The organism is Burkholderia aenigmatica (assembly GCF_902499175.1).
Classification (GTDB): Bacteria; Pseudomonadota; Gammaproteobacteria; order Burkholderiales; family Burkholderiaceae; genus Burkholderia; species Burkholderia aenigmatica.
Genome location: NZ_CABVQC010000022.1, coordinates 1 through 111,863 on the forward strand (window position 1 = coordinate 1; position 111,863 = coordinate 111,863).

The 111,863-nt window shown below is 66.5% G+C and carries 94 protein-coding genes, 2 pseudogenes and 1 riboswitch; of the genes and pseudogenes, 45 read left to right on the forward strand and 51 right to left on the reverse strand.

Annotated elements, in window-relative coordinates:
* The 5 genes from BDO18943_RS17370 to BDO18943_RS17390 all read left to right on the forward strand — a co-directional run.
* On the forward strand, nucleotides 1-2,265 hold a 2,265-nt coding region (locus BDO18943_RS17370; RefSeq protein ID WP_175023360.1), incomplete at its 5' end, for a YadA family autotransporter adhesin.
* Between the two features lie 124 nt (nucleotides 2,266-2,389).
* A complete protein-coding gene (locus BDO18943_RS17375; protein ID WP_043180690.1) occupies nucleotides 2,390-3,052 on the forward strand; it encodes an OmpA family protein in 663 nt (220 codons plus the stop codon).
* 389 nt (nucleotides 3,053-3,441) lie between these two features.
* Nucleotides 3,442-4,587 (forward strand): DUF2827 domain-containing protein, encoded by a 1,146-nt coding sequence (locus BDO18943_RS17380; protein ID WP_175023361.1) that lies wholly within the window; start codon nucleotides 3,442-3,444, stop codon nucleotides 4,585-4,587.
* Between the two features lie 14 nt (nucleotides 4,588-4,601).
* Complete coding sequence (locus BDO18943_RS17385; RefSeq protein ID WP_175023362.1) at nucleotides 4,602-5,756, forward strand: DUF2827 domain-containing protein; 1,155 nt, start codon at nucleotides 4,602-4,604, stop codon at nucleotides 5,754-5,756.
* A gap of 159 nt (nucleotides 5,757-5,915) precedes the next feature.
* Entirely contained in the window at nucleotides 5,916-7,052 is a 1,137-nt protein-coding gene (locus BDO18943_RS17390) for a DUF2827 family protein (RefSeq protein ID WP_089451913.1), read from the forward strand.
* Between the two features lie 325 nt (nucleotides 7,053-7,377).
* Here BDO18943_RS17390 and BDO18943_RS17395 read toward each other — a convergent pair whose 3' ends face one another.
* From BDO18943_RS17395 to BDO18943_RS17405, 3 genes are all read right to left on the reverse strand, one after another.
* Nucleotides 7,378-7,794 carry a hypothetical protein gene (locus BDO18943_RS17395; protein ID WP_175023363.1) on the reverse strand — a complete coding sequence of 139 codons (417 nt, stop codon included), beginning with the start codon at nucleotides 7,792-7,794 and terminating at the stop codon, nucleotides 7,378-7,380.
* Between the two features lie 92 nt (nucleotides 7,795-7,886).
* Entirely contained in the window at nucleotides 7,887-8,690 is an 804-nt protein-coding gene (locus BDO18943_RS17400) for an EAL domain-containing protein (protein ID WP_175023428.1), read from the reverse strand.
* A gap of 786 nt (nucleotides 8,691-9,476) precedes the next feature.
* Nucleotides 9,477-10,622: a DUF2827 domain-containing protein gene (locus BDO18943_RS17405; RefSeq protein WP_175023364.1), complete on the reverse strand. Its 1,146-nt coding sequence runs from the start codon at nucleotides 10,620-10,622 to the stop codon at nucleotides 9,477-9,479.
* A 434-nt stretch (nucleotides 10,623-11,056) separates the two neighbouring features.
* On the opposite strand from BDO18943_RS17405, the gene BDO18943_RS17410 reads away from it, so the two are divergent.
* Nucleotides 11,057-12,379 carry a glycosyltransferase family protein gene (locus tag BDO18943_RS17410; protein WP_175023365.1) on the forward strand — a complete coding sequence of 441 codons (1,323 nt, stop codon included), beginning with the start codon at nucleotides 11,057-11,059 and terminating at the stop codon, nucleotides 12,377-12,379.
* A gap of 110 nt (nucleotides 12,380-12,489) precedes the next feature.
* Nucleotides 12,490-13,188, forward strand: a complete 699-nt coding sequence (locus tag BDO18943_RS17415; protein ID WP_175023366.1) for a methyltransferase domain-containing protein — start codon at nucleotides 12,490-12,492, stop codon at nucleotides 13,186-13,188.
* Nucleotides 13,189-13,360: 172 nt separating this feature from the next.
* Here BDO18943_RS17415 and BDO18943_RS17420 read toward each other — a convergent pair whose 3' ends face one another.
* The 6 genes from BDO18943_RS17420 to BDO18943_RS17445 form a co-directional block, all read right to left on the reverse strand.
* Nucleotides 13,361-15,475 (reverse strand): phosphocholine-specific phospholipase C, encoded by a 2,115-nt coding sequence (locus tag BDO18943_RS17420; protein ID WP_175023367.1) that lies wholly within the window; start codon nucleotides 15,473-15,475, stop codon nucleotides 13,361-13,363.
* Between the two features lie 42 nt (nucleotides 15,476-15,517).
* Nucleotides 15,518-15,721 (reverse strand): hypothetical protein, encoded by a 204-nt coding sequence (locus tag BDO18943_RS17425; RefSeq protein ID WP_043180709.1) that lies wholly within the window; start codon nucleotides 15,719-15,721, stop codon nucleotides 15,518-15,520.
* 313 nt (nucleotides 15,722-16,034) lie between these two features.
* Nucleotides 16,035-18,032: an acetyl-CoA carboxylase biotin carboxylase subunit gene (locus BDO18943_RS17430; protein ID WP_175023368.1), complete on the reverse strand. Its 1,998-nt coding sequence runs from the start codon at nucleotides 18,030-18,032 to the stop codon at nucleotides 16,035-16,037.
* A 45-nt stretch (nucleotides 18,033-18,077) separates the two neighbouring features.
* The gene (locus tag BDO18943_RS17435) at nucleotides 18,078-18,863 is read right to left on the reverse strand and encodes an enoyl-CoA hydratase/isomerase family protein (RefSeq protein WP_175023369.1); all 786 of its coding nucleotides are present in this window, start codon (nucleotides 18,861-18,863) and stop codon (nucleotides 18,078-18,080) included.
* A 19-nt stretch (nucleotides 18,864-18,882) separates the two neighbouring features.
* Nucleotides 18,883-20,490 (reverse strand): carboxyl transferase domain-containing protein, encoded by a 1,608-nt coding sequence (locus BDO18943_RS17440; protein WP_043180715.1) that lies wholly within the window; start codon nucleotides 20,488-20,490, stop codon nucleotides 18,883-18,885.
* Nucleotides 20,491-20,521: 31 nt separating this feature from the next.
* Entirely contained in the window at nucleotides 20,522-21,703 is a 1,182-nt protein-coding gene (locus tag BDO18943_RS17445; RefSeq protein WP_175023370.1) for an isovaleryl-CoA dehydrogenase, read from the reverse strand.
* A 170-nt stretch (nucleotides 21,704-21,873) separates the two neighbouring features.
* Here BDO18943_RS17445 and BDO18943_RS17450 point away from each other — a divergent pair, with 170 nt between their 5' ends.
* A complete protein-coding gene (locus BDO18943_RS17450) occupies nucleotides 21,874-22,620 on the forward strand; it encodes a TetR/AcrR family transcriptional regulator (RefSeq protein ID WP_175023371.1) in 747 nt (248 codons plus the stop codon).
* 65 nt (nucleotides 22,621-22,685) lie between these two features.
* On the opposite strand, the gene BDO18943_RS17455 is transcribed toward BDO18943_RS17450, so the two are convergent.
* Nucleotides 22,686-23,174: a MarR family winged helix-turn-helix transcriptional regulator gene (locus tag BDO18943_RS17455; RefSeq protein ID WP_175023372.1), complete on the reverse strand. Its 489-nt coding sequence runs from the start codon at nucleotides 23,172-23,174 to the stop codon at nucleotides 22,686-22,688.
* A 198-nt stretch (nucleotides 23,175-23,372) separates the two neighbouring features.
* On the opposite strand from BDO18943_RS17455, the gene BDO18943_RS17460 reads away from it, so the two are divergent.
* From BDO18943_RS17460 to BDO18943_RS17480, 5 genes are all read left to right on the forward strand, one after another.
* A complete protein-coding gene (locus BDO18943_RS17460) occupies nucleotides 23,373-24,452 on the forward strand; it encodes an aromatic ring-hydroxylating dioxygenase subunit alpha (protein ID WP_175023429.1) in 1,080 nt (359 codons plus the stop codon).
* Complete coding sequence (locus BDO18943_RS17465) at nucleotides 24,449-25,414, forward strand: PDR/VanB family oxidoreductase (protein ID WP_175023373.1); 966 nt, start codon at nucleotides 24,449-24,451, stop codon at nucleotides 25,412-25,414. Before BDO18943_RS17460 ends, BDO18943_RS17465 begins: the two co-directional genes overlap by 4 nt.
* A 48-nt stretch (nucleotides 25,415-25,462) precedes the next feature.
* Nucleotides 25,463-26,524: a Rieske 2Fe-2S domain-containing protein gene (locus BDO18943_RS17470; RefSeq protein WP_175023374.1), complete on the forward strand. Its 1,062-nt coding sequence runs from the start codon at nucleotides 25,463-25,465 to the stop codon at nucleotides 26,522-26,524.
* A 155-nt stretch (nucleotides 26,525-26,679) separates the two neighbouring features.
* Nucleotides 26,680-28,023, forward strand: coding sequence for an MFS transporter (locus BDO18943_RS17475; protein ID WP_175023375.1), 1,344 nt, complete (start codon nucleotides 26,680-26,682; stop codon nucleotides 28,021-28,023).
* Between the two features lie 94 nt (nucleotides 28,024-28,117).
* Nucleotides 28,118-29,218: a porin gene (locus BDO18943_RS17480; protein ID WP_175023376.1), complete on the forward strand. Its 1,101-nt coding sequence runs from the start codon at nucleotides 28,118-28,120 to the stop codon at nucleotides 29,216-29,218.
* Between the two features lie 26 nt (nucleotides 29,219-29,244).
* Here BDO18943_RS17480 and BDO18943_RS17485 read toward each other — a convergent pair whose 3' ends face one another.
* A complete protein-coding gene (locus BDO18943_RS17485) occupies nucleotides 29,245-29,691 on the reverse strand; it encodes a hypothetical protein (protein WP_175023377.1) in 447 nt (148 codons plus the stop codon).
* A gap of 416 nt (nucleotides 29,692-30,107) precedes the next feature.
* Here BDO18943_RS17485 and BDO18943_RS17490 point away from each other — a divergent pair, with 416 nt between their 5' ends.
* The gene (locus tag BDO18943_RS17490) at nucleotides 30,108-32,297 is read left to right on the forward strand and encodes a TonB-dependent siderophore receptor (protein ID WP_175023378.1); all 2,190 of its coding nucleotides are present in this window, start codon (nucleotides 30,108-30,110) and stop codon (nucleotides 32,295-32,297) included.
* A gap of 507 nt (nucleotides 32,298-32,804) precedes the next feature.
* A complete protein-coding gene (locus BDO18943_RS17495; protein ID WP_175023379.1) occupies nucleotides 32,805-34,007 on the forward strand; it encodes a multidrug effflux MFS transporter in 1,203 nt (400 codons plus the stop codon).
* Between the two features lie 33 nt (nucleotides 34,008-34,040).
* Here BDO18943_RS17495 and BDO18943_RS17500 read toward each other — a convergent pair whose 3' ends face one another.
* Nucleotides 34,041-34,916 (reverse strand): LysR family transcriptional regulator, encoded by an 876-nt coding sequence (locus BDO18943_RS17500; RefSeq protein WP_043180728.1) that lies wholly within the window; start codon nucleotides 34,914-34,916, stop codon nucleotides 34,041-34,043.
* Between the two features lie 387 nt (nucleotides 34,917-35,303).
* On the opposite strand from BDO18943_RS17500, the gene tetH reads away from it, so the two are divergent.
* The 4 genes from tetH to BDO18943_RS17520 are packed head-to-tail and all read left to right on the forward strand — an operon-like array spanning nucleotide 35,304 to nucleotide 38,838.
* The gene (tetH, locus tag BDO18943_RS17505; protein WP_175023380.1) at nucleotides 35,304-36,095 is read left to right on the forward strand and encodes a thiosulfate dehydrogenase; all 792 of its coding nucleotides are present in this window, start codon (nucleotides 35,304-35,306) and stop codon (nucleotides 36,093-36,095) included.
* Nucleotides 36,096-36,103: 8 nt separating this feature from the next.
* Nucleotides 36,104-37,159, forward strand: coding sequence for a molybdate ABC transporter substrate-binding protein (locus BDO18943_RS17510; protein WP_175023381.1), 1,056 nt, complete (start codon nucleotides 36,104-36,106; stop codon nucleotides 37,157-37,159).
* Nucleotides 37,160-37,219: 60 nt separating this feature from the next.
* The gene (locus tag BDO18943_RS17515; protein WP_175023382.1) at nucleotides 37,220-37,906 is read left to right on the forward strand and encodes a c-type cytochrome; all 687 of its coding nucleotides are present in this window, start codon (nucleotides 37,220-37,222) and stop codon (nucleotides 37,904-37,906) included.
* Entirely contained in the window at nucleotides 37,903-38,838 is a 936-nt protein-coding gene (locus tag BDO18943_RS17520) for a c-type cytochrome (protein ID WP_175023383.1), read from the forward strand. The genes BDO18943_RS17515 and BDO18943_RS17520 overlap by 4 nt, the downstream gene beginning before the upstream one ends.
* A 43-nt stretch (nucleotides 38,839-38,881) precedes the next feature.
* Here BDO18943_RS17520 and BDO18943_RS17525 read toward each other — a convergent pair whose 3' ends face one another.
* The 3 genes from BDO18943_RS17525 to BDO18943_RS17535 all read right to left on the reverse strand — a co-directional run bounded on the left by BDO18943_RS17525 (nucleotide 38,882) and on the right by BDO18943_RS17535 (nucleotide 42,975).
* The gene (locus BDO18943_RS17525; protein WP_175023384.1) at nucleotides 38,882-40,804 is read right to left on the reverse strand and encodes an SMP-30/gluconolactonase/LRE family protein; all 1,923 of its coding nucleotides are present in this window, start codon (nucleotides 40,802-40,804) and stop codon (nucleotides 38,882-38,884) included.
* A gap of 470 nt (nucleotides 40,805-41,274) precedes the next feature.
* Nucleotides 41,275-41,706: a GFA family protein gene (locus BDO18943_RS17530; protein WP_175023385.1), complete on the reverse strand. Its 432-nt coding sequence runs from the start codon at nucleotides 41,704-41,706 to the stop codon at nucleotides 41,275-41,277.
* A 75-nt stretch (nucleotides 41,707-41,781) separates the two neighbouring features.
* On the reverse strand, nucleotides 41,782-42,975 hold the full coding sequence (locus tag BDO18943_RS17535) for a porin (RefSeq protein WP_043180738.1): 1,194 nt from the start codon (nucleotides 42,973-42,975) through the stop codon (nucleotides 41,782-41,784).
* Nucleotides 42,976-43,277: 302 nt separating this feature from the next.
* Between BDO18943_RS17535 and BDO18943_RS17540 the strand changes: the two genes are divergently transcribed.
* The 4 genes from BDO18943_RS17540 (at nucleotide 43,278) to BDO18943_RS17555 (ending at nucleotide 45,981) form a co-directional block, all read left to right on the forward strand.
* Complete coding sequence (locus BDO18943_RS17540) at nucleotides 43,278-43,910, forward strand: LysE family translocator (protein ID WP_175023386.1); 633 nt, start codon at nucleotides 43,278-43,280, stop codon at nucleotides 43,908-43,910.
* A gap of 12 nt (nucleotides 43,911-43,922) precedes the next feature.
* Nucleotides 43,923-44,459: a GNAT family N-acetyltransferase gene (locus tag BDO18943_RS17545; RefSeq protein WP_175023387.1), complete on the forward strand. Its 537-nt coding sequence runs from the start codon at nucleotides 43,923-43,925 to the stop codon at nucleotides 44,457-44,459.
* A gap of 110 nt (nucleotides 44,460-44,569) precedes the next feature.
* Nucleotides 44,570-45,316: a metallophosphoesterase family protein gene (locus tag BDO18943_RS17550; RefSeq protein ID WP_175023388.1), complete on the forward strand. Its 747-nt coding sequence runs from the start codon at nucleotides 44,570-44,572 to the stop codon at nucleotides 45,314-45,316.
* A gap of 53 nt (nucleotides 45,317-45,369) precedes the next feature.
* A complete protein-coding gene (locus BDO18943_RS17555) occupies nucleotides 45,370-45,981 on the forward strand; it encodes an alpha/beta fold hydrolase (protein WP_175023389.1) in 612 nt (203 codons plus the stop codon).
* A gap of 72 nt (nucleotides 45,982-46,053) precedes the next feature.
* On the opposite strand, the gene BDO18943_RS17560 is transcribed toward BDO18943_RS17555, so the two are convergent.
* Nucleotides 46,054-47,376, reverse strand: coding sequence for an ATP-binding protein (locus BDO18943_RS17560; protein WP_175023390.1), 1,323 nt, complete (start codon nucleotides 47,374-47,376; stop codon nucleotides 46,054-46,056).
* Nucleotides 47,373-48,113, reverse strand: a complete 741-nt coding sequence (locus BDO18943_RS17565; protein ID WP_043180749.1) for a response regulator — start codon at nucleotides 48,111-48,113, stop codon at nucleotides 47,373-47,375. Before BDO18943_RS17565 ends, BDO18943_RS17560 begins: the two co-directional genes overlap by 4 nt.
* A gap of 227 nt (nucleotides 48,114-48,340) precedes the next feature.
* On the opposite strand from BDO18943_RS17565, the gene BDO18943_RS17570 reads away from it, so the two are divergent.
* Nucleotides 48,341-48,922 carry a thioredoxin family protein gene (locus tag BDO18943_RS17570; RefSeq protein ID WP_175023391.1) on the forward strand — a complete coding sequence of 194 codons (582 nt, stop codon included), beginning with the start codon at nucleotides 48,341-48,343 and terminating at the stop codon, nucleotides 48,920-48,922.
* Nucleotides 48,923-48,977: 55 nt separating this feature from the next.
* On the opposite strand, the gene BDO18943_RS17575 is transcribed toward BDO18943_RS17570, so the two are convergent.
* Nucleotides 48,978-49,616 (reverse strand): FMN-binding negative transcriptional regulator, encoded by a 639-nt coding sequence (locus BDO18943_RS17575; protein WP_175023392.1) that lies wholly within the window; start codon nucleotides 49,614-49,616, stop codon nucleotides 48,978-48,980.
* A gap of 123 nt (nucleotides 49,617-49,739) precedes the next feature.
* Here BDO18943_RS17575 and pdxR point away from each other — a divergent pair, with 123 nt between their 5' ends.
* A complete protein-coding gene (gene pdxR / locus BDO18943_RS17580; RefSeq protein WP_175023393.1) occupies nucleotides 49,740-51,251 on the forward strand; it encodes a MocR-like pyridoxine biosynthesis transcription factor PdxR in 1,512 nt (503 codons plus the stop codon).
* 303 nt (nucleotides 51,252-51,554) lie between these two features.
* Here pdxR and BDO18943_RS17585 read toward each other — a convergent pair whose 3' ends face one another.
* The gene (locus BDO18943_RS17585) at nucleotides 51,555-52,478 is read right to left on the reverse strand and encodes a LysR family transcriptional regulator (RefSeq protein WP_175023430.1); all 924 of its coding nucleotides are present in this window, start codon (nucleotides 52,476-52,478) and stop codon (nucleotides 51,555-51,557) included.
* Nucleotides 52,479-52,486: 8 nt separating this feature from the next.
* On the opposite strand from BDO18943_RS17585, the gene BDO18943_RS17590 reads away from it, so the two are divergent.
* Nucleotides 52,487-52,825, forward strand: coding sequence for a hypothetical protein (locus BDO18943_RS17590; protein WP_175023394.1), 339 nt, complete (start codon nucleotides 52,487-52,489; stop codon nucleotides 52,823-52,825).
* A 362-nt stretch (nucleotides 52,826-53,187) separates the two neighbouring features.
* On the opposite strand, the gene BDO18943_RS17595 is transcribed toward BDO18943_RS17590, so the two are convergent.
* The 4 genes from BDO18943_RS17595 to BDO18943_RS17610 form a co-directional block, all read right to left on the reverse strand.
* Nucleotides 53,188-54,621, reverse strand: a complete 1,434-nt coding sequence (locus tag BDO18943_RS17595; protein WP_175023395.1) for an outer membrane protein assembly factor BamB family protein — start codon at nucleotides 54,619-54,621, stop codon at nucleotides 53,188-53,190.
* A 220-nt stretch (nucleotides 54,622-54,841) separates the two neighbouring features.
* On the reverse strand, nucleotides 54,842-55,918 hold the full coding sequence (locus tag BDO18943_RS17600; RefSeq protein WP_175023431.1) for a porin: 1,077 nt from the start codon (nucleotides 55,916-55,918) through the stop codon (nucleotides 54,842-54,844).
* Nucleotides 55,919-55,941: 23 nt separating this feature from the next.
* Complete coding sequence (locus BDO18943_RS17605; RefSeq protein ID WP_175023396.1) at nucleotides 55,942-57,048, reverse strand: porin; 1,107 nt, start codon at nucleotides 57,046-57,048, stop codon at nucleotides 55,942-55,944.
* 135 nt (nucleotides 57,049-57,183) lie between these two features.
* Entirely contained in the window at nucleotides 57,184-57,840 is a 657-nt protein-coding gene (locus BDO18943_RS17610; RefSeq protein WP_175023397.1) for a response regulator, read from the reverse strand.
* A 362-nt stretch (nucleotides 57,841-58,202) separates the two neighbouring features.
* Between BDO18943_RS17610 and BDO18943_RS17615 the strand changes: the two genes are divergently transcribed.
* Nucleotides 58,203-60,488 (forward strand): TonB-dependent receptor, encoded by a 2,286-nt coding sequence (locus BDO18943_RS17615; RefSeq protein ID WP_175023398.1) that lies wholly within the window; start codon nucleotides 58,203-58,205, stop codon nucleotides 60,486-60,488.
* A 245-nt stretch (nucleotides 60,489-60,733) separates the two neighbouring features.
* Nucleotides 60,734-62,965 (forward strand): penicillin-binding protein 1A, encoded by a 2,232-nt coding sequence (locus BDO18943_RS17620; protein ID WP_175023399.1) that lies wholly within the window; start codon nucleotides 60,734-60,736, stop codon nucleotides 62,963-62,965.
* A gap of 298 nt (nucleotides 62,966-63,263) precedes the next feature.
* On the opposite strand, the gene BDO18943_RS42675 is transcribed toward BDO18943_RS17620, so the two are convergent.
* Complete coding sequence (locus BDO18943_RS42675; RefSeq protein WP_235996085.1) at nucleotides 63,264-64,526, reverse strand: hypothetical protein; 1,263 nt, start codon at nucleotides 64,524-64,526, stop codon at nucleotides 63,264-63,266.
* Between the two features lie 279 nt (nucleotides 64,527-64,805).
* Between BDO18943_RS42675 and BDO18943_RS17630 the strand changes: the two genes are divergently transcribed.
* Nucleotides 64,806-65,252 (forward strand): nuclear transport factor 2 family protein, encoded by a 447-nt coding sequence (locus tag BDO18943_RS17630; RefSeq protein WP_175023400.1) that lies wholly within the window; start codon nucleotides 64,806-64,808, stop codon nucleotides 65,250-65,252.
* Nucleotides 65,253-65,287: 35 nt separating this feature from the next.
* Here BDO18943_RS17630 and add read toward each other — a convergent pair whose 3' ends face one another.
* Nucleotides 65,288-66,388 (reverse strand): adenosine deaminase, encoded by a 1,101-nt coding sequence (gene add / locus BDO18943_RS17635; RefSeq protein ID WP_175023401.1) that lies wholly within the window; start codon nucleotides 66,386-66,388, stop codon nucleotides 65,288-65,290.
* A gap of 46 nt (nucleotides 66,389-66,434) precedes the next feature.
* Nucleotides 66,435-67,784: an NCS2 family permease gene (locus BDO18943_RS17640; RefSeq protein ID WP_175023402.1), complete on the reverse strand. Its 1,350-nt coding sequence runs from the start codon at nucleotides 67,782-67,784 to the stop codon at nucleotides 66,435-66,437.
* Between the two features lie 94 nt (nucleotides 67,785-67,878).
* On the opposite strand from BDO18943_RS17640, the gene BDO18943_RS17645 reads away from it, so the two are divergent.
* Nucleotides 67,879-68,790 carry a LysR family transcriptional regulator gene (locus BDO18943_RS17645; protein WP_089448332.1) on the forward strand — a complete coding sequence of 304 codons (912 nt, stop codon included), beginning with the start codon at nucleotides 67,879-67,881 and terminating at the stop codon, nucleotides 68,788-68,790.
* Between the two features lie 34 nt (nucleotides 68,791-68,824).
* On the opposite strand, the gene BDO18943_RS17650 is transcribed toward BDO18943_RS17645, so the two are convergent.
* The 9 genes from BDO18943_RS17650 to BDO18943_RS17690 all read right to left on the reverse strand — a co-directional run bounded on the left by BDO18943_RS17650 (nucleotide 68,825) and on the right by BDO18943_RS17690 (nucleotide 77,285).
* Nucleotides 68,825-69,877, reverse strand: a complete 1,053-nt coding sequence (locus BDO18943_RS17650) for a nucleoside hydrolase (RefSeq protein ID WP_175023403.1) — start codon at nucleotides 69,875-69,877, stop codon at nucleotides 68,825-68,827.
* Nucleotides 69,878-69,887: 10 nt separating this feature from the next.
* Nucleotides 69,888-71,000, reverse strand: a complete 1,113-nt coding sequence (locus BDO18943_RS17655) for a porin (protein ID WP_175023404.1) — start codon at nucleotides 70,998-71,000, stop codon at nucleotides 69,888-69,890.
* A 160-nt stretch (nucleotides 71,001-71,160) separates the two neighbouring features.
* Nucleotides 71,161-72,489 (reverse strand): hypothetical protein, encoded by a 1,329-nt coding sequence (locus BDO18943_RS17660; RefSeq protein WP_175023405.1) that lies wholly within the window; start codon nucleotides 72,487-72,489, stop codon nucleotides 71,161-71,163.
* 399 nt (nucleotides 72,490-72,888) lie between these two features.
* Nucleotides 72,889-74,316 (reverse strand): MFS transporter, encoded by a 1,428-nt coding sequence (locus BDO18943_RS17665; RefSeq protein WP_175023406.1) that lies wholly within the window; start codon nucleotides 74,314-74,316, stop codon nucleotides 72,889-72,891.
* Between the two features lie 167 nt (nucleotides 74,317-74,483).
* Nucleotides 74,484-75,110 carry a hypothetical protein gene (locus BDO18943_RS17670; protein ID WP_175023407.1) on the reverse strand — a complete coding sequence of 209 codons (627 nt, stop codon included), beginning with the start codon at nucleotides 75,108-75,110 and terminating at the stop codon, nucleotides 74,484-74,486.
* A 79-nt stretch (nucleotides 75,111-75,189) separates the two neighbouring features.
* On the reverse strand, nucleotides 75,190-75,765 hold the full coding sequence (locus BDO18943_RS17675; RefSeq protein ID WP_175023408.1) for an imm11 family protein: 576 nt from the start codon (nucleotides 75,763-75,765) through the stop codon (nucleotides 75,190-75,192).
* 107 nt (nucleotides 75,766-75,872) lie between these two features.
* A complete protein-coding gene (locus BDO18943_RS17680) occupies nucleotides 75,873-76,262 on the reverse strand; it encodes a hypothetical protein (protein ID WP_175023409.1) in 390 nt (129 codons plus the stop codon).
* A gap of 49 nt (nucleotides 76,263-76,311) precedes the next feature.
* Nucleotides 76,312-76,695, reverse strand: coding sequence for a DUF2750 domain-containing protein (locus BDO18943_RS17685; RefSeq protein WP_175023432.1), 384 nt, complete (start codon nucleotides 76,693-76,695; stop codon nucleotides 76,312-76,314).
* Nucleotides 76,695-77,285 carry a hypothetical protein gene (locus tag BDO18943_RS17690; RefSeq protein ID WP_175023410.1) on the reverse strand — a complete coding sequence of 197 codons (591 nt, stop codon included), beginning with the start codon at nucleotides 77,283-77,285 and terminating at the stop codon, nucleotides 76,695-76,697. Before BDO18943_RS17690 ends, BDO18943_RS17685 begins: the two co-directional genes overlap by 1 nt.
* Before the next feature lie 90 nt (nucleotides 77,286-77,375).
* Between BDO18943_RS17690 and BDO18943_RS17695 the strand changes: the two genes are divergently transcribed.
* Complete coding sequence (locus BDO18943_RS17695) at nucleotides 77,376-79,820, forward strand: DUF3772 domain-containing protein (RefSeq protein WP_175023411.1); 2,445 nt, start codon at nucleotides 77,376-77,378, stop codon at nucleotides 79,818-79,820.
* A gap of 28 nt (nucleotides 79,821-79,848) precedes the next feature.
* Here BDO18943_RS17695 and BDO18943_RS17700 read toward each other — a convergent pair whose 3' ends face one another.
* From BDO18943_RS17700 to amaB, 4 genes are all read right to left on the reverse strand, one after another.
* Complete coding sequence (locus BDO18943_RS17700) at nucleotides 79,849-80,265, reverse strand: hypothetical protein (RefSeq protein ID WP_175023412.1); 417 nt, start codon at nucleotides 80,263-80,265, stop codon at nucleotides 79,849-79,851.
* Between the two features lie 23 nt (nucleotides 80,266-80,288).
* Nucleotides 80,289-80,696, reverse strand: coding sequence for a VOC family protein (locus tag BDO18943_RS17705; RefSeq protein ID WP_175023413.1), 408 nt, complete (start codon nucleotides 80,694-80,696; stop codon nucleotides 80,289-80,291).
* Between the two features lie 35 nt (nucleotides 80,697-80,731).
* Nucleotides 80,732-81,169, reverse strand: coding sequence for a hypothetical protein (locus BDO18943_RS17710; RefSeq protein ID WP_175023414.1), 438 nt, complete (start codon nucleotides 81,167-81,169; stop codon nucleotides 80,732-80,734).
* Nucleotides 81,170-81,402: 233 nt separating this feature from the next.
* Nucleotides 81,403-82,914, reverse strand: a complete 1,512-nt coding sequence (gene amaB, locus BDO18943_RS17715; protein WP_043180790.1) for an L-piperidine-6-carboxylate dehydrogenase — start codon at nucleotides 82,912-82,914, stop codon at nucleotides 81,403-81,405.
* 645 nt (nucleotides 82,915-83,559) lie between these two features.
* On the opposite strand from amaB, the gene BDO18943_RS17720 reads away from it, so the two are divergent.
* The 3 genes from BDO18943_RS17720 to BDO18943_RS17730 all read left to right on the forward strand — a co-directional run bounded on the left by BDO18943_RS17720 (nucleotide 83,560) and on the right by BDO18943_RS17730 (nucleotide 87,350).
* The gene (locus BDO18943_RS17720; RefSeq protein ID WP_175023415.1) at nucleotides 83,560-85,152 is read left to right on the forward strand and encodes an amino acid permease; all 1,593 of its coding nucleotides are present in this window, start codon (nucleotides 83,560-83,562) and stop codon (nucleotides 85,150-85,152) included.
* Nucleotides 85,153-85,290: 138 nt separating this feature from the next.
* A complete protein-coding gene (locus tag BDO18943_RS17725) occupies nucleotides 85,291-86,559 on the forward strand; it encodes an NAD(P)/FAD-dependent oxidoreductase (protein ID WP_089451865.1) in 1,269 nt (422 codons plus the stop codon).
* 116 nt (nucleotides 86,560-86,675) lie between these two features.
* Entirely contained in the window at nucleotides 86,676-87,350 is a 675-nt protein-coding gene (locus tag BDO18943_RS17730) for a TetR family transcriptional regulator (protein WP_175023416.1), read from the forward strand.
* 76 nt (nucleotides 87,351-87,426) lie between these two features.
* On the opposite strand, the gene BDO18943_RS17735 is transcribed toward BDO18943_RS17730, so the two are convergent.
* Nucleotides 87,427-89,220, reverse strand: coding sequence for a phospholipase D-like domain-containing protein (locus BDO18943_RS17735; protein WP_175023417.1), 1,794 nt, complete (start codon nucleotides 89,218-89,220; stop codon nucleotides 87,427-87,429).
* A gap of 105 nt (nucleotides 89,221-89,325) precedes the next feature.
* Complete coding sequence (locus tag BDO18943_RS17740) at nucleotides 89,326-90,084, reverse strand: DeoR/GlpR family DNA-binding transcription regulator (protein ID WP_089451863.1); 759 nt, start codon at nucleotides 90,082-90,084, stop codon at nucleotides 89,326-89,328.
* A 208-nt stretch (nucleotides 90,085-90,292) separates the two neighbouring features.
* On the opposite strand from BDO18943_RS17740, the gene BDO18943_RS17745 reads away from it, so the two are divergent.
* From BDO18943_RS17745 to nadE, 3 genes are all read left to right on the forward strand, one after another.
* Nucleotides 90,293-90,478, forward strand: coding sequence for a hypothetical protein (locus tag BDO18943_RS17745; RefSeq protein ID WP_006480515.1), 186 nt, complete (start codon nucleotides 90,293-90,295; stop codon nucleotides 90,476-90,478).
* Nucleotides 90,479-90,662: 184 nt separating this feature from the next.
* Nucleotides 90,663-91,532 carry a DMT family transporter gene (locus BDO18943_RS17750; protein ID WP_043180803.1) on the forward strand — a complete coding sequence of 290 codons (870 nt, stop codon included), beginning with the start codon at nucleotides 90,663-90,665 and terminating at the stop codon, nucleotides 91,530-91,532.
* 210 nt (nucleotides 91,533-91,742) lie between these two features.
* On the forward strand, nucleotides 91,743-92,597 hold the full coding sequence (nadE, locus tag BDO18943_RS17755; RefSeq protein WP_175023418.1) for an ammonia-dependent NAD(+) synthetase: 855 nt from the start codon (nucleotides 91,743-91,745) through the stop codon (nucleotides 92,595-92,597).
* Nucleotides 92,598-92,672: 75 nt separating this feature from the next.
* On the opposite strand, the gene BDO18943_RS17760 is transcribed toward nadE, so the two are convergent.
* The 3 genes from BDO18943_RS17760 to BDO18943_RS17770 form a co-directional block, all read right to left on the reverse strand.
* On the reverse strand, nucleotides 92,673-94,349 hold the full coding sequence (locus BDO18943_RS17760) for a S10 family peptidase (protein ID WP_175023419.1): 1,677 nt from the start codon (nucleotides 94,347-94,349) through the stop codon (nucleotides 92,673-92,675).
* 75 nt (nucleotides 94,350-94,424) lie between these two features.
* A complete protein-coding gene (locus BDO18943_RS17765) occupies nucleotides 94,425-96,032 on the reverse strand; it encodes a S53 family peptidase (RefSeq protein WP_175023420.1) in 1,608 nt (535 codons plus the stop codon).
* A 248-nt stretch (nucleotides 96,033-96,280) separates the two neighbouring features.
* Nucleotides 96,281-96,907, reverse strand: a complete 627-nt coding sequence (locus BDO18943_RS17770; RefSeq protein WP_043180813.1) for a LysE family translocator — start codon at nucleotides 96,905-96,907, stop codon at nucleotides 96,281-96,283.
* A gap of 134 nt (nucleotides 96,908-97,041) precedes the next feature.
* Here BDO18943_RS17770 and BDO18943_RS17775 point away from each other — a divergent pair, with 134 nt between their 5' ends.
* Nucleotides 97,042-97,506, forward strand: coding sequence for an Lrp/AsnC family transcriptional regulator (locus tag BDO18943_RS17775; RefSeq protein WP_175023421.1), 465 nt, complete (start codon nucleotides 97,042-97,044; stop codon nucleotides 97,504-97,506).
* Nucleotides 97,507-97,632: 126 nt separating this feature from the next.
* Here BDO18943_RS17775 and BDO18943_RS17780 read toward each other — a convergent pair whose 3' ends face one another.
* Complete coding sequence (locus tag BDO18943_RS17780) at nucleotides 97,633-98,544, reverse strand: LysR family transcriptional regulator (protein WP_043181461.1); 912 nt, start codon at nucleotides 98,542-98,544, stop codon at nucleotides 97,633-97,635.
* A 139-nt stretch (nucleotides 98,545-98,683) separates the two neighbouring features.
* On the opposite strand from BDO18943_RS17780, the gene speB reads away from it, so the two are divergent.
* From speB to BDO18943_RS17795, 3 genes are all read left to right on the forward strand, one after another.
* Nucleotides 98,684-99,640, forward strand: a complete 957-nt coding sequence (gene speB, locus BDO18943_RS17785) for an agmatinase (protein ID WP_006752372.1) — start codon at nucleotides 98,684-98,686, stop codon at nucleotides 99,638-99,640.
* Nucleotides 99,641-99,694: 54 nt separating this feature from the next.
* Nucleotides 99,695-101,023: an MFS transporter gene (locus BDO18943_RS17790; RefSeq protein WP_175023422.1), complete on the forward strand. Its 1,329-nt coding sequence runs from the start codon at nucleotides 99,695-99,697 to the stop codon at nucleotides 101,021-101,023.
* A 172-nt stretch (nucleotides 101,024-101,195) separates the two neighbouring features.
* A complete protein-coding gene (locus BDO18943_RS17795) occupies nucleotides 101,196-102,701 on the forward strand; it encodes a purine-cytosine permease family protein (RefSeq protein ID WP_175023423.1) in 1,506 nt (501 codons plus the stop codon).
* Between the two features lie 18 nt (nucleotides 102,702-102,719).
* Here the strand turns inward: BDO18943_RS17795 and BDO18943_RS17800 are convergent.
* The 4 genes and pseudogenes from BDO18943_RS17800 to metE all read right to left on the reverse strand — a co-directional run.
* Nucleotides 102,720-103,058: pseudogene (locus BDO18943_RS17800) on the reverse strand (epoxyqueuosine reductase QueH); the annotation flags it as partial.
* The gene (locus tag BDO18943_RS42680; protein ID WP_235996086.1) at nucleotides 103,057-103,350 is read right to left on the reverse strand and encodes a hypothetical protein; all 294 of its coding nucleotides are present in this window, start codon (nucleotides 103,348-103,350) and stop codon (nucleotides 103,057-103,059) included. The gene BDO18943_RS42680 and the pseudogene BDO18943_RS17800, both read right to left, overlap by 2 nt.
* 72 nt (nucleotides 103,351-103,422) lie before the next feature.
* Nucleotides 103,423-103,677: pseudogene (glyA, locus tag BDO18943_RS17805) on the reverse strand (serine hydroxymethyltransferase); the annotation flags it as partial.
* Between the two features lie 131 nt (nucleotides 103,678-103,808).
* Complete coding sequence (metE, locus tag BDO18943_RS17810) at nucleotides 103,809-106,103, reverse strand: 5-methyltetrahydropteroyltriglutamate--homocysteine S-methyltransferase (protein ID WP_175023424.1); 2,295 nt, start codon at nucleotides 106,101-106,103, stop codon at nucleotides 103,809-103,811.
* A gap of 126 nt (nucleotides 106,104-106,229) precedes the next feature.
* Here metE and BDO18943_RS17815 point away from each other — a divergent pair, with 126 nt between their 5' ends.
* Complete coding sequence (locus BDO18943_RS17815) at nucleotides 106,230-107,138, forward strand: LysR family transcriptional regulator (protein WP_043180825.1); 909 nt, start codon at nucleotides 106,230-106,232, stop codon at nucleotides 107,136-107,138.
* Nucleotides 107,139-107,160: 22 nt separating this feature from the next.
* Here the strand turns inward: BDO18943_RS17815 and BDO18943_RS17820 are convergent, their stop codons facing one another.
* Both BDO18943_RS17820 and BDO18943_RS17825 read right to left on the reverse strand, forming a co-directional pair.
* The gene (locus BDO18943_RS17820; RefSeq protein WP_043180826.1) at nucleotides 107,161-107,883 is read right to left on the reverse strand and encodes a CbtA family protein; all 723 of its coding nucleotides are present in this window, start codon (nucleotides 107,881-107,883) and stop codon (nucleotides 107,161-107,163) included.
* 13 nt (nucleotides 107,884-107,896) lie between these two features.
* On the reverse strand, nucleotides 107,897-108,106 hold the full coding sequence (locus BDO18943_RS17825) for a CbtB domain-containing protein (RefSeq protein ID WP_175023425.1): 210 nt from the start codon (nucleotides 108,104-108,106) through the stop codon (nucleotides 107,897-107,899).
* Nucleotides 108,107-108,139: 33 nt separating this feature from the next.
* Nucleotides 108,140-108,277: riboswitch (cobalamin riboswitch) on the reverse strand.
* A gap of 53 nt (nucleotides 108,278-108,330) precedes the next feature.
* On the opposite strand from BDO18943_RS17825, the gene BDO18943_RS17830 reads away from it, so the two are divergent.
* From BDO18943_RS17830 to BDO18943_RS17840, 3 genes are all read left to right on the forward strand, one after another.
* The gene (locus tag BDO18943_RS17830) at nucleotides 108,331-108,912 is read left to right on the forward strand and encodes a histidine phosphatase family protein (RefSeq protein ID WP_175023426.1); all 582 of its coding nucleotides are present in this window, start codon (nucleotides 108,331-108,333) and stop codon (nucleotides 108,910-108,912) included.
* Between the two features lie 185 nt (nucleotides 108,913-109,097).
* Entirely contained in the window at nucleotides 109,098-110,690 is a 1,593-nt protein-coding gene (locus BDO18943_RS17835; protein WP_089451853.1) for an inorganic phosphate transporter, read from the forward strand.
* A gap of 292 nt (nucleotides 110,691-110,982) precedes the next feature.
* Nucleotides 110,983-111,756 (forward strand): 2OG-Fe(II) oxygenase, encoded by a 774-nt coding sequence (locus BDO18943_RS17840; RefSeq protein ID WP_374101825.1) that lies wholly within the window; start codon nucleotides 110,983-110,985, stop codon nucleotides 111,754-111,756.
* Nucleotides 111,757-111,863: the final 107 nt, after the last annotated feature.

Sequence of the window (111,863 nt, forward strand, 5' to 3'; positions counted from 1 at the left end):
CTCTCGTCGGCCAACAGCTCGATCGGTTCGCTGTCGACTTCCACGTCGACCGGCCTGTCGTCGGCCAACAGCTCGATTGGTTCGCTCTCGACCTCCACGTCGACCGGCCTCTCCTCGGCCAACAGCTCGATCGGGTCGCTGTCGACTTCGACCTCGACCGGCATCAACTCGCTGTCCACTGGCCTGAGCAGCACGAACAGCTCGGTGTCGTCGCTGTCCACGTCGACCTCGACGGGCCTGTCCTCGGCGAACAGCTCGATCGGCTCGCTGTCGACCTCGACCTCGACCGGCATCAACTCGCTGTCCACCGGCCTGAGCAGCACGAACAGCTCGGTGTCGTCGCTGTCGACTTCGACCTCGACGGGCCTGTCCTCGGCCAACAGCTCGATCAGCTCGCTGTCGACCTCGACCTCGACGGGCCTCTCGTCGGCCAACAGCTCGATCGGGTCGCTGTCGACCTCGACCTCGACCGGCATCAACTCGTTGTCCACCGGCCTGAGCAGCACGAACAGCACGATCCTGTCGCTGTCCACGTCGACGTCGACCGGCATCGGCTCGCTGTCCACCGGCCTGAGCAGCACGAACAGCTCGGTGTCGTCGCTGTCGACCTCGACCTCGACCGCGATCAATGACGCGAAGACGCACTACTACAGCGTCAACGACAACGGCGTGCAGCAAGGCAACTACGACAACAAGGGCGCGACGGGCATCAACGCCATCGCAGCCGGCGTGAACGCCAGCGCAGCAGGCAACAGCAGCGTCGCGGTCGGCGACGGCTCGAACGCGCAGTCGGCAGGCGCGGTCGCGATCGGCCAGAACGCATCGGCAACGGGCGGCAAGGCCGTGTCGATCGGCTCCGGCAACACGGCAAGCGGCGACGGCGCGGTCGCGATCGGCGACCCGAGCATCGCAACGGGTACCGGCGCGGTGGCGATGGGCGCGAACGACACGGCGACCGGCGACGGCGCAGTGGCGCTCGGCAACGCGAACACGGCCAACGGCGCCAGCGCGCTTGCACTCGGCAGCTCGAACCAGGCCACCGCGGACAACACGATCGCGCTGGGCAACAATGCCACGGCAAGCGCCACCGGCGCACAAGCCTACGGCTCGGCTGCCAAGGCCACGGCCGCCGATGCGCTCGCCTTCGGCACGAACGCACAGGCCAACGTCGCCAACTCGATCGCACTCGGCGCGAACTCGGTCACGAGTGCCGCGAACCCGACGTCGAGCGCCACGATCGGCGGTGTCACGTACTTCTTCGCGGGCACCTCGCCGGTTGGCGTGTTGAACATCGGTGGAAAGGACCAGGAACGCCAGATCACCGGCGTCGCCGCCGGCCGGATCTCGGCCAGCAGCACGGACGCGATCAACGGCAGCCAGCTCAACGCGACGAACAACGCGATTAACGCGCTGTCGACCTCGACCGTGTCGAACGTCGCGTCGCTGTCGACCGGCATCAACTCGCTGTCCACCGGCCTGAGCAGCACGAACAGCTCGGTGTCGTCGCTGTCCACGTCGACCTCGACCGCGATCAACTCGTTGTCGACGGGCCTGAGCGCGACGAACAGCAACGTCAACTCGCTGTCGACGTCGACCTCGACCGGCATCGGTTCGCTGTCCACCGGCCTGAGCACGACGAACAGCAACGTGGCGTCGCTGTCGACCGGCGTGACCAACATCAACAACACGTTGAACTCGCTGTCGACGACGATCAACAACAACACGACGCGCGCCGCTAACAACAACGGTGTCGCGGCCGACATGAACGGCACGGGCAGCGATGCGCCGAAGGTCACTGCCGGCTCGAACTCGGTGGCGATCGGCGCGAATTCGAACGACGGCGGTCGCTCGAACGTGGTGTCGGTCGGTAGCGACACGCAGCAGCGCCAGGTCATCAACGTCGCGCCGGGTACGCAAGGCACCGACGCGGTGAACGTGAACCAGCTGACGCAGGTGCAGACGACGCTGTCGACGGCACTGTCGGGCCAGCAGGCGCAAATCAACTCGCTGGGTTCGCAACTGCAGCAGACCGACCAGATGGCGAAGCAGGGTATCGCGGCCGTCGGCGCGATGGCGTCGATCCCGCAGCTCGATCGCGACGCCAACTTCGGGATGGGCGTGGGTACGTCGACCTTCCTCGGCCAGAAGGCGATGGCGGTCAACATGCAGGCCCGCATCACGGAGAACCTGAAGGCGTCGATCAACGGCGGCTTCAGCGGCGGTCAGAAGGTGATCGGCGCCGGCATGCTGTACCAGTGGAAGTAACGCGTCGCGCCGCCAGGCCGCCCGGCTCGCCAGCCGGACGGCCCGCGGCGGCCCCGACGGCCAGACGAGCCCGCCGCGCAAGCCGTGGCGGGCTTCAGTCAACCCAAGCATTGAGGATGTAACCGTGAACAAACTCGCTCTTGCGCTCGCGCTTTCCGCAACGGCCCTCGCCGCGTGCTCGACCGCATCCGGCCCGACCTTCAGCGCCTCCGAACTGCAGCCGCGCGACGGCGTGCGCACCTTCCAGGTGGACTGCCACGGCCTGCTGTCGGGCCCGCAGACCTGCATGAAGGCCGCCCGCAAGATTTGCGGCGAAGAACCCGTGCGCGCCCTCGACTCGGCCCGCGCGCTGCGCGACAAATCCGATCCCGCGACGCTCGTGTTCCAGTGCGGCGCCGCGCCGGCCGAAGCGGCGTCCGCCGCCACGCCGGCGGCTGCCGTCGTCGAACAGGTGAACCTGTCGGGCGACGCGCTGTTCGCGACCGACCACGCGACGCTCGCCCCGACCGCGCGCGAATCGCTCGACCGTTTGCTGAGCGAGCGCGCAGACCACACGTACTCGCAGGTGAGCGTCACCGGCTTTACGGATTCGGTGGGCAGCGACGACTACAACCTCGCGCTGTCGAAGCGCCGCGCCGAATCCGTCGCGGCATACCTGAAGGCGCACGGCCTGAAGACCGACTCGCTGACGGTCTCGGGCCGCGGCAAGGCCGATCCGGTGGCGTCCAACGCGACGCCGGAAGGCCGCGCCAGCAACCGCCGCGTCGAAATCCGCCTGCAGCACTGAGCGCGGCGCCCCGCTCCGGCAGGCCGCCAGCGCCGCGCCGGACCGGCACCCGACCACCGCCGGACCACCCGGGCGCCGCTTCGCCGGCGTCCCGCTCCCGTGGGCCGGCGGCTATGTCAAAGTTCGTCATGTCCCTCCACAAACCGGCGGTTTCCATGCCACAATCGCCGCAGACAGTCGCCGGGGCAGCCTGCCCGAATCGCGCGCCGTGCCAGGCGTGCCCGACGACACGCCGGAATCCGGCTGCCGCCCCCGCGATCCACGTCACACGATTCGCCTGCTGCGGCGCACCGGCGCGAATCCAATCATGACAATCCACGGCGCGCCGCTTCCCGGCCCGGCGCTCGACGCCACGCCCGGACGCACGACGCCGCAGAGGAAACCAACCGGTGACGGACATCAATGAAGCCGCCTCGGGCGGCACTCGCAAGCAACGGCCGGCCGTCGGCATCTCGCTGTTTGCGCGCGACGGCCAGGCGATCTGGGAAAACGGCATACACCAGAACATCGCGTTCCTCGCGATGATGCTCAAGCGCTCGGATCGCGTCGGCCCCGTCTACTTCCTGAATGGCGGCGACGCCAACGCACTGCCGGCCGGCCTCGAACTCGACGGCCTCGACATCCCGCTCGTCAAGCCCACCGACGTCACGCACGAACTCGACGTCGTGATCGAAATGGGCGCGCAGTTGCCGGTCGAATGGCTCAGGCACATGAAGGCGCTCGGCAAGAAAATCGCCGCGTTCTTCTGCGGGCACGTGTACGCCGGCCTGTGCGAAACCCCGATCTTCGGCAAACCGTCGGGACACGTTTTCAACGGCGCGCCGTTCGACGAAGTATGGCTGCTGCCGCAATACGACAAGACCGCCGCGCCGATGCTGCAGACCATCCTGCGTGCGCCGGTCCACCTGATGCCGCACATCTGGTCGCCGTACTTCCTCGAGCGCCGCATCGCCGCGCTCGCCGCGGAAGGCGCGACGTTCGGCTATCGGCCGGGCCGCCGCCCGTGGCAACTGGCCATGCTCGAACCGAACATCTCGGTCGCGAAGTCCTGTCACTACCCGATGCTTGCGTGCGATGAGCTCTACCGTGCGCGTCCGGACGCGGTTCAACACATGTTCGTCGTGAACGCGTTGCACATGAAGGAGCATCCGACCTTCGTGCACTTCGCAAACAGCCTCGATCTCGTGCGCCAGCACAAGGCCACCTTCGAGCCGCGCCTCGACCTGCCGGGCTTCATGGCGCGCCATGCGGATGCTGTCGTGTCGCACCACTGGGAAAACGGGCAGAACTATCTGTATTACGACGTGCTGTACGGCGGCTATCCGCTGATCCACAACTCGACGCTGATCGGCGACGCCGGCTATTACTACCCGGACTTCGATGCCGCCGCGGGCGGCCGTGCGCTGCTCGATGCGTGGCTGCATCACGACGAACGCCTCGACGAGTACCGTGCGAAGGCCGGCCGGCTGCTGCAGTCGGTCTCGATCGACAACCCCGCGAACCTCGACGCGTTCGTCTCGCGTCTGGTCGCCTGAACCGGAGAATACGCATGTCGGACTCCAATGCCCGTCAAGCGCCCGGCGAGGGCAAGCGTCTCGTCGTCGGCGTGTCGCTGTTCGTGCGCGGCGCCGGCCAGTCGCTGTGGGAAAACGGCATCTTCCAGAACTGCCTGCTGCTGATCCTGCTGCTGCGCCAGTCGCCGCTCGTCGCGGAAGCGGTGATGGTGAACGGCGGCGAACAGATCGCCGATCCGCAGATGATGCTCGGCGAATGGGACGTGCCGCTGCTGTCGATGGACGAAGCGCTGCAGCGCTGCGACGTGCTGATCGAAATGAGTGCGCAGTTCGGCGCGGACTACCTGCGCGCGTTCCGCGAGCGCGGCGGCAAGGTCGTCACGATGCGGGTCGGCAACGACTACGTGATCGACATCGAACGCGCGATGTTCGACAAGCCGTCGGGCTTCCTGTTCTCGGGCGCGCCATACGATGCGGTGTGGACGATTCCCGAGTTCGAGCGCTCGTGCCTGCACTATTACCAGACGGGCTTGCGCGCGCCCGTCACGATCGTCCCGCACATCTGGCACCCGATGCTGTTCGACAAGGCGCGCGCGACACTCGGCGCCGGGCTGTCGTTCGGCTATGAGCCCGGCAAGCCGCGCTGGCGCGTGACGATGTTCGAGCCGAACATCTGCATGGTGAAGACCAGCGTCATCCCGATGCTCGTGACCGAGGAAGCGTATCGCGCCAAGCCTGATTTCCTCGAGTTCGTGCGCGTGTGCAACACGCTGCACCTGAAGGAACATGCGACGTTCGTTCACTTCGCGAAGAGCCTCGACATCGTGAACCACGGGATCACGACGTTCGAGAGCCGCTACGCGGTGTACGAATTCATGGCCGCGTACGGCGATGCGGTGGTGTCGCACACGTGGGAAAACGCGCAGAACTACCTGTACTACGAGCTGCTGTACGGCGACTACCCGCTGATCCACAACTCGCCGTTCCTCGGCAAGGCCGGGTATTTCTATCCGGACTTCGACTGCCAAGCCGGCGGCCGCGCGCTGCTGCAGGCGTTCGCCGAACACGACGCGAACCTCGAAGCATACCGCGAGCAATCGAGGCATGTGCTCAGCTCGGTCAGCATCTACAACCCCGAGAACGTCGCCGCTTATACGGATGCGATCGCCACCCTCTATCGCGACGCCTGACGCGGCCGCCCTTTGCGAACGCCGACACAACCGAACGCCTGCCCCTCGCTCGCGCGACATGGCTGATCGGCTGCGCCGTCGCGCCGATCGCGATCGGCGCGCATGCGCAATCCATCGGCACGTCGTCATCCGCGCATCGTCCGCACCACGGAGCAACTGATGAAACTCAATGTCGCGATAACGATGAACGTGCAGCGCGATGCGACGCAGTCGATCTGGTACAACGGCGCGAACCAGCACTGCGTGTACCTGTACATGCTGCTGAAGCAGTCGCCGCTGATCGGCGAGGTCTGGCTCACGCACGACAACGGCATCACCGAGTATCCGCAGGCGCTGATGATGGACGCGTTCGGCGACGCGCTGCGCCCGCTGTCGGCCGTCGTCCACCAGACCGACCTGCTGATCGAGATGAATGCGTTCATCGATCCGACCCACACGGACGTCGTGCGCCAGCGCGGCGGCAAGTGCGTGTCGTACCGCTTCGGCAACGACTACGTGATCGCCGTCGAGACGATCAACTTCGAGAAGAACGACTGGCGGCCGAACCCGCACCGCGTGCAGTTCGACGAAATCTGGACCAACCCGCAGCACATGCACACGTGCGCGGCCTACTTCCAGGCCGTCTATCGCGCGCCGGTGATCGAGCTGCCGCACATCTGGTCGCCGTATTTCATCGAGCGCAGCCTCGACGCCGATCCTGAACTGAAAGCGCGCTTCGGCTATCGCAACCACGGCACCGCGAAACGCATTGCGTTCTTCGAGCCGAACCTGAACGTCGTGAAGAGTTCGATCGTGCCGATGCTCGCCGCGAACGCGTGCTATGTCGAGCACCCGGAGCTCGTCGAACACGTGTACATGACCAACACGTTCGACAAGAAGGAAAACGTCGCCTTCAAGCATCTCGCGCTCGGGCTCGAAATGGTGCGCGACGGCAAGGCGACCGCCGACGTGCGTGCGCCGTTCGTCGCGTGGGCCGCGCATCACACCGACATCGTCGTGTCCCATCATTGGGAAAACGGCCTCAACTACCTGCTGTACGACGCGCTGTACGGCAACTACCCGCTCGTGCACAACTCGCCGTTCCTGCGCGACGTCGGCTACTACTATCCGGACTTCGAAATCTTCGATGCGGCGCGCGCGATCGCGACCGCCGCGCAGACCCACGACGCGCGGCTCGACGACTACGCGGCGGCGGCTCGCCGTTGCCTGCACCAGGTCGACACGCTCGCCGAGCACAACGTCCGCGCGTATTCCGAGCAGATCCAGCGGCTGTTCGCCGGCCGCGCGCTCGGCTGACCGCCTTCGTCCACGCGACCGCCCACGCATCAGGCCGTCCGCGATTTCGTCGCGATCGAGTCGATCCACGGTCGTTCGTCATCAACCCGCACTGTGCATTGCCGGCCGAGGCGCCGGTCAAGACCGGCCGGCCATCCATCCAGGACGAGCTCGACAGGATCCTGCGGGTGATTGACGGCACGGGCCACACGGTGGCGCGCGTGCTCAGTGGATTCGGGAAGGATCGATCGATTGGCCGGAAGTCCGGGCCGCTATGCGCAAACGATGCCGACGCGGGCCGCGCCCATCGCACCGTGCCAGCGCCCGTAACCGGCGTGAACAGGCGCTAGACCAGCACCCGATCGCCGCTCTGCGCGGCAAACACACGGCCGTGCCGCCGCCCCGTCCGCGCGAGTACGGCGAAGCAATGTGCCGCCGGCCGGCCGGCGCCGCCGGATTGCTTGACGAGGCTGTCGGCTACGCCACGCGCGATCGCCGACTCTTCACCGCACGCGCCCGCGATGACGCCCGCGTAATAGTGCCGCGCCGCCAGTTCGCGGCCACCGGCGTCGAGCGGCTTCATGCGCTGAATGCGACGCGCAATGGCCTTCAGGCCGTCGAGATACGGCGCGACGTCGATCGGCACATCGGTCGCTTCGGCGCCCAGTTGCCACAGCATGTCGGCCAGCTCGGCGATCGCGACGAGGTCGCGCGCATCGGCCGCCTGCGTGCCCGTTCCGCCTCCGGCCTTCGTCCCCGCCATGCCCACGCCCCTTTGCGATTCGTCCCGGCGACACGCCGGCCATCTCGACACCGGCATGCATCATGCACGCCACCCCGCCCGTTCCCGCGCCGTCACGCGGCGGCAGGCGACCGCCATGAAAACCGGATGCCCTGCGCCCAGGCGACGCCGGCATCCACGATGATCTGCCGGTCGACCTCGCTCTCCACGCCTTCGACGACGACGTGCCGCGCGCCTTCATGCGCGAACGCGATCAGCCTGCGGAACTGGTAGCGCCCGATCGCGTTGCGCTTGATCATCGACAGGATCGACCGGTCGAGCTTCACGATGTCGGGATTGCCGACCACCAGGTTGTTCAATGCACTGAAACCGACCCCGAAATCGTCGATCGCGATACGGCACCCGGTCTGCCGGAAGCGGTTCACGAACGAACGGCCCGCGACGGGATTCAGCGGCCCCGTCTCCGTGATCTCGACCACCAGCCGCGCCGCGACCGACGGCTCGCGCTCGAGCCGCTTGAAGATGGCCAGCCACGCGTCGTCGACAACCGCGCTCGCTGCCGCCACATTGCAACCGTAGACGGCAGCCGGATCGGCGCGCAGCGCGTCGATCGTCCGGCCGACCACGAGCCGGTCGAACCACCGCATCAGCCCGAGCGCCTCGAGGCGCGGCAGGAACGCGATCGGCGGCAGCGCCTCGCGCTCGCCCCACCGCAATCGCGCCAGGCATTCCTGATACAGCACACCACCCGACAGGTCGGCCCGGCACACGGGCTCTCGCGCGAACCCGAGCCGGCTTTCCACGAAACTGCGTACCGACGCGAGGTCGGAATGATCGTCGGGAGCACCGAAGACGAGATCGATTTCGTCACGATTCGCTTCCCGATTCGCCACCAGGCGAGCTTCGACCGCATTCATCCGGCGCTCCGGCAAATGGCGAGCCGCCGCGAGCGGCTCGACCTCAAGAAACATGCGAAGCAAGCCGATCATGACGCGCTCCGCCGCCTACCCGGCCCATCCTGTTATGTCGATCTTTTCCGGGAGCGTACTTTTCGCTTCGGCGCGCCGTCAAATTCGATATTTTCAACGATATTCAGTTACTGGAAATACACCATGCCCGCGGGATCCCGACTGTGCGACAGATCACACTAACGCGAATTACCGAACCCCGATCCCGATGCCGTTTATTTTCCCGATCTAAACAACCTTGCCCGAATCGATTCTCCCGCGATTTGCATGCCCCGCAAATCAGGAAATTTCCAATTAATCCGATAAATACCGGCCCGGGACACACCGCCCTCGCGCGCTGCCAAGCCCACCGTGACGGCTAGCCGCACGGCCTGCCCAGCGCCGAAAATCGGCCGCCGCTCGTCATTCGATCATCGCAGCATTCAATTTTCCCGTTTCAAACGGATTATTAAATTTCTAAACTGAATCGATCCGCCATGAATCAATAATATCAATTTAAATCATATGATGATTATCGATCGAAACATTTTTAACAATCTTAAAGACTTGTTAACCTCTAAAATGATTTCTGACGGACTTCCCTCGGAGCCGTCAAATTCGTGCCTTCAAAAACCGTCGAACCGATCGGGTTCGGCGGTTTCTTTTTTAACGGCATTATTTCGTCAGACATTAGGGCGGGACAATCCCGATGGCGGGCCGCGGCGCAACAGTGTGCGCCGCGCCAAAAATCGGGCCTTATGCGGCCGATGCGCCGATCAGGTTCGCGAGTAGCGCGTCGTATTCGGCGACGAGTGCCGGATTCGCCGACGTATAGCGGCCGAGGATCTCGCGTTGGCGCCGCGTGTACGCTTCCCAATCGTCATCGTGCGTATGCAGCGCACGCAGCAGCGCATCGGCGCCCTGCTGCACGTCGTTGTCCGCATAGTAGTAGCCGAGATCGGGCGCGAGGCTCGCGTTGTGCACGAGCGGATAACCCTGCCAGCACACATCGAAATAGAAATAGTTAAGCGGGTTCGACCACTGATGCGACACGACGATATCGGTCAGGTCGGCCAGGAACAGCGGCGTATCGAAGCGCCCGACGAAGCTCGCCTTGCCCGCGCGCACGATGTCCAGGTAGTTCATCAGCATCACGAACTCGGGGCTGTCGTGCGCGAGGCGGTCGGCGTTCGTCACGTGCGTGAAGCAGATCGCGTCGGGATCGCGGCGATACGCTTCGTCGATGATCAGCATCGGATACACGCAGAACTTCACGACGTTGTGGTTCGGCTCCATCACCGTCAGCCGCTTGCCGGGCTCGCTGCGCCGCGGCCGGTATTCGCCGCGCTCGGGCAGCGACTGCGCGCGCGCGCTCAGGAACATCGGATCCCACACGAACGGCACGACGCGCCCCGGGCAGCGGCGCAGCGACTGCAGGAACGGCAGCGACGACGGCGCGATCTGCGGAATCGCCCACACCTCGTCATAACCGCGGTTGATGAACAGCGAATCCCACAGCCGGCGACCGAACAGCATCGACTCCATCGCATTGATGTACTCGACGCCGCAGCAGTAGCTGACGAGCTTCGCGCCGCGCGACTTCAGGTAGGCCGTCTGCTCGCCGTCGATCTGCCCGCCGAGCTCGATCACCACGTCGAGCGCATCCTTCACGTCGGCGAACGCGCGCGTGTCGTACACACTGCGATCCCACGGCAGCGCATCGGTGAGCGGCACGTCGGTGGTGTTGACCAGCGTCACGCGGTAACCGTGCGGCGATGCCATCAGCAGCTTCGCGAGAAACAGCGCGTTCTGCTTGATGCCGTTGATCCACAGGCTTTCGTCAGGGGCACGCAGTCCGATCGTGATACCGATGCGCAGGCCGTTCAGGACAGGAGACGTCATCGTCGGCGGGATGGAAGGTTGGATGGGGATGGAATGGACGCAGTGTAGCGCGCGAAACGCCGCCCGCGTCAAGCGGTGCACGCCGGCGGCAACCCGGCATTCTAGCGGAGCGCCGGCCGCATACTGTCAGGGATGGTCAGCCCGCGGCCGGCGCACGCAAATCCGCGAGACGGTTGTGCGATACTCCGGCGACCGGCCGCACTACCGGGTTGCCGGGCGGTATCGGCATCCCGGGCGGGCAGAAAACGACCTTGCAGCAACGCTGCTGAAACAATGGCTGACAGAATGGAACGCGACGCCGCGCAAGTCTTCCGGGCAATCCATCATGAACAGGGGCGGCACGCGCAGGCATGCGTGCCGGGCCGCGATGCCGCGCGGAACCACACCGCGTCCGGCGCCCGCCGTCATCCGCTGCGCGGCCTTCGGAGCGCGCGATGATCGTCCTCAGCCACTTCAGTCACGACGCACCCGCCAGCCTCGAAAATCACCGGCAGTACGCGCACGCGCAAGGCTATCGCCACGCGTTCGTCGATGCGTCCGCGATGCCGCAGGCGCTGCCGTTGCGCCCGCTCTACCGTTACGAATCGCTGCTCCATGTGCTGCGCCGCGCGCAGCCCGACGAACTCGTGCTGCTGCTCAGCGAAGACGCGGCGATCATCGAGCCCGTCGCGCTCGATCGCCTGATGAGCGGCCGCGACATGCTGTTCGTCGACGCGTTCGCGTCCCCGCTGCCGCAGGTCGACGTGCAGATCTGGCGCAATACGGCGGCCGTTCGGGCGATCGTGATGCGGCTCGTGCAGCGCTGCAGGCTCGGCGGCGAACCGCGGCTGACCTCGGAAGCCGCGTTGTTCGCGGAGCTCGACACGCATCGCTATATGACGCCGATCGACGGGCTGTATCCGGTCATGCCGACCAGCCCCGACCTCGATCCGATGTGGAGCCGCGAACCGACGTTCGCGATCAGCATCGACGACACGCCGCACGATCCCGAACGGAAAGGCACGACGGCCCGGTTCCGCGACACGCTCGTGGCGTACGTCAATCGATGCCGCGCCGCCGGCCGGCCGCTGTTCTCGTTCGATCACGACGCCGCCGACACCCCGGACGAAGCCGCCGAGCGCAGCACCTTCAATCCGGGCCGCCCGATCGCGTTGATGATGCTCTACACGCCGAACATCGGCAGCTATGCACGCATCGCCGAACGGAATTTCCGGCGCTACTGCGACGCACACGGCTACACGCTCTACGTGCATCGCGACATTCCCGCCGAAATCGGCCTGAACGCGACCGGCAACTGGTTCAAGCCGTGGCTGCTCCATGCGTACCTGCAGCACCACGAATGGGTCGTGTGGCTCGACGCCGACGTGCTGATCGCGGACCAGCAGCAAGCGCTGGAGCCGCTGCTCGAAGGACGCGACTGGCTGCTCGCGCACGACATCGGCCAGTGGGCGTTCAACTCGGGGGTGATGGCGTTCCGGCGCACCGCGCGCAACGATGCGATGCTGCGCGACATGATGACGACGATCGCCGCGCTGCACGACCGGTCGAGCGTCTATGCGAGCGACGGCGATCAGGTGCAATTCATTCGCGCGATGGAGCGCGACGGGCAATTGGAAGGCGAAGGTGTGGCCGATCTCGTCCGCGTCAACACGCCCTGGCTGTTTCGCCGCCCGGACAGCTATATCGTGCATTACTACGGGATGTGGTCCGCGATGCGGGCGCTGATGATGGCGCACGACGACGGGCTGCTGCGCTAGCGCCCTCGACCGGCGCGGCTAACGCGGACTGGACGTGGGTTCCGTCCGGCAGTGCGATCCGTTACACGACTGCGATTCATTTCTCAAACCAGCTTTAACGGGAGATCAGCTTGGAACAGATCGGATATTCATGGCCGACCTTCGATCAGCTCACTCAGCACCTGGTCAAGTCAATCAACCCGAACAAGATTCTGGACATCGGGGCCGGCGGCGGGAAATACGGGCGCTTGCTCAAAAAGGTCGTGCCGGATTGTCACTTCACGGCGCTGGAATGCGATGAGGAGACGCATCCGTTCCTGATCGAGAACGGCTACGACGACATCATCTCCGGCGTCAGCGACACGCTTTATGAACGATCCGGCGACTCGTACGATACGGTCATCCTGGGCGATGTCATCGAACACATGCGTCACTCGCACGGTCGCGATTTACTGGAGTTTCTGAACTATCGATCGCGATACATCCTCATCTCGACCCCCGAGTGCATGCCGATGAGCGGGGCCTCGTATTTCGAGAGCCACAACTCCGTGTGGCGGCCCGATTCGTTCATGTGGCACGATTTCTGGGCGCATCAGCAATGCGGGATCATGCACTTCTATTTGCTCAGAGGGCACCTCGACTGGAACGCGAAGGGTCTTGATTCCCTGGTGAACGCCGCAAACGCGTCGAATCTGTTCAACACGCGCGCCAACAACGAACAGGAGGCCGCCGATGAAAAATTCCTCCAGCCGGTCAACCTGACGCTCCATGATTACCGGTACATGGAAAAACTCGATGGCGACCAATATGCAATATTTCGCCCGATTTGATTGCGCGACCGCGATTCAGTCCGGAATCACTGCGTCTTGCTTGCCCGATGAATGAAAAAGGCGCCTCACGGCGCCTTTTTCACGATTGACGAAACGCTCGCGGCGTCGGAAGCCGGGCGCCTTCATGCCCGCCTCGCGTGCCGGCAAGCGGCCGGCACGCGCGAAGGGGCAGTCAGATCGCCGCAATCGTCGGCGCGACCGCAGCCGGGTCGGTGACGCTGGCCTTGCCGGTTTCGACGTGCCCCGCGATGCGGCGCGTCCAGCCCGCGTTCCCCGCCACCACGAACTGCAGGTCGTACCAGTGGCTGCTGCACGACAGGTCCCAGTGCGCTTCGACGCGCTGCCCCGCCGGAACCGTCAGCGTGCGCGCTGCCCCGCCGTACGCGACATCGGTCGCCGTGACCGTGAGCGTGCCGGTGCCCGCATTGGCGATCGTCACGTACACGTCGCCGTTGGCGGTGTCGTAGCACGGCGTGATTTCAGGCTTCGCGCCGGCATCCGCGGCGGCCGATCCCGCGAAGCGCCGGAAATAGCCGTTCGGCCCCCACACGCTCACCACATAGTTGCCGTTCGCGTCGAGCGCCCACGTATCGGTCAGCTGCTTGCCCGCTTCGACCGTATAGCGACGCGGCATCGCGGTCGGGTCGCCCGTGTAGACCCAGAAGTGCGCGCCCTGCGTGCCGGTGTTCGCAAACGTCAGCGCGTAGCCCTGCGACTGGAGCTGGCCGGTCACATGCAGTTCGTACGGCAGCGCACGCGCCGGCCGCGTACCGGGCTCCTGCGCCGTCACGACCTGCTGCGCGGTGCTGGCCGGCGCGGTCTGCGACGACGCGCGCGAGCACTGCAGGTCCGCCTGCGCGACATACGCCTGCGTGCTCGGCAGGGTCGGCAGCGTGGCATCCGATTTCGAGAAGTCGAGCGCCGACGTCAGGTCGCCGCAGATCGCGCGACGCCACGGCGAGATATTCGTTTCCATCACGCCGAAGCGCTTCTCGATGAATTGCAGCACCGACGTGTGATCGAAAACCTGCGAGCAGACGAAGCCGCCCTTCGACCACGGCGACACCACGAACATCGGCACGCGCGGGCCGAGGCCGTACGGCAGGTTGTCGGCCGTGTACGTGCCCGTCTGCGTCGAGGTCACGACGTTGTGCCGCTCGAGCGACACATCCACGGTGCTCATGCCGGAGCCCGGCAGCGTCGGCGCCGACGGCGGCACGACGTGATCGAAGAAGCCGTCGTTCTCGTCGTACATGACGAGCAGGACGGTCTTGCTCCATACGTCCGGATTCGACGTCAGCGCATCGAGAATCGTCGACAGGTAGTACGCGCCGTAGAGCGGCGTGAACTTCGGATGTTCCGAATACGCGGCGGGCGGCAGCAGCCACGATACCTGCGGCAGCGCGTTCGCCTGCACGTCGGCCTTCAGCTGCGTGATCGCGCGCGTGCTCATCCCGCGCGTCTGCAGCGACGAGCCGGCCGGCGCATTCACGAAATTATTGAAGCACGCCAGCATGTTCGTGCCGTAGTTGCCGGTGAAGTTGTCGAACCCGGTGCCCTGCTGGTAGATCTGCCACGAGATGCCCGCTTTCTCGAGGCGCTCCGGATACGTCGTCCAGCTGAAGGGCGGCAACTGGATCTTGTCGAACTGGTTGTCGATGTAGTCGGTGTTGTCGAGCAGCGGGCCGCCGCCCGTGCCGAGCGGGTCGACCATGCCCGTCATCAGGTACATGCGGTTCGGGTGCGTGTTGCCCGGGATCGAGCAGAAGTAGTTGTCGCACACCGTGAACGCATCCGCGAGCGCGTAGTGGAACGGGATGTCGTCGCGGACGTGGTAGCCCATCGTCATGTTCGACTTCTGCACCGCCCATTGATCCGCGCGACCGTTGTCGATCGCACCGTGCGTCGTCGCCCACGTATGCGGCAAGCCGCCGATGCACTGCGCGTTGACGCCCGGGTTGGTCGTGTCGTAGCGGAACGGCGCGATCACGCTCGTCTTGTCTTCCTGACGCGGCTGGAACCACACCGGCTTGCCGTTCGGCAGCGTGACCGGGAAGCGGTCGTTGTAACCGCGCACGCCGCTCAGGTGACCGAGGTAGTGGTCGAACGAGCGGTTCTCCTGCATGAACACGACGATGTGCTGCACATCCTGGATCGTGCCCGTCACGGAATTCGGCTCGATCGCCAGCGCCTTGCGGATCGACTCGGGAAGCAGTGCGGAGGCGGCGGTCGCGCCGGCAAGGCCGGCGGAGAACTTCAGAAAATCGCGTCGCGAATGGGTGGCCATGCTGGTTGCTCTTGATTGGATTTCTGGTGGAAACAGCCGGGATCAGGAAGCGGGCGAGGAAGCAGGCGCGGTGAATCCGGGCGGGCAGTGCATCTGCGCGGTGGCGACCACGCCGCCGCCGCAGGCGGCCTTCTGCTGCGCGACGGGGGCGGCGGGTGCCGTCACGTCGTCGTTGCAGGCACCGAGGAGTGCTGTCAGCGCGATCAGACCAACGACCGCGAAAGGCCGCAGGGCCGAGTTTCGCATAACGTCTCTCCGTAGATGTGATGACATGACAGGTGCGGGAGCGCACCTGTCATGTCGACGGCGAGATGCTAATTTCAGCGTGTTACACGACAGTGTCGCGTAAGGAGGCGAGCTGCGTGCACACAGGTAGCGGCACGTGTCGCGGTGGAAAAGGAGCGAGAGACGTAATGCAATCGAAAGATTCGCATTGCTTCGTTTTGCCGGGCGATCGAGGCAAGTCCGTCGCGGTACCGGTCGTGCAACGAATCGCGAAGCGTCTTTTACGGGCCGGCAACCGCGGCAGCCGGCCCGCATGCGGCGAAACAGGCGGCGCTCAGCCTTCCGCCATCATCAGCAACTGCGCGCCATCCGAAACCTGGTCGCCGACGCCGTACAGCACTTCCGCGACGACGCCCGCGCTCGGTGCGCCGATCGTATGCTCCATCTTCATCGCTTCCATCACGATCAGCGGCGTGCCCGCTTCGACCTTCTGACCCGGCTCGACCAGCACCGCGATCACCTTGCCGGGCATCGGCGCAGTCAGGCGGCCACCGCCCTGCTCCGCGTCACCCGCATGCGCGATCAGGTTGCGCCATTCGAACGTCTCGGCCGCGCCCTGCGTGAACACGTGGAAGCTGTCGCCGTCCGCATACACGCGGCCGCTGCTGCGCACGCCGCCGAGCGTCACGTCGAAATCGAGCGGCGTGGCGCCGTGCGCCCACGCGAACGGTTGCGCGGCTGCGTCGCCGGTCGCGAGGCGTGCAACCGCGCCGTCGTCCTCGTACGTGACCGTCACGTCCGCTTCGCGCTCGGCCGCATGCCATTCGAGCGTGCGGCGATAGCCGCCGTTCAGTCGCCAGTCCGGCAGCGCGCCCCACGGCGACGCGCCCTGCGCGGCCGCGCCGCGTTCGCGTGCGAGCAGCGCCGCGCATGCGAGCGCCAGCATCGCACGCGGCGCCTGTTGCGGCGCGAACAGTGCGTCGTGGTTGCGCTCGATCAGGCCCGTGTCGAGATCGGCCGTCGCGAACGGTTCGCACGCAACGATCCGCTGCAGGAACGCAGCGTTCGTGTGCAGGCCGACCACTTCACATGCACGCAACGCGCGCAGCATCAGGCTCAACGCTTCCGCACGATCCGCACCGTGGACGATCAGCTTCGCGATCATCGGATCGTAGAACGGCGTGATCGAATCGCCTTCGCGCACGCCGCTGTCGACGCGCACCGACGCGCCGAGCGCGAACTCGACGCCTGCCGGCAGCCGCAGGTGCTTCAGCGTGCCCGTCGACGGCAGGAAGCCGCGCGCCGGGTTCTCCGCATACAGGCGCGCCTCGAGCGCATGGCCCTGTACGCGCAGTTCGTCCTGCTTCAGCGGCAGCGGCTCGCCGAAGGCGACGCGCAGTTGCCATTCGACCAGATCGAGCCCCGTGACCATCTCGGTGACCGGATGCTCGACCTGCAGGCGCGTGTTCATTTCCATGAAGTAGAACGCGTCGCCCGTCATGATGAATTCGACGGTGCCCGCGCCGACATAGCCGACCGCGCGTGCGGCCGCGACGGCCGCTTCGCCCATCGCGCGCCGCACGTCGTCCGGCAGCCCCGGCGCCGGCGCTTCTTCCAGCACCTTCTGGTGACGGCGCTGCACCGAGCAGTCGCGGTCGAACAGGTACACGGTATTGCCGTGCGTGTCGCCGAACACCTGCACCTCGACGTGACGCGGGCGCGTCAGGTATTTCTCGATCAGCACGCGGTCGTTGCCGAAGCTGCTCGCGGCTTCGCGCTGGCACGACGCGAGCGCCGCCGGGAAATCGCCGGAGCGCTCGACCACGCGCATCCCCTTGCCGCCGCCACCCGCGCTGGCCTTCAGCAGCACCGGATAGTCGATCGCATCGGCTTCGCGATGCAGGTTGGCCGCGTCCTGGTCGTCGCCGTGATAGCCGGGCACGAGCGGCACGGCGGCCGCGTGCATCAGCGCCTTCGCGGCGGCCTTCGAACCCATCGCCGCGATCGCGTCGACCGGCGGCCCGATGAAGACGATGCCGGCCGCTTCGCACGCATGCGCGAAATCTTCGTTCTCCGACAGAAAGCCGTAGCCGGGGTGGATCGCCTGCGCGCCGGTGGCGCGTGCGGCTTCGATGATGCGCTCGATGCGCAGGTAGCTGTCTGCGGCGGCCGAGCCGCCGATGTGCACGGCCTCGTCGCACGCGGCCACGTGCTTCGCGTTCGCGTCCGCGTCGGAATAGACGGCGACGCTTGCGATCCCGAGACGTTTGCACGTCGCGGCGACGCGGCACGCGATTTCGCCACGGTTGGCGATCAGAATCTTGTCGAACATGGCTTCGATGTCGTCCGGAAAGAGTGGGTCACGCGCGCTGCGCGATCATTCACGCCACGACGGCGTGCGCTTTTCGAGGAAGGACGCAATCCCTTCGCGCGCTTCCGCGCCGGCGCGGGTTCGCGCGATCCAGTCGGCGGTCTGCTCGATCAGCGTCGCATCGAGCGGCCGCCCGGCCACGTCGGCGACGAGCCGCTTGCACGCCTTCACCGCGTCGGGGCCGTTCGCAACGAGCGTCGCGGCCAGCTTCGCGACGGTTTCGTCGAGCGCATCGGCCGGCACCGCGTCGTGAATGAAACCGAGCGACGCCGCGCTCGCGCTGTCGAACACCTCGGCCGTCGTGAAATAGCGGCGCGCCGCGCGCTCGCCCATCGCACGCACCACGTACGGTGCGATCGTCGCGGGGATCAGCCCGAGCCGCGCTTCCGACAGGCAGAACTTCACGCCGTCGGCGGCGATCGCGATGTCGGCCGCCGCCACCAGGCCCACGCCGCCCGCATACGCATCGCCATGCACGCGGGCGATCACCGGCTTGCCGCAACGATGGATCGCCTCGAGCATCCGCGCGAGCTTGCGCGCATCGGCGCGGTTCTCGTCGTCCGAGTAACCGGCCATCTTCTTCATCCAGTTCAGGTCCGCGCCCGCGCAGAACGCCGCGCCTTCCGCGGCGAGCACGATCGCGCGCACGCCTTCATGCGCGTCGAGCCATTCGAACGCGGTGGTCAGCTCCGCGATCGTCGTCTCGTTGAACGCGTTGCGCACGTCGGGACGCGCGAGCGTGACGGTCGCCACGCGGCCGGCTTCGCTTACCTTGATCGTTTCGTATCGCATCGTTCAGCCCTCCCGGCCGTTACATGCGGAACACGCCGAAGCGTGTGTCTTCGATCGGCGCGTTCATCGACGCGGCGAGCCCGAGCCCGAGCACGTCGCGCGTCTGCGCGGGGTCGATCACGCCGTCGTCCCACAGCCGCGCGCTCGCGTAATACGGATGGCCCTGGCGCTCGTACTGGTCGCGGATCGGCTGCTTGAACGCATCCTCTTCCTCGGCGGACCACGAGCCGCCCTTCGCCTCGATGCCGTCGCGGCGCACCGTCGCGAGCACCGATGCGGCCTGCTCGCCGCCCATCACCGAGATCCGTGCGTTCGGCCACATCCACAGGAAGCGCGGGCCGAACGCGCGGCCGCACATCCCGTAGTTGCCGGCGCCGAACGAGCCGCCGATGATCACCGTGAACTTCGGCACCTTCGCGTTCGACACGGCCGTCACCATCTTCGCGCCGTGCCGCGCGATGCCTTCGTTCTCGTACTTGCGGCCGACCATGAAGCCCGTGATGTTCTGCAGGAACACGAGCGGAATCTTGCGCTGGCAGCACAGCTCGATGAAATGCGCGCCCTTCACCGCCGATTCGGAGAACAGGATGCCGTTGTTCGCGACGATCCCGACCGGATGGCCCCAGATGTGCGCGAAGCCCGTGACGAGCGTCGTGCCGTAGCGCGCCTTGAATTCGTCGAACTCGGAATCGTCGACGATGCGCGCGATCACTTCACGCACGTCGAACGGCTTGCGCGTATCGACCGGAATCACGCCGTACAGGCTCTTTGCGTCGTAGCGAGGCGGCTTCGGCTCGCGCAGCGCCACCGGCGACGCGATCTTCGGCGCGAGGTGATCGACGATGTTGCGCGCGATCGACAGCGCATGCGCGTCGTTCTGCGCGAGATGGTCGGCCACGCCCGACAGGCGCGTATGCACGTCGCCACCGCCGAGATCCTCGGCGCTCACTTCCTCGCCGGTGGCCGCCTTCACGAGCGGCGGGCCGCCCAGGAAAATCGTGCCCTGCTCCTTCACGATGATCGACTCGTCGCTCATCGCCGGCACGTACGCGCCGCCCGCCGTGCACGAGCCCATCACCACGGCGATCTGCGCGATCCCCGCGGCCGACATCGTCGCCTGGTTGAAGAAGATGCGGCCGAAGTGGTCGCGATCGGGAAACACGTCGTCCTGGTTCGGCAGGTTCGCGCCGCCCGAATCGACGAGGTACACGCACGGCAGCCGGTTTTCGGCGGCGATTTCCTGCGCGCGCACGTGCTTCTTCACGGTGACCGGATAGTAAGTGCCGCCCTTGACGGTCGCGTCGTTGCACACGATCACGCACTCGCGGCCGGCGATGCGGCCAATCCCGGTGATGACGCCCGCGCCCGGCGCGTCGTCGTTGTACATGCCGTTCGCCGCGAGCTGCGAGAACTCGAGGAACGGCGCGCCCGGATCGAGCAGTTGCGCGATACGGTCGCGCGGCAGCAGCTTGCCGCGCGACAGGTGCTTGTCGCGCGCGGCCTGGCCGCCGCCTTGCGCGAGCTGTTCGATCTTCGCGCGCAGGTCGGCGACGACCGCCTCGAGCGCGGCGGCATTCGCGCGGAAGTCTTCCGAGCGCGGGTTCAGTTTCGATTCGATGATCGGCATCGACGGGGCTCCGTTCGCGTGACGTGGGGCGTTACAGCGTTTCCGCGAACAACTCGCGGCCGATCAGCATCCGGCGGATCTCGCTCGTGCCGGCGCCGATCTCGTACAGCTTCGCATCGCGCCACAGGCGCCCGACCGGGTATTCGTTGATGTAGCCGTTGCCGCCGAGGATCTGGATCGCCTCGCCGGCCATCCACGTCGCCTTCTCGGCCGTGTAGAGGATCACGCCCGCGCAGTCCTTGCGCACCTGGCGAATGTGGTCGCTGCCCGCCGAATCGAGATGGCGGCCGACCGCGTACAGGTACGCGCGGCACGCCTGGAACGTGGTGTACATGTCGGCAATCTTGCCCTGGATCAGCTGGAATTCGCCGATCGCCTGGCCGAACTGCTTGCGGTCGTGGATATACGGCACCACCGCGTCGAGGCACGCGGCCATGATGCCCGTCGGGCCGCCCGACAGCACCGCGCGTTCGTAGTCGAGGCCGCTCATCAGCACCTTCACGCCGCCGTTGAGCTGGCCGAGGATGTTTTCCTCCGGCACTTCGACGTCCTGGAACACCAGCTCGCCCGTGTGCGAGCCGCGCATGCCGAGCTTGTCGAGCTTCTGCGCGACCGAGAAGCCCTTCATGCCCTTCTCGACGATGAACGCGGTCATGCCGCGCGGGCCGGCTTCGAGGTCGGTCTTCGCGTAGACGACGAGCGTGTCGCAATCGGGGCCGTTGGTAATCCACATCTTCGTGCCGTTCAGCACGTAGCGATCGCCGCGCTTGTCGGCGCGCAGCTTCATGCTGACGACGTCGGAGCCGGCATTCGGCTCGCTCATCGCAAGCGCGCCGATGTGTTCGCCCGACACGAGCTTCGGCAGGTATTTCTGCTTCTGCGCGTCGGTGCCGTTGCGGTGGATCTGGTTCACGCACAGGTTCGAGTGCGCGCCGTACGACAGGCCGATCGACGCCGATGCGCGCGAGATCTCTTCCATCGCAACCATGTGCGCGGTGTAGCCCATGTTCGCGCCGCCGTATTCCTCGGCGACCGTCATGCCGAGCACGCCGAGATCGCCGAACTTCTTCCACAGATCCATCGGAAACTGGTCGGTGCGGTCGACCTCAGCCGCGCGCGGCGTGATTTCCTTCGCCGCGAACGTCGCGACGGCGTCGCGCAGCATCTCGATGTCTTCACCGAGCATGAATTGCACACCGGGCAGGTTGATCATGTCTCCTCCGTCTCCAGAAAGTGTGTGGCACTCACCGATTTCTGAGTTTCGCTCAAATCGAATGAATGCACCGATTCATTGACCTATACAGCGTAAATTTTGCACAGTTTCGCGCCTCGTCGGGTTCGGCGTCAATAGTTTTTTGAGTGACACTCAGATATCATGCCGAGATGACAGCCGCTACCGCCGACACCATGACCGCCACCGCCAAAGCCGACCGCGCCGACACGCCGCGCGCGCCCGCCGGGCGCAAATCCCAGCAACGCGTGCAGGACATTCTGCGCGCCGGCCGGGAAGTGTTCGCCGAAAAAGGTTACGAGCATGCGACGGCCGCCGAGATCGCACAGCGCGTGGGCGTCTCGGAGGCGACGGTGTTCAGTTACTTCCGCGGCAAGCGGGAGCTGTGCGCGCGGGTCATCGCGGATTGGTACGACGAAAACATCGCCGCGTTCGAGGAGGGGATGCCGCAGGACGCGTCGGTCCAGCAGCAGTTCGCGTTCATCGTGCGCACCCACCTGCGGCTGATGCTGGTGAACGGCACGGGCCTGTGCGCGCTGGTGCTGTCGGAAGGCCGCGCGAAGCAGCATGCGCTGAGCGACGAGCTCACCGCGCTGCAGCGCCGCTACACCGCGCCGCTGATGGACGTGCTCGCGCGCGGCCAGGCGGCCGGCCAGGTGCGCACCGACCTGCCGCTGAGCCTGCTGCGCTCGATGGTGTTCGGGCCGATCGAGCACGTGCTGTGGGATGCGATCCTCGGACACCGCAAGCTCGATACGGAAACGACGGCCACGCAGCTCGTCGACATGCTGTGGGCAGCCGTGCAGCCGCCGGCGCCGGAGCAGGCGGCGCTCGTGCGCTTCAGGAACGAAGTGGCGGAAGCCGTGCGGCGGCTGGAAGGCGAAGGCCCACGCGGGTGACGCGCGGCGGGCAGCGCGCCCGCCGCCTCATCGCCGCTGCCCCACCGTCGTGGGGTTCGGGGTCGCTATGACTCGTCGCTGACGCGCAGCGGCGCGCGGCTCTGCTCGTTGTTCAAATGGACGAACTTGCGCAACAGGCGCACCAGTTCCTGCGAATCGTCCTCTCCCATTCCGTCGAACAGGCCAGCCCGCAGTTCCTTCACCGACGGAATCAGATGCGTGAGCAGTTCGACGCCCGCCGGCGTCAGCAGCAAGCGGCGCTGACGCCGCGGCAGCACTTCGCGCACGATCAATCCTTTCGCTTCGAGCCGGACCGCGAGATCCGCGGTCGTCGACGTGTCGAGCGCGACCCGCTGCGCGAGCGTCACCTGATCGAGCCCCGGGCACTCGTAGAGCATCCGCAGGACCGCGTACTGCACCGGTGTCACGTCCCGGCCCAGCTTCTCGTAGAACATCGCCACCGCGATCTGGTGTGCACGCCGGATCAGATGCCCGGGTTCGTCGTACAGATCGAGCGGGAAAACCGGCGCGTTGTCGGGATTCGTTTTTTCCATGAATAGTCGATGACATAAGCGGCGCGTGCCGGTTGCGCGCGCCGACGGCATGGCGCTGCCTCGCGCCATTTCCCGGGAAAACCAGTATACCGCCCGCCTTGCCCCAGCCAATCTCGATGAGTACACTGAATCTCATTCAGTACACGGAATGAAGAGATGCCGCGTACCGGCGGTATCGACCTGAAGGAGACGACGAACGTGTTTCTCAAGAATGCTTGGTACGTGGCGTGCACGCCCGATGAAATCGACGGCAAGCCGCTGGGCCGCAAGATCTGCAACGAGTCGATGGTGTTTTACCGCGCGGCGGACGGCCAGGTCGCGGCGCTGGAAGACTTCTGCCCGCACCGTGGCGCACCGCTGTCGCTGGGATTCGTGCGCGACGGCGTACTCGTGTGCGGCTATCACGGGCTGGAAATGGGCTGCAACGGCAAGGCGGCCGGTATGCCGGGCCAGCGTGTCGGCGGCTTCCCGCCGATTCGCAGCTTCCCGGCGATCGAGCGGTACGGATTCATCTGGGTCTGGCCGGGCGACGCGTCGGAAGCCGATCCCGCCAAACTGCCCGCGCTGGCGTGGGCCGAGGACCCGGCCTGGGCCCACGGCGGCGGCCTGTATCACATCCGCTGCGACTACCGGCTGATGATCGACAACCTGATGGACCTCACGCACGAAACCTACGTGCATGCGACGAGCATCGGCCAGAAGGAAATCGACGAAGCGCCGCCGAAGACGACCAGCCACGGCGACGAAGTCGTCACGAGCCGCTTCATGGAGAACGTCATGCCGCCGCCGTTCTGGCAGATGGGGTTGCGCGGCAACGGGTTGGCCGACGACGTGCCGGTCGATCGCTGGCAGATCTGCCGCTTCACGCCGCCGAGCCACGTGATGATCGAAGTCGGTGTCGCGCATGCGGGCCACGGCGGCTACGACGCGCCGGCCGACCTGAAGGCGTCGTCGATCGTGGTCGATTTCATCACGCCCGAGACGGACACCTCGATCTGGTACTTCTGGGGGATGGCGCGTAACTTCCGGCCCGACGATCACGCACTGACCGCCGAGATCCGCGAAGGCCAGGGCAAGATCTTCGGCGAGGATCTCGAGATGCTCGAGCGCCAGCAGCTCAACCTGGAGAAGTGGCCCGATCGCAAGCTGCTCAAACTCAACATCGACGCCGGCGGCGTGCTCTCGCGCAAGGTGATCGAGCGGCTGCTCGCCGACGAGAACGCGTCGGGCCCGTCGCGGCCCGTGATTCCGGTCGCGCAGATCAAGGAGGCGTCATGAGCGCCGCGACGCTGACGGTCCGGGTGGCCCGCAAGTGGCAGGAAGCGCGCGACATCTGCGGCTTCGAATTCGTCAGCAATGACGGTTCGCCGCTGCCGCGCTTCGACGCCGGCGCCCATATCGACGTGCATCTGCCGGGTGGCCTCGTGCGCCAGTATTCGCTGTGCAACCACCCGGAGCACGCTGACCGCTATCAGATCGCCGTGCTGCGCGATGCCGACGGCCGCGGCGGGTCGCGCGCGATTCACGACGAAGTCCGGCAAGGCGATACCGTGCGGATCGGCGTGCCGCGCAATCAGTTTCCGCTCGCCCCGGACGCACCGCATCACCTGCTGCTCGCAGGCGGGATCGGTGTCACGCCGATCCTCAGCATGGCGGAACGGCTGTTCTCGTCGGGCATGCCGTTCGACCTGCACTACTGCGCGCGCTCGACCGACCGCATGGCGTTCGTCGAGCGGATCAACGCAGCCGGGTTCCATGACCGCGCCCGCTTCCACGTCGACGACGGCGACCCGGCGCAACGCTTCGACCTGGCCGCCGTGCTCGCCGCCGCGCCCGCAGGCACGCACCTGTACGTATGCGGCCCGCGCGGCTTCATGGATGCGGTGCTGAACGCCGCACGCGCGCGCAACTGGGCTGAAGCGCGACTGCACTACGAGTTCTTCGGCGGCGCGGTTGCGTCGACCGGCTCGGACCGTGCGTTCCAGATCCGGATCGCGAGCAGCGGCCAGGTGATCGACGTGCCGGCCGAATGCACGGTCATCGCGGCGCTGGCCGCGAACGGCGTCGACGTGCTGACATCGTGCGAGCAAGGCGTATGCGGAACCTGCATGACGCGCGTGCTGCAAGGCGAGCCCGATCATCGCGATTCGTATCTGACCGAAGCGGAACAGGCGGCCGGCGACCAGTTCATGCCGTGCTGTTCGCGATCGCGAAGCGACCTGCTGGTACTCGATCTGTAAACGGACCGCCCGACCCGAGGCGGCCACCCCCAATACTGGAGACGATCAATGGAGCAACATGTCCGGCCACCGATCAGTACAACGCAATTCCCGGTCGACCGATGGTGGGTCGCCGCGCTGTCATCCGAACTGACGGACAAGCCCGTCGCCCGCACGCTGCTCGGCCATCCGGTCGTCCTGTTCCGGTTGCCGTCCGGGGAAGTCGGTGCGCTGGAGGATCGCTGCTGCCACAAGTCGCTGCCGCTTTCGTGCGGCTCGCTCGAAGCGCGCGGCCTGCGCTGTGGCTATCACGGCCTGCTGTTCGACCGCGGCGGTACGTGCGTGGAGATCCCTGGCCAGGAGCGAATTCCGGCAAAGGCGTGCGTGCCGTCATATCCGGTGCAGGAGCAGGACGCGATCGTGTGGATCTGGATCGGCGCCAACGCGCACGCCCAACCGACCTGCGCGCCGCCGCGCTACGCGTTCCACGGGGATCCGCAATACCGGTTCGGCGGCGGCAACTACCATTACGACGCGCCGTATCAACTGATTCACGACAACCTGATGGACCTGAGCCACCTCGGCTATGTCCATCTGAAAACGATCGGCGGCAACGCGCCGATGCACATGGGCGCGGAAACCCGCGTCAGCAGCGACGGCGACACGGTGACGCTGGTTCGCCGGATGCCGGATTCCGTCCCGCCGCCGACCTACACCGCCGCATGGCCGTTCGCGGGCCGCGTCGATCGCTGGCAGGAAATCGAGTTCCACGTGTCGCACATCCGGATCTGGACCGGCGCGATGGACGCCGGCACCGGCGACCTGCACGATCCGGAACGCGGCGGCCTTCACATGCGCGGCTTCCACGGCATCACGCCCGAGACGGAAACGACGACGCACTACTTCTGGACCATGGCGACCAATCCGCAACACGACGTCGAGCGCGTCGCGCAAACGGTCATCGAGCAATCCGCGGCGACGTTCGATGAGGACAAGACCGTAATCGAAGCGCAATACCGGAATCAGCTGCGTTTTCCGGACAGTCGCCAGATCGACATTCACGTCGATGCGGGCCCCAATCGCGCGCGGCGCGTGATCGAACGACTGCTGCTGCAACCCGAACCCGCGTAAGCATCGCGCCGGCGCGCTAGCGACACCTGCCGGCCGCGACGGGTATTCCACCGGATGCCCGTCAGCCCGCGCATGCGCTTTCGTCCCATTCGCTACCGCCGGCTTCGATGCCATCCCATTTGATTAGTCATACTATTTGATGAAGGATCTTTGACGTGAGCGCAAATATCCGCAATACGATCGACGAATCCCCGATGAGCGCGTTCCAGACGATGGCCGTTACGGCCTGCGTCGTGCTGAACATGCTCGATGGCTTCGACGTGCTGGCCGTCGCGTTTGCCGCGCCGCACCTGGCGGCCGAATGGAAACTGAGCGGCAAGGAAATCGGCCTGCTGTTGAGTGCCGGACTGGCCGGCATGGGCATCGGCTCGGTGCTGATCGCGCCGCTGGCCGACCGCGTCGGCCGCCGCCGCATCATCCTGCTCTGCCTGGCCGTGATCTCGACCGGGATGCTCGCCTGCGCGGCCACGCACAGCACGCTGCAACTCGCCATCGCGCGTGCGTACACGGGGCTCGGCATCGGCGGCATGCTGGCGAGCCTGACCGTGATCAGCGGCGAGTACGCATCGAACAAATGGCGCAGCGCCGCGATCGGCATGCAGTCGACCGGCTACGCGATCGGCGCCACCGCCGGCGGCGTCATCGCCGGCTACCTGCTGTCGACGTGGGGATGGCGCAGCGTGTTCGCGTTCGGCGGCATCCTGACCTTGCTGTCAATCCCGATGGTACTCGCGCTGCTGCCGGAATCGCTCGATTTCCTGCTGGCGAGGCGTCCGGACAACGCGCTGCAAAAAATCAACCGCATCCTCGCGAGAATGAAGCGCGCACCGATCGACACGCTGCCGACCGCGGCTTCGTCCGTCGGCATGGCAAGCCCGGCATCGAGCTGGACAGCCGTGCTGCGCGCACCGCTCGCGCGCCGCACGATCGCGCTGTGGATCGCGTTCTTTCTGGTGATGGGCAGCTTCTACTTCGTCGTGAGCTGGACGCCGAAGCTGCTGGTCCAGGCCGGGCTGTCGGCATCGCAGGGCGTCACCGGCGGCGTACTGCTCAACCTCGGCGGCATTGCGGGCGCGTCACTCTTCAGCCTGCTGTCGACGCGCTTCGGCCTGCGCAAGCTTTTGGGCGCGACACTGCTGCTCGGCGGCGCGCTGATGGTCGTGTTCGGCGCGAACACGGGCTCGCTCGGCATCGGGATGACCGTCGCGGTGTTCCTCGGCGCCGTGATCAATGCGTGCGTGGCCGGCATGTATGCGCTGTCGCCGACGCCGTACCCCGCCGAAATCCGCACGACCGGCATCGGCCTCGCGGTCGGCATCGGCCGCCTCGGCGCGATCCTGTCACCCATGACGGTCGGGGCGCTGCTGGACGACGGCTGGTCCGTGCCCCACCTCTATCTCGCGTTCCTCGTGCCGATGGCCGGCGCGGCAATCGCCGTCGTCATGGTGGGCGCGCGTGCCGCGGCACCGCGCCGGCAACGCGACCCGGCGATGTCGTAACACGCGACGCCCGCAGTCTTGCCGATACCTGTCGGCATCGTCCGGTTCATTAGAAAAATCGATAAGCATATCTACATACTGTTTGGAGACAGCCATGAAAACGAAATTGGGCGCCGCACTCGCGACGGCATTGGCGATGGCGCAGGCCGGACCGGCCTGCGCGCAAAGCAGCGTCACGCTGTACGGGATCATCGATACCGGCGTGTCCTACTACAACCACGCCGCGCACGGCGGATCGTTCACGGGGATGCCGACGCTGACCGGCGAGGTGCCGTCACGGTGGGGGCTGAGAGGCACAGAGGATCTCGGCGGCGGCTACCAGGCCTTCTTCGTGCTCGAAAACGGCTTCCAGCCCGGCACCGGCGCACTGAACTATGGCGGGCGCCTGTTCGGGCGACAGGCGAACGTCGGCGTGAACAGTCCGTTCGGCACGCTGACCCTCGGCCGCCAGATGAACATGTCGATGATCGTGCTGACCAATGCCGACGTGATCGGCCCGTCGATTCACTCGATGGCGGATTTCGATTCCTATCTGCCGAATGCGCGCAGCGACAATGCGATCGGCTACAAGGGTACGTTCCATGGCGTGACGCTCGGCGCCACCTACAGCTTCGGCCGCGACGCGGCCGGGCCGGCAGGGCCGTCGGCGACGGGCTGCGCCGGACAGGTGCCCGGCGACATCGTCGCCTGCCGCCAGTACACGGCGATGCTCGCGTACGACGCGAGCAATTTCGGGCTCGCCGCGTCGCACGACGTGATGCGCGGCGGCGGCGGCGCGCTCACGCCGTTGAACAATCCGGCGTACACCGACACGCGCGACATCGTCGCCGGCTACGTGAAGATCGGCCCCGCGAAACTGGGCGCCGGGTGGATCCGGCGCAACCTCGCGGCGGCCGAACACCTGCAGGCCGATATCGTGTTCGCCGGCGGCACGTACTATGCGACGCCCTACCTCGCGCTCGACCTGCAGGGCGTACGCTACCTGCAGCGCCGCGAAAACGGCGAAGGCGGCACGAATGCCACGCTGCTCGTCGGCCGCGCGAACTATTTCCTGTCGAAGCGGACGACCGTCTATACGTCCGTGGGCTACATGTTCAACAGCACGCTGGCTGCGAACGCGGTCGCTGCCGGCGGGACGGTCGGGACCGGGATGAACCAGCTCGGCGTGATGGCCGGCATTCAGCAGAAGTTCTGAACGCCGGACACCGCGCCAGCGCAAGGTCAGTTGACGAGCCGGCAGTGCGAGAGCTTCAACCCCGGCAGCACGGGCGCATCGATATAGCCTTCGTTCACGCAGCTGAAGCGGAACGCCGACGACGTGACGAACGGCTTGATCTCGCCGCCGGGGAATTTCGGCTTCAGCGCATCCTGGTCGGCCACGTCGAAATGCGTGTCGAATTGCTCGCCATCCTTCGTCAACGCGCCGAAATAGGTGCCGCCCGGGTCGCCGCCCATCCGGATCACGGCGCCGACGAACACGAGGCGCTTGCCGTCGTACTTCGTCTTCGCGGCGGCCATGTCCTGCGTATAGGCCTCGATCACGGCGCCGTAATGCGCGTCGATCGCCGGTTCGGTGTCCGACGCGGCGCGGGCGGTCTGGTGAACGCCCGCCAGCATCGTGCAGGCCGCAAGCGCGGCCGCCGCGAACGGCGCGGAAATTTTTCTCATGGGTGGTCTCCCGTCTAGCGTGGTGGTTGAAGTGATTGAATACGGCGCTTCGCCGGGTGCCCGGCGCAACGCCCGATGAATTCGCTTCCGTTGCTTTAATCGTTCGAATGGCGGTACACGGCTGCGATCACTTCACCACCCGCATGGTCGTGTGCGGTGCGCAGCGTCGCGCTGAACGCGACGTGACAGGAAGATGACATGGTGCGGCCCCCGGCTCTCTCGTTGAATTTCACTGCGTCTGATTTTGGTCGCTACGGTAGCAGACGGCCGACGGCCCGGCAACCAAGGCCCGCATGACGCCAATCGCCTCATTACAATTGCAAATGATTCTCATTACCTATATGATCCGCACCCTGGCCGCCGCGAAACGCTGCGGCCCGCGACCCGATCCTTAGCACTCCGTCCTGCATCGATTCATGCCCTCCCGTCGAACACCCCGCCGCGCCCGGACCCTGCGTCCGTGGCACACGAGCCTGCCCGCCCTGATCACCCTGTGCGTCGCGAGCGGCACGCATGCGTCCGCCGCCGAACGCGCCGACGCCGAGCCCGCCGCCTCTGCTTCCGCTTCCACGCCCGCGACGCCAGCCGCACGCGAACTCCCGGCCATCAGCGTCAGCGCATCGGCAACCGCCGATCCGACGATCGGCTATCAGCAGCGCACCACGAGCATCGCGGGCGGCGACAACCGTTCGATCAAGGAGATTCCGCAATCGGTCGCGGTGGTCAGCAGCAGCGTGATGCAAGACCAGCAGGCGCGCTCGCTCGACGACGTGCTCGGCAACATCAGCGGCGTCACGCAGACCAACACGCTCGGCGGCACGCGTGATGCGTTCATCAAGCGCGGCTTCGGGTCGAACAACGACGGCTCCGTGCTCGTCGACGGCGTGCGCACACCGGTGCTGCACAGCTATCTCGCGACGATCGACCGCGTCGAAGTGCTGAAGGGCCCGGCGTCGCTGCTTTACGGGATGCAGGATCCGGGCGGCGTGATCAACCTCGTCACGCGCAAGCCGGAAGACACCTTCGGCGGCTCGATTTCCGCGTCGCGCACGAGCCACGGCGGCAGTAGCGCGACGTTCGATCTCACGGGCCCGCTCGGCAAGCCGGGCCAGGTCGCGGGCGGCACGCTCGCGTTCCGGCTGACCGGCCAACACGACACGAGCCGCTACTGGCGCAGCTTCGGCCGCCAGCGCGATGCATTGATCGCACCCGCGCTGTCGTGGCACGACGCGAACACGTCGATCGACGTCAGCTACCAGTACGTCGACTACACGACGCCATTCGATCGCGGCACCGTGCTCGTGAACGGCCAGCTCGACGATGCGCTGCGCTATCGCCGTTACGAAGAAGCGTGGTCGCAGAGCAGCGGCATCCAGGAAACGCTGCGCGCGCGTATCGAGCACCGCTTCTCCGATGCGTGGCGCGTGCGCGCGACCTACGGCTGGGGCCGCGACCGCTATGACCAGACCATCACCCGCGCCACCGCATTCAACAGCACGACCGGCGCACTGACACGCTCGTCCGATGCGAACCTCGGGCGCAACGATTCCGACCAGATCGCGACGCTCGGCCTGCTCGGCAACGTGACGCTCGCCGGGATGAACCACGCGATCTACATCGGCGGCGAGTACGAGCGGCAGCGCAGCTTCCGCGGCGACACGATCCGCGGCAAGGCAACCAAGGGCTTCAATCTTTACGATCCCGTGTACGACCTGCTCGCGCCGGGCGGCGTACCCAACCCGAAGCAAAGCGACTCGCGCTCGGTCGTGCATGCGTATTCGACGATCGTGCAGGACTCGGTGAAGCTCACCGACCGCCTCACGGCGGTGGGCGGGCTGCGCTGGGAAAACTGGCAGCAGGAATCGGGGATGGGCCGGCCGTTCGTGTTCGCCGACCGCTCGCACGGCAACGTGTGGCTGCCGCAGTTCGGACTCGCGTATGCGCTCACGCCGGCGCTGACTGCCTACGCGAACGTGAGCCGCTCGTTCAAGCCGAACGTCGCCACGAACGTCGCCGCGCCGCTCGCACCGGAATACGGCCGCGTGCTCGAGGCCGGACTGAAGTTCAGCCTGAAGCCGGCGATCACCGGCACGCTCGCGGTCTACCAGATCGACAAGCGCAACGTCGCGGTCACGGTCGGCGACCTGACCTCGACGATCGGCACCGCGCGCTCGCGCGGGATCGAACTCGACGTCGCGGGGCAGATCACGCGCCATCTGAGCGTGATCGGCAGCTACGCTTATACGAATGCGACCGATCGCGACAGCAACACGCCGCTCGTCAACGTCGCGCGCCACACGGGCAGCCTGTTTGCGGTGTACGACACGGCGATCGCGAACCTGCCCGGCCGCTGGCGCTTCGGCGGCGGCGCACGTCTTGTGGGCGCACGCTCCGGCGACACCGCGAACAGCTTCACGCTGCCCGGCTACGTGACCGTCGACGCGTTCGCGGCCTACGAAACGACGATCGGCAAGTTCCCGACACGCTTCCAGCTCAACGTGAAGAACCTGCTCGACAAGACCTACTACCCGTCGAGCAACAACAACCTGATCGTCGCGGTCGGCGAGCCGCGGCTCGTCACGCTGACGACGACGGTGTCGTTCTGAGGTTCTGAGGTTCTGAGGTTCTGAGGTTCTGAGGTTCTGAGGTTCTGAGGTTCTGAGGTTCTGAGGTTCTGATGTCCTGATGCGCGCGTGGGCGGGCCGGCAAGTGGCGGCCCGCGCGCCGCCCCTCTCCTCAGCGCAGCATCCCGCCCCCTCACGTTCGATCGATTACGGCAAACCCGCGCGTTGTGCCGGACAACAACGCGGCGCCGGAACATCGCGCGATCATCCGGCGAATCAAGGACGACCGCGAAGCGCCGCGTTGTTCGCCGCCCACACCCGCGCCGGATTCTTCTTGACCGGCGTCCCGCGCGACACCCGCCACCGTCCTCCACGCGCCTCTCCGGCAACGGCTTTAACGCCCGCAAAAATGCATCCGAGCGATGCAATTCCGCCCGCTCCCGAACCGCATCGCACACCGTATGATCGCCCCGGCCTTTTCTCAAGGCGGCCCAACGCGCGTCGCCATTTCCCGCCGTTCACGCGCGCCGCCACCACCACCCAGCGAACATGTCCCACTTCTCACTCATCCTCGTCGTCTCCCTGTTGAGCGCCTTTGGCCTGATCGCGTCCGACGTCTACCTGCCCGCGATGCCGTCGATGGCCCATGAGTTTTCGATCGGCGCATGGCAGATGCCGCAGACGGTATCGGCTTACCTGATCGCGCTCGCCTGTGCGCAACTGTTCTATGGCCCCCTCTCCGATCGATGGGGACGCAAACCCGTGCTGACGGCCGGCATCCTCCTGTACATCCTCGGTTCGATCGGCTGCGCAAACGCAGGCGGCTTCGCAAGCTTCCTTGGCTGGCGCGTCCTCGAAGCCCTCGGCGCGGCGTCCGGCCTCGTCATCGGTCGCGCGATCATCGCCGATACCTGCGACAAGAAGGCATCCGCGAAGGTCTACAGCATCGTGTATCCGCTCGTGTCGCTGTCTCCGGCGATCGCACCCGCGATCGGCGGATATCTGGCTGCGTGGTTCGGGTGGCGGAGCGATTTCATGTTCGTCGCCGCGTTTGGCGTCGTCGCGCTCGTGCTCGTTCAGTTGCTTCTGAAGGAGACGCGGCCGCCCGTCACGCCGGGGCAACAGCGCGCCGTGCCGCTGGCTGGCTTTGCCGACGTGCTTGGTGATCGGGCATTCATCCGATACACGCTCGTCGTCTGCGCGATCTATTGCGCGTGGTTCGTGTACCTGACGCAGTCGCCGTTCATTTTCTCGGGCCTGGGCTTGTCGGAACAGCAAAGCGGCTGGCTTTACCTGCCGCTGACCGCCGGCATCGTGTCCGCCAACATGATCTCGCGCCGCATGCTCGACCGGATGTCCTACGACGCGATCGTCGTGGCCGGCGTGGGCTGCTTCGTGGCCGGCGGCATCGCGTTCGCGCTGTGCGAGTCGTGGCACGTCAAAGGCATCGTCGCGATCGTCGTGCCGATGTTTCTCGTCAGCCTGTCGAACGGATCGTCGCTGTCGCTCGCCGTGTCGGGCGCCATCGCGAGCAAACACGGGCGCGCGGCCACCGCGTCCGGGCTCGTCGGCTTCTTCCAGATCGGCAGCGCGTCGCTCGCGGCTACCGCGTCCAGCGGCCTGCTCGGCACCGGCAGCCATGTGCTGGCGACGGCTATTCCTTTCTTCGCGATCGTCGCGGCAGTTGCGATCGTGCCGCGCTGGTACGCCGCGCGGCGCACGCTCTCGATGCGTGAAACCCGGCCCCGTTGAGCAAGATGCCCCGCACCGGCAAGATCCCGGCCGCTATCGATAGCGGTCGAACGACGCAGCGATCTCGGCGGTGACCGCCCGAACGCGCGCCGTCCGGTTCAGGTCCGTATGCGACACGAGCCAGACCTGATACGGCACGGCACGCGTCCTGTCGGGCCAGATTCGCACGAGCGAATCGTCTTCTTGCGCCATATACACGGGCAGTTCGCCGATGCCGATGCCCGACCGGATCGACGTCGCCAGCATCAGGCTCGAGCTGACTTGCGCAACGATACGCCCGCGTTCCATCGACTCGCCGCACAGCGTGTGTGCCTGATTGGACGTGATGGAAGGCTGGTAGACCACCAGGTCATGCCCGTCGAAAGCCGATCCGGTCGCGGGCGCACCATGTGCATCCAGATACTCGCGACTCGCGAACAGCCCGACCTCCCACTCGGCCAGCTTCCGGCGGACGAGATCGGGGTTTTCCGGCATCACGGTTCGAATCGCGAGATCCGCATCGCGGCGGGTCAGGTTCAGCACCTGCACGGACGTCGTCAGGATCACGTGTATCGCGGGGCATGTCCGTCGCAACACCCGTATCGCGGGAATGACGAAATCCATCGCCAGCGAATCGGTCGTCGTCACCCGAACCTCGCCTTCGAGCCGGTCGTCCGAGCCGTGGACGCGCCGCTCGAAGTCACTCGCCGCTTGCTCCATCGCTTCCGCGGCCTGCAGCGAATGCTCGCCGATCGGCGTCACGACATAGCCGGACGACGTCTTGAGAAACAGCTTCGCGCCCAGCGCTTTCTCCAGCGCCGTCAGGCGCCGCCCCACGGTAGCCTGATCGACATCGAGCACGACTGCGGCCTCGCGCAGCGTCCCGGCGCGATGAACTGCCAGAAAAACGCGGGCATCGTCCCAGTTCATGGTTAACGTTCTCTCTCGGTAAAGCATGTTTGCATTCGTGGGGCGAAATTATACAAGTCGATCCTCTACTCCCCATCGCACATAATCAGTCATCCCTATCAACAGGACGAGCAACTTGCCGACGGAAACCGGAGCCGTCCGCTGGAAACCCCTCAACAACCCGGCAATCCCCCAAAAGCCTGTTGCAACATTCGCACCGATGGTGGTTGCAGCGATCACACCGCCGCCGCCCTCCCGCCGAATCATCAGACCCTCGAATATCTCCCATCCGATATCGCGATTTTCCGTATCGAACGCGCGCCGCTAGACTGGCTACGCATTCGCGACGCCGCATCGTCGTACGGCAACGCGTCGCGCCCCCACAAAAACGATTCCGGGAGATAAGCCATGTCCGACCGGCATGCGCGCCGAGGCGCGCTCAAGACACTCGGCCTCGCGGCCGGCACTGCGCTGCTCGCCGCCGCGCGCCACGCTCACGCCGCCGCGCCCGACACCGGCGCGCTGCTGTCCGGCGGCGCCACGCACCTCGCCGACCTCACGCGCCGCCTCGCGGCCGCACCGCGACGGCGCGACTTCAAGACGGTGCCGATGATCCTCGAACGTCCCGACCAGTGGGATCACGCGGCGCTCGCCGAAGTGACCGGCTACCGCGGCGGCCCGAAGCAGGTGTGGGACAACACCGAGCTCGGCGGCCCGTGGCTGAACCTGATGCGCAATTCGCTGAACGCGCAGATCTGGTCGTACCGCCATCCGGATTTCCTCGTCGTATCGGCCACGCACGGCAGCGCGCATCTCGCGCTGTTCGACCAGGCCGCATGGGACAAATACGGCCTCGCGAAATTCGCCGGCGCCGCGTTCCCGACCAACACGCTGCTGGACGCGAAGCCTGCGCAATCGAAGGGCGCGCAAGACCACGAGTTGCCCGACGGCGCGTTCTCGTCGCACGACAACAGCCTCGCCGCACTGCAGCAGCGCGGCGTCGTGTTCCTGTCGTGCCATAACGCGATCTGGGAACTCGCGGAACGCCTCGACGGCGCGAACGCGAATCCCGACAAGCTGCCGCTCGATGCGCTCGCGGCCGACCTGACCAACCACGTGATCCCGTCGGCCATCGTCACGCCGGGCGCGGTCGGCACGCTGCCCGAACTGCAGCAGGCCGGCTTCACGTACGCAAAATGAGCCCCGCGATGACATCGATCCCCCTGCAACTGCAACTGCAACCGCCATCGCGTCGCCGTCGGCGCACGCTGCGCGCCGTGCTGGCAGCGTGGCTCTGCTGCGCGTCGGCCCTCTCGCTCGCCGCGCCTGCCGCGACCGTCTTTCCGCCCTGGCAGGACGGCCGCAACAACGACGCGACGCACCGTGGCCTCGAATTCACGGTGCCGCAGGTCGACGTGCTCGCCGATTTCCACGGCGACCTCACCGCGCCGAAGCTCGTGCTGTTCGTCGGCGGCAACTATTTCTTCGCGATGGCGCCGCTCGTCGCGAAGTTCGAGGAAGACCATCCCGAATACCGCGGCCGCATCTACTGGGAAACGATCCCGCCCGGCCTGCTCGTGAAGCAGATCCAGGCGGGCGGCACAATCACCGTCGGCAACATGACGTGGACGGTCAAGCCCGATGCGTATTTCGCGGGCCTCGGCAAGATCAACGGGCTGATCGCGGACGGCACGCTCGCCGGCCCGGCCGTGCCCTATGTGACGAACCAGCTGGCGATCATGGTGCGCGCCGGCAATCCGAAGCGGATCACGTCGCTGAACGACCTCGCGCGGCCCGACGTGCAGCTTGCGATGCCCAATCCGGCATTCGAAGGCGTCGCGCGGCAGATCCGCGCGTCGCTCGTGAAGGCCGGCGGAGACGCGCTCGCACGTACCGTCTACGACGACAAGGTGCGCACCGGCACGACCGAGCTCACGCACATCCATCATCGGGAAACGGCGTTATTTCTGATGCAGGGTCGCGCGGACGCGGGCGTGCTGTGGCAATCCGAAGCGGCGTTCCAGGAACAGGTCGGGCATCCGCTGATGCACATCGACATTCCGGCCGAGCAGAATACGACGGCGATCTATGCGGGGGCGATGGTGAAGGACGCACCGCATCCGGAAGCCGCCCGCGCATGGCTCGCGTTCATCCGGTCGCCGGAGGCGTTCCGGATTTTCCAGCGCTACGGCTTTGGCCGATACGATGCGGCGGCACCGGCGCAGCACCTCGCGCCGGAGCAGAAGCAGCCCGACGCGGGCTGACCGCGCGGCCGCCCCGGCAGTCCGGCGGCGCGTACGCGAACGACAACAAGGAGGGGACACGTGAACGATACGGTGGACACACCGCGACGCCGGTTTGCGCCGCTGCTGCTCGCGGCAGCGGCGCTGCTGGCCGGCCACGCGCGCGCGGACGACGCGACGCTCGGCAAGACGATCGCCACACAGGGCACGACGACGGGCGTCGCCGCATGCATCGGCTGCCACGGCAGCCAGGGCGAGGGCAACGCGGCGGCCGGCTTCCCGCGCCTCGCGGGCACCCACGCCGCGTATCTGTCCGCGCAGCTTGCCGCGTTCGCGGACGGCAGCCGCCAGAACCCGGTCATGCAGCCGCTCTCGAAAATGCTGACGCCGCACGAGCGCGACGCGGTATCCGCGTACTTCGCGAGCCTGCCCGCGCCGGCCGGCATCGTCGCGACCGACGACACGTCGATCGATCCGGCGAACACCGGCGCGTGGCTCGCGACGCGCGGGCGCTGGTCGCAGGGCCTGCCCGCGTGCGCCCAGTGCCACGGCCCGGGCGGCCTCGGCGTGGGCACCGCGTTTCCGCCGCTCGCGGGCCAGCCTGCCGCCTACATCGCCGGCCAGTTGAACGGCTGGAAACACGGTACGCGCCCGCCCGGGCCGATGGCGCTCATGCCGGCGATCGCCGGCAAGCTGTCCGACGCCGACATCGACGCGGTGGCCGCCTACTACGCGCGCGGCGGCGCAGCACAAGGAGACAAGCAATGATCGACCGCACGACGCTGATCCGCCACGCCCGCGCGGCCCTGCTCGGCGCGGCCTGGATGCCCGCGCTCGCGTGCGCGGCCGCCCTGCAGGACGCACCGGCCGCCGCTTCCGCACCCGCGCCGGCTGCGATGGCGGCGGCCGCCAAACCCTTCGCGCCACCCGCCGAATCCGCGATACCCGCCGACGAGTTCGGCAAGACCGTGAAGCTCGGCGAGCAGATCTTCCTGCACACGCCCGAGTTCGCAGGCAAGTACGTCGGCAACAAGCTGACCTGCGCGAGCTGCCACCTCGACGCGGGCCGCCGGCCCGATTCGAGCCCGATGTGGGCCGCGTACCTGCTGTATCCGGCGTACCGCAGCAAGAATGGCCACGTGAACACGTTCGCCGAGCGCCTGCAGGGGTGCTTCCGTTACAGCATGAACGGCAAGGCGCCGCCGGCCGGCGACCCGATCCTCGTCGCGCTCGAAACCTATTCGTACTGGCTCGCGAAGGGCGCGCCGGTCGGCACGAAGCTGCCGGGGCAGGGTTTCCTGAAACTGCCGCCGCCCGCGCAGAAGGCCGACTATGCGCGCGGCGCCGCCGTCTACACGCAGCACTGCGCGCTGTGCCACGGGGCGGACGGCCAGGGGCAGTCGAGCGGCGACAAGGCCGTCTTCCCGGCGCTGTGGGGCGCGCGGTCGTTCAACTGGGGCGCGGGGATGGGCGACATCCGCAATGCAGCCGGCTTCATCAAGGCCAACATGCCGCTCGGGCTCGGCGGCACGCTGACCGATCAGGAGGCATGGGACGTCGCGACCTTCATGGACAGCCACGAACGTCCGCAGGACCCGCGCTTCACGGGCTCGGTGCAGGACACGCGCGCGAAGTTCCACAATTCGCCCGATTCGATGTACGGGCTCAGCGTGAACGGGCGCGTGCTCGGCGCGCCGTGACGCAGGCGCCGTGCCGGCCATCCGGCCCGCACGGCCTGCCCGTTCACGGATGCCAGCGATACACGATCATGCTCGTGCCGTTGTAGTTGTCCTTCGTGATCACGTATTCGCCGGTCGAGCGCAGATACGCGCGGATCCCGTACATCGAGTCGACGTCGTTGCCGACGTCCATCGCCAACGTGTTCGAGTTGGTCAGCGTCGTGACGAGCGCGCCCGTGTTGAGATCGAACACGTCGACGTTCGGCACGGTGTGCACATAGCCGACGAACAGGTAGTGGCCGGCCGCCGCGATCGATTTCGGGTTCGCACTGGTCAGGTTGATCACCGGGTTCGGCGCGGTCGTGTTGCCGTTCTTCCAGCCGTGATAGACCTCGATGTGCCCGTTCATCGCGGTCCAGTCCCAGTTGTTCGCGAGGCCCTGCGCGAGAATCATCGTGTCGCTGTCTGCCTGGTAGACGATGCGCGTGGTCGGCGCCACGGTGCTCGGCACGGGCGTCGTCACCGGCTTGCCCCATGACGGCTTGCCGGTCGCGTCGAAGCCCGTCATCGGATAGCGGGTAATCGCGTTGGAGCCGTTCAGCCCGGCCCATACATCGCCGTTGCCATCGATATCGAAACCGGTCGTGACCTGCAACGTCGTGTTGAACGGCTTGCCCGGCAGCGAGCCCGCCGGATTCGCGATGTAGCCGGTCGCCGGCGTGAAGTAATAGAAATTGAAGTTGCCGGGATTCTGGCCCGACGCGACGAGAATCCGGTTGCCGCCGACCATCACGAGCTGGCCGAAGTGCTGGCCGCGCTGATAGTCGTTCATGTCGAGACGCGGATCCTTCGGATAGGTGAACGGATCGACCGTGTTCGCGACGAACGTGCCGCCCGCCGAGCCCGTGTACACGTTGTTGCCGCTGTAGAAGAACGCGCCGTCCGTCGCCGGGTCGGGTGCGGCGATCGCCTCGAAGTTCAGCGCCTGCAGCTTCCATTGCAGCGCGCCCGTCGGGCTGTACGAATGCAGGTCGGTGCTGCCGTTGCGCCCGAGATCCCAGCCGCCGCCCCACGCGTTGTTGAGCACGTACAGGTTGCCGCCTGAATCCTTGCCGATGCCGACCACGCGCGTGAAGCGCTTGTCGCCCACCTGCCCCTTGATGCCCGAGGTCGTGTCGAGATAGCCGCCCTGCACGCCGAACGTGCCGATCTGCTGCGGCAACCCGGCGAGGCTGTAGATCTTGATGTTCATGTCGCGGCCCTGGTCGCCCACCAGCAACTGCCCCGTCGACGCGTCGAAATACAGCGCCGACGGCCGCGCGCCGGCCGCCATCTGGATCGTGTTCATCAGCGTGCCGGTCGCGCTGTACTGCACGACCACGCCCGCGCCCATGCGCGCGACCCACAGGTTGCCCGCCGCATCGAGCGCCAGCGCGCCGGGCCCGGTCACGCCGATGTCGCGCTGCCAGACGCCGTCGGTCGTATACACACGCACGCGGTTGCCGTAGAAATCGCTCGCGTACAGCAGGTTGCCGGCCGTCGCGAGGCCGGTGATCACGTCCGGGTTCGGGAGGCCCGTCCACGTGCTGACCGGGATGCGCAGGTCACGCTTGTTCGTGCTGCGGTTGTAGCGGCCCACCGAGCCGCTGCCGAAGGTGCGGTTGTAGCCGAGCGCGACGAAGATCGACGTCGCGTTGCCGGTAATCGCGCCGCCCTGGAATTCGTCGTGGATGCCGATCGTGCCCATCGGCTGGCCGTTCTGGTAGAGCGCGACGCCGCCCGCGTTCTCGTCCCAGCGCGACGCCGTGTAGATCACGCCCTCGGGCGCGACCCACATCGAGCGCGCCGCATTGCCGACGTGCTGGGCCAGCGTGCCGTACGTGTTCGCGAGCCAGTCGGTCGAGTATTGCACCTGCGCGTGACTCGCCGGCGCCAGCATCGCCATGCACATTCCCAGCAACGCCGCCCGAATTTGTTTCATTGACATGAATAATGCTCCCGAACATTCAATTGTCGACACTGTAAATCGCGGCGCATGAAATATTGGTGATTCCGGCTAAAGTGCATTCGCCGTCACCCCGAATTATTCACGCCGTTCCTTTTGCCGTCCGGCGCTTTTCCGTCAACGATGGTCAAACCCGCTCACCGCGCCGCAACAGCTGGCCGGCCGCACGGTTTCAGTGCTTTTTCCCCGGCATTTTCTTCCGGGCCGATCAATGCACATGCGTCATTTTTTCTGAAATGTCCGCATTGCCTTTTTCATTCCCCGGAATGGGCTCAATGATTACAAATCGAAATTAAAATGAAAGGAGAAAAATATTATCCGGCGCAATCGCGTTGTCGCGATTCAGCGCAGCGGCATGCGGCGGAAGAAAGGGAAGAAGGAAGGAAAAAGCGGGAGACGGCAAAGCAAACCAGAACCGCGCGCCGGCCATGCCGGCACGCGGCCGCGATCGATCAGCTCGCGTCGTCGAACGTCGGGCCGTCCCAGCCGTCGACGAATTTCGGCAGCGCGTCGACGACGTCGATCACGCGATGCCGGTAGAACAGGTGCATCGTCGGCTGCAGGTCGCCGGGCAACTGCCCGCCGTGCGCACGCGCGGCCAGGCTGTTCGGCACGACACGCATGCCGAGCCGGTTGGTGCCGAACACGATCTCGCCGCACGACGCACAGTACGTGCGCGACATCGACTTCGCCGGATGCGGGAACGTCGCGTGGCCGCCTTCGACGGCCACCTGCTCCGGCGGCCACGCGGTCGCGGACAGCACCGGCGTGCCGTAGAAATCGCGGCAGGTCGCGCAATGGCAGTTCGCGCGCGCCGCCGGCTCGCCGCGCAGCGTCACGGTGACGGTGCCGCACAGGCAACTCGCGGAATGCGTTCGGGTCATGTCGTCTCCTCGAAGAAAGGAGGCGACAGTATAGGAGCATGCGGGCAACGTTGCAGCCGCAACGATCGCTGCGCGTCAGAACTTCTGGCGCAGGCCGAGGCTGACGATGGCCTGCGACCGCGAATCGGACGAGTGGCCGTTCGCCTTGTCGGACACCGACGCGGTCGCCGCCACCGGCCGGCCCATCGCGTCGAGCGTCATGCCCGACGCATGCTGGTACGCGCCGAGCAGGTACACGCTGGTGCGCTTCGACAGGTCATAGACGGCGCCGAGCGTGACGTTGTGATACTGCGCGCGGTCGTCCACGCCATCGACATCGCTGCCGCGCGTGTAGCTGTAGCCCGCGAACAGTTGCGTCTGCGGGCGCACGTTCCAGCGCGTGAACACGCCCACGACGTTGAACGTCGCGTGGCCCGTGAACAGCGACTGGCCGCCGCTGCGGTACTGCACGTTGCTGTAGTCCACGCCGACGACGGCCGGGCCGAAGTCGTAGGTCGCGCCGGTCGCGATGATCTGCTGCGATTGCGCGCTCGCATAGCCTTCGTTGATCGACGAGTTGAACAGCCCGTCGTCGGTGCTCTGCCACTTGCCGGTCGTCGGGTCGGTCGCGCCCGTCTTGCTGTTGTCCGAACGCTCGAAGCCGACCCCGACGCGCAGCGGGCCTGCCGCGTAACCGGCGCCGACGCTCCACGTGTTGCGCTGCTTCATGCTGCCCGGCTGGCTGCCGAAGCCGTACAGCGCGCCGAACGTGAAGCCCGAGTAGTTGGCGCTCGTGTACTTGATCGAGCTGTCGACACGCGCGGTCTGGTCGAGGTCGTCGATATCGCCTGGGTGCGCGCCGAAGCCGCCGATGTACGACGATGGGCCGACCGGGCTCACGAAGTCGTCGAGCGACGTGTACTGGCGGCCGAGCGAGACGGTGCCGTAGCGATCGCTGCCGAGACCGACGAACGCCTGGCGGCCGAACTGGCGGCCGCCCTGGCCCGACGTGCCGTTCGTGATGTCGAAGCCGTTCTCGAGGACGAACAGCGCGCGCAGCCCGCCGCCGAGATCCTCGGAACCCTTGATGCCCCAGCGACTGCCGGACAGGTTGCCGGTCGTGAGCGCGACGTCCGAATGGCCAGTGTACGCGCCCGCCGAGCCGACCCGCTCGTTGCTGCGATAGGTCACGCCCGCATCGACGATGCCGTACAGCGTGACGGAGCTTTGCGCGGCGGCGATGCCCGCGAGCGAGAGCAGCAGCGGGGCTGCAATCAGTTGCTTGTTCATGATTGTCGTGTCTCCGGGCGGTGAACCCGTTGTTCTGGCTGTCAGTTGCGAGTAGCGCGCGGGCGGCGAGATCCACCGGCGGTGCGAGGCCGGTGACGCGCGCGCGGCGGCGCGGCGGGTATGCCCGCTGCGGCCGTCATGGTAAATGGAACCGGTTCCGGTCGAAAGCGGAATAATGAAAACAGTTTGTTTCCAAAATCGAGATAGTGGAACGGGGGCCGTATGCGCCGTGCGCCGTCCCTGTACAGCCCGGGCGGGCGCAGCCGATAATCGAACGCGCGCCGCCCATCGGGAGAGCCTTCATGCATGAAACGACCTTGCTGATCTTCGCCGCCGTCGCCTTCGTCGGCATCGCGACACCCGGCCCGACCGTGCTGCTCGCGCTGACCAACGGCTCGCGCTACGGCGTGCGCCGCGCGGCCTACGGCTTCGCGGGAGCGATGCTGTCCGACTTCGTGCTGATCGTCGCGGTCGCGCTCGGCCTCGGCGCGCTGCTGATGGCGTCGGCGTTCTGGTTCTCGGTGGTGAAGTGGCTCGGCGCCGCGTACCTCGCCTATGTCGGCGTCCGGCTGCTGATGTCGAAGGGGTCGCTCGACGTCGCCGCCGCGCACGACAGCGCGGCATCCGGGCGCAACGCGTCGATCTTCGCGAAGAGCTTCCTCACCGCGGTGACGAACCCGAAGGGCTATCTGTTCTTCTCCGCCTTCCTGCCGCAGTTCCTCGATCCGTCCGCGCCGCTCGCGCCGCAATACATCGCGCTCGCGGTCACGTTCGCGCTGCTCGACGGTGCGGTGATGTTCGGCTACGCGCTGCTCGGCGCACGCGCGGTGCGGCTGCTGAAGCGCGCGGGTGCGCTGTGGCTCGAACGCACGTGCGGCGCGATGCTGCTCGCGCTCGCCGGGTCGCTCGCGCTGTACCGGCGTCACGCGGCATAGGAGCGGATACCGATGAGAATCGCTGCACCGCCCCGCTCCGGCTTTCCCGGCCTGTCGCTACGCCAGCTCGAACGCGCCGACCTCGACGCGTGGCACGCGTATCTGACGAACCCCGACGTCTTCCGCCACACGAGCTGGAACCTGCGCTCGCCCGACGATCTGCTGCCGCTGTTCGACGCCATCGAGTCGACCGACCCGGATTCGATCCGGCGCCTTGCCGTGATCGACGATGCATCGGGCGCACGCGCCGGGACGATCGGCCTGCATACCGTGTCCACCGTGAACCGCTCGGCGGAGATCGCATACGATCTCGCGCCGTCGCACTGGGGGCGCGGGATCGCGAGCGCGCTGTGCGCGGCCGTCACCGCGTGGGCATTCGCGGACGGCGGCTTCATGCGCATGCAGGCCGTCGTGCTGACCAGCAACGCGGGCTCCGCGCGCGTGCTGCAAAAGTGCGGCTACCGCTACGAAGGGCTGTTGCGCGCGTACAAGATCGTGCGCGGCACGCCGGGCGATTTCGCGATGTACGCGCGCCTCGCGACCGACTGACGCGCCCCCGCGGCTTCACGTCAACCCGCTCACGGCTGCACAGGCGCACGCCATTGGACGGCCTGCGCCGAATTGGGGACAATCGCCGTTTCCGTCCACGACGATCCGCCATGAAAATCGCCGCGCTGTCCGACATCCACGGCAACCTCGCCGCACTCGACGCCGTGCTCGACGCCGTGCTCGACGACGTCCGCCGCCGCGGTGCCGATGTGATCGTCAATCTTGGCGACATCCTGTCGGGCGCGCTCCATCCGGCCGAAACGGCCGACCGCCTGATCGCGCTCGACCTGCCGACCATCAAGGGCAACCACGAACGGCAACTGCTCACCGGTGATCGCGAGTCGATGCGGCTGTCGGATCGCTGGGCGCACGACACGCTGCGCGCCGATCATCTCGACTGGATCGCTGCGCTGCCCGAACGCGCGATGCTCGGCGACGACGTGTTGATGGTGCACGGCACGCCGGACAGCGACCTCGTCTATTTCCTCGAAACGGTCACGCCCGACGGCTGCCGTGCGGCCACGCCCGATGAAATCTCGCGGCGCGCGGGCGACGCACCGGCGTCACTGATCCTGTGCGGCCACACGCACATCCCGCGGACGGCAAAGCTCGACGACGGCCGGCTGATCGTCAACCCGGGCAGCGTCGGGCTGCAGGCGTACACGGACGACCTGCCGCATCCGCACCGCATCGAAACGGGTTCGCCGCATGCGCGCTACGCGATGGTGTCGCGCACGGCGGCCGGCTGGAACGTCGAATTCCATGCGGTCGAATACGACTGGCACACGGCAGCGGCCACCGCGGCCACGCGCGGCCGCGACGACTGGGTCGTCGCGCTGCGCACCGGCCGTTGCTGATACGCCCGCCCCATCGTCCCGCTTCGCTTCGTTCACCGGAAAACCGCACCGCCATGCCCGTTCCGTCGCAACTGCTTTTCCTGCCCGGCGCATCGGGCAGCACCGCCTTCTGGCAACCGCTCGCCAGCCTCCTGACACATCCGGCCGAGCGCCGGATCGTCAGCTATCCGGGCTTCGGCGACACGCCGCACGATCCGGCCGTCGACGATTTCGACAGCCTCGTGCGCCGCGTGCTGGACACGATCGACCGGCCGACCGCCGTGATCGCGCAATCGATGGGCGGCGTGATCGCGATGCGCGCGGCGCTCGACAAGCCCGAACTGATCACGCACCTCGTGCTGACGGTCACGTCCGGCGGACTCGACATGGCAGGGCTCGGCGCGCAGGACTGGCGCACCGGTTTCGCGGAAGCCAACCCGCAGCTTCCCGACTGGTTCCTGACGTTCCATGCCGACCTGTCGCAAGAAATCGGCCGCATCGCGCAGCCGACGCTGCTGCTGTGGGGTGACGACGATCCGATCAGCCCCGTCGCGGCCGGCCGGCGCCTGCTCGAACGGCTACACGATGCACAACTGCATGTCGTGCCGGGCGGCCGGCACGATCTCGCGGCCGTGCATGCGTCCACGCTCGCACCGCTCGTCGATGCGCATCTGCAGCGCGTGTGAGGTCGCGCGCTTCGGCTTCGGCTTCAGTTTCGACACGCCCCTGAAACCGCGGCGCTCACGCGCCGCATCCCGTCACACCACACTCCTCAATGTGAGCCGTGCCTCGAGCCCGCTGCCGTCCGTCCGGTTGTTCAGCGTGAGCGTGCCGCCCATCGCGAGCGCGAGTTGCCGCGCGATCGCCAGGCCGAGCCCCGTGCCGCCCGTCTCGCGATTGCGCGACGTCTCCACGCGCCGGAACGGCTCGAACACCGCGTCGAGCTGATCGTCCGGAATGCCGGGCCCGCGGTCGAGCACGGCGATCACCGCGCCGCCATCCGGCGCGGCGTGCACGTCGATCTCGGCCGCGCCCGCGAACTTCAGCGCGTTGTCGACGAGGTTGCCGACGATGCGCCGCAGCGCCTTCGGCCGCGTGACGAGCGCGAGCGGCGCGCGGCTGTGCAGCGCGACGTCCTGCCCCGCATCCGTGTAGTCGCACACGATGCTGTCGAGCAGCGCATCGAGATCGATGCGGCGCGCGGCCTCCTCGGTGCCGTGCAGCGTCCGCGCGTACGCGACGCCCTCCTTCACCAGATGCTCCATCTCGAGCAGGTCCTGGCGCAGCTTCGCGCCCTGCACGTCGTCGTCCATCATGTCAGCGCGCAAGCGCATCCGCGTGATCGGCGTCTGCAGGTCGTGCGAGATCGACGCGAGAATCTGCATGCGCTCGGCCATGTACTGCGCGATGCGATCCTGCATCGCATTGAACGCCCGGGCGGCGCGCGCGACTTCCGACGGCCCGCCCTCGTTCAGCCGCTCGCCCTTCAGATCGGGGCCGAGCGCATCGGCGGCTTGCGCGAGCTGCTTGAGCGGCCGCGTCGCGAGCCGCACCGCGAGCCAGCAGCACGCGGCCAGCACCGCGAGCTGCAGCGCGAGCACGACCGGCAGCCAGCCCGACAGCGGCACCGTCGACATCGGGTGGATGTCGATCGTCAGCGGCGACCCGTCGGTCAGGCGCAGATGCACCTGCAGATGTTCGCGGTCGCCGGGGATCGCGTTCGCGGTCAGCGGGTAGTCGCCGCCGATGCCGTCGGAGATCGAGCGCTCGACACGCGCCGACAGCCGCGCTTCCGGCGGCGTGCCGGTCTCGCCGGGCCCGAGGATGAACGCATAGCTGCGCCGCGCGAGGCGCGGCAGCCACGCGGCCCGCTCGGCCGGCGGCAGGTGGTCGAGCAGCGCGACCGAGCTCGCGACCTCGCGCTCGATGTAGCCCATCATCAGGTTGGTGGTCGCCTGGTCGCGCTCGGTCACGGTGAGCCAGAACGACAGCGTCTGCGCAAGCGCGAGGCCCACGCACAGGATCAGCGCGAGCCGCGCGAACAGCGAGCGCGGCCAGTGCCACGGCATGCGCGCGCTCATGGCGTACCGTCGACGGCGGTCACGGCCGACGAGAACACATAGCCCTCGTTGCGCAGCGTCTTGATGTAGCGCGGTTCGCGCGCGCCGTCGCGCAGGCGCTGGCGCAGCCGGCTCACGAGCAGGTCGATCGACCGGTCGAACGGGTCGGACTGCCGCCCCTGCGTAAGATTGAGCAACTGGTCGCGTGTCAGCACACGTTGCGGGTTGTCGAGAAACACGCGCAGCAGCCGGTATTCGGCGCCGCTCAGCGCAACCAGCGTGCCCTCCGCATCGAGCAGGTGGCGCCCGGTCGTGTCGAGCCGCCATTCGCCGAACGCGAGCAGCTCCGCTGTTTCCGTCACCTGCATGCCGGGCGGCAGCATGCGCGCGCGGCGCAGCACCGAGCGGATCCGCGCGAGCAGCTCGCGCACCGCGAACGGCTTGGCCAGGTAATCGTCGGCGCCCATCTCGAGGCCGATGATGCGATCGGTTTCCTCGCCGCGCGCGGTCAGCATCAGCACGGGCACAGTCCGGAACTTGCCGGCGCGCAGGTCGCGGCACAGCGCGAGGCCGTCCTCGCCCGGCAGCATCAGGTCGAGCACGATCAGGTCGGGCGCGCCGTCGTCCAGCACGTTGCGCATCTCGCGGCCGTTTGCGGCCAGCGACACGCGCATGCCGTTCTTCTCCAGATAATCCGCGATCAGTTCGCGGATCGCGCGATCGTCGTCGACGATCAGCACGTGGTCGATCTTGTCCATGAGTCGTTGTCGGTGTCGAGGTGTTCGGGCAGGCGATGTCCGCTTTTATACCGCACGGCGGGCATGCGTTTGTATCCCAATGTATCGCGCCGCCGTGACGACACACAACATTGCACACGCGTGGCTCGCCGGACACATCGCAGATACGTCGGCGCCGCCTAATGGGGCCTGTCGAAACCCGTCCGGCCACCGCCTTCGAGCGGCGGCCTCCCGCTCAGGAGAACGCCATGCTGCCCCGACTCAAGATCGCCGCCCTCGTCATCGCCCTGGCCGCCACGGCCGGGCTCGCCGCCTTCGCGGGCACCCGCGACGACGCGGGCATGCCGACTTCGCAGGCCGGTACCGCAGCGCCCGATTTCACCGGCATCGACCGCTGGCACAACACCACGCCGCTGACGCTCGGCCAGTTGCGCGGCAAGGTCGTGCTCGTCGATTTCTGGACGTACTCGTGCATCAACTGCATTCATACGATTCCGTACGTGAAGGAGTGGGACCGGAAGTACCGCGACCAGGGGCTCGTCGTGGTCGGCGTGCATACGCCCGAGTATCCGTTCGAGCGCGACGCGGGCAACGTCGCCGATGCGATCAAGCGCTTCGGCATCCGCTATCCGGTCGCGCAGGACAACCGCTACGACACGTGGCGTGCGTACGGCAACCAGTACTGGCCCGCGCTGTATTTGATCGACGCGAACGGGAAGGTCGTCTATACGCGCTATGGCGAAGGCGAGTACGACAAGACCGAGGCCGCGATTCGCGGTGCGCTCGCGCAGGCCGGTGAAAGCGCGAAGGGCACGACGCGCACGCAGTAACGGACCCACGCGCGGGCGTGGCACTCGCCCGCGCGGGCCCGCGAATCGGTTGCGTTCACCCGCGCTTCGCGTCGGCCGCCTCGATCATCGCTTCCCCGATCGCGAGGTTGCCGTTCGCGACCAGCGCGTCGCCCGCGCCGCGGATATCGGCCTCGTCCTTGTTCTGCCCGAGCTTGCGCTTGCCGACGAGGCGCGTGATCTCGATCTGCAGCCCGACGATCGACTGCAGCATCTCGTCGAGATAATCCGCCGGCGCGTCGCCCATCTTCCACGGCGCCGGCTGCGATGCCTCGTGCGTGCGCGTCAGCCGGGCAACCACGCCGCGCACGAACTTCTCGTCGTCGCGTACCGTGATGCGGCCGTGCGCATGCACGACCACGTAGTTCCACGTCGGCACCTGCCGGTGCGCCACATGCTTGCTCGGATACCAGGTCGGCGAGATATACGCGTCCCCCGCGCGGAAGATCACGAGCACCTCGTCGCCGTTCGCGACGTCCTGCCAGACCGGATTCGCGCGCGAGACGTGCGCGTGCAGTTCGCCGAGCCCGCCATCGCCGGGCAGCAGCTCGAACGGGATGTGGTTCGCGTCGAGCCCGCTCTTGCCGTGCGTGATCAGGCTGCCGAACGGATGCTGCACGATCAGCTCGCGCAGCGCGTCGGGGTTGGGTTCGTTGAATTCGGCGGGGACGTACATGTCGGCTCCACGGTCGTGTGGGGGTTGGAATGAATCAGGCCATGGCCTGGCATGCGTCGATTGTGGCTCCAAACTGGTTTATGCTGTAGAGCCGGTTTGGAACAATTTCAGCAGACCAGAATCATGGCAAGAACGGCCCGGAACGTCGACATCCCGTCGCTCGGCGCGCTTGACCGCGCGGCCGGCGACCTGAGCCGCCAGCTCGCGCAGGCGCTGCGCGAAGCCGTGCGGCGCGGCGACGTCCGGCCGGGCGACGCACTGCCGTCCACGCGGCTGCTGGCCGCGGCGCTGCAGGTGGCGCGCGGCACCGTCGTCGATGCGTATGCGCAACTCGTCGCCGAAGGCTTTCTCGAATCGCGCGGCGGTGCGGGCACGCGGGTCGCGAACGCGCTCGCGCTCGCGGAGCCACCGCCCGTCCATCCCGCCGAACCGCCCACCCGCCGCCCGCCGGCGCACGCCGGGCTGCCCGAGCCGGCTGCCACCTTCGCGCGGATCGCCAGCGAATTCCGTCCGCTGCCGGCCATGCCGTTCGCGATCTCGGTGCCGATCGGCCTCACCGCGCCCGACGACATCTGGCGCCGGCTCGGCAACCGCCTGCGCGCACGCGGCGCCGGCGCGCCGTCCGGCTATGCCGATCCGCAAGGCACGCTGCCGCTGCGCGAAGCGATTGCCGACTACGTGCGCCGATCGCGCTCGGTGCGCTGCCATGCCGGCCAGGTCGTGATCACGAGCGGCACGCAGCAGGGGCTGCATCTCGCGAGCCAGGTGCTGCTCGGCCCGGACGATCAGGCGTGGGTCGAAAATCCCGCCTATCGCGGCATCACCGCGCTGCTCGACAGCACGGGGCGGCACGACGCGATGGTGCGGGTGCCGGTCGACGCCGACGGCATCGACGTCGAGGCCGGCATCCGCGTCGCACCGGATGCGCGTGCCGCATTCGTCACGCCGTCGCACCAGTATCCGCTCGGCATGCCGCTCAGCATGGCGCGGCGCAACGCGCTGCTCGCGTGGGCGCGTGCGCGGCGCGCGTGGGTGGTCGAGGACGATTACGACAGCGAGCTGCGCTACGAAGGCTATCCGTTCCCGTCGCTGCAGGGGCTCGACCCCGATCGCGTGATCTACCTCGGCACGTTCAGCAAGATCCTGTTTCCGTCGCTGCGGCTCGGCTACGTGATCGCACCCGACGATCTCGTGCCCGCGTTCTGCGGCGCGCGTGCGCTGATGGATCGCCATGTGCCGACTGCGGACCAGCACGTGCTGGCCGCCTTCATCGCGGAAGGTCATCTCGACCGCCACATCCGCCGCGTGCGCGGCGTGTATGCGGAGCAGCGCGCGCTGCTGATCGACACGCTGGGTGCGCGGCTGCCGCGCGAACGCGCGTGGGTGCAGCCGGGCGACCAGGGGATGCACGTCGTGCTGTGGCTCGCGGAAGGGATCGACGATCTCGACGTGGTCGAGCGCGCCGCGCAAGCCGGCGTCGCGGTGCGCGCGGTGTCGCCGATGTTCGCGCCGGGCACGGCCCGCCCGGGGCTCGTGCTGGGCTTCGGCGGATTCGGCCGGGCGCAGATGGAAGCGGCCGCGCAGCGGCTCGCGGATGTGGTGTCGTCAGTGGAAACGCAGCCGCGCGTGCCGTAAGAAGTTGCTGGCGCACGCGTGTCGTTTGTCACGATCGCGCCTCTTCGCTCCGCGCGACTGCCGCATCGAGCTCCATCGTGCCGCCTCTCCGCGACGCGTGGCGCCATGCATCAGAGCGCGTGCAACGTCAGCACGCACGCCGTAGCCGGACTCACGCGAAGCGCGGCGCTAGAGATGGCTGCGAATGGGGTCGACCTTACCCCGTCGAGCACACCACGCATAAGTAACTGGGCTCGCCTGAATCCGGGGATGACGTTGTGCAAGCGCAAAGCCGAGATGTCGCGTCCTGGCGATCGCAGACGTTCAGCCCATAGGCGGCGCCCAGGGCGCGATCGTGAACTGGTCGGCGAGATAGTCGAGCAGCACCGCGACGCGCGCGGTACGCAGCATGCCGGGCGGCGTCACGAGGTTGACGTTGATGTCGGCGATCCTCCAGTCGTGCATCACTTCCTCGAGTTCGCCATCCCGTAGCGCATCGACCACCACGAATTCGGGCTGCAGCGCGAGGCCGTACCCCGCGACCAGTGCTGGCAGGATCACGTCGGCGTTGTTGGTGCGAATGCGTCCGTTCACCGGTACGGAAAATTTTTCACCCGACGTGGTGTGCCGAAACCGCCAGCAACCCGGCGTCGGCAGGTTCGTGTAGGTGAAGCAGACATGTCGCTCGAGATCGCGCGGGTGAGCCGGACGTCCGTAGCGGTCCAGGTAGGCAGGCGAAGCGACGAGCGGTCGGCGGACTGCGCAGAGCCTGCGGAAGCGCAGCGTCGAATCGTTCAGTTCGGCAATCCGGATCGCGACGTCGAAGCCACCCGGCACGACGTCGACCAGATGGTCGCTCAGCATGAGATCGATGTCGACGCTCGGGTAGCGCTCGAGAAACGCGGGCAGCACGGGCGCGAGATGCCGGAGGCTGAACGACATCGGCGCATTCACGCGCACGAGGCCGTGCGGCTCGAGCGCCTGAGCGGTTGCTTCGTTCTCGATGAGTTCGGCATCCGCGAGCAGCCGGAGCGCACGGTCGCGCAGCAGATCGCCCGTCGGGGTCAGCGACACCCTGCGCGACGTCCGGTACAGCAGCATGGTGCCGAGCCGTTGCTCGAGGCGTGCGATGGCCTTCGACACGGTCGACTGCGACGTGCCGATCAGCTCGGCGGCCTTTGCAAACGAGCCGGTTTCCGCGACGCGCGCGAAGATGGCCCAGGCGTCGAGATCAGGAAGGTGTTGCATCATGGGAATTGAATCGATGGTTGTGTGCTGGCGCGCTGGCCGGCTCGGTCCAAACGCGGTCGTTGACTGCACTGGCGGGCCGGCTCGTCACGCTGATTGACGTGCAGGCGGTCGCGCTCATCGAGTCGTTTTTCGAATACTCATCACATGAGGAATTGCTTGCGAGCGCCATCGATTTCGCGCTCGATCTCATTCTTTGCAACGGACACGTCACGACGCTCGACAGTTCGAACTCGATTGACGGAATGTGGGGAAAGTGTCGGCAACCGGCGAGCTCGACGCGACCGCGCCCGATACCCGGCGCTTATTTCATCGGCACGTTCGCGAGCACCGCCTGCGGGGGCTGATCGCTGAAGATCGGCTGGCTAAGCTGCGGAGCGGGTACTTCATGTTTTCGATTGCTCATGAAGTTTGCAGTCCTTTGAATCTGAAAATGGGAGCCCGTCCTCGATCGTGCAAGCGATGGAAGCCCAGTGCGCAGTGCGCTGGCATCACGGTGGCCGGGTCAACACATTTGACACGTATTCGCGTCGAAATAACACCAAAGAAACGGAATCAAACCGATTCGATTTAGCGCTTGCACTTCGTGCCAGACGAGTTCGCGCTTGTTCGCGCGAACGCTCGCCACCCGCGCGGACGATGCCACGCTCGTACCCGAGCGCGGATCTCGACTCGCGCGGGTGGTCCCGCGACACCCGGCAACGGCGGCTTACTGCTTCGCTACCGAAAACGCGTAAAGCTTGTGGTTGTCGCCGGCATAGGGCAGCCCGAGAATCTTGGTGTGATAGCCGGATCCCCAATAAACCGTACCGTCGACGATCGCGGCACCGGACACGACGGCGCCACCGCTCTCGAAGCTCCACTTGATTTCGCCGGTCGACGCATCGAGTGCATACATGTTGGCGCCACTGCCCGCCAGCGAACCGGCATACACCACGCCGTTGGCCTCGGACATCGCAACGGTGTCCATCATCTGCTGCGGATCGGCGGTGCGCCAAAGTACCTTGCCGGTTGCAGCGTCGACCGCGGCCCAGATGCCGCCCTTGGTCGTCTTCGTCCCCGCCGGTGAATTGACGTCGATGGACGCGTGATTCAGGTTGCCGATCGACACGTAGATGCGCTTGCCGTCGGCGGCCGTTCCCCACAGCATGCCGCCGAGCAGGCTGCCGGGGCCGACCTGGGCATGCCAGACGACCTTGCCCGTCTTCGGATCAAGTGCCCAGTAGACACCGCTCTTCTGGCCGGCACCGAGCAACGTGCGCTTGTGCCCGCCGACGGTCGTCGTGTACAGGTTGGGCCCCGAGCCGAAATCGTAGTCCGGGCCGTCGTCGTGGTCGTAGTTCGTCGACATGTCGGCCGACAACGTACGGGTGGCCCATGCGATCTTGCCCGTCTTCAGGTTCAATGCAACGAAACTGTCGATATGATTGCCCGGTACGGCTGCCTTGCACTTCTCTTGCCCCGGATACCGGCAAACCCCTTCCGGAACGGTGAAGTTGTTGCCGGTCGTCACGTACAGCAAGCCGGTTTCATGATCGACGACCGCCGTGTTGCCCCAGACCGAACCGCCGGTGTAGCCCTCCGGAACCATGTACGTCTTCCACAGCAGTTTGCCGCTCGTCGCGTCGAGCGCCACGACGCTGCCGCGATACTGGGGCGTTTCCTTCAGCGCCTCGGCGCGAGACGATACGCCGACGTACACGATCCCGTTGTCGATAACCGGCGAACTCGTAATGATGGCGGACTTGTCCGTATCGACCTGCGTACGCCACAGCGGCGCGCCGTCTTCGGCCTTGATGCCCAGCATGTAGGCGCCGGTCGGATTGTTGGCGATCTGCGTGCCCTGGCCGATCACCAACGTGCCTTTCCAGTATGCGGGGCTGGTGCGCGATGCATCGTTGGGAATCTGGCTGTAGTCACTGACCTTCTTGTGCCACTTGACCTGTCCGGACGCGGCATCGACGGCCCATAACGAGCCACCGAAGTCGGGAACATAGACGACACCACCGGCTACCGTCGGCGTGGCGGACACGTTACCGTCCGTCTCGACCGACCAGCGTGGCGCCAGCTTCGCCACGTTGCTCAGGCCGATCGCGCGTTCGCCCGCGGCGCTGCGGGTATTGCGCAGATTCTGCCCGGCCATCGGCCAGTCTCCCGCGCTTTGTGCGGCAGCGGGAGCAGCAATGATGAGGCTGCTGACGATAGCGACGGCCGTCGCGATAGCCGGGTTGCGCCAGGATAGCGGCGAAGCGCGCCGATCCGCGTCTTGCCTGTAGAAGACTCGTTTCATTTTCAGCTCTCCATAAAACAGCGGTAGACAATCCCTGCCTTGCCACTACGCTCACTTTGGCGAGTCAGCGCATTCAAAAACGATCGATCATGCCGATCTGCACACCGCGCACCAGCGCACCGGGCCACGATGGCGGGAGCCCGGTTACGTTGACGCCACGCAGCGTGAAGGTCGCGTTGTTCCGATTCCGCAACCAGCCCGCACTCGCGTACAGTTGCAACGTCTTCGATAGCCTGTAATCGCACATCGCACTGAACTGATCCGCGTTGTTGCCCCTGCCGGAACGGTCGCGCACGTACGCATAGCCGAGCGAAGCATCGAGATTCGGCACGAACGCGTAGCGCAGCGATACCGCGAAACCATCGTTGTGATAAATCGGTGCACTGCCGCCCGCCCCGTTGAACCAGTCCGCAAACAAGGTGGCCTTGTCGATCCGATACGACACGCCGGCGAGATTCGCGCGCAATGCCCCGCTGCCGTGTGTCTGCTGGTGTCCGTAGGCGAGCCGCACCGGCCCGTACTGGTACGACACCGTTTCGAAGTTGCCCGCGAGCCCGTTGCCGTCGTTGTCGCTCGCCGCGCGCAGCGACATCATCACCGTTGCGTCGAAGCCCGCGATGTTCGGTGACAGGTAGGTGATCGCATTGCTCGCGTAAGGCGTGATCTTCGAGAAGTTGTTCAGCCCGGACGCTATGGTTCCCGCGCCAAATGCATCGATCTCGCCTTTGAACGGGATATAGATCGGCGAGTATTGCCGCCCGACGCGCATTTCCCCCCAGGGGCCACCCGCACCGATCCAGGCCTGGCGGTTGAACAACGTGCCCGCCGTATCGAGCGTGCCATTGGCCGAGCCGAATCCGTTCTCGAGCACGAACAGAATGTTCGTCCCGCCGCCGATCGGCTCGCGGCCGCGCAAGCCGATCCGCGAACCGCGATACGCACCCGAGTCCATCCGCGCCACCCATCCCGCCCCGGGGTTCGTGATCTCGATGCTCGTATCGATGACGCCGTACAAGGTCACGGATGACTGCGCCCACCCGAGGGACGGCGCAACGAGCAGGATGCTCAACGCACCGCACGCCTGCGCCCGTTGTCGAAAAACCGAACGAGCGCCGTTGCGCCGCTGCCGGAACCGCTTGACGCCGATCATCGATGCCGTCTTCATCTATCGTTTCAGAACGTGTGCATCACGCCGACATACGTCGTGACCTGCGATTCGCCGTCGAGCGGATGGGTGGTCGGCGTCGCGCCCAGCGGCGTCGCGAATACCGAGAAATCCGAGTGGCTTCCGTTACGCACATAAGCCACCGTGCCGTAAAGGAAGGTGCGCTTGCTCAGGTTGTAGGTCGTGCCGAGCGCGTACAGCATCGCGTGGCCGGCAGGGTCATGTGTCGCGTCGCCGTTGCCGCTGCGCACGCGGACGTAGTAGCCGGCGCCCGTCACCGCCCATTGGGCATTCGCCTGCCATGTCGCACCGAGCCAGAAATGATCTGCGGTGTCCGCGAGGCCGGCCGGCGTGTCCGGCGCGGAATAGTGCGTCCAGGCCGTCTGAATCGTGAACTTCTGGATTCGCACGTTTCCGCCGACGAAATATTCACGGGAGCTCGTGAAGATGTTGCTGAACTTGCCGGTCGAATCGCGCAATTCATCGTACATGCCGCGTACGTCGAAATACGGCGAGTGGTAGGTCAGCATGACGCCGTCCGAGCGGCCGAACTCACCCGATGCGCCGTTGTTGAAGCCGCTCGCCTGGTTACCGAACGCGTATTGCGCCTGCACGTCGAAGCCATGGAAAACCGGGCTGTGGTATTCCACGTTATTGCTGGTCTGCTGCCAGTTGCGCCCGCGCACGAGGGACGCCGACGACACCGCCTGCTGCACGAACGGGTCGAACGCCCACACGCCATCGCTATCGATGAACAGGTTGCGCCCCGCCTGGAGTTGCCCCCACGTATCGTCTTTCAGGCCGACGTAGGCACGCCGCGAAAAGAGCCGCCCGCCTCCCGTCGTACCGTTCATCACTTGCAGCGCGGTTTCGAGATTGAATATCGTGGACAACCCGCCACCCAGATCCTCGTTGCCGCGCAGGCCAAGCATGCTCGTGCCCCAGTCGCCGCCTTCCGCACTGAAGCGTGCGCCGGTCTGACCCGGTGCCGTCATGACGTGGTTCAGGTATTCGAGCCCCGCATCGACGCGGCCATACAACGTCACGCTCGATTGCGCCCATGCTGCCGGCATGAGCCCCCCCAACAACAAAGCAACCGAGATTCTCTTTCTCATCGTTCTCTCCGATGAATGCCGCCCCGACGTTCATCAAATGTTCACAGAGCTATCTTCGGCGACTGATCGCCTTCCATTTCACTTTGTATTACTAATAATCAATGGCATGCCTCTGCTGAAAGATCCGATCTGAAATCAACTGCCTGGAACCGATTGAAACGGCAGACCGAACTGGCCAGCCATGCGGGCAAGTTGCACGCTGTTGTCCGCTCCGAACTTCTGACGGAGCATCGATTGATGGTTGGCCACGGTCTTCCGACTGATACCGAGTTTCTCGCCGATGGCGAGCAACGTATAACCCTGGATGAGCAGTCCCAGCACCTCGAACTCGCGCGCCGACAGCGCGCTGTCAACTTGTCCGTCCTGAAACGCATCGCTCGCGTGCAGCGCCTGTGCGACGTCGGGACTCAGGAATCGACGCCCGCTCGCCACGGTGCGAACCGCATCGACCAGCACGTCGGGGGCACTGGCCTTGGTCACGTAACCGAGTGCCCCCGCGGCGAGCGAGCGGCGCACGAACATCGTTTCCTCACGGACACTGAATATCAGGATATGCGCTGCGCGCTCACGCGCAAGCATGCGGCGGATGGCCTCGATCCCGCTCGGGCCCGGCAGCGACACTTCCATCACGACCACATCGGGCCGCAGCGCGCAGAAGGCGGGATAGGCCTCTGCTGCATGCCTGGCCTCACCGCATACGTAAAGATCCGATTCGAACTCGATCAGTCTCTTATAGCCTTCGCGCACGACCGCGTGGTCATCAACGAGCAATATAGAAAGGCGTGGGGGCACGTGGCGGGCCTCGTGTATCGAAATGTCCGACGTCTTAGCGTTTCGTCTGCACGCGTCACTGATCGCTACAATCTTGCCCCGTTTTTTCCCGGCCGAACATGCGGATTATGGAAATGTATCCATTCCACTCCCCCTTTCAGATCAATGTCATCCTCAACAGATAGCAAGGAAAACGTAATGATTTGCGATGAGGTCCACTCGCGACGCGTGATTCTGAAGATCTGAATTTTCCTTTCCATGCCAGCGCGCGGCACACTTCGGGAAATCTTCCCGCGTGCAACCCGCGGCGCCTGTGTAATGCTCTTGTCGACCGGGCATCCAGCGATCGTCGCGTCACGCGAATGTACGACAAGGGAAGAACGATGGACCCATGCGAAAACCGCCCGGCCTCGCCGCGCTACCGGCGCCGTGTCTGTGTCGCGCTCTGCTGCGGCACCGTACTGGCAGGCGCATCGCTCGATGTCGCGGCGCAAGCCGCGCCGGCCACGGCCGACGCAGACACGCTGCTGCAGACGATCGTCGTCATCGGTACGACACCGCTGCTCGGTATCGGCACACCGCTTACGCAGGTGCCGGCAAACGTGCAAACCATCCGCGCGAGCGAGATCGGGAATCAGCATCGTGCGACGCTCACCGACTACTTCGAAAAGAATCTGCAGAGCGTCGATATCAACGAAGCGCAGGGCAACCCCTGGCAGACCGACGTGAACTATCGTGGCTCGACGGCGTCGCCGCTGCTCGGCACGCCACAGGGCCTCTCCGTGTTTCTCGACGGCGTGCGCGTGAATGAGCCGTTCGGTGACGTGGTCAATTGGGATCTCATCCCGCCGGCGGCCATCGACACGATTCAGCTGATCCCTGGATCGAACCCCACCTATGGCTTGAACACGCTCGGCGGCGCCCTCGCGATTTCGACGAAGAACGGTCGTGCGCATCCCGGCGGTGAAGTCGAGATCAGCGGCGGTTCCTGGGGGCGCAAGACCGCCCAGATCGAACAGGGCGGCACCATCGGCTCAAACCTCGACTACTACGTGACCGGCAATGTCGCGAACGACAACGGCTGGGCCGACCACAACTCGAGCAGGGTGCGTCAGGGCTTCGGCAAGCTGCGTTACACCGATCCGGATACGACGCTTTCGGTCTCGGCGGGCGGCGCGGACAATACCTTGCAGGGGTCGCAGACGATCCCGCGCTCGTTTCTCGACAACCGGCGCCAGGCCTACACGTACCCGGACCAGAACAAAAACAAGGCTGCCTGGGTCACGCTGTCGGGCGACCACTATTTCAATGACAACGTCGAGTTAAGCGGCAACGTGTATTACCGCCACTACGACAACACCAATATCAGCAGCAATAACAACAACAATTTCCAGCCCACCGATCCGAATTCAGCCGAAGGCACCAACGCGCTTTCGGACATCACGACCGATAGCTACGGCGCAAGCCTGCAACTGACGCTGCTTGGCAAGTTGCTGGCCATGAAGAATCAGTTCGTGCTCGGCGCGAACGCGGACCTGGCAAACTCGACGTATCTCGCGTCGCAACAGGACGCCTACTTCACGGCGACGCGTGCGACTGTGGGCATCGGTAACTATCAGCTCCAGACCAATGCAAAAACGCATAGCGCGAACTACGGGCTGTATTTCAGCGACACGCTCTCGCTCACGCCACAGCTCTCGGCCACCGTCTCCGGACGCTACGACTGGGCACGCGCCAATATCGGCGACGAAAGCGGCCAGCAGCCTGCGCTAGACGGGCATCACACGTTCTCTCGCTTCAATCCGGCCTTCGGCGTGAACTGGAACCCCACGCCGGCGCTGACCGTCTATGCGGCCTACAACGAGGGCATGCGCTCGCCTACCGTGATCGAGCTCGCGTGCGCGGATCCGAACGCACCCTGCTCGCTGCCGAACGACTTCGTCTCCGATCCGAACCTCCAGCCCGTGATCGCCAAGACCGTTGAAATCGGCGCGCGCGGGCGCATCGGCTCGGCGACGACCTGGAACATCGCAGCCTGGCGCACGACGCTTTCCGACGACATACAGTTCGTCAGCAGCGGTGCGAGCAGCCAGGGGTATTTCCAGAACGTCGGCAAGACGCGTCGCCAGGGTTTCGAAATGGGCGCGCACACGAAGTTCGGCCCGGTCGGCATCGGCGCGAACTATAGCTACGTGGACGCGACCTATCAATCGACCTTCGTCGAAAGCAGTCAGAGCAATTCGAGCGCCGACGCGAACGGCAACATCGTCGTGCGATCAAGCGACCGCATTCCCGGCATTCCTGCGAACACGGTGAAGCTGCGACTCGACTACACACCCGTCTCGCAGGTCGATCTGGGCGCCAACCTCACATGGCGCGGCAGCATCTTCGCGCGCGGCGACGAGAACAACCAGGATACGAACGGCAAGATCGCGGGCTATTTCCTGATCGATCTCGATGCAACGTGGAATGTGACGAAACAACTGCAGCTCTTCGCGACCGTGACGAACCTGCTCAACAAGCAATACGCGAGCTTCGGCGTACTCGGCGAGAATTTCTTCAACGGACCGGGCCACACTTACGACCCCGCGAATCCCGTGAGCGAGCAGTTCGTCGGCGTGGGCGCGCCGCGTGGCGCGTGGGTGGGACTGCACTATGCGTGGAAATGACCGCGCGGGCCCGCCCGATGTGCGACGACCGGCATACATCGCGCCGCGCTGATCGGGCGGCCCCTCGTAACAGCAGGCCGGCCGCGATTCGTCAGCGGAATCGCATCCGCGCGAGTGGCAAAAGGTTGTCGGCGGGCAACAAACGTAATCGTCTGTAAATCCTGCAAGCAAACAGCCATTTTGGCCGGTGTCGCACGTGCGCCGTTTGCTAGGATCGCGCCTCTTCCCTCCGCGCTCCTGCCGCCTTGAATCGCTTCGTGCCGCTTCTCCGAGATGCGTGGCGCCATTGCCGCGCCCGCGTCGTACCGTTCGCCGCCGCCAGCGGCGCGCGCATCCGCGCGCTGGGCGCCGGCGTGCTGCATCGCCTGCGTCATCCGACGCGCCGCGGCGTCGCGCTGACGCTCGCCGCCATACCGGTGCTGGGCCTGCTGGTGCTGCTCGCATTCGTCCCGTTCACGCCGAGCATCGGCGACATCCGCAAGGCGCGCATCGACCGCCCCGCGCGCGTGCTGTCCGCCGACGGCCAGCTGATCGCCGAGTTCCGGCCGGTCAACCGCGAATGGGTGCCGCTCAAGCAGATCTCGCCGCACATGGTCGACGCGCTGATCGCGACCGAGGATCACCGCTTCTACGCGCATCACGGCATCGACTGGCGCCGCACGATCGCGGCCGGGCTGCACACGTTCTCGGGCAATCGCCAGGGCGGCTCGACGATCACGCAGCAGCTCGCCCGCAACCTGTATCCGGACGAAGTCGGCCGCGCACCGACGCTCACGCGCAAGGTGAAGGAGCTGATCACTGCGTTCAAGATCGAGTCGGTGTACAGCAAGGACGAGATTCTCGAGACCTACCTGAACACCGTGCCGTTCCTGTACAACGCGTACGGCGTCGAAATGGCCGCGCGCACCTACTTCGGCAAGTCGGCCGACCAGCTCGACATCGTCGAAAGCGCGACGCTCGTCGGGATGCTGAAGGGCAACAGCTACTACAACCCGGTGCTGAATCCGGAGCGCGCGGTACAGCGGCGCAACATCGTGCTCGACCGGATGGCGCAGATGCACATGCTGACGCCGCAGCAGCTCGCGAAACTGCAACGCCAGCCGCTGCGCGTCGACTTCGAGCCGCAGTCGGGGCAGCCCGGCCTCGCCCCGCACTTCGCGGTGCAGCTGCGCAAATGGCTGATCGCGTGGGCCGATCGCAACAACTACGATCTGTACTCGGACGGCCTCGTCGTACGCACGACGCTCGACGCGCGACTGCAGGACATGGCGACGCAGGCGCTGACGCGGCAGACCGAACGGCTGCAGGCGATTGCCGACAGCGCGTGGCGCGGCCCGTCCGGCTGCGGGCTGCGCAACGACCTGTTCCGCAGCTTCATCCGCCAGACGCCCGAGTATCGCCAGGCGCGCGACACGGGGCTTGCCGATGTGCCTGCGCTGAAGCAGCTCGGCGCCAATCGGGAATTCATGCGCGCGCTGTGCGAGCGCAAGACGCAGGTGCAGGCCGGCTTCGTCGCGATCGATCCGCGCAACGGCGCGATTCGCGCGTGGGTCGGCAGTCCCGATTTCGGCAGCGAGCCGTTCGATCACGTCTCGCAGGCGCGGCGTCAGCCGGGCTCGACGTTCAAGCCGTTCGTCTATGGCGCCGCGTTCGCGGACGGCATGCGGCCGGGCGATACGTTCGTCGACCGCCCTGTCGCGATCCCGGTCGGCGGCCGCGCAGTGTGGCGCCCCACCGATGCGGAGCCGCCGACGGGCGAGCCGATGACGCTGCGCGATGCGCTCGCGCTGTCGCGCAACCGCATCACCGCGCAGGTGATGCAGCAGGAAGGTGCCGCGAAGGTCGCGCAGCTCGCGCGTGCGATGGGTGTGCGTGAAAGCCCGCTCGACGCGGTACCGTCGCTCGCGCTCGGCACGAGCCCCGTCACGCTGAAGGAGATGGTGTCCGCGTACGGCACGATCGCGAACCGCGGCGTGTACGTCGCGCCGCAGATGATCACGCGCATCGAGGATCGCGACGGCAAGGTGCTCGCCACCTTCGGCAGCGCGCCGCCTGAACGTGCGCTGCCGGCGCCCGCCGCGCAGACGCTGGTCGACGTGATGCGCGACGTCGTCGATCGCGGCACCGGCGCCGACATCCGCTCGCGCTACGGGATCCGCGTCGACGTCGCCGGCAAGACGGGCACGACGCAGGACAACGCGGACGGCTGGTTCATCCTGATGCATCCGCAGCTCGTGGCCGGCGCGTGGGTCGGCTTCGACGACGGCAGCGTGACGCTGCGCAGCGACTACTGGGGTGCGGGCGCGCACAGCGCGCTGCCGATCGTCGGTACGTTCTACGATGCGGCGCTGCGGGCGCGCGCGATCGATCCGCATGCGCAGTTCTCGCCGGACTTCCGGCCGCGCAGCGCGCCGGCGGCCGCGCCGAAACGGCGGCCGCACGTCGGGTTGTTCGACTGGTTGAAGATTTTCCGCTGATCGTGAAGCCGGCCGGGCTGCGGATCATGCCGGCCTCGCGATTCATCGATGCGTGGTCGTCACGCAATGCGTGAGACCGGTTCGCCGCCGCGCCCGTTGCGCACGATCGCGACGCGCCGCACGAACCACGGCATCAGCACCGTGCGCATCGCCAAGCGCATCGATCGATTCGCCGGGATGGCGCACGAGCGTGTCGAACCGGCGTGCGAGCGCCGGGTCCTCGCCGGGCAGCGGATGCTGCGACGACGAACGCCGCAAGCCGGCCGATGCGCGCCGGCACCGCGCGCGGAGCCGAACGTCAGCGCGCGGCCGCCGCCTTCAGCAGCCGCAGCATCTCCGGATCGTCGCCCGCCTCGGCCAGCACCTTCGCGGTCGGCTTCACGCCGGCACCCAACAGCCGTCGCACGCCCTCGACGTGATGCTCGCTCACCTCGCCGCGAAGCAGCGTATCGCTCTGCAACACCACCGGGTTCGTATCCTTCACGAGCAACGCGAACACCGATGCCGACACGGGCGGATTCAACGCGTCGGACAACGCGGCGTCGGCGAGATGGTACGGATTGTTGTCGTGGATTTGCCAGCTCAGCGCGCCGCTCGCGTGCAGCTTGCCGAGCGCGGCGAGCGCATCGGCTTCCGGCAGTTTCACGAGTTCGGCGGCAAGATCGCTCGCCTGGTCCTCGCGCCCGTCGCGCAGCGTGTCGGGCGGCGGCAGGTTCGGCACCAGCAGGTCGAGCACGAGCGCCTGCCGGCGCGCGTGGTCCGGCGATGCCTTGGCATCGGCATTCGTACGGTTGTCGTGCAGCAACTGGCCGGCCACACGCCAGCGGTCGTCGATGCCATGCTCGTCGCGCGGCACCTGGTGCGCGTGCAGCAGCACGTCGAGCCAGCGCCACATCGAATCGACGGTCTTCGCGTCGTTCGACGACAAGCCGTCGCCGACGATCTGGTCGAGCGTCTGCCCGCACACGAATTCGCGCTGCTGCACCGGGTCGAGGCCGGCGAAGTATTTGCGCGCGCGATCCGACAGCCCGTCGAAGTCCGCCTGGCTCATGTCGGGCGCATGGTAGCCGGGGCACGGCCCCATGCCGGCGATCTCGCGGCCCGGCACCGCCTTCGTGGGAAGCGGCGGCGAATCGCCGCTGTGCGCGACCGGATACAGCTCGATGCCGTCGACCTGGAAGCCCTGCTCCACCCGAAACAGGACGCCCGTGGTCGAATGCTTCGTCGTGAAGTTGCTGCCCGTGATCGACGTCACCTGATACGGCGAGCCGATCGGCATCTTGATCAGTTCGCCGCCCGGCACGTCGAGGATGCAGGCGTCGGCAGGCGGCTTCTCCGGGCCGTCCATATCGAGTTCCGCGACGTGCGTCGGGGCGGTTTCGACGCTCCACCGGCCGGCGTCGCGCATGCGCAGCACGATGTCGCCGCCCACCTTCTCGACCCGCATGGTCGCGGGCTTGCCGGCGGCCGGCGCGTAGTCGCCGAGCAGGCCGTCGCAGCCGCTCGCGGCGTGCGCGGACAGCGACACGAACATCATCAGACAGAAAACGGGAATGCGCACGGCAGGGCCTCTCGAGGTTCGAATTGTTGTCGGAATGCCAGCGCGGGCGCGCACGGCGGCGGCGGCACGACAGGATGCCGCCGGACGCCAATATAGCGAACGCGACCGGTGTATGCCAGCCCGCGAAGCGACATGTGGCATGAAGCGGCGCGGAGAAATGACGGCACACCGGTGCCGGGTCCGGTCCGCGCGACGCGCCGCCTTGGTCCACCCGGACGAAGCGGAATGGCCGCACACCGCGCACCATCGCCGTCGTCATCCATCGATGCCGGAGGCTGCATGAGCGCAAGCGCTGTCGAAATCGCGAACCTGCTGTACCGCTACGCGGAGCTGCTCGATGCCGGCGACCTGCCGGGCATGGCCGAGCTGTTCCGGCATGCGCGGATCAAGGTCGCGGAAGCGGCGCCGACGATCGGCGCGGACAAGCTGCTCGAACTGTTCGACGCGTGCGTGAAGCGCCACGCGTGCGGCACGCCGCGCACCCGGCATGTGATCACGAATCCGATCATCGAGATCGACGAAGCCGCGCAGCGCGCGACGGCTCGTTCGTACTACACGGCGCTGCAAGCCACCGGCGGCCTGGCGTTGCAACCGATCGCGGCAGGCCGCTATCACGACGCGTTCGAGCGCGTCGACGGCACGTGGCGCTTCGCGTTCCGCGATTACACGCTGTTCGATTTCGCGGGCGACCTGCGTGACCACCCGAACGATTCGCTGACCGGCTGACGGGCCGGCCGGCGGTGACTGCACGCAGCGCGCGCTCAGCCCGCCGCGAGCGGCGCGGCCAGCGCGTCGAATTCCGGCGCCCACGCCGCGCGCCACGCAGCCTTCGTCGCGTCGTCGACCCACGCGCCGTCGATCCCGTTCAGCATGAATTGCTTCAGGTCGGCCACGGTAAAGCCGAAATGGCTGAACATCAGCTCCCACGCCTCGGACGGGTTGACCTTGTGCAGCGTCGGATCGTCGGTGTTCGGATGGATCTTCAGCCCGAGGCCCGGCATCTTGCGCATCGGGTGCAGTTCCGCCCATTGCTCCGGCGGCAGCGTGCGCAGGTAATACGAATTCGTCGGCACGACGGTGAAGACGATCCCGCGTTCCGCATAGCGCGCGCACAGCTCCGGATTGTCGACGATCGTATAACCGTGATCGACGCGATCGACCTGCAGCAGATCGACGGCCGTCTCGACGTTGCGCCACGGCATCCCGAACTCGCCCGCATGCGCGGTCGTGCGAAAACCCGCCGCGCGCGCATTGCGGTAAGCCTTCCAGAACAGTTCCGGCGGCCGGTCGTTCTCGCGATAGTCGATCCCGATCCCCGCGACTTCATCCGCGCGATTTGACTTCATCCATTCGACGATCGCGACCGCTTCGTCCGGATCCTGCTCGCGGTCGATGCTCGGGATCAGGCATGCGCCGATTCCGAAGTCGCGCGCGGCGTCGCGAATCGCCGTCACGATCGCGGCCTGCGCGTCCGCATACGGAATGCCCGACACGTGCACCGTGCCGGTCGGATTCCAGAAGAATTCCGCATGCCGAACGTTGTGCGCGGCCGCATCCTCCAGATACTCGTACGCGATGCGCCGCAGGTCGTCGGGCCGCGTGAGCAAATACTTGTCTAGCGCGCGCAGCACGTGCAGCACGCCGACCGGCTTCTCGCCGCGCGCATAGAACGCGTCGATCTCCGCGCGCTCGATCGGTGCGCCGCTGCGCTCCGCGAGCGCGACGAACGTGTCGTGCCGCACCGCGCCGAGCAGGTGGCAATGCAGCTCGACCTTCGGCAGCGCGTGGAAGAAGGCCCGGTGGGCGGGCGTGATCTCGATGCCCGTGCGCGCGGCCGGGACGTTACCTGGTGTTGCCTTCATGTCAGTCTCTTTTGCGGGTGTGCCGATGCGTCGCGAATGCCGTCTCTCAGTGCGGCTTCACGACGGTCCAGAAGTAATAGCCGAGCGGAATCGCGAGTACGACGAGCCCCCACGACACGTCGCGCCAGCGGCCGGCCAGCAGCTTGACGAGCACGTAGCACAGCAGCCCGCCCGCGATGCCGGTGCCGAAGCTGTTCGACATCAGCGTGAGCAGCACCATCGACATCACGGGCAGCGCATCGGTGAAATCGTCGAAATGCGTATGGCGGATCGTCGCGAACATCGACAGCCCGATCAGGATCAGCGCCGGCGCGGTCGCCTCTTTCGGGATCGCGAGCGCGACCGGCACGAACAGCAGCATCGCGGCGAACAGCACGGCAGCAGCCAGCGACGACAGCCCGCTGCGGCCCCCGGCCTCGACGCCCGCCGCCGATTCGATCAGCGCGGTCAGCGCGGGAATACCGAACACGGGCCCGATCGTCGCCGCGAGCGAATCGACGAGGAACGGCCGGTTGATGTTCGGCAGGTTGCCGTGTTCGTCGAGCAGGTTCGCCTTCGCGCCGACCGCAAGCGCGGTGCCGAGCGTCGAGAAGAATTCCGCCGCGAAGAACGCGAACAGGTACGGCGCGGCCGCGAGGGTCAACGCGCTGCGAATGTCGAGCTTGAATGCGATCGGCGCGATGCTGTGCGGCAGCGACACGAACGATGCGGGCAGATGCGTGACGCCGAGCGGCACGCCGGCCGCGGCCGCGACGAGAATCGCGATCAGGATCGCGCCGGGCACCTTGCGCGCCTGCAGCACGATCGCAATCGCGAGGCCGATCAGCGCAACGAGCGCGCCCGGCCGCGAGAAATCGCCGAGCGCGAACGCGTTGGTCTTCGCGTTCGCGACGACCATCCCCGCATTGCGCAGCCCGAGCATCGTCACGAACAGCCCGATCGACGCGCCGAGCCCGAGCTTGATCTGCACCGGTATCAGCCGCATCACGACGCCGCGCGCGCCAAAAATCGTCAGCAGGAAGAACAGCACGCCCGATACGCAGGCGATGCCGAGGCCCGTCTGCCAGCCCACGTGCTCCGTCGTCGCGAGCGTCACGCCGATGATCACCGAGCCGCCGATGCCGGGGCCGACGAGGAACGGCAGGTTCGCGTAGAGCCCCATCAGCGTGGTGAACAGCACGAACACGATGATCGTCGCGGTCGTCGCCGCGCCGCGCTCCATCCCGCCCGTCGCGAGCAGCGACGGGATCACGACGAGCAGGTACGCGGCCGCGAGAAACGACGTGACGCCCGCGATCGTCTCGGTGCGCACGCTCGTGCCGCGCGCGGCGAGCGCGAAGCGGCGTTCGAGCCAGTTGGCCGGCGCTCGCGCCGGGATCGTGTCAGTCGCTGACATGGTGGTTCTCCTGTGATTCCGAATATTGTCCTGTGTCGATTCACGCAGCGCGGTCTTATACTGCCGCGTACCGCATCCCGACCGTTATTGCCCGATGTCGTCCGACCGCTCGTCGCTGCTGCCCGCGCTCACGCTGCGGCAGGTCCAACACTTCGTCGTACTCGCCCACGCACGCAGCTTCACGCAGGCCGCGCAGGCGCTGTCGCTCACGCAGCCCGCGCTCACCGCGTCGATCCGCCAGATCGAGTTCCTGCTCGGCGGGCGCCTGTTCGCGCGCTCCGCACACCGGCTCACGCTGACCTCCGCGGGCGAAGCCGTGCTGCCGCTCGCCGAACGCCTGCTCAACCAGGCCCGCGGCACTTTCGACGACATGACGCGGCTCATCGGCGAACGCATCCAGACCGTGCGCATCGCGTTCATCCCGTCGGTCGCGGGCCGCCTGCTGCCCGCGCTCAACGCACTGCGTGACGCCCACCCGACGCTGCGCTTCACGCTCACCGACCTGCCGAACAGCGCACTCGTCGAAGCCGTGCGCGACAGCGTCGCGGATCTCGGCATCGGCGTGCGCGAACCGGACAGCGACGACGGCACGCTGCGCTACCAGCAGCTCTTCGAGGACGAGATCGTGATCGTCGTGCGGCATGACGATCCGCTCGCCCGCGCGAAGAGCGTCACGTGGGCGAAGCTCGTCGATCGCGAGCTCGCGGTGTTCGTGCGCGGCAGCGTCAGCGAATCGCTGCATCGCACCGGCGGCGCCGAGAAGCTGCGCCTGAACGTCACGTACCGGATGGAATACACCGAGCCGCTCTATGCGCTTGCGCGCAACGGCCTCGCGACCGCCGTGCTGCCAAGCCTCTACACGATGCATCTGCACGATCCCGAACTCGTCGCGCTGCGCGTCGACAAACCGCGCGTCACCCGTGCGATCTCGCTGATCTCGCTCGCCGGCGACGATCGCGGCCCGCACGTCCGTGCCTGCCGCGAATGGATTGCGAAGCACATCTGATGACATTCGCGGTTCGCCGCGTGGCTGTCCGCGTTCAGGGCAGCTTCGCGATCCGTTCGACGAGCGCGGCGTAAAAGCGATCCGCGTCGACCTCGTTGATCCACGTCGCGTTCGCCGCGCGGCCGCTGCGCCCGTTCCAGTCGACGACGGTCTCGCCGAGCGTCCACTGCCCGGTCGTCTCGACCATCACGTTCACCTTGCGTCCGCCGAACAACGTCGGATCGACGAGATAGCCGACCGCTGTCGGGTCGTACATCGGCGCATCTTCGACGCCGCGCCGCTTCTTGTTGTATGCGAGCTCGGCATCCATGATGTCGGCAACGACCGCGCCGCAGCGGTTGCCGAGCGCGCGGAACGGCGCGACGCGCGCCGGCGTGATCGGCGCCTTCACCGCGACGTCGCGCGGCAGCACGACGATCGGCACGCCGCTGCCGAATACGACTTCGGCCGCCTGCGGATCGACGTAGATGTTGAATTCGGCGGCCGGCGTGATGTTGCCGCGCTCGAAGAACGCGCCGCCCATCAGCACGATTTCGCGCAGCGCGCCGCGAATCTGCGGCGCTTCGACCAGCGCGGTCGCGATGTTCGTCAACGGGCCGAGCGCGCACAGCGTCACGCTTCCCGGCGCCGCGCGGCTCAGCGTATCCACGAGATACGACACCGCGTGGCCGGCAGCAAGCGGGGCGCGCGGCTCGTGCAGCTCGACGCCTTCGAGCCCGGTCTTGCCGTGCACGTTCGCGGCCGTCACGAGGTCGCGCACGAGCGGACGCGGACAGCCTGCGTAGACGGGCAGCGTCTTCGTGCGGCCGGCCCAGTCGCGGATGATCCGCGCATTGCGTTCGGTCAGGTCGAGCGGCACGTTGCCCGCGACGGCGGTCAGCGCGCGCACGTCGAGCCGGTCGCGCGCGCCCAGCGCGAACAGGATCGCGATGGCGTCGTCCTGCCCCGGGTCGGTATCGATGATCACCGTGCGGGGCGCGGCCTCGCCACCGGCTGCGAACGCGCCCGTTTCGGGCAGCAGCGCGGTGCCGGCCAGCGCGGCGGACAGTTTCAGGAAGGTGCGGCGGGATGCGATCGGATGGGTCATGGTCGGGCGCTCAGAAAACATGCCGGACGCCGAGCGTCGCCATCATCTGGCGCGTGCTGGTCGAGCGCGCGTACGCGAAGATCTGCGCATGGTCCGCGTCGCCGGCCGCCTGCTGCGCGATCACCGTCAGCGCGACGTCGGTGCGTTTCGACAGGTAGTAGTCAGCCTGCAGGTTCACCTGGTGCCATTTCGGCCGCTTGTCGATCACGTCGTACTTGCCGTTCGTGAACGCATACGCGGCGCCGAGGAAGAGCTGCGGCGTCATCGTGTAGACGACGTTCACGCCGAGGTTCTGCAGGTGCAGGTGCGTATTGTCGAGGTAATCGTAGCGCACGTCGGTAAACATCGCCGCGAACTGCGCGCGGCCGATCGTGTAGAAGCCGCCCGTGCCCGCGATCCGCTGCCGGGTCGCATAGGCCGCGGGCGACATCGCGCTCTTGCTGAAGATCAGCAACGGCGACGCATAGTCGTTCGCGATCGCACCGTCCTGGTTCGTCGCGCTGTACGGATGGTTGTACTGCGCGTAGACCGCGCTCCAGCGCAGCGGGCCCTGCTCGTAACCGAGGCCGAAGCTGTATGCGCTGTTGTTCGCGAAGCCGGTTGCGTTGCTGAAGCCGTACAGCGCGGTGAATTTCAGGCCGTAGTAGACGGGGCTCACGTACTTCACCGAGTTCTGCACGCGGATGTCGTTGTAGCCGTTGTCGTTGTCGCCGATGTTCACGCCGTTGCTCGCGATGATCACGGGCCCGATGTAGTCGTGGATCGCGTCGTACTGGCGGCCGAACGTCAGCGAGCCGTAGGTACGATCGGCCAGGCCGACGTAGGCCATCCGCCCGAATTCGCGGCCGTTCTGCGCGGCCGTGCCCGTCATCACGTTGAAGCCGTTCTCCAGCTGGAAGATCGCGGACAGCCCCTGCCCGAGATCCTCCTTGCCCTTCAGCCCCCAGCGCGGGTTCTGGTTCGTGCCGGACAGCGCCTGCCAGGCGTTCTTGCCGCCCTGGTTGGTCGCGAACCCGACACCGGCCGAGATGAGACCGTACAGCGTGATGCTGCTTTGCGCACAGGCATGCGTCGCGAAGGCGCCGAGCATCGCGAGCGGGGCGAGCTTGTAGAGAGTTTTCATGCGGGTCGTGTGATCGGTGGTGGTCCAGGCGCGGCAGGGTTCCGCGAACTGGACTCGACTATACGAACCCGGATCGGATAATAAAAGTTTGCTTTTCTTATGTATCAATAAAACGGATTTATTCTCATCCGGATCGCTCCCGCGCCCGCCGCGCCGGCCGTCAGTCCGCCGTGTCGCCGCCCTTCGGCACCTTCGACCACGCCTTGCGCCCCGGTAACGGCGACCACCCCGGGCGGGTCTTGCGGGCGCTGTCGATCACGACCAGGTAGCGGCCCGCGATCGGCGTGATGTCGCGATCGCGACGCAGCACCCACAGCGACTTGCCGGCCTCGACGCGCGCCTGGTAATCGTCGTCGAGCAGGCCGTGCCGGTCGAAGAACGTGTTCAGCGACGCGGGAATCCGCACGCACCCTTTCGAGTGCCGGATGCCGAGCAGCGATTCGAGGCGATCGGGATCGGTCGCATGCATCTGGAAGCGCATCGGCGACACACCGCCCTTGCCCCAACCGCGCTCGCCATCCACCCAGCCGAAGTCGTAGATGCGCATGTCGCGGCGGCCGTAGCCGCGAATGCCGTTCTCGTTCGTCGTGCCTTCCGCGCGGAAATCCATGTTGTCCGGCGAGTGATGGAACACGCCGAGCGGCGTCAGGAAGTGGTCGTACTTGCCCGGCAGCCCGGTGCCGACCGGCGATGCACCGATCATCACCCACGCGTTGGCCGGCGTCGCGCGGAAGTAGATGAACAGCGCCTGCACGGTCGCGGCACGGTCGACCATCGCCACATACTCGCCGGCGAGATCGCCGAGGTCCGCATCGGCGAGCGCCTTCTGGAGCCGCTCGCCGTAGGCGCGCTGCTCGCTTGCCGGCACGTTCAGGCGCCGCGTGACTTCCTGCGTGAAGCGCTTGCGCATGTCGACCGCGCGCGCCGTCGCATTTTTCGCCTCCTCCGCCGACAGCGGCGGATGCCGGCGCGGCGGTGTCGGTGCGGGTGCCTCGGCCTCGCTGGCGGGCATGGCGGAAGCGGCCGATGCTGGTGTGGCGGCGGAAGCGGCGGAAGCTGCAGATGCTCCCGATGCACTCGTTGCGCCCGATGCACCCGATGCCGGACCGGCAGGCTCCGCAGGACGCGCGTGTGATGCGGCAGGTGCGGGCTTCGCCGCCGACGCACCCGGCAACGCATGCGCCGACGAACCGGGATGCGCACGGGACGCCGCCGATGCCGGCGACTCGACTGATGAGGATGACGTAGCGGCAGGCGAAGCTGCGTCGGACGCCGCAAAGGCAGGCCGCTCGACCAGCACGGAGATCGGCAGCGCCGCAGCGAGCCAGATACATGCTGCGGTGGCGCGGGCAAGACAACGCGGCATCGCAAATCGCCGCGTGAAGCTGAAAGGCATCATACGTTCGAAGCCATCGGCCGATCCGGCCGCCGCATACTGCTGTTGCGAACGGCGCATCTTCCGCGCGAGCCATCGACACGTCCGGCGCATCGTGTGCGCCCGGCGCCGACGCCTCTTCGCGGCGGAGCCGTTCGCTGTCGCAACGCGTGCGGTCCGATGGCGGCTAATGAGTCGTCAGGCCCTTCATTTTACGCGTCCGCGCAAGAATCGGCAGCGACGCAAGTGGCGGTTTCCCGGCGGATTTGCGCTTCGTCACGCTTTGTTTCAACTCGTTGCCGCCCGTATTTTCGTTACGTGGCAATCTTGTTGGTTGGGCGTTCGAGACCGGCACAGGTCGTCGCCTGTTTCGCCATGGCACGCCTGCATCTTCAAATCGATTCGCATACCGGATCATTCCCGATCCTCGGCACACGTCGTACGCGCGATGCAATCGCCATCGCATCGCACGCATGCCGCACGAACCGTGCGACACGCGTGCACCATCGCCGATTACTTCGAGATGGCTTCGAGCGCGATGCCCTTCGTGCGCGGCCCCATGAGCCCGATCGCGGCCATCACGATCACCATCGCGCCCGCAATGAACGCGAACACGCCGAACGTGCCGAAGCCCTTCAGCACGGCCGCGATCACGAACGACGAGAAGATCGCCGAGAAGCGGCTCCACGAATAGACGAAGCCGACCGCCCGTGCGCGGATCGACGTCGGGAACAGCTCGGCCTGATACGCGTGGAAGCTGTACGACATGATGTTGCTGGCGAGCGTGAGGCCGATGCCGAGCACGATCAGGAATGCACCCACCGTCGTCTGGCTGAACAGCAGCCCGCAGACGACGATCGCCGCCGCCATCACGACGATCACCGACTTGCGCTCGAAGCGGTCGGCGATCACGAGGCCGATCAGCGGGCCGATCGGTGCGGCGAGCGCGATCACGCTCGAATACATCAGGCTCGACGTGATCGTGATGCCCTGCTTGATCAGCAGCGTCGGCACCCAGTTCGCGAAGCCGTAGAAGCCGACCGTCTGGAACACGTTGAAGATCGTCATCATGATCGTGCGGTTGCGATACGGCTGCACCCACATGTCGTGGAAGCTGCCGCGCGGCGGCACGGGCTCGGCGGGCGCGGGCGGCGGCAGCGGCCGCCCGTATTCGGCTTCGACCTTCGCCTCGAGCGCACGCATGATGCGGTCGGCTTCGTCGACCCGGCCCTGCTGCGCGAGCCAGCGCGGGCTTTCCGGCAGTTCGCGGCGAATCCACCACACGAACAGCGCGCCGTGCGCGCCGATCAACACGACCCAGCGCCAGCCATCGAGACCGAACGGCGCATGCGGCACGAGCAGATACGCGAGGAACGCGACCACCGGCACCGCGACAAACCCGACCGCCTGCTCGCACGCGAACGCGCGGCCGCGGATCTGCTTCGGGACGAGCTCGGAGATGTACGTGCCGATCGTCACCATCTCGACGCCCAGGCCGAGACCGACGACGAAGCGCCAGAAGTTCAGCCCCGCGGCGGTGTCCTGGAACGCCATCACGACGTTGGCGGCCGTGTACCACAGCAGCGACCACGTGAAGATCGCGCGGCGGCCGAAGCGGTCGGCGAGGAAGCCGCACGCGATCGTGCCGATGAAGAGCCCTGAGAACAGCGCGGCGATGAAGCTCGCGACGCCCGTGGTGCCGAACAGGCCGTGCGTCGTCGCCGACAGGATCCCGCTTTTCACGAGGCCGGGCGCGACGTAGCCACTGTAGAGCAAGTCGTAAAGCTCGAAGAAGAAGCCGAGGCTCAGCAGGACGACGAGCTTCCAGACGGTACGTGTAGGCGGCAGGCGGTCGAGGCGGGCCGAGATGGAGCCGGGGTCGATCGCCGCGGGGCGGGCGGCGCCCGCTGCGGCGAGCGGGTCGGGCTGGGTGGATGCCATGGTGGCAAGTCTCCGGATTCTTGATTGTCCTGGCGCTACCAGAGCGTTGCTGGCGAGCGGCTTCGCGCATTTTAGCGAGGCGAGCGGCGGAACACATCAGTCGACTGACACACCGGAGCGGCGGTAATCCAGCCGGTGCCGCCCTCACTCGCGACTGGAGCACAACGTCACACGGGCTTCACGGCCGGCCAATCGACACTTTCCACGTCCAGAAACTCGACGCCTTCGATGCCACGCCTGATAGCCTCGTCGCGAAAATTCCCGGAGCAGATCAGCGAATTGCTGCTTCCAACCATGCCGACCAGCTTGAAGACCGGGCATGAAAAATCGCTGGAAACAACCAGCTTTCTGATTCTCTCGATGCCACCGAACTTTCCAGTCACAAACGCCGACTCGCCGCCATCCACCTCTTCGGGTTGAAAGCTCGGGAAGATCGACACGCAATAGTCCCTTCCGGAAACCCGCTCTCCCGCCAAAGACAGAATTTCGACCGGCACGACATCAACCATCGGGACGCTCAGCGCAGAGAGGACAGCCCCGAATCTCTCACTGATCAGGTAATAGAAACCCAAGTCGCTGCGAACGTCAAAATCGCACCGAGTCTCTTCGGTGATGAAAACCACACCGTCGGGAAACGGTTCGTGTGCCTTCCCGCGCGACGGATTGGCATACCACGGGAAATATCCCACTTCGATGCGCCTGGCATCCGGATAGTACCGGTCATACAACGCCCCATTGAGCATGCCGGCCGGGCAGCCTGGCGCTGAACGTTGAGACAGAACGTAATACTTCACAATAGATCGCCCCTTGCTTGGCACACTCGGCTGTCGCCGATCTCCGGTATCGCCGACAACACGCCTGCTTGATCGGGTCTCAACCGGCCGGCGGGATACCCGGCGTGAACCGGACGCCTTTCTTCGCGGCGCGCAGGACGGCATCGGCCAGTTGATCCCCGACGACAATGTAGGTCGGGGAATCGGATTGCCGACCGATTCCGATGGCCGGGAAATCGGGGCGCAGGACCATCTTTTTGAAGCCGACCTTGGCGTCAGGAAACCCGTGGATTTTCACCATGATCGGCTCGGAAGCATCGTGATCGACCGCATCGACTTTCCGCAGCGGGTTGAGAAGAAAATACGCGCCATCGATAGCGCCGCCGCTCGAGCCGATGACAGCCGGGATGAACTGAACATCGTCGTCGTTCACCAGCGCCTCGATCGCAACACGCACCGCTTCACTGACGAGCGGAATCAGGATGTCCGACCAGATGACGCCGTAATCCCCGATCTTTGACCGCCCGCTTCGTGGTAGCTCGAACGATAAAGGGGCTGGCGTTGCGACGCGCTTTCCCGCCTGCCACTCGAAACGATCCACCCCGTTTTTTGCGTCGTCATAGCGTGCCATCCGGCTTTCCGGATAGTCCGCCTCCGTGGTCCAGATTTTCGTCATCTTTCACCGTATCAGTTTCATGCGGATCGATCCCGTGCATGCGCCGACCGTGCATCCCTGCTCGCTTTTCTGCAGCAAAGCACAATATTTCATGCAAGCGCCCCGATTCAATCGATACCGAAGCCAGTCATATTCAGCGCTACCGGCGACAGGATGAACGACGTGCCATCCGCGTCCTGCTTGACGTGCCAGAGAGCCAGACCATACGTCCACAATTTGCCGGCGATCGTCAGGTACTCGTCCGCTCTGTTGGCAAGCATTCCGCCCAATACAAACGGAGGAAGCCACATCAGCTCGATACGGCCATCTCCCCTCCAGCCTTCCTGAAGGAACCGCTCGCGTGCAAGCTGTTCATACGGCGCCGGATCGCTCAGGAATTCGCTGGCAGGGCGACAGAAATTCAGGTTATCCACCCACTCGTACGCATAGCAAAAGAAGTTGCCCAGCGCGTCCGGGGAATACGGAATGACATCGCTTTTATTGATGGAATAGCCCATGCATCACACCCTCAACCTGATTCGTGTCCCGAAGCGAACGCGTTTCGCTTCACTCATATTGCGTCAGTTCCAACCGGATCGACGCCAGCAGATCCCGCGGCAATACAAGCTGCCCGTTGTCTGCCGGCGCCGGAAAAACCGCGCATAGCCTTTGATCCTTCTCCATCCCGGGCAGCCAGCGCGACAAGAACGCGTCGAGCGGAATCGCTTTCGCATGAAAGCCCGTCCACGCGTCATCGGCACATAGCGCCGCGAAGTCCTGCTCGGGCCAGAACGGAATCGCCATGCGGCCCTCTGCGGTTGCGGTCGCCCACCCCGTATCGAACAGGCCCCAGACGACTTCCGAGTCGGCAATCTTGCGAATGAAGTAATCGAGTCGTGCCTGAGCATCGAGCCGCAGAACGCTTTCGATCTTCCGTGGGTGAAGCGCCATCACTCGCCTCCGTCTCGACGTCGGGTCTGATGGACATCGGCCGCGAGCGTGCCCGGGTGCGGAATCGCGTTAGCCACCGGCACCGGCCGGCTGACGTTAACGTCGCCGCGCGCACTGAAACCTTCGCCGAACGGCACGCTATCGCCCGGATCCGCATCGGACGGCCACGACGTTGCCCATTCATCCGCCGCGCTCGTTGGAAGGGTTTGATCTGCCACGCTCTCAGGATTCTTTTCGTTGTTCGTATTTCGACGCTCGGCGACCGAGCCGCGTCTCGTGCTCCGGACGACCTGCCGGTAACTCGCGGGATTGTACGACGACCGGACGGCCGGACAATGTCCAGCCACCCGTTCCCCTGCACCTGGCAGCGACTCATGCCCCGTTTGTCCGGTTCGCCCACGCGCCGGCTTTATGTAAATTTCGTAACCGTCTGTCCCGCCGCCGGCCATCGCCCGCCGCCAAAAATGCACCCGTTCCGGCGCAATTCGATCGACACACCCGCCGTAAAACGGCGCAAACAGCCCGTCCCGCCGTGTGTCCCCCTTTTCGGCCGCCGCGACACCACAGATGCACATTCGGGAGTCGTTCACCTCCGCGCCCCGGTAACATGCTACCGGGCCAACCACCGGCTTCCGGGCGCCTTTCGGCGACCGGCATTGTCGGCAAATCGTAAGCATTCCATGTCCATACAACGACTATCCCTCTACGCGCGCCGGATCGCGCTGATCGCGCTGCTGCAGTTCGCGGCGATCGCGACCGCGTCGGCGTTTCCCGGGGCCGCCTCGGCCCCGATGGCGAGCGGCGTCGGCGCACCCGTGCCGGCCATCTCGCTGAGCGACGCCGTCACGCAGCTCAAGCAGATGCAGGTCGAGCTCGACCGCATCAAGCAGCAGACCTCGACGTCGACCAACAGCAAGGAACTCGATGCGCTCGACGACTCTGCGCAGGAGCTGAGCAGCGACGTCGCGAAACTGCAAAGCGATCTCACGCCGCAACGCGCGCAGATCCAGGCGCAACTCGACGTGCTCGGCCCGCCGCCAGCCGAAGGTGCCGCGCCGGAAACGGCAGCCGTCGCGAAGCAGCGGGCCACGCTCGACGCACGCAAGACGCAGATCGATGCGGCGCTGAAGCAGGCGGCTGACCAGAAGACCAGCCTCACGAACCTGACCGAGCAGTTCGCGAAGCTCCATCGCGGCCTGCTGAAGAACCAGCTCGCGTTCCGTTCGGGCAGCATCTTCAGCGCGCAGTTCTGGCTGCCGCTGTTCCACCTGTCGCCGGACGACCGCCAGCGGCTCGAGGATTTCGACGACGAACTGTTCGACATGCTGCATTCGTCGTGGGTGCCCGGGCAGCGCGCGATCACGACGGTGCTGCTGATCGCCGCGTTCGCGGCGTGGCTCGGCGGCCGCCGGCTGATCGAGCGCGGGCTCGCGTGGATCGCGCTGAACCGCCTGCCGCACACCCGCCTGCGCCGCAGCGCGCTGGCACTGTCGACCGCGCTGTCGACGTTCCTGGCCACGGCCATCGCCATTCAGATCCTCTACCTCGCCGTCGCGCGCCACTACGCGCTCACGCCGTCGCTGACCGATCTGTGGGACCAGTTCGCGAAGCTCGCCGCGACCTGCGCGCTGATCGCCGGGCTCGGCCGTGCGCTGCTCTGCACGAAGCATCCGTCGTGGCGCCTGCCCGCGCTCGCCGATCCCGTCGCACGCGCGATGAAGCCCTTCCCGGGCATCCTGGCGGCGCTGCTGCTGATGTCCGGCACGCTCGAATCGATCAACCGGATCGTCGACACCAGCCTGTCGGTCACGCTGTTCGGCCGCGGTATCGTGTCGCTCGTCGTCGCGCTGACGGTCGGCGCGTCGCTGCTGCGCTCGAACCGCGCACGCACCGCGCTTGCGGCGGCCGGCGAGGCGCCCGAGCAGCGCTCGACGCTCGCCGGGCTGATCCACGCCGGCGTCACGCTGGCGATCGTCGCGTCGCTGATCGCACTCCTGATCGGTTACATCACGGTCGCGCGCTTCATCACGTACGAACTCGTGTGGTTCGAGATCGTGCTGTGCGCAACCTACATCCTGATCCAGTTGACGCGCGATGCGAGCGAAAGCCTGTTCTCGTCGAGCCTGTCGACCGGCCAGCAGATCAAGCACCTGTTCGCGCTCGAAGACCGGCACCTCGACCAGGCCCGCACGGTCCTGTCCGGTTTCGGCACGAGCCTGCTGATGCTGATCGCGGCGATCGCGCTGCTGACGGGCGGTTTCGGCACGACGCCGGGCGACCTGCTCGACAGCGCGGTCGCGATGATCGGCAGCCAGCGGCTGCAGAGCCTGAACATCATGCCCGACCGGATCCTGAACGCCGTGATCGGGTTCGCGATCGGCTTCTACCTGCTGCGCTCGCTGCGCCGCTGGCTCGACAGCGAGTTCATGCCCGCACTCGGCATGGATACGGGCATGCGCGTGTCGCTGATCACGCTGTTCACCAATGTCGGCTACGTGCTGCTCGTGCTGATGACGCTCGGGCTGCTCGGCGTCCGGTGGAACAACCTCGCATGGATCGTCAGCGCGTTGTCGGTGGGTATCGGCTTCGGCCTGCAGGAGATCGTGAAGAACTTCGTGTCGGGGCTGATCCTGCTGACCGAGCGCCCGGTAAAGGTGGGCGACATGGTCAGCATCGCGGGCGTCGAAGGCGACATCCGCCGCATCAACGTGCGGGCGACCGAGATCCAGCTCAGCGACCGCTCGACCGTGATCGTGCCGAATTCGCAGCTGATCTCGCAGAACGTGCGCAACGTGACGATGGGCAACAGCACGCAGGGCGTCGCGACGCTGGCGCTGACGTTCCCGCTGAACACCGATCCCGAGCAGGTGCGCGACCTGCTGCTCGACGCGTATCGCTCGCATGACGCGATTCTCGAGAAGCCGGCGCCGTCGGTCACGTTCAGCCAGCTCACCCCGGACGGCATCACGCTGAGCGTGACGGGTTACGTGTCGAGCCCGCGGATCGCCGGTTCGACGAAGAGCGATCTGCTGTTCGAAATCCTGAAACAGTTGCGCGCAGCGGGGATCACGCTGTCGAGCCCGCAGATGCTGGTCGTGCAGAACATGCCGGTGGCGGAGCAGTGATGCACGTTCCGCGCCGCGCGCGTTCGCGCTAGACAGGAGGCTGTCCGCGGTCGATGCGCAGGTTCGCGACATCGTCCCCGGACACCACCCATTCATGTCCGGCCTGCGTCATGAATGCGATGGCGCCGCCCGCGCGCCGGGCGGCGACGAACGGATCCGACGTCGTCGACATCACGATCCAGTCGACGCGGTGTCCCGTCCGCTTGTAAAAGAAGCCGTACGACCCGTGCGACGCACCCTCGCCGCCCGCATAGGTCACCCCGTCGATCTCGATCGAAAATCGCTCGAACGCATCGGTGACCTCCGATACGTCGATCTCGATCGCCTCATCCAGATCCAGCCGCGAACCGGCCACCGTGTAGCCGATCACGCGTGTCCGGCTGAACGCAATGCAATCCGCTTGAAAGAGCGATTCATCCCGTATCAGGTCGGCGAGCGTATCCATTCTTCCTCTCCGTCTCGATCCGGTCAGTCGATCGTGACCGTCTCCGGCCAGCCGTAGACGATCTCGTCGTTCTGCGCGTCATCCTCATCGCACCGGATCGTGATCAGGTTTCCGCTGGGATCCAGGACGTGCGCTGCGTAGCCGGCCCGCATGCGCGCGATCTCCGTGAACGTCGCGCCGATCTCCTTCAGATGCCGGCAAAAGACACCGAAGTCCTTTTCGACCCAGATCTGCAGGATCGAGATGCCGCTGACCGGATCGCGCTTCTCCCGATAGACGAACAGACCGGCTCCGGCGTCGCCCCCGAACAAGACTTCGTGGTCGTCTACGACCTGAAAGCCCAGGCCACGCCCATAGAAATCCACCATGTCCCGGATGCCCTTCGGCTTCACCGGAATGACAAACCTGACCTTGCTTTTGATGTCGTCCATCTTGTCTCGCTTGCTTGCAGTTGGTTTCGCGGTATTCAACCCGATGCCGATCGACCCGACACCTTCGTCAATGGCGGCAACGGAATCCCGCCCTGCTCCAGGACGGCGATCGTCTTGCGAAGAAAAGCCAGCGGCCGATCGGTTCTCGCGCCGTACAGATCGACGATCCCGACTTCGACGACGGCCTCGACCAACGCCATGAACCTTGGCAACTCGCCGTCCGGCAGTGCCGATTCGACGCCTGGCGGAACCGGATCGCCTCTGCCGTTCAGTTCGAGCAAGGCTCCTTGGCTCGCCCACTCGGGCAGGCTCCGGGCGACCGCGATGGCATCGAGATGCGCGAGGAGGGCATCGATGGCCGCGTGCGAAACCCCGTTTGCGTCGCAATAACGACGCAAACACGCAGACGCATAGACCTGCAGGTCGACCGGCGCCCACATCGCCAGTCTCGCGAAAAGCTCGTTTCCGTTCACGATCCCGATACCGTCAGCCGGGGCCGGTTGATCCGTTCGCCGGGAAACGCATCTGTCGACGTGTCGCCCGCGCGCGTTCCCGGCCTGTCATCCAATCCCCCGCGCCCATCACCCTGATCGGCGCCAACGCGCACGATACCGCATTGCGCCGCCCCAAAACACCAAGGGCCGGCACCGCAACGCGGCAGCCGGCCCTTTCTACTCACACGCAGCGCCGAAACCGGCGCGCCGCATCAAACGTCGAACTTCACGCCCTGTGCCAGCGGCAGCTGACGGCTGTAGTTGATCGTGTTCGTCGCGCGGCGCATGTAAGCCTTCCACGCATCCGAACCCGACTCGCGGCCGCCGCCCGTTTCCTTCTCGCCACCGAACGCGCCGCCGATTTCCGCGCCGCTCGTGCCGATGTTCACGTTGACGATCCCGCAGTCGCTGCCCGCTGCCGACATGAACTGCTCGGCCTCGCGCATGTCGTTCGTGAAGATCGCCGACGACAGGCCTTGCGGCACCGCGTTGTGCAGTTCAATCGCGTCGTCGAAGTTGTCGTAGACCATCACGTACAGGATCGGTGCGAAGGTTTCGCGCTCGACCACCGCCGATTGCTTCGGCATCCGCACGATGGCCGGACGCACGTAGTACGCATCCGCGTGACCGACGTCGACGCGCTCGCCGCCCTTCACCTCGCCGCCCTGCTCGCGTGCATCGCCCAGCGCCTTCTGCATCGCGTCGAACGACGCGCGATCGACCAGCGGGCCGACCAGCGTGCCTTCTTCAAGCGGGTTGCCGACCTTCACCGACGTGTAGGCCTTCTCGATGCGCGGCAGCAGCTGTTCGACCAGGCTGCGATGCACGATCAGGCGACGCAGCGTCGTGCAGCGCTGGCCGGCCGTACCGACCGCCGCGAACGTGACCGCGCGCACGACGAGATCCAGATCCGCGCTCGGCGCGACGATCATCCCGTTGTTGCCGCCGAGTTCGAGGATGCCGCGCGCGAGACGCTGGCTCAGCACCTTCGCGACTTCCTGGCCCATCCGCACGCTGCCCGTCGCGCTGACGACCGGCACCTTCTTCGACGCCGTCAGCACCTCGCCGACATCGCGCATGCCGAGCACCAGCTGGCTCAGGCCCTTCGGCGCGACGCCCGGATGCGTCTTCTCGAACTCGCGAATCGCCTTCTCGAGCAGCACATGGCACGCGATCGCGGTGAGCGGCGTCTTTTCGGACGGCTTCCACACGACCGAATCGCCGCACACGAACGCGAGCGCCGCGTTCCAGGCCCACACGGCGACCGGGAAGTTGAACGCCGAGATCACGCCGCACACGCCGATCGGGTGCCACGTTTCCATCATCCGGTGGCCCGGGCGCTCGGACGCGATCGTCAGACCGTAGAGCTGGCGCGACAGGCCGACCGCGAAATCGCAGATGTCGATCATTTCCTGCACTTCGCCGAGCCCTTCCGACGTGATCTTGCCGGCTTCAAGCGTGACGAGACGGCCCAGTTCGGCCTTGTGCTCACGGAGCACGTTGCCGAACACGCGCACGAACTCGCCGCGCACCGGCGCCGGCACCGTGCGCCACTTGAGGAATGCGTCGTGCGCAGCGTCGATCTTGCGCTCTGCGTCGGCCGGCGTATCGACAGCCAGCGTCGCGAGCGTCGCGCCGTCGAGCGGCGAACGCGCGGTCAGTGCATTGCCTTTCCACTGGGCGAGATCGATATCGAGCGCAGCAAGAATGTCGTTGAATTGCATCACTTCCTCTTCAGGGACAGATTGATCGGTGCGGCGGCAGCGCCGCCCGCGTGATTCGATTGGAGCGCGTTCGCGCGCCCTGTGCAAGCGGATGCGCCGCGCGGCGGGCCCGGTGCGCCGTCCGGCGCATCGCGCAGCGCCGCCGCCGGAAACCCGGCCGGACGGCGCGCACCCGCCTCGCAAGGCACGATCCATGAATGACATTGTCGGCGGCCACAAGTCGGGCCGCTATTGATATTAACTCACGACTTCATTCCGAAAACGCAATACCCCGGCGAGACAGATCCCCCTCGCCCCTGGTCGCGCCGATACATGTCTCAAGCTTGACCCGCAGGCCATCGGCGCGCCCCGGCGGCCGCGTCGGTCAGCTTGCGAGTTGATGACAAAGTTGCATCACCCTGTTCGGAAATATCGTTTGCCGCCCGCGCCACGGCCCCACACAATCGGGGCGCGTCGAGGTGCACCGCACCCGGCGCGCCGACGGCCGCCCGAATGCGGCCGGACGACAGACGAACGCGACGCGCAATGCGGCCCGGTTCCCCCGAACCCGGCCCGCACGGCACCGCCGCCGTCCGGCCGGCGGCCGGCGACGAGTTGCGCTTCGTAGCCAAAAAACAATCCGGAGACAGCGCCCAGCCCTCGCCCATGCATTCTGATGCTCGCCCAGATTCCCCCGACTCGTCCGGCTCGCGCCCCGCGAAGCCGTCCCTCCACCGCAGCCTGCAGGCGCGCCATCTGCGGATGATCGCGATTGGCGGCTCGATCGGCACGGGCCTGTTCGTCGCGTCCGGCGCATCGATCTCGCAGGCCGGCCCCGGCGGCGCGATCGTCGCGTACATGCTGATCGGCCTGATGGTCTACTTCCTGATGACGAGCCTCGGCGAAATGGCTGCGTTCATGCCCGTGTCGGGCTCGTTCGCCACTTACGGCTCGAAGTTCGTCGACGAAGGCTTCGGCTTCGCGATCGGCTGGAACTACTGGTACAGCTGGGCCGTCACGCTCGCGGTCGAACTCGTCGCCGCGCAGCTCGTGATGAACTACTGGTTTCCGCACGTGCCGGGCGTCTGGTGGAGCGCGCTCTTCCTGACCCTGATCTTCGCGCTCAACGCGCTGTCGGTGCGCGGCTTCGGCGAGGCCGAATACTGGTTCGCGCTGATCAAGGTGCTGACGGTGGTCGCGTTCCTCGGTGTCGGCCTGATGATGATCTTCGGCATTCTGAAGGGCGGCCCGAGCGCGGGCTGGACCAACTTCACGATCGGCGACGCGCCGTTCGCGGGTGGCTTGCCGGCGCTGATGGGCGTCGCGATGATCGCCGGCTTCTCGTTCCAGGGCACGGAAATGATCGGCGTCGCGGCCGGCGAATCGGAAAACCCGCGCAAGACGATCCCGCGCGCGGTGAGCCAGATCTTCTGGCGCATCCTGCTGTTCTACGTGCTCGCGATCTTCGTGATCGGCGTGCTGATTCCCTATACCGACCCGAGCCTGCTGAAAAGCGACGTGACCGACATCGGCGTGAGCCCGTTCACGCTGGTGTTCCGCCACGCGGGCCTCGCAGTCGCGGCCGGCGTGATGAACGCGGTGATCCTGACGGCCGTGCTGTCGGCCGGCAACTCGGGCATGTATGCGTCCACGCGGATGCTCTTCAACCTCGCCGTCGAAGGCCGCGCGCCGAAGATCTTCGCGAAGCTGTCACGCGGCGGCGTGCCGCGCAATGCGCTGTATGCGACGACGGCCATCGGTGCGCTCTGCTTCCTCACGTCGCTGTACGGCGACAAGACGGTCTACCTGTGGCTGCTGAACACGTCGGGCATGGCCGGCTTCATCACGTGGCTCGGCATCGCGATCAGCCACTACCGTTTCCGGAAGGGCCTGCTGAAGCAGGGTTACTCGCTCGACCAGCTGCCGTACCGGTCGAAGTGGTTCCCGTTCGGGCCGATCTTCGCGTTCGTGCTGTGCGCGGTCATCGCGCTGGGCCAGGACTACCAGGCGTTCCTCGGCGACAAGATCGACTGGGCCGGCGTCACCGCGACCTACATCGGCGTGCCGTTCTTCTTCGTCATCTGGCTCGGCTACGCGCTCGTGCGCAAATGCCGGCTGGTCCGCTACGAGGACATGGAGATCGCGCCGTGGATCGAACGCAACGCGAAGGCCGCAGCGGCCGAGGCGGCCGAGGCGCAGGCCCATGCCGAGCAACCGGGCTACATCGCCCGCCCCGCGAACCCGACGTCGGGCGCGTAACGAAACACAGCGAGCCGGCGGCCGACTGAACAGCGCCGCCGGTTCGTCCTGACAACCTCCATTCGACGCGGCGCGCGCGTTCAGGCAAGATCGACGCGCCGTCCGTTTTTTTTCGCCGTTTACGAGTCACAGAATCACATGCAGAACTTCTACGAAGCCACCGTTACCCGCCAGCCCTATCCGCAACTGACCGGCACGATCGACACGCAGGTGTGCGTCGTCGGCGGCGGGCTCGCCGGCCTGTGCACGGCACTCGGCCTCGTCGAGCGCGGCATGCGCGACGTGGTCGTGCTCGACGGCGAACGGGTCGGCTTCGGCGCGTCCGGCCGCAACGGCGGCTTCGTGTTCGGCGGCTACAGCCTCGACAACGCGGACCTGCTGCGCACGCTCGGCCGCGACGAAGGGCGCCGGCTGTACCGGCTCACCGTCGACGCGGTCGACCTGATCCGCGCGCGGATCGCGCGCTACGGCATCGACTGCGACATCGTCGACCAGGGCGTGATGCTCGCCAACTGGTTCGACGATCCGTCCCGACTCGACGGCGTGCGCACGCTGATGAAGAACGAACTCGGCGTCGACTGGGAGCCCGTCTCGACGAACGCGCTGCGCGAGCGGCTGAAGACGCAGCGCTATTACGGCGGGCTGTTCGAGCCGAACGCCTTCCACTTCCACCCGCTCAAGTACGTGCTCGGCGTCGCGGCCGCTGCCGCGCGCGGCGGCGCGCGCATCTACGAACGTTCGGCCGCGCTCGGCATCGCGCGCGAAGGCGCCGGGTACGTCGTGCGCACCGCGCAGGGCACGGTGCGCGCGAAGGATGTCGTGTTCGCCGGCGGCGGCTACGCGCGCGGCGTGTCGCCGCGTATCGAGCGCGCGGTGCTGCCGATCGCGACCTACGTGATCGCGACCGAACCGCTCGGCGAGCGCCTGCCCGACGCGATCGACGCACCGTACGCGATCTACGACACGCGTTTCGCATTCGACTATTACCGCCCGCTGAAGGACACGCGCATCCTGTGGGGCGGCCGGATCTCCGTGCTCGACCGCGGCCCCGACGCGATCGCGCGCCTGCTGCGGCGCGACCTGCTGCGCGTGTATCCGCAACTGGAAGGCGTGAAGGTCGACTACGCGTGGGGCGGGTTGATGAGCTACGCGCGGCACAAGATGCCGCAGATCGGCCGCGACGCGGACGGCGTGTGGCACGCGATCGCGTTCGGCGGCCACGGGATGGCGCCGACCACGGTCGCCGGCGAAGCGCTCGCGGCCGCGCTGGCCGAAGGCCGGCCGGTGCCGGAAGGCTTCAACGCATTCGGCCTCACGCGCACGTTCGGGCTGGCGGGCCTCGCCGCCGCGCAGCTCACGTACAGCGCATACCAGGCCCGCGACGCGCTCGCGTCCTGCCGCCGCTGAGCGGCGGCCACGGCGGCCGGAACCGCCCTGCCGATTAGAGCGCGAGGTCGGCCGGGCGGGAATTTTCCACATGCTAGAATGGCTTTTCCAAGCCGCCGAAGCCACAATAAAGTCACATGAAAGCAGGAAGCAAGGCCGCCACGTCCGCCCCCCGCGCGCTTCCGTCCGATGCGCGGCGCAAATACGATCCCGAGCAAACCAAGCGCAACATCCTCGACGTCGCCACGCAGGAATTCTCCGCGATGGGCCTCTCCGGCGCGCGCGTCGATGCCATCGCCGAGCGCACGAACACGACCAAGCGGATGCTCTACTACTACTTCGAAAGCAAGGAAGGCTTGTACGAGGCCGTGCTGGAGAAGGTGTACGGCGACATCCGCGCGCTCGAGCAGGAACTGCACGTCGGCGACATGGAACCGCGCGAGGGCATGCGCCGCCTCGTCGAATTCACGTTCGACTATCACGACAAGCATCGCGACTTCGTCCGCCTCGTGTCGATCGAGAACATCCACGGCGCGAAGTATCTCGAGCAGCTCAAGTCGTTCAAGAACCGCAACGTCAGCATCATCAAGACGCTCGAGGAACTGGTCGAGCGCGGCGCGGCGAGCGGCGCGTTCCGCACGGACATCGACGCATTCGACCTGCACCTGCTGATCAGCTCGTTCTGCTTCCACCGCGTGTCGAACCGCTACACGTTCGGCGCCGCGTTCGGCCGCGATCCGTCGGCGCCGCGCCTGCGCGCGCGGCATCGCGACACGATCGCCGACGCCGTGCTGCGCTACGTCGCCGCGTAAGCGGCGGCGCTAGCCGCTTTCCCCTGCCAGCCACACCTCGGGCGCGCGACATCCGCGCCCGTCGCGTACTCATGCGTCAGTCCGTCGGCGCGGTCGACGCCAGTGCGATCCGCGCCTTCTCTTCCGGGCTCCCCGCCACGTAATACTTCTTCGCCCAGCTCGAATCGGGCGCAAGCGCGAGCCGCGCATGCGCACCCGTGCCGGCGTCCGTGCCGTGCTGCTTCGCGTTGATCGACAGTGCCCGCGCGCGGTAGTGCTCGTAAAGCCGCAGGAATTCCGCGAGATAGATCGCCGCGATCCGCGGGTCGCGGATCTCGAGCAGGTTCTCGTCGTTGAACTGCTCGGAGTTGCGGCTCATGTTCGCCGAGCCCGTATAGACGACCGGATTCGCGCCTTCGGCATCGATCACGATGAATTTGTGATGGATCACGACGGGCGGAAAGGCCGGCGCCGGTTCCCCCGGGAACAGGCGCAATTCGGGCTCGAAACCCTGCGGCACGGTGGCCGGCGAGAAATACGCGGCATCGATCACGTCGTGGTTGTCGCGGCTGCGGTGATACAGCTCGAGGTTCGCGAGCGTCGCCGCATCGAGCGTCTGGCCGGCCTGCTGCTCGGCATCGGCCTTCGTTGCGCTGCCGACGTTGATCTTGTTCACCAGCCCGAACATCATCAGCCCACGGTCGCCGGCAGCGAAGCACGCGTCGCGCAGCGCCGCGTCGGTCGGCATGAACAGGCAGAACGACACCGAATGCTTCGCGGCCGCGATCGCGGCGACGATCGTGTCGATCTCGGTGCGCTGCCCCGCCGGCTCCGGCGAAAACGCGACACGCACCTGCGCACTGCCGATCGTCATCGGTTCCGACCAGCCCGGCGACAGCTTCGCCGTCTCCGCGATCGACGGATTCCCGGCCAGCGCATGCGCGCGATCGTTGTACAGCGCGGCAAGCGCGGGCGAATCGAACGCGTGCAGCACGTTCGCCTGCTCCGTGAGTCCCTCGGTCGTGAAGTTCGCGGAGCCGGTCAGCACGCGCGCGGGCACCGGGTTCGACGACGCATCGGTCACGATGAACTTGTCGTGCATGATGTGCGTCTTGTCGCGCGGCGCGAGCGTCGCGAGACCCTGAAGCGCGTCGACGGCCGGCTGGTTCGGCGACGGCAGCGGCGGCTTGCCCTTGCGCGCCGTCGTGTGCGCGTCGTAGACGATCGCGAGCGACGCTTCGCCGTGCTGACGTCCGAACGCTTCGAACGCGGGCAGCGCCCACAGCGTGTCGGTCAGGTGATAGACCGCCGACGCCGCGCGCGACGCGGGGTCGAGCATCTCCGCGAACACCTGCTCCATGTCGTTCGCGAGCCACGTGCGCAGCTTCAGCGCCTGCGCGTCGCTCGGTGCCGCGTTCGGCGCGAGGCCCAGCGCGGCGACCTGCTTCGCGAACGCCTGCGAGCTGACCACCGCGCGGTTGAACCACGTGCCGATGCCGTCCTCGATGTGCGCGGGCAGCACCACGTCGCACACGCCGGCTTGCGCGTCGAGCACCTGCAGGTTCGCCGGCGTGCCGACGACCGGATACACGTCGTAGCGGAACGACGCGCCGCGGTCCTGCGGATCGATGCGCGCATCCCACCACATGAATTTCTGGATCGGCGCCTGGTCGGTCGGCGCGTCGCCCTGCGTGTGCGCGGCCGGGCCATCGAACGTCAGGCGGTTCGGCAGCCAGCTGTCCGGCGCGCGCGTCTTGCCGTCGGCCGACCAGAAGCCCGGCGTGCGCCGGATCGCGAAGCCGAGGAAATCGGACCGCGACGCCGCATCGGGCCAGTCGAAGGCCAGCAGGACCAGGGTAGGGGAAAGATAGCTGCGCACGCTGACGGTCATTCGTTGCTCCCTGGCCTTGCGGCCGGTCGAGATGAATGGGTCAGTCTTGACGGCGCGTCTTCCCGCAGGATGACGATTCGATGAACCTTGTATGTCGGACGCGCGTCAGTCGCACACGAGCAGCTCGATCCCGCGCGCGGTCAGCGCACGGCGCACGGCCTTGTCGGGCGCGCGTTCGGTCACGAGATAGCGGGCGGCCGCCGTGCCGTTGATCCGCACGGGCGTCACGCGACCGAATTTCGAATGGTCGGCGACGATCATCGCGGTGCCGGCCGCCGCGATCATCCGGCTGCGCACCTCGGCCGCGAGCCGCGAGTAGTCGGTGCATTCGCCGTCGGGCGTGATGCCGCCGGCGCCGACAAACGCGAAATCGACGTGGTACTGCGCAAGCTGCTGGATCGTGTCAAACCCGAAGGTGGCGTCCTCGTCGTCGGACAACTCGCCGCCGAGCAGCGTCACGCGGTTGCCGTTGCGCCGGGCGAGCACGAACGCGGTGCGCCAGTCGTTCGTGTAGATCGACAGCCGGTGCCGGTCGGCGAGCGCGAGCGCAACCGCATGCGGCGTGCTGCCCGAATCGATCAGCACCGACGCATCGTCGGGCACGAATTCGGCCGCGCGCCGCCCGATCGTGCGCTTCGCTTCGGCGTTCGCGGCTTCGCGCTCGGACAGGCTCGGCTCGCGGCGATCAGCCGCCAGCGCGCCGCCGTGCGTCATCACGAGCAGGCCGCGTGCGGCCAGTGCGTTCAGGTCGCGCCGCACGGTCTCGCGCGACACGTCGAGCGAGCGGACGAGTTCCGCAACCGACAATGCGCCCGACCGTCCGAGCTCCGACAGGATGAATTGATGACGTTGTTCCGCCAGCATCGCGTATGCGCCCGAGGCGACTGGTAATGGGTAAGCCGACCATTGTATTACGGCCGTTTGACCGGCATTTGACTGCGGCGCGAAACCGGGCCGGCCGGGTTTCCCGAAAGCGAAATTCTGTATTGCCCGACGCGCGCGAATCGGCGCGGCGCCGGTTGCTACACTTTGCGCTTCGCCGAACGACAGACCAAGCAAAGGGGCTCGCGCCATGTATCGCAAAGGCAGTGTGATCGAAATCCAGTTTCCGCCCGAACGACTCAACGACGCGGCCGGCGATCCGTACTGGATCGATCTGACGCTCGACGAGGCACGCCGGCTGTACGAACAGCTCGCCGCGCGCTTCGCGACCGACGCTCGCGCCAACCAGCCGCTCGACACCTTCTCGATCGACTGATCCCCGCGGCTTCACGCTCGCCCGCTCCGCCTGCGGGGCGGCGCCCCTCCCCTGCCCCGCCCGGCCCGACGGCCGCATGCGCGGCACGCAGCATGAGTGCAGGATTCGACAAGACGCCGGAATCGCTTCCCCCGATACTGGCTGGCTTTACGATTCTGTCCGGCCGCCTCGCGGCCCGCCACGCATGCTGACCTCGATCGTCGCCGCCGCCTTCGTCGCACTCTGGTCCACCGGCTTCATCGTTGCGCGGGCAATCAAGCCCTACGCCGATCCCAACCTGTTCCTGCTCGCGCGTTTCGCGGGCACGGCCACGCTGTTCGGCGCGGTGGCGCTCGTCACGCGCGCGCCGTGGCCGGCCCGACGCGAATGGCCGCGTCATCTGATCGCGGGCGCGCTGCTGCAGGGCGTCTATCTCGGCGCGAGCTACTGGGCCGTCGCGCAAGGGCTGAACGCGGGCGTCATGGCGCTGCTCGGCGCGCTGCAGCCGCTCGCCACCGCCGTGCTCGCCGTCCCGCTGTTCAACGAGCGCCTGCCCGCGCGCGGCTGGTTCGGGATGGCGCTCGGGCTCGCCGGCGTCGCACTCGTGCTCGCGCCGAAGGTCACGGGCGGCGTCGCGCCGCCGCCGGGCGCGGCGCCCGCGTGGCTGGTCGTCGCCGTCTCGGTGCTCGCGGTCGGGTCGATCACCGCGGGCTCGCTGTACCAGAAAGGCAAGCTCGCGCAGAGCGACCTGCGCACGGCCGTTGCCATCCAGAACTTCGGTGCGGCCATCGTCGCGGCGATCTTCGTCGCGCTGCTGCACGAGACGCGCTGGATCGGCGCGCCGACGCTGTGGGTGTCGCTCGTGTGGGGTGTCGTGTTCCTGTCCGGCGCCGCAATCTCGATGCTGATGTGGATGCTGCGGCGCGGCAACGCCGCGCGCGCGACATCGCTGCTGTTCCTCGCGCCGCCGCTGGCCGCGCTGCAGGGCTACTGGCTGTTCGGCGAAACGCTCGCCGCGATCCAGCTTGCCGGCTTCGCGCTCGCGCTGGTGGGTGTCGTGCTCGCGCGGCGCTGACGCGCGCCACGGGGCCGGTACCCGCATCGGAGCCGTGCGCCAGGATGCCCCGCGCGCGGCATCCTGCACCCGCCCGGCGCACCGTGCACCACGGCGAGGCAGCCCGTCTCGCCGAAGCAACGCGAGATCGCCGGATCGCACGCCCGGCGCGGCGCAGCGCCGCGATTGCGCTTATGATGGGCGCCTTGATTTCGTTCCGGAACTCCCTTCATGACATCCGCCGATTACGCCAGCCGCCAACGCGCGATCATTGCCGAACTGAACGTCGCCCCGCACTTCGACGCCGAGGCCGAGATCGCCCGCCGCGTCGAGTTCCTCGCGCAATACCTGCGTTCGACCGGCCTGCGGACCTACGTGCTCGGCATCAGCGGTGGCGTCGATTCGTCGACGGCCGGCCGGCTCGCGCAACTGTCGGTCGAAAAGCTGCGCGCCGACGGCTACGATGCCCGCTTCGTTGCCATGCGCTTGCCGAACGGCGTGCAGAACGACGAAGCCGATGCACAGCGCGCGCTCGCGTTCATCCGCGCGGACGAGGAACTGACCGTCAACGTGAAGCCCGCCGCCGACGCGATGCTCGGCGCGCTGGCCGCATCTGGCCATGTGTTCGAGACGCCGGCGCAGCAGGACTTCGTGCACGGCAACATCAAGGCGCGCGAGCGCATGATCGCGCAGTACGCGGTGGCCGGTGCGCAGCGCGGCATCGTGATCGGCACCGATCACGCGGCCGAGTCGCTGATGGGTTTCTTCACGAAGTTCGGTGACGGCGGCGCGGACATCCTGCCGCTCGCGGGGCTGAACAAGCGTCGCGTGCGCGCGGTGGCCCGTGCGCTCGGCGGCGAGGAACTGATCGTGATGAAGGTGCCGACGGCCGACCTCGAGGAACTGCGCCCGCTGCGCCCCGACGAGCACGCGTACGGCGTGAGCTACGACGAGATCGACGATTTCCTCGAAGGCAAGCCGGTCAGCGACCACGTGTACGAAACGGTGCTGCGCTTCTACGACGCTTCGCGCCACAAGCGCGCGCTGCCGTACACGATGTTCGACTGGCCGACTGCACAGGCATAAGCCGGCCGCCCCGGCCGGACCATACCGCCGCGCGCACCACAACGCCTGCGCGCGGCATCCTCCCGACGGGCACCGCTACGCGTGCCCGCCCGTCTTCGACGCCTGCAGCGCGCGTATCCGCATCCGCGCGCCCGTATCGCTGACCGTCGCGTCGTACATCGTCGCGAGGTCGCGCTTGAGCGCGGTACGCGAGCCGCCGTCGAGATACACCATGTGCCCCGACGGATAGAAACGCGCGGACAGGTTCTGCCGCACCTTCTGATCCTCGAGCGGCATCTGCTGCAGGTCGATCACGGTCTGGTAGAACGGCGTGACGAAATCGTAGAAGCCGTTCGCCGACAGCACCTTCAGGTCGACGTTCAGCGCCATCACCGCGGCGAGATCGCCGGCCGTATAGAGGATCACGTTCCCCTGCGCATCGATGCCCTGCTGCGCGCCGGTCGGATCGATGTGGCTGAAATCCCAATTCTGGAACGCCTGGTCGTTCAGGTCGGTGAACGCGGAATTCGACGTGAACTTCAGCTGCTCGTTCAGGTAGCTGTTCCACATCGCCGTATAGACGCCCGTCACGGCCGTCATCGTCGGATCGTTGCCGCCCGAGTTCGGGTCGATCTTGCCGGCGATGCCCGACGAGATTCCGGTCACGCGGCCGTCGTACGAGCCGAGCGCGAGCCCCTGCGCATGCAGCAGCGTCGTCAGGAACAGAGAATTGCCGCGCGTGTCGTAGCCGGCGATGTTGAGGCTCCACGATTGCAGCGTCGCGGTATCGATGCCCGTGTATTGCGACAGCTTCTGCACGGCAGCCGGGTCCGCATGCGGGACCGTGCGCAACGCGTTCAGGTAGTCGGTGCGCGAGAACTGCGCGACTTCCTCGACGAACGCGCCGAGATCGGTCGGCGCCGGCGTGACGCCGAGTTTCTTGTGATACCACGCGTCGGCCGCCGCGGTCGGCAGCGCGCCGACCGGGTTGCCGGCCTGCCGGTAGTCGAGGATCGACGATTGCAGCGTGACGCCGTTCAGGTCGACGCCGTCCTCGTGCAGCTTGTACGCGAGCACGCAGCTGCGCGCGGTGCCGTACGATTCGCCGAACAGGTACTTCGGCGAATTCCAGCGGTTGTTCTTCGTCAGGTAGCGCTTGATGAACTGCTTCAGCGAATCGGCGTCCTGGTCGACGCCCCAGAAGTTGCGGTTCTTGTTCGGCGCGACGGCCGCCGAATAGCCGGTGCCGACCGGGTTGATGAACACCAGGTCGCTGTGGTCGATCATGCTGTCCGGATTGTCTTCCATCTGGTACGGCGCGGGCGGCGTGAACCCCGGCATCGACGTCTTGATGCGCTTCGGCGCGAACGAGCCCAACAGCACGAACACCGACGACGAGCCCGGCCCGCCGTTATAGAAGAACGTCACGGGCCGCGTTTCTTCCTTTGCGCCGTCGGCCGTGAACGCGACGTAGAAAAGCTTCGCGGCGGGCTGCGAACTGCTCGGGTCGACCGTCACGAGATGGCCGGCCGTCGCCGTGTAGGCGATGCGCTTCCCGTCGATCAGGATCGTGTGATGCGTGATCGCGGCCGCCTCGGTCGTGTCGGTCACCGAGTCGTCGGGGCCGTTGCCGTACGCGACCGGATCGAAGAACGGCTGGTCGCGGCCGAGGCTGAGCGCGACCGGGTTGACGGTCGGCGGCACGCCATGCGAATTGTGGTCGCCGTGATGCAGCGGATACACGCCGCCGGAAGATGCGGAATCGATGCCCATCGTGCTGCTCCTGGAGGTGAGAAAAAGGCGCGGGCAGGCCGCCCGCGCCATACGGAAAGACGTGACCCGCGGCCGTCAGCTCGACGGCTTGCGCGTCAGGATCGCGGCGAGCTGCGCACCGTTCGGGCTGCCGAGGCCCGTGCATGCATCCCAGCCCTGCGCGGCCGCATACGTGCCGTTCGAGCCCTGCGTGATGTCGCGCAGCGCGCCCGGATTCTTGTAGAGCACCGGGTTGACCCAGCCGGCAGTCGCACCGCCCGCCGCCGCACTCGCCGCCGCATTGATCCGCGCGATCAGTGCGGCCCACAGTGGCGCGACCGCGCTCGTGCCGCCCATCACCGTAGCCGTGCCCGCGATCGACACTTCGTAGCCCGTCTGCGGCGACGCATCGCCGGCGACGTCCGGCACGCCGCGCTTCGCGAGCGGTGTGCTGCTGCCGTCGGCGCGCGTGACGTTCAGCCCCTGCTGCCACGCCGGCAGGTCGAACAGCGTGCTGACGCCGCCCCCGCCCGCACCGCCGCCGGCCGCCTCGTCGTTCCACGTGACCTCGCTGCGGATGCCCTGCCCGGGTAGCGCGTCGAGCTGCGTGCCGCCGCAGCCGAGCACGTACGGGCTCGAGGCGGGGAAGTCGACATGATCGGCACCGTCCTGCAGCCCGTCGCCCGAGCCGCTGTCGCCGGATGCCGCGCACACCGTGATGCCCTGCGCAGCCGCCGCCTGCAGCACACGGTTGAACGCCTGCGCGGACTGCGTCTGCCAGATCGCCTCCGGGCCGCCCCAGCTGATCGAGATCACCGATGGCTTGTTGGTCGTATCGCTGACGGCCGCGTTGACGGCCTGGATGAAGCCCGCGTCGCTGTTCGCCGCGAAGTAGACGGCGATCTTCGCGGCCGGCGCGATCGCACCGGCGATTTCGATGTCGAGCGCGACTTCGCCGTCCGGGCCGCTCGGGTCGCCGGTCGGCGTGTTGCGGCCGGTGCCGACGTTCACGTCGACGAGCGTCGGCGGCGTCGTGATGCCGAGCCCGCGGAAATACTGCTGGATGTCGGCCGCGCGGTAGCCGCCGCCGAGCTCGATGATCGCGATACATTGCCCGGCGCCGTCGCCGGCCGGAAAGCCATACAGCGACGCCAGCTGGATCGGGGTGAACGTGACACCCGCCGCACCGCCGCGCGCGGGCTTGAACGGTGGACGCAGCCGAAAGTGCGGCCGCGCCTGCGGGCGGCTGTCGAGGCCGAGCACGGCCGTGACGGCGTCGCCGAGATCATCGGGCAGCGCGATCGGGCCGGAGCGGCCGCGATACTGGCCGATCGACTGATGCTCGAAGCGCTCGAGCTTGACGCCGAACGCGGCTTCGAACTGCTGGATCGTGCCGGACAGCACGACGACGCTTTCGACCGGATCGACGCGATCGACCGTCAGTTGGTGACGACGTGCGAAGTCCTCGGCCTTGCGAATGTCGTCGGGATTGGCGGAAAAGCGTTGCGCGAAGGTTTCGCGCGACACCGGTTTCGCTTGCGCGTCGCCGGTGGCGAGCTGGTGAAGCAGCGTATCGAGTTGCCCTTCTTCCTGCCGCCGCAACATGATCGTGACGTGGATGCGTTCTGCCGGATCGCACGGGCCGAGGCACTTGGACTCGGCGACGATGCGGGGTTCACGGTCGGCGTGAAGATGCCTTGCCATGTTCAGACCCTCCTTGGTACCGCGTTGCACGGAACAGCCAGGAAATCGGACAGGGCCGGCGGGAGACGGTTCCGTTCGGTCGGTCGGGTTCGCGCAGCGCGAAGTAACAGGGAGTTTAGAACAGTCAGACGATTTGCGCGCACGCCCTTTCGCGACGGGGCGCACGCGCGGGCCGGCGTTGCGCACGGCCTTCATCCGGTGCGGCGACGCGCCGCGCGACTTGCGCCGGCGCGACGCCGCATCGGCGCTCAGTCCATCGACAGGCGCAGCGCAAAGCCGATCAGCGCCGCGGAAAACGTCCAGCGCTGCACCGTCTGCGCGAGCGGATGCGCGCGCATCCACGCGGCGATCCGCGACGCGCCGAACACGCACGCGAGGTCGAAGCACACGCCAGCCGCCACCAGCAGCGCGCCCAGCTCGAACATCTGCAACACGACCGGCCCGGCCTCGGGGCGCACGAACTGCGGCAGCAGCACCGAGCAGAACAGCAGCGCCTTCGGGTTCAGCAGGTTGGTGAGCAGGCCCTTCACGAACGACTGGCGCAGTTCGCCCGCCGAGGCCGCCGCGTCGCCGTCGCCGAGTGCGAACACCGGCGAACGGAACACCTGGATCGCGACATAGGCGAGATAAAGCGCGCCGCCGTAACGGATCACTTCGTACAGCCACGGCGCGCTGCGGATCAGCGCCGCGACGCCGCAAGCGGACAGCGTCACGTGCGCGGTGCGCGCGAGCGACAGGCCGGCCGCCGCCGCCATCCCCGGCCGCACGCCGCGGCCGATGCTGGTCTGCAGCACCAGCGCCATGTCCGGCCCCGGCACCGCATAGATGGCCGCCAGCGCGGCGAGATAAATCAACAGCAAATGCGTGGAAATCATGGTCTGCCCCTGTCCTCTTACGACGATATGTTGCCGCCAGAGGACGAGGGATTATTGGCCATCTTTGGCTCAGGATTGGCGATCCGTAGGGGAATCCGCCACAATCACCGAATCCACACTAGGAATCCGCCAACATGACCGAACTCGACAAAACCGACCGCGCCATCCTTGCCGCGGTGCAGCGCGACGGCCGCCTGCCGATTGCCCGCCTCGCCGACACCGTGGGCCTCTCCGAGACCCCTTGCGCGCGGCGCCTGAAGCGCCTCGAAACCGAAGGCTACATCGAGCGCTACCGCGCGCAGCTGTCGCGCCAGGCACTCGGCTTCGGCGTCGTGGCGTTCGTGCTCGTGCGGTTCGCGACACACGACCGCAAGACCGCCGACCGCTTCGAGCGGGAAGTGCTCGGCATCGAGCGGATCCTGGCGTGCCACAACGTGGCGGGCACCGCCGACTATCTGCTGCAGGTCGTGGCGCGCGATCTCGACGATTACGGCACGTTCCTGCGCGAATCGCTGCGGATGCTGCCCGGCGTGACGTCGATCGAATCGGCGCTGTCGCTGCGCGAGGTCAAGCATGACGCGGGGCTGCCGGTACCGTGATGCCTGCGGGCGGACCGCACACGCAAGCCGCACACTGCGGCCGGTTCGTCACTTCGACGCCGATCGATGTGGGCCGCGTCGGGGCACGCTGCCGCAACACTCCTCCACATTGTTGATGCCGGCAGCCTACGCGATGTCGGGCGGCTGGTGCGCGCGTTCGAGATCCTCGAGAAAGGCCTCCACGAGCGGATTGCCGCGCCCGTTGCGCGCGACGACCATGTGGAACGTCACGTCGTAGCGCAACTGCTCCGGATTGAGTGGCGTGAGCAGCCCCTGCGCGACGTACGGCGCCGCGAAGTGCTGCGGCAGATAGCCGAGGTGGTGGCCGGACAGGATCAGTAGCGCAACGGCCTCCATGTTGTCGGCGGTCGCGGTCACGCGGTCGGGCGTCGTCGACATCTGCGCTTCAGGCAGCGGATACGAGCGCCACGCCCATTCGAAGCCCGCGACGTCGGCCGGCGTCAACGCGCCAGCGCCGTCGAACAGCGGATGGCCACGGCCGCAGTACGCGACCTGGCGCTCGATGAACAGCGGCGTGTAGTGCAGCGACGGCACCCGGTGCCAGAAGTAGCCGACCGCGATCTGGATCTCGTCGCTCAGCAGTTTTTCCTCGAGATCGCCCGGCGCGCGCACGGAGATCGAGAAACGCACGGCCTCGTCGCGGGTGCGGAACGCGGCGATCGCCTCGGCGATCCGCGCGTTCTGGCTGACCGGCGTATGGCCGATCAGGCCGATGTGCAGCGTGCCGACCAGCTGGCGATCCATGTGCCGCGCGGCCATCCCGAATTCGTCGAGCGCCGCGAGCAGCTTGCGGCTCATCGCATGGAACCGCTCGCCCTTCGGCGTGAGCCGGAAGCCGCTGCGGCCGCGCTCGCAGAGCCGGTAGCCGAGCCGCGTCTCGAGCGACGACAACTGCGCGCTGATCGTCGACTGTCCGACGTTCAGCACCGCCTGCGCGGCCGATACGCCGCCTGCGTCCGTGACCGCGAGAAACACGCGGATCAACCGCAGATCGAGGGTCGACAGATTCCCCAGCACGCTCATCCCCTTCCATACATCGATGAAAATCGATGTTTACGTCGATATCTTCGCATTCTTCTTTCCCGGCTGAGCGCGTAAAACTGTGCGCCAAGCCGCGTCGCATGATACGGCAACCCCACATCGGAAGAGACAGCCCATGAACGACCACACCCATTTCCAGCCGCTCGGCGGCAATGAAATGCCGCGCTGCGGCGGTATCGCGACGATGATGCGCCTGCCGCACGTGGCAAGCGCCGCAGGCCTCGACGCCTGTTTCGTCGGCGTGCCGTTCGATCTCGGCACCTCCAACCGCACCGGCGCGCGCTTCGGCCCGCGCCAGATCCGCACCGAATCCGTGCTGCTGCGCCCGTACAACATGGCCACGCGCGCCGCGCCGTTCGATTCGCTGCAGATCGCCGACATCGGCGACGTCGCGATCAATCCGTACAACCTGCACGATTCCATCGCTCGCATCGAAGCCGCGTACGACGCGATCCTCGAGCACGACTGCAAGCCGATCACGCTCGGCGGCGACCATACGATCGCGCTGCCGATCCTGCGCGCGATCCACCGCAAGCACGGCAAGGTTGCATTGATCCACGTCGATGCACACGCCGACGTAAACGACACGATGATGGGCGAAAAGATCGCGCACGGCACGCCGTTCCGCCGCGCGGTCGAAGAAGGCCTGCTGCACGGCGACAAGGTCACGCAGATCGGCCTGCGCGGCACGGGCTACGCCGCCGAGGATTTCGACTGGTGCCGCGAGCAGGGCTTCCGCGTCGTCCAGGCCGAGGAATGCTGGAACAAGTCGCTCGCGCCGCTGATGGAAGAAGTGCGCGCGCGCGTCGGCGACACGCCCGTCTACATCAGCTTCGACATCGACGGCATCGACCCGGCCTACGCGCCGGGCACCGGCACGCCGGAAATCGCGGGCCTCACGGTGCCGCAGGCGCTCGAGATCATCCGCGGCGCGAAGGGCTTGAACATCGTCGGCTGCGATCTCGTCGAAGTCGCGCCGCCGTACGACCCGTTCGGCACCACGGCGCTGCTCGGCGCGAACCTCGCATACGAACTGCTGTGCGTGCTGCCGGGCGTCGCCTACCGCGACTGATCCTCGCGCCACACTTATTCCAAATCAAAGGATTCCAGAGGAGCACATATCAAGATGGGGACTTCCGTCAAGCAACCCAAGCGGGCGGCGCTCGCGTCGTTCGTCGGCACCACGATCGAGTGGTACGACTTCTATAGCTACGCGACCGCCGCCGCCATCGTGTTCGGGCCGCTGTTCTTTCCCGGCGAAAACCGCTTCATCAGCCTGCTCGCGTCGTTCGGCTCGTTCGCGGTCGGCTTCTTCGCGCGGCCGCTCGGCGGCGTGATGTTCGGCTATCTCGGCGACCGCTTCGGCCGCAAGCGCTCGTTGCTTGCGACGCTGATGCTGATGGCCGTGTCGACCGTCGCGATCGGCCTGCTGCCGACCCATGCGCAGGCCGGTGTGATCGCACCGATCCTGCTCGTGCTGATGCGCGTGCTGCAAGGCATCGCGGTGGGCGGCGAATGGGGCGGCGCGGTGCTGCTCGCCGGTGAGCATGCGCCGGAAGGCAAGCGCACGTTCTTCGCATCGTTCGCGCAGCTCGGCAGCGCGAGCGGCCTGATCCTGTCGATGCTCGCGTTCGGAGCGATCAGCACGCTGTCGAAGGAAGACATGATGAGCTGGGGCTGGCGCGTGCCGTTCCTTGCGAGCTCCGTGCTGCTGATCGTCGGCTTCGTGATCCGTGCGAGCGTGTCGGAATCGCCCGAGTTCGAAGAGATCAAGAAAAGTGGCAACATCGCGCAAAAACCGCTGCGCGAAGCGCTCAAGTACTGGCCGCTGCTGCTGCTCGCGATCGGCGCGAACGTGTATGGCATCGCCGGCGTGTATTTCAGCAACATCTTCATGATCAGCTACGCGACGCAGTTCCTGTCGCTCGACCGGTCGATGGTGCTGCATTGCATGACGATCGTCGCGGTGCTGCAGTTCGTCGTGCAGCTCGCGGCCGCGTTCCTCGCGCAGCGCTTCGGCACCACGCGCGTGCTGCTGATCACCGGCGCATGGGCCGCGATCGTCCCGTTCCTGATGCTGCCGCTCGTGCATATGGGCACGCCGCTGTCGATCACTGTCGGCGTCGGCCTCGCGACACTCGCGGAATCGGGCTACTACGCGGTGGTCGCGGGCTTCGTCAGCGGCATCTTCGTCGCGCGGATCCGCTACACGGCGATCTCGATCGCGTACCAGGTGTGCGGCGCACTCGCCGGCGGCCTCACGCCGCTGGTTGCGACCATCATCGCGCAGAACACCGCACCGCAATGGTGGCCGCTCGCGCTCCAGTACACGAGTGCCGCGCTCCTGTCGTCGCTGTGCGTGTGGCTGATCTCACGCCGCGTCAGCATCGACGATGCGGGTGCGCCGAGCCGGAAGGAAGAAGTGCCGCTGCCGCGCGGCGCGCGCACCGCGTAACGTCCCGCAACGGGCAGGCAACCTCGCCTGCCCGTTTTTCATTAGGCAGCCCGGCGGTGCGCCACACCGCCTGCCCCACCCCACATTCATCGCCTGCCTCGACGGCGTCGCGGCAGGCAGGCGCACGCGGTCGCCTTGCCGAATCGCGTGCGACCCAGGAGACACGACCGCCATGAACCGCCCCGACACGCTCGATCTCGGCCACACCGAATCGGCCGGCCTGGCGATCGAGCACCACTCGATCGACTACATTCCGGAACACGAACGCCACGCGAAGCTCACGAGCCAGGGGCCGTTCTGGTTCCTTGGCAACTTCCATTTCTTCACGATCTCGATCGGCTTCGTCGGGCCCGGCATGGGCCTGTCCGCCGGCTGGACGACGCTCGCGGGCGCGCTCGGGATCATGTTCGGCACGATCTTCATGGCGTTTCACGGCTCGCAGGGCCCCGAGATGGGGCTGCCGCAGATGATCCAGTCTCGTGCGCAATTCGGCTATCGCGGCGTGATCGTCGCGCTGCTCGCGACGCTGTTCGTGTTCGTCGGCTTCAACGTCGTCAACGTATCGCTGCTGGTCGACGGCGTGCACAACGTGTTCGGGATCGACGGCGGTTTCGTCGCGATCGCGGCCGTCGCGACCGGCGCGCTGCTCGCGATCTACGGGCACGACCTGATGCACCGGACCTTCACGTGGGCACTGATCGCGACGCTGCCGCTCTATGCGCTCGTCACGCTCGCGCTCGCGTTCGGTCACGCGGCGCCGGCACCGGCACCGGCCGCCTCACCCGCCGTCGCACCAGGCTTCAACTGGATCGGGTTCGCCACACAGTTTGCGATCGCCGCCAGCTACAACATTTCGTATGCGCCCTACGTGTCCGACTATTCGCGCTATCTGCCGAAACACACCAGCCGCGCGAAGCTGATCGCGGTGATCTTCGCCGGTGCATCGCTGTCGGGCACCTGGATGATCGGGCTCGGCGCGTGGCTCGCGCAGAAGCTGCACGCGGCGGACGCACTGGTCGCGATGAACGACGTCGGCGCGTCGCTCGTGCCGGGCCTCGGCAAGCTGATCGCGATCGTGTCGCTCGTCGGCTTCCTGCCGATCATCGCGCTCAACGCATACAGCGCGATGCTGACCGTGCTTACCGGTATCGACTCGATCGTGCCGATCCGGCCGACGCGCCGCGCGCGCGTCGCATCGATTGTCGCGATCAGCACGTTCGTACTCGCGTGCGTGTTCGCGATCCGCGGCAACGGCATCGCGCTGCTGCAAACGTTCCTGACGCTGATGCTCTACTTCCTCGTGCCGTGGACCGCGGTGAACCTCGTCGACTATTTCTTCGTGCGACGCGGCCACTATGCGATCGCGCATTTCTTCACGCCGGGCGGCCTGTACGGCGCCTGGCAGCCGCGCGGCATCGTCGCGTACCTGGTCGGCTTCGGGGCGATGGTGCCGTTCTTCTCGATCGTCGATGCCGAAGCGAACCGCGAGATCTTCGTCGGCCCGTTCGCACGCCTGCTCGGTGGCGTGGATATCGCCTGGCTCGTCGGCCTGGTCGTCGCGGGGGGCGTGTACTGGCTACTGTCCCGCTCGCTCGATCTGGACCATGAGCGCCAGGTGATCGCGGCAACGCCGCCCCCTGACGCACCGACCGGCACGCCCGGACACCAGGGCATGTGACGAAGCAAGCGGCAATCGTCAGCGTTCTGGATTGCCGACTTCAGGCGCGTCCTTCGTGTAATACATCGCGCCACCCCCGATCGGCTCACGACCGTTCGCCTCGCGCTGCAGGTTGGTATCGCGTAGCGAATACGCACATCTGCAGTACTCCTTCTGATAAAACGTCTCGCGCTTTCTGATCTCGATCATGCGTGCCGAGCCCCCGCCCTAGCGCCAGCTGTATTCCCGGGATATCGACTCCGGATAGCGCGCGGTGCGCTCGAAACGCATGTCGAAGCACATCTTGCAGCGCACGCCGCGCGCGGGCTCGTGCTCCATCCCGCGCACACGCGCGAACCAGTCGTCGCAATCGTAATCATGTCGGATCCTTGAAAACGACTTTCCCGACCACATTGCGCAGCATGGCGTCGGCCAGCTCGCCACGTTCCTTCGCCGCGCCAAGCTCCATAGAAAAAAAATCCAGGTCGAGCAACGCGGCTTGTGCTTCATCGCATTCAACCCACGCGCGGGCAATGGTACGCAACGCGTCCCGATCGGTCCGCCGCAGCCGGTCCACCACCGCACGGCCGACCTCTTCGTACATCGCCTGGCAATCGTCGCTGTCGTCGTCAAGCGACTTCAGCAGCCGTTCGATCGCGTCGTTTTCCACATTTCTCACCTTGCCCTCCTCAGCGTGCTGTCACGAATACATCGGGAAACGTTTGGTCAGCTCGGCGACCTGCGCACGCACACGCTCGATCGCCAACTGCTCGACGACGTCGACGTACTCGCAACCGCCGCAATAGCGCTTGCCCGGATAACCTTCCGCGTACTTGTTCGTGAGCGGCGAACCCTGCGCGGCCATCACGGCCGGGCTCGCGTAGTTTTCCGACGCGATCAGCTCGATGTGATCTTCCTGGCGGCGGTTTTCTTCCTGGATGGCATCGAACAGTTCCGGGGCGGTCGGGTCGAGCGGGTAGTGGCTGCGTTCGAACATGGCAGGAAGGGGATCCAACAAAACAAGCAGGGGAAGCGACACGTCCCGTGGCCTGCCCGGGACGATCCCGATCGGTGCGACACCCGCCGCCGGATCATCGATCCGGGCAGCAGGCACGCAGCGTTCGCGCGTTACTGCATCTGGTTGCGCAGCGTCTTCGCGGCGGCGACCATGTTCGTCAGCGCCGGAATCACTTCCGCCCACTGGCGCGTCTTCAGGCCGCAGTCAGGGTTCACCCACAGGCGTTCCGCTGGAATCCGCTCGGCCGCCTTCTTCATCAGGCTGACGACGTGATCCTGCGTCGGAATGTTCGGCGAGTGGATGTCGTACACGCCCGGCCCGATTTCGTTCGGATACTTGAAGTTGTCGAACGCGTCGAGCAGCTCCATGTCCGAGCGCGACGTCTCGATCGTGATCACGTCCGCATCCATGTCGGCGATCGACGCGATGATGTCGTTGAACTCCGAATAACACATGTGCGTGTGGATCTGCGTATCGTCCTGCACACCGTTCGCGGTGATGCGGAACGATTCGACCGCCCACTTCAGGTATTCGCCCCACTGCGCACGGCGCAGCGGCAGCCCTTCGCGCAGCGCGGCCTCGTCGATCTGGATCACGCGCACACCGGCCTTCTCGAGATCGAGCACTTCCTCGCGGATCGCCAGCGCGAGCTGGTAGCACGACATCGAGCGCGGCTGGTCGTCACGCACGAACGACCAGTTCAGGATCGTCACGGGGCCGGTCAGCATGCCCTTCATCGGCTTGTTCGTCAGCGACTGCGCATACGTGATCCACTCGACCGTCATCGCCTTTGGGCGGCTGATGTCGCCGAACAGGATCGGCGGTTTCACGCAGCGCGAACCGTACGACTGTACCCAGCCGAACTGGCTGAACGCGTAGCCGTCGAGCTGCTCGCCGAAGTATTCGACCATGTCGTTACGCTCGGCTTCGCCGTGCACGAGCACGTCGAGTTCCAGCGCTTCCTGCTCGCGCACGCTGCGTTCGATTTCAGCCTGCATCGCCGCGCGGTAGCCTGCTTCATCCAGCACGCCGGCCTTGAACTGGCTGCGGGCCTGGCGGATTTCGCCGGTCTGCGGGAACGAGCCGATCGTCGTCGTCGGGAACGCCGGCAGGTTCAGGCGTGCCGACTGCTTCGGCGCGCGCTGCGTATAGGAGCTCACGCGGTTGCCGAGCTGCGCATCGATCCGGGCGATCGCAGCCTTCACCGCCGGGTTGTTCACGCGCGGCGAATGACGGCGCGACTGGATCGCAGCGGTGTTCGCGGCCAGCGCATCGGCCACCTTGTCGCGGCCCTGGTTCAGCGCGGTCGCGAGTACCTTCAGTTCGTCGAGCTTCTGCAGCGCGAATGCGAGCCACGCGCGGATTTCGGCGTCGAGCTTCTCTTCGCTCGCGAGATCGACCGGCACGTGCAGCAGTGAGCACGACGGCGCGAGCCACAGACGGCTGCCCAGTTGGGTCGCGAGCGGCTCGAGCCAGTCGAGCGCGGCGTTCAGGTCCGCCTTCCAGATGTTGCGGCCGTTGATCGCACCGACCGACAGCACGCGCTCCGCCGGCAGTTCGCGCACCAGCGCGTCGATTTCGTCACGGGCGTTGATCGCATCGATGTGCAGGCCGTCGACCGGCAGCGACGCGGCGAGCGCCAGGTTGCCCTGCAACTGGCCGAAATACGTCGCGAGCAGCACCTTGATCCGGCGCGTCTCGAGCGCCGCGTACGCGGTCTTGAACGCTTGCTGCCATTCGGCGTCGAGCTCGGTCACGAGGATCGGTTCGTCGATCTGCACCCATTCGACGCCCTGTGCGGTCAGTGTGTCGAGCAGCGCGCCATACACCGGCAGCAGCTTCTGCAGCAGCGCGAGGCGATCCGAGTCGTCCTTCGCCTTGCCGAGCCACAGGTACGTGACAGGGCCGATGATCACCGGCTTCGCCTTCACGCCCTGCGCCTTCGCTTCGGCGAGTTGCTGCAGCAGGCGCGACGGGTCGAGCGAGAAGTTCGTGTCGGCGTGGAATTCCGGGACGATGTAGTGATAGTTCGTGTCGAACCACTTCGTCATTTCGCCGGCCGCGACGCCGCCGCAGCACGCTGCGTGCGCTTCCTCCGACTGCGCCGAACGGCCGCGCGCCACACGGAAATAGTTGTCGAGCGCATCGCCGTGGAAGCCTTGCACGCGCTTCGGCAGGTTGCCGAGCGCGAAGCTCATGTCGAGCACCTGGTCGTAGAACGCGAAGTCGCCGACCGGCGCGAGATCGAGGTCGCGCTGGTCGTGCCAGTGACGCTCGCGCAGTTGCGCGCCGAGCGCCTTCAGGTCGTCGCGCGACGATTCGCCCTTCCAGTAGCGTTCGAGGCCGAACTTGAGTTCGCGCTTGGCGCCGATGCGCGGGAAACCGAGATTGTGTGTCGTAACCATGGCGCTGCCGTCCAGGAGTAGTGAAGGTCCGGCAAACATGATAGGTATTTCAAACCATGAAATAAAATGGCATTATTTCATTCATCCATTAAATTTGTTCATGCACATGCGGGATGAGCGATAACCATGCTGGAACGATTCCATCTCGTCGTCATTCGTGAAGTCGAGCGCCAGGGCTCGCTGACTGCGGCCGCCAACGCGCTGCACCTCACGCAATCGGCGCTCAGCCATACCGTCCGGAAAATCGAGCAGCAGCTCGGCACGCCGATCTGGGATCGCGAGGGGCGCGGCCTGCGGCTGACGCAGGGCGGGCAGTATCTGCTGAAGCTGGCGAACCGGCTGCTGCCGCAGTTCGAGCTGGCCGAGGAGCGGATGAAGCAGTACGCGAAGGGCGAGCGCGGCACGCTGCGTATCGGGATGGAGTGCCACCCGTGCTACCAGTGGCTGCTGAAGGTCGTGTCGCCGTACCTGTCGCGCTGGCCCGACGTCGACGTCGACGTGAAGCAGCGCTTCCAGTTCGGCGGGATCGGCGCGCTGTTCGGCTACGACATCGACGTGCTCGTGACGCCCGATCCGCTGAACAAGCCGGGGCTGCGCTTCGACCCCGTGTTCGACTACGAGCAGGTGCTGGTGGTCGCGGACGCACACCGTTTCGCCAACGCCGATTACGTGACGCCCGAGCAGCTGACCGACGAAATCCTGATCACCTATCCGGTCGAAACCGACCGGCTCGACATCTACAACCAGTTCCTGACGCCGGCAGGCATCGTGCCGAAGCGGCACAAGTCGATCGAGACGACCGACATCATGTTGCAGATGGTGGCGAGCGGGCGCGGCGTGGCCGCGCTGCCGAGATGGCTGGCCGACGAATACGCCGACCGGATGCCGGTCGTGCCGGTCAAGCTCGGCAAGAAGGGGATCGCGAAACAGATCTTCCTCGGCATCCGCGAGGCGGATGCGTCGATCGACTATCTGGCCGCGTTTGTCGCGCTGGCGCGCGAATCGACGTGGAGCGCGCCGCGCATGCTGCGCTAGGCGCGCCCCTTGGCAATGCGCGTCAGGCGGCGCGCATGCCGATACGTTCGCCGCGCTCGACCCATGCGCCGAACAGCAGGCCGATCGTCGTCCACATGATCACCTGCATGCCGATCGCCGCGGCGCGGAACTTCCACAGCACGACGGCCGGGAAAGCAGCCGGCACTTCGTTGATCGACGGCAGCCCGAGCTGCACGGCCGCGATGATCACGATGAACACGAGCCCCGCGACGATCGACGCGTTCCATTGCCCGAGCTTCGCCAGCAGATGGCGGCGCACGCTGACCGAGAACACCATCGTCGCGATCGAGATCGCGATCATCAGGAAGAACAGGCCCGTGCGATAGCCGATCGTGTCGGGGTCTCCAACCGACGGCGGATTGGCCGGGTACTTGATGTTCGGCACGATCACGAGCGCGATGAACGCCGCCAGCGCGAGCCACGCGGCCAGCGGTCGTGCCGGGAGACGGCTGCCGCGGCCATAAGCATATGCAAAGACCAGCGAGAACAGCCCGCCGAACGCCGCGCCATAGGTCACGACGCCCGTCAGCAGGCCGAAGCCGGCCTGCGTGTGGCGACTCACCAGCTCGGGTTCCGGCGCATCGCCCTTGGCGGCGTCGAGTTTTTCTTCGAAGGAGATCGCCTGATCGACTTGCGGTTCGCCGACGATTTTCGCGAAACCGAACGTGAGGAGGCCTGCGGCGATGCCTGCGAGCATCCCGCGCATGAGCAGCTTTCCGACCATCGTGAACTCCGCGTCAGTGGCAGGGGAAGCCGAGCAGATGGCGGCCGTCGTGGACGAACTCGTGCACGACCATGCCCGGCACGAGCGACGTTGCGCCTTGTTCCGCGCCGACGAAATAAATCGCGAGCAGCAGGATCAGGCCGACGAACACGGCCCACGGCAACAGTTCACGGACGGGGATGGGCGCCGGTACGACCGCCGGCTTCAGCACTGCTTCGCTCATGGATGCACCTCAGGGGAATCGCGCCCCGACAAATGTTGGATGGGTACGAAGGCAGGTCTGGCTTCCGGGATCATGGATCACCGGTTACAGTGGCGCGACCGCGCCGGAATTCAACCGGCTTCCGCGTTTCGTATCGGGCGAATTGTACGCGCGAACGTTCGCGTGTTGAAGCGGCGAACAATGGGCGAACGCGCCCGTCCCGGCTCCCCCGACAACCCACAAACATGCATGCCTCGCTGCGCCTGATTGCACACGCATCGACCCGGGCGATGCGCACCGGCACGTTCCCCGACGACGATCCGCTCGACACGCACGGGCTCGCCGACGCCGCGACGCTACGCGACCGGTGGACGGACGTCGCCGGCTCGCTCGTGCTGTGCAGCCCGGCGCGCTGTGCGGTGCAGACCGCCGATGCGCTCGGCCTGCACGCCGACATCGACGACGCGCTGCGCGACATCGACTACCGAAACTGGCGCGGCAAGCGGCTGCGCGACCTCGCGCGCGACCAGCCTGACGAACTGGGCGCGTGGATCGGCGATCCGTTGGCGTCGCCGCACGGCGGCGAATCGTTCGATGCAGCCATGCGCCGCGTCGGCACATGGTTGAACGCGCTGCAACACGGCCGAGACATCGTCGCCATCACGCATGCGCCGATCGTGCGTGCGGCCGTCGCGCATGCGCTGCGGATGGATTCCGGCGCGGCAACCCGCATCGACGTGGCGCCGCTATCGTGCACGACATTCGCTGCGTCGCCGCACGGCTGGATGTTGATCGCGGACGGCGATCGGCGCGACACTGGCGCCTAGCCTCCTGCCGTGTTGCGTTCGCGAAGCGGACCACGACGCCAGCCGACGTGTTGTGTCGTATCGCAATCGCATGGCGATGTTCACCTTACGTCGCCGCAAGCCCCACTGTTCGCCATCCCTACTGTCATCAAACTGACTGCTAGCCGAAGCTAGGATCGGTCGCGGTTCCCTTACGAGATACCGTCATGAATCAACCTGCTTCGTCCACCCCGAACAGTCCGGGTTCCGTCGAGCGCACCAGGCAGCTCGGCTACGCCGTCTTCCTGCTGGTGCTCGCGATCGGTGCGGTCTATATCGCCACACACCTGATCGACGATCTATCGCCGATGCGCGAAGGATCGCTGTTCCCGTACCTGATGCTCGGCGCTGCACTGCTGATCGCGCTCGGCTTCGAATTCGTCAACGGTTTCCACGACACCGCGAACGCGGTCGCGACCGTGATCTATACGCACTCGCTGACGCCGAATGTCGCGGTGATCTGGTCGGGCCTATGGAACTTCCTCGGCGTGATGATCTCGAGCGGCGCCGTCGCGTTCGGCATCCTGCAACTGCTGCCGGTCGAGCTGATCCTGCAGGTCGGCAGCGGCGCGGGCTTCGCGATGGTGTTCGCGCTGCTGATCGCCGCGATCGTGTGGAACCTCGCAACCTGGTACTTCGGGTTGCCGTCGTCGAGCTCGCATACGCTGATCGGGTCGATCATCGGCGTCGGGCTGATGAACCAGCTGATGCACGGGCCGTCCGGCACGAGCGGCGTCGACTGGGGCCAGGCGCTCGGCGTCGGCAAGTCGCTGCTGTTCTCGCCGATCGTCGGCTTCCTCTGTGCAGCGCTGCTGCTGCTCGTGCTGAAAGCCCTCGTGCGGATTCCGGAGTTGTACAAGGAGCCGCCGAAGGATCAGCCGCCGCCGTTCTGGATTCGCTGCCTGCTGATCCTGACCTGCACGGGCGTGTCGTTCGCGCACGGTTCGAACGACGGGCAGAAAGGGATGGGCCTCATCATGCTGATCCTGATCGGCACGGTGCCGACCGCCTATGCGTTGAACAAGGCCGTCACGCCGGCCGAGACGCAGACGTTCGTCGCGGTCGCGAACCAGGCAGCCGCGACGTTCGGGAAGTACACGAACGGCGTCGCACCGTCCGCGAACCCGCGCGCCGACGTCGAGCTTTACGTACAGCATCGCGAGCTGACGCCGGCCGTGATCCCCGCCGTTCAGCAATTGTCCACGTCGCTCGCGACCGCGGTCGGCGCGTCGGGCTCGATGGCGGCCGTGCCGCAACGCGACATCGACAACGTACGCAACACGATGTATCTGGTGTCCGAAGCAATCCGCCTGATCGAGAAATCCGGGCAGCCCGCGTTCGCCCCCGACGACAAGCTAGCGATCGACAACTATCGCAAGCAGCTCGACCACGCGACCAAGTTCATTCCGACGTGGGTGAAGGTTGCGGTCGCGATTGCACTGGGCCTCGGCACGATGGTCGGCTGGAAGCGGATCGTCGTGACCGTCGGCGAGAAAATCGGCAAGCAGCATCTGACGTACGGACAGGGCGCGTCGGCCGAACTCGTCGCGATGCTCACGATCGGCGCGGCTGATGTGTACGGATTGCCCGTGTCGACGACCCATGTGCTGTCGTCGGGCGTCGCGGGCACGATGGCGGCGAACGGCTCGGGGCTGCAATGGGGCACGGTGCGCAGCCTCGTGCTGGCGTGGGTGCTGACGCTGCCGGCGTCGATCGTGCTTGCCGGCGGGCTCTACTGGCTGTTCCGGTCGGTGGCCTGAACGAGCGGCGACGGCGGTCGGTGAAAGCCGGCCGCCTCGCCTCGTGCAGACTCGACCCTTGCTTTTCCGCTGAAGCGCACCCGGCTCCCCGGCTCCACTGAACCGCGCTTCGCATCGGCCGGTGTCGCACCACCTGGCTTCTTCGCGGGACACGCACGCTCCCCCTTCGAATTGAAGCGCAAGATCTGGAGCGCATCGGCATACGTGCGACATTAGACTGGGGCCATCGACTCTCATCGTGGATCCCATCATGCGCGCAACGCCACCGGACACCGCTTCGCTGCCTCTATTCATGCCGCCTGCCGCGCAGCGAAGCCCGTCGGTGTCTCGTACCGATCCGCAGCCCGCGGTCGAATCCGACGACATCGCACAACGCACGAACGCGCTCGACTGGGCAGCCGTCGCTGCCGAACTGGATCGCCACGGATGCGCGTGCGTGCCGGGCCTGCTGTCCGCGCACGACTGCGATGCGCTCGCGTCGCGCTATCCGGATGACGGGCTCTACCGATCGCGCGTCGTCATGGCGCGGCATGGCTTCGGGCGCGGCGAATACAAGTATTTCGCCTATCCGCTGCCTCCGCTCATTGCCGAGTTGCGTGCGACGATCTACCCGCATCTCGCGCCGATCGCGAATCGCTGGAACCAGGCGCTCGGCATCGACGCCCGGTATCCCGACGACCATGCGAGCTTCCTCGATCGTTGCCACGCAGCGGGACAGACACGGCCAACCCCGCTGATCCTGCAATACGGCCCGGACGACTATAACTGCCTCCATCAGGATCTCTACGGCGAGCACGTGTTCCCGCTCCAGGTCGCCATCCTGCTGTCTGCGCCGGGGCGCGATTTCACGGGCGGGGAGTTCGTCCTGACGGAACAGCGGCCGCGCATGCAGTCGCGTGCGGAAGTGGTGCCGCTGACACAAGGCGACGCGGTTATTTTCGCGGTCCATGGCAGACCGGTGCAGGGCACGCGCGGCGTCTACCGCGTCAACCTGCGTCACGGCGTGAGCCGCATCCGGGCCGGTCATCGTCATACGGTCGGCATCATCTTTCACGACGCGCAGTGACGTCTATCGCCACGCACGGGGAACGGCGATGCGGTTCGGCGGTTCGGCGGTTCGGCGGTTCGGCGGTTCGGCGGTTCGGCGGTTCGGCGGTTCGGCGGTTCGGCGGT

Coding starts and splice junctions, on each gene's coding strand:
- BDO18943_RS17385 (WP_175023362.1), top strand. CDS start 4,602: ATGTCGGACTCCAATGCCCGTCAAGCGCCCGGCGAGGGCAAGCGTCTC.
- BDO18943_RS17390 (WP_089451913.1), top strand. CDS start 5,916: ATGAAACTCAATGTCGCGATAACGATGAACGTGCAGCGCGATGCGACG.
- BDO18943_RS17395 (WP_175023363.1), bottom strand. CDS start 7,794: ATGGCGGGGACGAAGGCCGGAGGCGGAACGGGCACGCAGGCGGCCGAT.
- BDO18943_RS17400 (WP_175023428.1), bottom strand. CDS start 8,690: ATGAATGCGGTCGAAGCTCGCCTGGTGGCGAATCGGGAAGCGAATCGT.
- BDO18943_RS17405 (WP_175023364.1), bottom strand. CDS start 10,622: ATGACGTCTCCTGTCCTGAACGGCCTGCGCATCGGTATCACGATCGGA.
- BDO18943_RS17410 (WP_175023365.1), top strand. CDS start 11,057: ATGATCGTCCTCAGCCACTTCAGTCACGACGCACCCGCCAGCCTCGAA.
- BDO18943_RS17420 (WP_175023367.1), bottom strand. CDS start 15,475: ATGGCCACCCATTCGCGACGCGATTTTCTGAAGTTCTCCGCCGGCCTT.
- BDO18943_RS17425 (WP_043180709.1), bottom strand. CDS start 15,721: ATGCGAAACTCGGCCCTGCGGCCTTTCGCGGTCGTTGGTCTGATCGCG.
- BDO18943_RS17430 (WP_175023368.1), bottom strand. CDS start 18,032: ATGTTCGACAAGATTCTGATCGCCAACCGTGGCGAAATCGCGTGCCGC.
- BDO18943_RS17435 (WP_175023369.1), bottom strand. CDS start 18,863: ATGCGATACGAAACGATCAAGGTAAGCGAAGCCGGCCGCGTGGCGACC.
- BDO18943_RS17440 (WP_043180715.1), bottom strand. CDS start 20,490: ATGCCGATCATCGAATCGAAACTGAACCCGCGCTCGGAAGACTTCCGC.
- BDO18943_RS17445 (WP_175023370.1), bottom strand. CDS start 21,703: ATGATCAACCTGCCCGGTGTGCAATTCATGCTCGGTGAAGACATCGAG.
- BDO18943_RS17450 (WP_175023371.1), top strand. CDS start 21,874: ATGACAGCCGCTACCGCCGACACCATGACCGCCACCGCCAAAGCCGAC.
- BDO18943_RS17455 (WP_175023372.1), bottom strand. CDS start 23,174: ATGGAAAAAACGAATCCCGACAACGCGCCGGTTTTCCCGCTCGATCTG.
- BDO18943_RS17465 (WP_175023373.1), top strand. CDS start 24,449: ATGAGCGCCGCGACGCTGACGGTCCGGGTGGCCCGCAAGTGGCAGGAA.
- BDO18943_RS17470 (WP_175023374.1), top strand. CDS start 25,463: ATGGAGCAACATGTCCGGCCACCGATCAGTACAACGCAATTCCCGGTC.
- BDO18943_RS17480 (WP_175023376.1), top strand. CDS start 28,118: ATGAAAACGAAATTGGGCGCCGCACTCGCGACGGCATTGGCGATGGCG.
- BDO18943_RS17485 (WP_175023377.1), bottom strand. CDS start 29,691: ATGAGAAAAATTTCCGCGCCGTTCGCGGCGGCCGCGCTTGCGGCCTGC.
- BDO18943_RS17490 (WP_175023378.1), top strand. CDS start 30,108: ATGCCCTCCCGTCGAACACCCCGCCGCGCCCGGACCCTGCGTCCGTGG.
- BDO18943_RS17495 (WP_175023379.1), top strand. CDS start 32,805: ATGTCCCACTTCTCACTCATCCTCGTCGTCTCCCTGTTGAGCGCCTTT.
- BDO18943_RS17500 (WP_043180728.1), bottom strand. CDS start 34,916: ATGAACTGGGACGATGCCCGCGTTTTTCTGGCAGTTCATCGCGCCGGG.
- tetH (WP_175023380.1), top strand. CDS start 35,304: ATGTCCGACCGGCATGCGCGCCGAGGCGCGCTCAAGACACTCGGCCTC.
- BDO18943_RS17510 (WP_175023381.1), top strand. CDS start 36,104: ATGACATCGATCCCCCTGCAACTGCAACTGCAACCGCCATCGCGTCGC.
- BDO18943_RS17520 (WP_175023383.1), top strand. CDS start 37,903: ATGATCGACCGCACGACGCTGATCCGCCACGCCCGCGCGGCCCTGCTC.
- BDO18943_RS17525 (WP_175023384.1), bottom strand. CDS start 40,804: ATGTCAATGAAACAAATTCGGGCGGCGTTGCTGGGAATGTGCATGGCG.
- BDO18943_RS17530 (WP_175023385.1), bottom strand. CDS start 41,706: ATGACCCGAACGCATTCCGCGAGTTGCCTGTGCGGCACCGTCACCGTG.
- BDO18943_RS17535 (WP_043180738.1), bottom strand. CDS start 42,975: ATGAACAAGCAACTGATTGCAGCCCCGCTGCTGCTCTCGCTCGCGGGC.
- BDO18943_RS17540 (WP_175023386.1), top strand. CDS start 43,278: ATGCATGAAACGACCTTGCTGATCTTCGCCGCCGTCGCCTTCGTCGGC.
- BDO18943_RS17545 (WP_175023387.1), top strand. CDS start 43,923: ATGAGAATCGCTGCACCGCCCCGCTCCGGCTTTCCCGGCCTGTCGCTA.
- BDO18943_RS17550 (WP_175023388.1), top strand. CDS start 44,570: ATGAAAATCGCCGCGCTGTCCGACATCCACGGCAACCTCGCCGCACTC.
- BDO18943_RS17555 (WP_175023389.1), top strand. CDS start 45,370: ATGCCCGTTCCGTCGCAACTGCTTTTCCTGCCCGGCGCATCGGGCAGC.
- BDO18943_RS17560 (WP_175023390.1), bottom strand. CDS start 47,376: ATGAGCGCGCGCATGCCGTGGCACTGGCCGCGCTCGCTGTTCGCGCGG.
- BDO18943_RS17565 (WP_043180749.1), bottom strand. CDS start 48,113: ATGGACAAGATCGACCACGTGCTGATCGTCGACGACGATCGCGCGATC.
- BDO18943_RS17570 (WP_175023391.1), top strand. CDS start 48,341: ATGCTGCCCCGACTCAAGATCGCCGCCCTCGTCATCGCCCTGGCCGCC.
- BDO18943_RS17575 (WP_175023392.1), bottom strand. CDS start 49,616: ATGTACGTCCCCGCCGAATTCAACGAACCCAACCCCGACGCGCTGCGC.
- pdxR (WP_175023393.1), top strand. CDS start 49,740: ATGGCAAGAACGGCCCGGAACGTCGACATCCCGTCGCTCGGCGCGCTT.
- BDO18943_RS17585 (WP_175023430.1), bottom strand. CDS start 52,478: ATGCAACACCTTCCTGATCTCGACGCCTGGGCCATCTTCGCGCGCGTC.
- BDO18943_RS17595 (WP_175023395.1), bottom strand. CDS start 54,621: ATGGCCGGGCAGAATCTGCGCAATACCCGCAGCGCCGCGGGCGAACGC.
- BDO18943_RS17600 (WP_175023431.1), bottom strand. CDS start 55,918: ATGATCGGCGTCAAGCGGTTCCGGCAGCGGCGCAACGGCGCTCGTTCG.
- BDO18943_RS17605 (WP_175023396.1), bottom strand. CDS start 57,048: ATGAGAAAGAGAATCTCGGTTGCTTTGTTGTTGGGGGGGCTCATGCCG.
- BDO18943_RS17615 (WP_175023398.1), top strand. CDS start 58,203: ATGGACCCATGCGAAAACCGCCCGGCCTCGCCGCGCTACCGGCGCCGT.
- BDO18943_RS17630 (WP_175023400.1), top strand. CDS start 64,806: ATGAGCGCAAGCGCTGTCGAAATCGCGAACCTGCTGTACCGCTACGCG.
- add (WP_175023401.1), bottom strand. CDS start 66,388: ATGAAGGCAACACCAGGTAACGTCCCGGCCGCGCGCACGGGCATCGAG.
- BDO18943_RS17640 (WP_175023402.1), bottom strand. CDS start 67,784: ATGTCAGCGACTGACACGATCCCGGCGCGAGCGCCGGCCAACTGGCTC.
- BDO18943_RS17645 (WP_089448332.1), top strand. CDS start 67,879: ATGTCGTCCGACCGCTCGTCGCTGCTGCCCGCGCTCACGCTGCGGCAG.
- BDO18943_RS17650 (WP_175023403.1), bottom strand. CDS start 69,877: ATGACCCATCCGATCGCATCCCGCCGCACCTTCCTGAAACTGTCCGCC.
- BDO18943_RS17655 (WP_175023404.1), bottom strand. CDS start 71,000: ATGAAAACTCTCTACAAGCTCGCCCCGCTCGCGATGCTCGGCGCCTTC.
- BDO18943_RS17660 (WP_175023405.1), bottom strand. CDS start 72,489: ATGCGCCGGACGTGTCGATGGCTCGCGCGGAAGATGCGCCGTTCGCAA.
- BDO18943_RS17665 (WP_175023406.1), bottom strand. CDS start 74,316: ATGGCATCCACCCAGCCCGACCCGCTCGCCGCAGCGGGCGCCGCCCGC.
- BDO18943_RS17675 (WP_175023408.1), bottom strand. CDS start 75,765: ATGACGAAAATCTGGACCACGGAGGCGGACTATCCGGAAAGCCGGATG.
- BDO18943_RS17680 (WP_175023409.1), bottom strand. CDS start 76,262: ATGGGCTATTCCATCAATAAAAGCGATGTCATTCCGTATTCCCCGGAC.
- BDO18943_RS17685 (WP_175023432.1), bottom strand. CDS start 76,695: ATGGCGCTTCACCCACGGAAGATCGAAAGCGTTCTGCGGCTCGATGCT.
- BDO18943_RS17695 (WP_175023411.1), top strand. CDS start 77,376: ATGTCCATACAACGACTATCCCTCTACGCGCGCCGGATCGCGCTGATC.
- BDO18943_RS17700 (WP_175023412.1), bottom strand. CDS start 80,265: ATGGATACGCTCGCCGACCTGATACGGGATGAATCGCTCTTTCAAGCG.
- BDO18943_RS17705 (WP_175023413.1), bottom strand. CDS start 80,696: ATGGACGACATCAAAAGCAAGGTCAGGTTTGTCATTCCGGTGAAGCCG.
- amaB (WP_043180790.1), bottom strand. CDS start 82,914: ATGCAATTCAACGACATTCTTGCTGCGCTCGATATCGATCTCGCCCAG.
- BDO18943_RS17720 (WP_175023415.1), top strand. CDS start 83,560: ATGCATTCTGATGCTCGCCCAGATTCCCCCGACTCGTCCGGCTCGCGC.
- BDO18943_RS17725 (WP_089451865.1), top strand. CDS start 85,291: ATGCAGAACTTCTACGAAGCCACCGTTACCCGCCAGCCCTATCCGCAA.
- BDO18943_RS17730 (WP_175023416.1), top strand. CDS start 86,676: ATGAAAGCAGGAAGCAAGGCCGCCACGTCCGCCCCCCGCGCGCTTCCG.
- BDO18943_RS17735 (WP_175023417.1), bottom strand. CDS start 89,220: ATGACCGTCAGCGTGCGCAGCTATCTTTCCCCTACCCTGGTCCTGCTG.
- BDO18943_RS17740 (WP_089451863.1), bottom strand. CDS start 90,084: ATGCTGGCGGAACAACGTCATCAATTCATCCTGTCGGAGCTCGGACGG.
- BDO18943_RS17745 (WP_006480515.1), top strand. CDS start 90,293: ATGTATCGCAAAGGCAGTGTGATCGAAATCCAGTTTCCGCCCGAACGA.
- BDO18943_RS17750 (WP_043180803.1), top strand. CDS start 90,663: ATGCTGACCTCGATCGTCGCCGCCGCCTTCGTCGCACTCTGGTCCACC.
- nadE (WP_175023418.1), top strand. CDS start 91,743: ATGACATCCGCCGATTACGCCAGCCGCCAACGCGCGATCATTGCCGAA.
- BDO18943_RS17760 (WP_175023419.1), bottom strand. CDS start 94,349: ATGGGCATCGATTCCGCATCTTCCGGCGGCGTGTATCCGCTGCATCAC.
- BDO18943_RS17765 (WP_175023420.1), bottom strand. CDS start 96,032: ATGGCAAGGCATCTTCACGCCGACCGTGAACCCCGCATCGTCGCCGAG.
- BDO18943_RS17770 (WP_043180813.1), bottom strand. CDS start 96,907: ATGATTTCCACGCATTTGCTGTTGATTTATCTCGCCGCGCTGGCGGCC.
- BDO18943_RS17775 (WP_175023421.1), top strand. CDS start 97,042: ATGACCGAACTCGACAAAACCGACCGCGCCATCCTTGCCGCGGTGCAG.
- speB (WP_006752372.1), top strand. CDS start 98,684: ATGAACGACCACACCCATTTCCAGCCGCTCGGCGGCAATGAAATGCCG.
- BDO18943_RS17790 (WP_175023422.1), top strand. CDS start 99,695: ATGGGGACTTCCGTCAAGCAACCCAAGCGGGCGGCGCTCGCGTCGTTC.
- BDO18943_RS17795 (WP_175023423.1), top strand. CDS start 101,196: ATGAACCGCCCCGACACGCTCGATCTCGGCCACACCGAATCGGCCGGC.
- metE (WP_175023424.1), bottom strand. CDS start 106,103: ATGGTTACGACACACAATCTCGGTTTCCCGCGCATCGGCGCCAAGCGC.
- BDO18943_RS17815 (WP_043180825.1), top strand. CDS start 106,230: ATGCTGGAACGATTCCATCTCGTCGTCATTCGTGAAGTCGAGCGCCAG.
- BDO18943_RS17820 (WP_043180826.1), bottom strand. CDS start 107,883: ATGGTCGGAAAGCTGCTCATGCGCGGGATGCTCGCAGGCATCGCCGCA.
- BDO18943_RS17825 (WP_175023425.1), bottom strand. CDS start 108,106: ATGAGCGAAGCAGTGCTGAAGCCGGCGGTCGTACCGGCGCCCATCCCC.
- BDO18943_RS17830 (WP_175023426.1), top strand. CDS start 108,331: ATGCATGCCTCGCTGCGCCTGATTGCACACGCATCGACCCGGGCGATG.
- BDO18943_RS17835 (WP_089451853.1), top strand. CDS start 109,098: ATGAATCAACCTGCTTCGTCCACCCCGAACAGTCCGGGTTCCGTCGAG.
- BDO18943_RS17840 (WP_374101825.1), top strand. CDS start 110,983: ATGCCGCCTGCCGCGCAGCGAAGCCCGTCGGTGTCTCGTACCGATCCG.